Genomic DNA, 81741 nt, shown 5'->3' with positions numbered 1-81741 from the left:
CACAGCCAAAAGACTTTGCAAGCAAGGTTTCTTGCTCACTTGTGGGATAGATTCTGTACTTGTACGCCTTATACATTTATCAAGATTGTAGAATACTGATAAGCTAATTATAGCATAGATAACTTCTATTGATTCGAGAATCGCTCAATTTGTTTCTGGCTCACTTTCATCCCGTCACTCATCCTTGTAAACGGATAGAGTGCGGGACTTCTCGTTCGCGTTAGTTAAATTTTATGAAAAATTGGTTGATTTTGATCGACCGAATCTAGACAGTGATCTCTTAGTTTTAAAGCATGTATATATTTGGGAATAGCTTGATCAATTGTGTAGTGGCGTTCTAGTAGTTTTCGGGCATTCTTGCCCAGTTTGTCTTGTAACAGAGGATTTGATGCAAGCCAGCAAATATAATCGGCTAATCCTTGGGCATCGCCATTCTCAAAACAAGCTCCACAATCACCCACATCCACAATTTCTCGCAAATAATTATCCATAGGACAGATTGCAGCCACAGGTTTTCCAGCAGCTAACATGCCATATATTTTGGATGGGGCGATCGTATCACCAACATTAGGCAAAATACTTGCTAACGAGAGATCGCAGGCAGTTAATGAGTATGGTAAAACTTCGCGATCTTGGTAGGGCAATTGCAGCGCATTGGGCAATTGTCCAGCAGCGATCGCCTGTTTAATAATGTGTGAACCAACACCATTGCCAATAAATACAAATTTGATATCAGTACGACTGATCAGTAATTGAGCGCATGTGAGTATGGTTTTAGTATCATGACAACGCCCTAAATTACCTGAATAAAGCACAACGAAGCAATCAGTTAATCCATATTGCTTGGCAAACCAGTTTGCTGATTTGCCAAGTGGAGTAATAAATTTAGGGTCAGCCCAGCTATGAATAACATGAATCTTGTCTGCGAGATGTTTGTGCTTCTTGATCAATAGCTCCTTCATTGGTTCACTGAGAACGATCAATGATTCAGATCGATCCCAAACCTTATGATTGACGAATTCCCAAAATTTGATGACCCAATGATTATGAGCAACTACTTTTAAGCGCACAGCCACTTCAGGGTAAATATCGTAAATAATACAGCTATAGGTATGACCAAAAACCTTATTGTAAAACCATCCAATTAATCCTAAAAATGGCGGTGCTGAAGTTAATACAAGATGGGAGCCACGAATGTCTTTTCTGAGAAATTTCACTACACATCGGGCTAAGAATAGGACGCTGCCAAAAATTTTGTTGCGAATTCGCTTAGACATCAGGTGGATAGATCCAGTGCGTCGAACAAACACACCATTATCAATCTCCTCATGTTTGACATCTGTTTTGTTAAACGCATATCCAGGCATCCCCGTAAACACACTTACCTCAAATCCTTCTTGAGCTAAAGCCCCCGCTAAGTCATATACAAACTGACCAGTTGCTGCATAGTCTGGTGGGTAAAATTGAGTAATGATACTAATGCTAGTTTTTACGTGTTTCTTTTCCGCCATTATGTTACTCGTTAGTTGTTCTTAGTCTGCACCTGCTACAACTAGCTACGTATCAGGTTATGGGAGCGCTTTTATGGGACAAGGCGATCGCCCGCTTCAATTAAAGCGCTACGAATACCCCCCTCAGTCATGGAGTGTCCTGCATCGGGCACAACAATAAACTCAGCTTCAGAAAAAGCCTGATGCAGTTCCCAAGCTGTAAACATTGGGCAGACCACATCATAGCGACCTTGGACGATAGTTGTGGGAATATGGCGAATGCGATCAATATTTTCTAGAAGTTGCATTTCTGACATGAAAAAGCCTTTGTTCATAAAATAGTGGCATTCTAGTCGCGCAAAGGCTTCGGCGAAGTCCTCTGTGCCAAAGCGAGCTATTAGCTCTAGGTCTGGGATGAGCTTGCTAGTACTGGCTTCCCAAACTGACCAAGCACGGGCTGCTTGCGATCGCACCTGACAATCATCACTAGTGAGGCGGCGATAGTAAGCAGCGATCATATCGTGACGTTCATCAATGGGAATTAGCTCAACGTATTGTTCCCAAGCTTCAGGAAAAAAATAACCTGCCCCCTCTTGATAAAACCACTCTAATTCTTTGCGCCTCACCATAAAAATGCCCCTCAAAATTAAGGCTTGGCAATATTCAGGATAGGTTTCACTATAGGCAAGTGCTAGGGTACTGCCCCAACTGCCCCCAGAGACAACCCAGCAATCAATGTTGAGATATTTACGCAAAGTTTCAATATCTTCAACTAAATGCCATGTGCTGTTCTCGATAAGTTCGGCATGGGGAGTACTTTTGCCGCAACCACGTTGGTCAAATTGGACAATTCTCCATAAGTCAGGATTAAAATATTGGCGATAAAGTGGTTGACTCCCTCCTCCAGGACCACCATGCAAAATTACTACGGGCTTGCCTTGAGGATTTCCTGATTCTTCAAAATAAATGGTATGTAAATTGGAAACCTTGAGCATTCCCTGTCTATATGGCTCGATCGCTGGATATAGTTCACGCATAAAGTGCTTTTAAAAAGGATTTACTGCCTGATTAAGTTATTGAAGTGCTTAATATAGCAACTTAATGCCAGAAAAACAGAAAGAATGCATAGCATTCTTTCTGTTTTTTGCTTTATATAGTTTTCGCCATTCTTGTTAAGTAGCTCACCATAATTAAACCCTAAAACCACAAGCTGTCCCGCCCGCTACGCGGGCGGGACAGCTTTCTAGGTTTTTAGTTTACTTATGCCTAGCTACTTAGGACATAAAACCAAAATAGTGTGAGGCGGCGCGAAGCGCCGCCTCACACTATTTTGGTTTTAATTTGTACTTATACAGGACTATAGCTATAGGTGACTTTCATTTTGTAACATGCGTTTGTAGGTCAGCCAACCTGAAGCGATCGCCACGACAAAGAAGCCTATCAAAAATCTGAAATGTATGATCATTTCTGGGCTGGTGAGAGTTTTGCTATCAGTGGAGAGAGCCGTAAATGCTTCGCTCATGTGATAGACAGGATTGAATTGGGTAATCAAGAGTAAATCTTTTGATAAAAAAGTGGTTGGGAAAAATGCCCCACCTAAAATTAATAACGGTACGCCTACCCCTGCAACCAAAGAATTAACATCCTCGACTTTCCGCGCAAATTTTGTAGCAATTACAAACCCCATTCCCACGTAGGAGCCAATACTTGCCAAAATCACGAAAATCCCCAAAGAGATCGAGCCACTAAAACGTACTTCCCAAAATGCCGCAATCGTATAAATGATTAAGGTTTGTCCAATCCCGATCGCTGCATAGGCGAAGAAAATACCGAGAAAGTAAGAAATCCCATTAATCGGCGAAATTAATAAACGCTTAATCGTGAGGCTTTCGCGCTCGGAGACAATCGTGGACATCGTGCCGCCCAGACAACTAAAAAACAATGCTGAGCCAATTAAAGTCGCAGGAGCCGCTAGTTTAAAGGATTCAACCGTCGTGATTTTTGAACCTTCTGCTAAGACAAACCCGTTTAGTAACAGCATGGAAATGGGAAAGATCACCCACAAGAGTAAAGTACGATATGTGCGAAACAGTTCTAATAAAATACGTCGCCCGATCGCGATCGCTTCATACCCATAGTTCATGTGAAATTTTTAGTAATTGAGTGGCTTGCTATGGTAATTATATGTAGAGGTGGACGGAAGCGATGCTTTCTTGTGATAACGGTCAGTCACATAAACTAAGCAAGAAATCAAGTTCTTTGCTAAAGTTTCAAGTCTGCTGAAGCCGCCTAAAGAATACAGCGCTCTGCGCTGACTTAAAACCTAGAGATATTTTGAATGTCGGCGCTCTGCGCCGACATTCAAAATATCTCTGAACTACGCGAAAGCCTCAATAAACTGTAATTCTGAGAAGACAAGAGCCAACTGTGTTAAATGGCAGAAATTTTTTTAGTAAATATCTAAAGCGCATTGTCATCATTGCTGTTGCGATTTATCTTGCCTTCCGATTACAACAAACTTTGCAATTATTGCTAACTAGTGTGTTTTTAGCAGGAGCAATTACACCAATCGTTGAGCAGATATCCCGTTTTCGCTTTAGGTTTAATCGCTGGAAATTTGGCTTAAATCGAGTGTGGGCTGTGGTAACACTCTATTTGTTCTTATTAGTAGTGATCGTTTTAGCGATCGCTCCAGCACCGCAGATTATTTTAGAACTGGGGCAATTTTTTATTAAGTTACCAAACTTATTAGAGCAAATTCAATTGCCTAAAGGCGGACTGTTAAATTTTAGCCCAGATGAACTCAGGCGCATTTTACAAACGCAGCCATTAATCGATCAAGCCCAAAATTTTGGCAAAGACCTTGTTGGTCAAACTTTTGTGTTTACCTTACAAATTGTCAATGCGATCGGCTTGGGTATTTTAAGTATGTTGATTGCTGCTTATATGGTGATCAATTCCGATAGTCTGGTGCGAAGGTGCTTACGTCCTTTTTCTAAGGAAATTCGCCAACAGGTTGAAATTCTTATCCCGCCAATTACTAGATGTCTGGGAGCCTATGTGGTCGGAAGAGTTGGCACATCTAGCTTGCTTGGTTTCTGCACATATTTAACGCTCTCTATTTTTGGAATTCCCTATGCAGGAGCCTTAGGGCTATTAGTGGCGATCGCTAATTTAATTCCTTATATCGGTGGGCTAGTGGCGCTAGTCGCGATTTTTATTGCGGCTTGGGGTGTGGATTTTAATAGAGGTGCGATCGCCCTATTTATTTGCTTTGCACTCCAACAAATCGAGGCTTTTATTCTTCAGCCTTGGTTAGTTGCGCCTTACTTAAATCTCGATCCCTTTGAGCTTTTGCTTTCAATTATTGTGGGAGCCGAGATTTTTGGGGTAGTAGGCGCAATCATTGCCCCACCGATCGCAGGTACTAGCAGAATTCTTTTCAATCATTTTGTGGCAAGTAGCAATGACGAAGATCCTGATCCTAAAGAATCCTAAAGAAGAAAAGGACGCAAAGCGCCCTTTTCTTCTTTAGTAAACCTGAATCCACTCATGGATTTCGTAATCTGTCCAAATGCCATTTTGCCAATAGGGATCTGACTCTACCAAATTCCTTGCTGTTGCCATATCAGTCGCGACATATACTGCAAATACTTTGGTCACATCTTGGGTAGGTCCCACTGTTAGCAATGTCCCAACCTCATGTAAGGCTTTAAGATTATCAAGATGGGCTTGACGAAAGGGCACACGTTTTTCGAGGACGTTATCGCAATAGCTGCCCCACATTACAAATTTTTTAAGTTCAGTACTCAATTTCCCAGCTATTCCTATAGATACAAATTCGCTAATTCAAAATAATAGAGGCATGTTTTGCATGCCTCTATTATTTTATTCATGGGTATTGATTTTAGTTAAAAAACAAGCGATCGACAATTAAAGCAACTGTAGTTGCAAAAACAGTTAAACCGATCGCTACCAGAACATTTTGTCCTTGGCTGACACTAAAACAAGCAACTGCACCTGCTCCTAAACCTGCTGTAACTGCGGCAACTACTGGATCTTTAGTGGATTTGTTATACATTTTGAAAATACCGACTGTTAAATAAAAAATTCTGATACCTATATAGTTTTTAGACTACAGCAGCCACTTAAGGTCGTTGCTGGTTCTCAATAATTCTTCTTGCTAGCCAGTATTTTTGTAATATTCATTTACAAATTAATTAGACAGGAAAGAACACAAAAATAGGGAGGCAGTGCAAAGCGCCACTTTCCTATTTTTGGTTTTTACTGTCTATAGATAGATATCGCGATCGCTGATATTGCTTACCAAAAGTTGTCACCAAATATCTGTTAGATTTATATATGTTTACAAAGTCAATTTAATAAAAAAATTTTATGAGCTTACTGATCGTTGGTGCGACAGGTACATTAGGTCGTCAAATCACCCGTCACGCACTAGATCGGGGGCTGAAAGTCAAATGTTTTGTTCGTTATCCCAAAAAAGCAAACTTCCTCAGAGAATGGGGAGCCGACTTAGTAGCAGGCAATCTGAATAATCCTCAAAGTTTGGATGATGCATTAGAAGGGGTTACCGAAGTTATTGACGCAGCCACAACTCGTGCCACGGGATCACTCAGAATTCGAGATGTAGATTGGCTCGGTAAAGTCTCACTGATCCAAGCTGCTGAACGCGCTAAGGTTGAGCGATTCGTATTTTTCTCAATTCTCAACGCCGAGAAATATCCTAACGTCCCCCTTATGGACATTAAATACTGCACCGAAAAATTTTTAGCATCTACCGATCTTAACTACACCATCCTCAAGCCCTGTGGATTTTTCCAAAACCTGATTGGTGAATATGCGATCCCCATCCTTGAAAATCAAACAATCTGGATTGGTGGCGAATCCTCACCGATCGCTTATATGAACACTCAAGACATCGCCAAGTTTGCTATTCGCGCCTTGACTGTTAAAGAAACTGAGCGTCAATCCTTTGCGATCGCTGGGTCCAAAGCATGGCAACCCAGTGAAATTATCAAACTTTGCGAAAGAATGTCAGGGCGTACCCGCAGAACCGCCAACATGCCCCTTGGATTATTACGCTTTGCGCGTAAGGTTGCTCTGGGTTTTGAATGGGGTTGGAGTTTTGCGGAGCGCATGACCTATGCCGAAGTTCTCGCTAGTGGCATTCCTCTTGATGCTGACATGAAGGAAACTTACAAAATCTTTGGCTTGGAAGAAGAAGATATGACTACTCTTGAAGCCTATATGCAGGACTACTTTAGCCGTATTCTTAAGAAGTTGAAGGAGTTAGATTACAAAGAGCCTAAAATTAAAGCACCTTTCTAGAGCATATAGCCTCTGATGTACTGTCTATGCTTTTCAGGTTTGTTATGATGATGTAGATATCAAACAAACAGCTTCAAAATAATTAAGCCCAATAATTAAAAAACATGAGCAAATCACCATTAGACGCTTTCTTTATTGGTAGAGCCACGGCTGAGGCTGTAATTGATCGCATTGAAGAAACTGTAACTGAGGCCCTTAGCGCTTTAGGTAAATTTGATGCCGAGCAACGGGAACAGATTCGTATTTTCGTCGAAACCGTCTTAGAAAAAGCCGAACAACAAAAGGGAAACATTACTACCGATGATAGTGATATTGAACCCGATGAGTTGCAAGAAACTATTGATAACCTTCGCGCCGAAATTGCTCAGCTAAAGTCTGAATTGCAGCAATATCGTGATTAAAAAAAGGAGCGCGTTGCGCTCCTTTTTTTTAATAAAAGCCTTGCATTGCAAGGCTTTTATTTTTTAACGTGTGGTTGGTAAAGCAGGTGATGCTTTAGGTGATGCTTTAGGTGATGCACTAGGCGAAGGAATGGCATTATTTGGTAAAGGACTTAAAGGACTAGGGGTAGCTTTAGGTGGGGAAGTCGGTAAAGCTGGTGTTTGAGGCTTAACCTGTGCTGGTTCAGCTTTTTTCTTCTCCCCTAAAATGCTAGGACTGCCATCGTCAAATACACCCGCAATACAAGAGATCATCAAAGTTGCCAAAGTCCCTACAAACAGAGCCTTCCAACCCAGATCAGAAATATCGCGGCGACGAGAAGGAATCAAGGCGATCGTGCCACCTACGAAAATTCCCACAGAGGCTAAATGAGCAAAGCCTGATAAAGCATAGCTAACAATAATCACGGTGCGATCGCTAATTAATCCATCTTTTGAGGCTTGAGCTAGAGCTTGATAGGGTGGGATCGCTGTCTCTAGCAAGCGCCGACCGATGATGACCGAGGCTGTCCAAGAATCATCAAGTGATACACCCGTCAGTAAAGTCAAAGGATAAAATAAAGCCCCTTGGATGTTTGGCAGGTTAACTACCTTGAAAATATCGCTGACAGTGGCAAGCGAAGCAAAAAGTTGATTGATTAAATCGACTAAACCCACGATCAAGATTAAGATAGCGGCGATCGAAGCCGCCATTTTCAAGCCATCCAAAGCGCCAATAATTGTGGCATCCATGGGACTCATCCGCTTCATGGTTTCGCCACCCGCATTTTCGAGTTCGCCATCTTCATCTGGTTTCTTAGACTTATCTTCCTTGGGTATTCCACCCATCGTCAGAGGTACACCTGTTTCAGGCACAAGGATTTTTGACAACACAAAACAAGCGGGGATCGCAATAATCGAAGCTGAAACCAAGTGACCTAAGATATTTGGAAAAACAGGGCGCAAAAAACTAGTGTAAATCGCCAAGGTAGAAGAAGCCGCAGTGCCAAAGCAGCAAGCTAAAATCGCACATAGTTCACTACGAGTCATCTTTGCTAAATAAGGCTTGACCACGATCGCTGCCTCAATTCCCACAAAAATATTTGCCGCACCACTTAAGGACTCCGCTCCACTTAAGCGCATTGTCCAGAAAAATAGCTTTGCAAAAACATCCACAATTTTTTGGATAATGCCGATATTCTCTAACAGAGCCATAAATCCTGAGAAGAAAATTACCGCAGGCAAAGCTCGAAAGGCAAACACATAGGACAAACGATTAGTTGTACAGTAGCTTGCGGCAGCATTTGCTACGCTAGTTAAGTCGTCTAATAACACCTGCCCAGGCGGACAAGTACCGTCAGGATTGATGGGCAACAACACATAAGGCTCTCTTCCTGTTGGTGGTACAAGTAAGGGGCCAAACACAAATCTCGCACCGCGATCTGCTGAGGCAAAAATACCATCTAGCAAATCACTAAACCATTGCAACCCTTCTCTCGTTTGGGGCTGCTGAAACACTAGAAATCCCAGTACTAATTGCAAGCCAATGCCCCAGATAATGACTCGCCAAGGAATAACTCGGCGATCTTCTGAAAAGATCCAAGCTATAAAGCACAAGCCAAAAATGCCAAAGAAAGAAACAAAATTCAGGTAGGTCATGGGCGTTTGAGGGTGAGATTAGTCAACATAGAGATCTAAGAAAGTCACAATCCAGAACAGCAATCCCAAGGCAAATTAAAAATCAATTAAAAAGTAAATTGGTTTTATAGTTGCAAAATCTAATCAAAATGTTACGATGATAAATGCTTTAAACCATGTCATTTCGCTAAAGGAATAAACTGTGGCAAACATCAAGTCCGCAAAAAAGCGCATTCAGATCGCTGAGCGTAACCGTCTGCATAATAAATCATATAAGTCAGCCGTCAAGACTTTAATGAAAAGCTATTTAGAAGCAGTTGATGCCTACAAGGCAAATCCAACTCCTGAAGCCCTAGAAGCAGTTAATGCTAAACAGTCTTTGGCTTATAGCAAGATAGATCGTGCTGTCAAGCGTGGAGTTCTCCATGGCAACACAGGTGCGCGTCGCAAAACAAAGCTCGCTGTCGCCCTCAAAAAAGTTACTGCTACAAACTAATAGTAATTAACCAATGATAAATTAGCGTTTTCCGAGCATTAGCAACTAAAGGTGTTTAAGTAGCTCATGGCACTGGGAGCTTAAATAATCTTTGCTATAATTTAATTCGGATAACGATTCAGGATTAGTCACTTTGGGCTTGCGGTCTTACAACGTTTTGTTGACGACCCGAAATAATCGGGCAGGTTGCAGAATAATCGCTTTTCCCTACAGTTTTCTACGTCTGCGATCATGAGGTCTTCTCAACCTGTCCAGCCTATACCCTTTGGCTAAATCTAGATGTCTAACCTTGATAAAGAGAGCTTCTTGAACCCTATCTCTAATTTTAGAGGTGAGTTCACGCCGCAAAATTTAGCCTTTGATGCTAATCTGCAAGAGTTTACTAATCGTATTTCAATCATTTGTGCTTTAGAAACTGGTGGTAAGATTTCGCCTAATGAAGCTTATCAACAGATCAAAGAACTCTGGAAAAAATTAGATGCATCCAGACAACATCTTTTAGGCGACGACTAATTTATCTTGAAATGCTATCTCAGAGTAGATCATCAACTCTTTTACACCCATACCATAGACATAAATCCACTAAAAGATTGTTTACAATCTTTAACATAGGTTTATACTAGAAATAATTAACTTCATTTTGCTGATTTCTCCCATTGCATGACTATCCAAAGCAATCTAATCTTTGGAAGCTGAGGTTTTCATAGAAAAGCTCTTTTTAAACCGCTTAAAATTTAGGGCAGAGATGTCCTTCGGCTTTGTTAGTGATTGTTTATCCCGTGCGATTGGCAGAATAGGCGAACTGTTCGTAGAACAAATTTGCTGCAAATCTTAGGATCATCCATGCCCTCATCTTTTCTTTCTCTCGGTATTTCTGAAGCACGAGTTGCTAAGCTCGAATCGATTGGCTTTACAGAGCCTACAGCTATTCAAGAACAAGCAATTCCTCAACTGCTCGCAGGAGCAGACGTACTTGGTCAAGCTCAAACTGGTACTGGTAAAACAGCAGCTTTCGCTCTGCCAATTTTAGAGCGCTTAGACTTGACCAACGACTCATTACAGGCGTTGATTTTAACTCCAACTCGTGAATTGGCTATTCAAGTTGGTCAAGCGCTACGTAGCTTTAACACCAAACCTGGTGCAAAGATTCTCACTGTATATGGTGGATCTGACATCAGTCGCCAAATGGTTCAATTGGAACGTGGTGTCCATGTAGTCGTTGGTACTCCTGGACGTGTCATTGATTTGATGGAACGTGGGAAGCTAAAACTAGAGCATCTTGCTTGGTTTGTTTTGGATGAAGCGGACGAAATGCTCAATATGGGCTTCATTCAAGATGTCGAAAGGATTTTGGTAACCACTCCTTCTACTAAACAAAGTACTTTCTTCTCGGCAACTATGCCTCCTGCGGTAAAGCGCTTAGTCAAGAATTTCTTGAAGTCTCCTGTAACTGTCAAGGTGGAGACTCAAGATTCTACTCCTACCCGTATTGATCAACAGATTTATCTTGTTCCTTATCATTTGACTAAGGAAGAGGCTCTGTTACCTGTATTGGAATACGAAGCTCCAACTTCAGCAATTATCTTTGTACGCACTAAGGATTCGGCAAGCCGTCTGACTGAGATTCTACAATCTTCTGGTCACAGTGTTGATGAATATCACGGCAACCTCTCTCAGTCTCAGCGCGAAAATCTACTGCGGCGCTTCCGTAACCAACAAGTACGTTGGGTTGTTGCAACTGACATTGCTGCCCGTGGTTTGGATATTGATGGTTTGACTCACGTATTTAACCTTGATATTCCTGATGATCCTGAGCGCTATGTTCACCGTATTGGGCGCACTGGTCGCGCTGGCAAAAAGGGAATCGCGATTACTCTGATTTCTGGAAAAGAGCGCTACAAGTTGCGTCAATTGGAACAGCAAGTGGGAATGCCTTTGCCTCCTCAGCCATTGCCTAATGTTGCTCAGATTCAAGAGCGTCGCATCGGTCGGTTCACTGAGCAAATTCTAGAGGCTCTGTCTGGCGAGCGTTTGGCTTCGTTCTTACCTTTGGTATCGCAATTGGTTGAGGACTATGATCCTCAAGCGATCGCTGCCGCAGCTTTACAACTTGCCTATACTCAACTGCAATCTGATAAGGCTGAACAAGCTGCATTGCAAGTTTTGGCTAAGCAACCTCACAGTCCTTCTGGTGGACGAGATCGCGATGGCGGTGGTTACAACAGTGGTAGACCAATCAAGCGTGGTCAAAGTGGTTATCGTGGAGATGGCGGCGGTGGTCGTTCAGGCGGCGGTGGTCGTGAGGGTGGATATGACTCTCGTCGTCCTACTCGTTCTGGCGATCGCGATCGTTCTTCAGCTCCAGTTAAATACTAGAACTAAATCAAAGGAGTTGCTTTGCAACTCTTTTGATTGCGAACTAATTCACCCGATCGCTTGATACCTCTACTCTAGAGCTTAAGAGATAATCTTAAATAAGTAATCGCAGCCCAAGTTGTTTGTCGGAAGTTCCATCAATTGGAATTCTCACAAATAGCTTGGGTTATATATTTTAATGGTCATATTCAGATCATGCAGTCTTTAGCTACCTTTTCTAATCTTGATACAAACCTTCGCAAAAATCTGACTGCGATTTTTTTGGCTGGTCTATTTTTCTGGGCAAGCATGGCATCCCAATTGCCAACGATCCCTCTTTATATCCGCACCTTAACGCAGTCCTTTGATGAAATCGGAATGGTGATGGGTTCTTTTGCGATCGGTTTAATTATTTGTCGTTCTTATCTTGGTAAACTAGCGGATCGTAAGGGTAGACGGTACACGATGAGAATTGGACTGATTGTGGCGGCAGTCGTCCCTCTCTGCTATGCGGTATCACCATCTATCCAACTGTTAATGTTCTTTCGCGCAATACATGGCATTAGTATTGCAGCCTTTGCTTCGAGTTATAGTGCCTTAGTTGCCGATCTTGCACCAATCGAAAAGCGCGGCGAAGTAATTGGTTATATGAGTTTAGTCAATCCTTTGGGATTAGCCTTCGGTCCTGCGATCGGTGGTTTGATGTATGAGGCTTGGGGATATCAACTTTTATTTGTGTCTGCATCATTGCTTGCCTTTTCGGGATTATTGTTAACAACCCAAATCGAAACTGAAGGTAAAGTAAGCAAGCGGCAAGAATTGTCAACACCTGAGATAAAATTGGGCTTTTGGCAAACCTTCCTTAATCCTAGAGTTAGAGTTCCTTCTACAGTTTTATTACTAGTGGGACTTTCCTTTGGAACGCTTAGTTCTTTTATGCCAATTTTGATGCAGCAGAAACAGATTGGACTGAATGCAGGCTTATTTTATATGGCAGCAGCATTATCTGGATTTATTATTCGGTTCCCAGTGGCGAGACTAAGTGATGAATGGGGACGCGGTATTTTTATTTCCATTGGCATCTGCTTTTATGGTTTGTCTATGGCAATTATCTACTTTGCTAACCATGACTATGCATTCTTATTGTCAGGAATTGCGGAAGGTATTGGTGCAGGAATTGTGATTCCTTCTGTGGTTGCCATGCTCGCCGATCGCACAGTTCCACAAGAACGCGGCTATGTATTTGGAATGGCATGGATCGGTTTTGATGTGGGAATTGCTTTGGCGGGACCAATCATGGGTAAGATGATTGGCTTAGTAGGGATTACTAATATTTTTGCGATCGCCACGGGGCTTTGTGTTTTAGGGCTAGTTATTTTTAGTACACAATCTAACAAAACTGTAACTGAGTCCTTTAAATTTGCGATCGGTAAATCAAGCGATCGCTATGCGGTCAAATCCATAGCCATTCATGTTTAACCCAAAAGAGAGAGGGCGCTCCTTTCCCTTTACTCCTCTCTCTTTTGGGCTTTTTTATACCAATACAAATTCACGAAAGAGTGGCAACACTTTTGAGAATTAACGTGAGTTCGATATAGCCATTTGCGTCGGGCTTTGCACTACACAAATGGCGAAAAATGGTAAGAATCGCTTAGCGATTCTTACCATTTTTCGCTGTCGTCGAACTGACGTTGAATTAAAAACCAAACCCAGTAAGGGTTTTAAAAACACAAAATGGCTATGCCATTTTGTGTTTTTGGTATAACTTTAGTTAGACATTGCTGGTGCGCTAGGATCAGTAACTGTAGTTTCTTCAAGTTCTCCCTCGGTCGAGGACGTAACCGCTCTAGGTTGGTAAAGTGACATAGAGCCTACAATCGGAATCGCAGAGGGACAACTATCGGTCTTATACCAAACGCGCTTACCCGAAGTTAAACCCTCACTGGCAGGACTTTGTAACGTAGTACAGTTTCTTTCGGTTTCATGAATTGAAAATGCACTCATGTTTAAGAGCAAGCCTTGACTGATCACATCAATATAGCGATCGCGATAGATTCCCTGAACAATATTGCGATTGTAGAGACTAGCTGAAGTACCGACTTTGAGCGCGTACTTGTCCATCATCCAGTTAGGAACGAAGTAATTGTTAGATTCGCCTGCACTGTTTTTGAAGGTAACAATATTACCAGAAATCTTTTCGATGACTTGGAGAGTAGTGCTGTCGAGATACTCACCCATCATAGGTTGAGCCTTGGCTGCTGTGACTGATGTTGTGGATGCGATCGCGATCGAAATCGCACTAAAAAAGCAACTGAGAATGATTTTCTGCATAGTTTTGAATCCCTAAAGATACTGTTTTGGTTTTTTGTGTCTACTCCTTTAACGATGGCAAGACTCGGGTTGAACTCTTGCATGAATTGATTGACTACTGCACAAAACTTATCCTCTGAAATTAAGGGGCAGTGTTTCACGCTGCCCCTTAATTATTCGGCACTATAGCAACGCAAGAGATAGATAGGACAAATCAAAACCAAAAAGATGAGTGGCGGCGCTTCGCGCCGCCACTCATCTTTTTGGTTTTATTAAGCAAAACTTACATTGCTATAAACCCCGTAAAGGTTGTAAGCGCATAAAATGGCGTAGCTATTCTGTGTGCTGCTATAGGGCGATCGCTATATCATATTTATATTGAATTATGGGTATGTTTTTAGAGCATGTCGCAACTAAAACATCACGATACGGGACTAATACTCAATAACTTAGAGAGGATTTTATGTCCGCACCAGACTCAGAATTTCCCCAAAAAGCAGGGCGAGCCGCTCAAGCTGGCGCAAGTCTAGCCACAGCCAAAATCGCAGGTAATCTTGCCCTTGCTTCTAGTATTACGATCACCCTACTAGTAGGGATTGTATTTTCACTAGTTACCGCCACAATTTTTATCGTCAATAGCCCCAATCCGATCCTTGGATTTGGCGTTGCCGTAATTGTCACAATCATCATTAATGCGATTATCTTCTTTGTGTCACCTTGGATTATGGACTTAACCCAAGGTTGGCTCTATCACACACGCTGGGTGAAGATTGAAGAAATCGAACGTCTCAGCCCTGAATCAGCCCATGCGATTCAGCGTATTTGCAGTCTCAAAAAGCTAAAGCAGCCACGCCTTGGCATTATTGACGACAATAACCCCACTGCTTTTACCTATGGTGCTTTACCAGATAGCGCCCGTTTGGTGGTTAGCGCAGGGTTGTTCAAATATCTTGATGATGATGAAGCTGCTACTGTTTATGCCCATGAACTTGGTCATATCGTGCATTGGGATTTTGCAGTGATGACCGTTGCTTCGACATTGGTGCAGATTACTTATCTGCTCTATGTCACTATTCGCGAAATCGGAAAAAAAGTTAATGATGAACGTGCTGAAAATGCAGCGATGATCACAGCCTTTATTGCCTATGGGTTTTATATCGTCGGTACATATTTGCTGCTCTATCTATCGCGCACTAGAGAATACTTTGCTGATCATTTTGCGGCGGAACAAACGGGTAATCCTAATGCTTTATCCCGTGCTTTAGTCAAAATTGCTTACGGGATTGTCCAAGAGACTGAAACATCAAAAGAGCCAAGTCGATTGCTGCAAGGTACTCGCGCTCTCGGTATTTATGACGCAAAAGCAGCAGCTTCTACTGGTACTGCTTACCAAATTTCTTCTTCTCCCGAAAAAGTTGGTCGCCTATTCCTTTGGGATTTATTTAATCCTTGGGGCTGGTGGATGGAGTTAAACTCTACCCATCCCCTCACAGGTAAGCGAGTTCGCGCTCTCAGTAACTATGCTGAGCAGTTAGGGCTAGCGATGGAATTTGATATGGGTCGGGTGGTTGCTGAAGGTAAGCAACTCGACAAGAAGCGTCTCTATGGCACTTTCTATCAAGATGTCCTGCTCTATGGTGCAGAATTTATCGCTATTGTGTTCGGTTTAGCGATCGGTGCGGTTCTGGTTAAAAGCATCGGTGGAATCAGAGCATTTATTGCCATTCCACTTCTATTACTAGGTGCTGTGATGATCTTTAAGCGAGCGGTCATGTACCCCAGTTCTAAGAATGCTCCTGCGAATGATGTGATTACGCTCATGTCCGATGCCTATGCTAGTCCTCTGCGCGGTCAACCTGTGCAATTGGAAGGAACTCTGATCGGGCGTGGTGATGCTGGTTATGTGTTTGGTTCCGATCTGAAGTTGCAGGACAAAACTGGCATGATGTATTTGCTCTATGCTTCACGTTGGGGTCCTCTAGGGAATTTCTTCTTTGGCATGAAGCGCGTACAGGGCTTGATTGGAATGGAAACCACTGCAAAAGGTTGGTTCCGTCGTGGTATTGCCTCTTGGATGGATTTAGAACTTCTATCTACTACCAATGGCAACAAGGTTTCCAGCCATCCAGCTTTTTGGGGACTATTATGGTCAATCATCTTTTTGGTGATTGGTCTATTACTGTTTCTTACTAAGTAATACCAATTCACGAAAGTGTAGCAATACTTTTGTGAATTAAAAACCAAATCCAGTAAGGGTTTTAAAAACACAAAATGGCTACGCCATTTTGTGTTTTGGTATAAAGTTAGTCCGGGTTAAGCTTACAAATTTTACAAGCCCAGAATCGTAGCAAAGCTTTTGATTCTGGGCTTTGAGAGATGGCTTACTACGCAAACCATTTTGTAGATAGAATGGATAAAAGCGCGAATAAACGAACGGATAAAAACTATGCCACGTTATACAGGAATTTCTAGCGAAGCTTTTCGCCATCCCCTCGATCGCCAAGCTGAACAATCTCTTCGCAGTGTTCCCGGTTTCGATCTGGTGGCGGGAAAATTTGTTGAGTTTATGTATGAGCGTCCGCAGACGATTTATCACATCGGCAATAGTATTCAGGTCAGTCATCGTCAATATGCGACGATCCATCGCATATTTCGGGAATGTATCGCTGATCTTGATGTGCAACCTGAGCCTGTCCTATTTGTTTCGCAAAATCCTGTAGCTAATAGTTACGCTCTTGGGAAGGATCATCCCTATATTGTAATTAACTCAGGATTACTAGATCTGTTAACTGAAGATGAAATTCGTTCTGTGCTTGCCCATGAACTTGGACATATTAAATGCGGTCATACAACCTTAATCCAGATGGCGATGTGGGTGATGAGTGTTGTTTCGACTATTAGCGAAATGACTTTTGGTTTAGGGGGGATTGTCAGCAGTGGCTTGATTTATGCTTTTTTTGAATGGCGACGTAAAGCGGAACTATCAAGCGATCGCGCAGCTTTGTTAGTTACTGATCAACTTGATACAGTTCTTTCCACAATGATGAAGTTATCGGGTGGAAGTTCTGCTTTTGCCCATGAGTTAAGTTTACCTGAGTTTATTCGCCAATCGGATGCTTATCAAGATCTCGATAAGGATAATCTCAATCAAATTTATAAATTCATGCTCTACAACGGTTTTGGGGCTGGCTCAATGCTTAGTCATCCATTTCCTGTGGAGCGGGTTCATTATATTCGTGAATGGGCTGACTCAGAAGAATATCGCACTATTAAGTCTGGTAACTATAAGCATGGTGATACGACTGGCGCAGTTGATGTTGCTCAATCTCCAACGGAGGAGAAAAAATCAGAGAGCGAAGCAGAACGTCTGAAGCGTCAAATTGACGAGCTACAAGCTGAAATCAATCGCATTAAGCGTCAGTAGCGTGAATCTCATTCACTAATTTTCTGGACAGTGTATATCTTTGATCGTCAGAGACATTCGGGACAAGAATTACCATTCCAGATTTTAGAGAATTGGTGAGGCGGTGAAACCGCTCCACCAATTCTTGATTTACAGCAATTACCGATCAAACGAACCACAAGAAAAAAATTTGAAAGCGTTGCTTTGCAAAGCTTTCAAATTTTTTTCTTGGTTTAGGTTTGGGGGCAAAGCGCTGTAATATCACATTCAGTCTGTGGCTTTTTGATACATACTAGGCATAAAGCGCAGAAGGCTATAAACTAGCCTTTGGGCGAGATTAATGATGCTTCCCATATCTTTATTTAAATTATTTCTACGCCTTTTTTTCATGTATCTCCTCTTTTTTGTAACCCATTTTTAGAATGGTGCAAGATCTCAGTTAAGCAAAACATGACTGTTATTGCCATTGATTTTGGAACTAGTAATACCGCGATCGCAATTCTGGCATCAGAAGAAAATTGCGATCTTGGATTACCCAAAACTTTACTATTTGAGGAGATCTCGCAGGGCTTCGCAACTGCTGAAGGACAGGCTTGGCTAGTGCCAAGTTTAGTTTATGTGCTTGAGTCTGGGAGGGGGTATGGTGAATTTCTGTTTGGAGAACAAGCCAGATCGCAATATCAATTAGAAAACCAGTCAAACCACCAATTAAATCAGCAATCAAAACGATTATTTCAAGGTTTTAAGCGTGATATTGTTGCAAGTTTTCGATCGCCTGCCTGTGAGATTGACGGTAAGTTTTATGATGCCGAAGCGATCGCCGAAATCTTCTTGACAGAACTCTGGCAGCGTCTTGCGTTGAAAGGCTTTCAACCTACACAAGTAATTTTCACCGTTCCCGTTGGTGCTTTCGAGGGTTATCTCAATTGGTTTAGTAACTTTGCCGAAAAACTAAGAGTTTCTAACTTCCAAATCATCGATGAATCTACGGCGGCGGCTTTGGGCTATGCAATTACTCGACCGAATGCGCTGGTATTAGTGATTGATTTTGGTGGTGGGACGTTGGATTTGAGCTTAGTTAGGACTGCGCCGATTGCCAATAATAGGGCAACTCAGAACCAAGTTGTTAAGGCTGAAGCGATCGCCAAATCAGACGCATATATTGGTGGAATTGACATTGATCGATGGATTGCTGAGTATTTTTTGCGCCAACTAGGAATAGCGCGATCGCGGATTGGGGAACCATGCTGGCAAAAGATTTTAGCAATAGCGGAACAAATCAAAATCAAATTATCGCTTGTTCAGGAAGTGCAGGAAGATTGGATTGATCACAATAAGGTGACCCATAAACTCAAGCTGAGTCAGGATGAGCTAATGGAAATCCTAGAGCAGAACCAGATGCTTGAGCAATTGCGTGAAGCTATTGATGAAGTACTGACTATTGGGCTAAATCGGGGAATTAGTAAAGCGGCGATCGAGCAAATTCTGTTAGTGGGAGGTAGTTGTCAGATTGTTGCTGTGCAGCAATTGATTATTTCCTATTTCGGCAAATCTAAAGTCAAGTTGGGCAAACCCTTTGAAGCGGTTGCTCATGGGGCTTTAGCCCTAGGACAATCACTCAAGATTGAAGATCATCTACGTCATAGCTATGCGATTCGACTTTGGGAACCCTATCTGCATCAATATTCTTTCTATACATTATTTGAGAAAGGGACAAAATATCCTTGTCAACGCGCTGAGCCATTAATTTTGCAAGCGGCGATCGCAGGACAAACTGAAATCTGGCTGGATATTGGTGAAGTTGCGGATATTTCGCAGGCTGAAGTTACCTATGACAATGCTGGACGCATGACCAGCAGTCAGTTGCTAAAACAATCGGATTTTCGATCGCTAGCCGCAAATAGCAAAAAATCAGAAGTCGATCAAGTGTGTATAGCGCGACTCGATCCTTCAGGACAGTTAGGGAGCGATCGCATTACCGTTAATTTTGAAATCGATGATCGGCGCGTTTTAATTGCTACGGTTAGGGATTTACTCACAGATAAAGTGCTGATCGATCAACAGGCGATCGCCAAATTAGAATGAACAGTCATAATAAAAAGCAGCGCTTTTTATTATGACTGATGTTACGTGGAAGTTTCTAAGACCCTCACCCCTAGCCCCTCTCCCAAAGGGCGAGGGGAACAAGAATTTTCTGGGTTTTGCTCCCCCTCTCCTCTCTGGGAGAGGGGGCTGGGGGGTGAGGGCAATCTTCATCCCACGTAACATTAGTTATAAATCCGATTTCGGCGCTGGAATCTCCAAAATCAGTTTTTTGAAAGCTAGCCGTAGGCTAGCTTTCAAAAAACTGATTTTTATAACCCGAACTAATGTATTTAACTTTAAGAAATGGGTTTAATCGTCTGAAATTTTGTAGAATCTAGGAAGATATATCTCTATATCCTGACTCAAACATTCCGTTGATAGCAGGTATCAGTTGTGGCTCACACCCGTTCAAAACATTCTCGACTGATGATTGCGGTCTTACCTGACGAATCTTCAGCTTTTGAAGCATATCGATTGCTTCAATGTCATGGCATCTCGCCAGAGCATCTCGCCCTAGTCGGCAAAGGTTATAGCAGTCCCGATAGTGTGGGTTTATTTAATCCTACCCACACGACATGGCGCTATGCCAAACGGGGAATGTTTTGGTTAGGCATAATTAGTACCGTAATGGGTATTATCTTGTACCTGATCTTCAGCATCAAGTTACCTAATCTTGACTGGTATCAAGCCTTATTAACCATTGCTTCAACGTCTGGACTAATTGGTATCGTCATTGGAGGGGTGATTGGTACTTTATATGGCTGGTTTTTTAAAAGCAGCCTGTCCATTTCCTGTCGTAGTTGTTTAGACCGTGGACAATATTTGCTGATGCTCGAAGGTTCTGAGACTCTCACTCGGCGAGGAAGAGAAATTCTTGACGACTATACAGTAAAGCCTCACTAATTATGGGTTAAAAATATAGATTAAAAACTCTGCTCCAAAAACTCAACTCCCAAAATTTTATACAAGTTTATACAGGTCAGATTTGTTCAAACCATGTCTAATGCCAAAACTATTCTGATTGTGGATGATGCTGAGAGCGATCGCATTCTGTTTCGTCACTATATCGAATGTGCTCCTAATAATAGCTATCGTATTTTAGAATCTGAAACCCTTAATCAAGGATTAGAACTATGGCGATCGCAAAAACCTGATGTTACCCTGATTGACTTAAATTTGACCGATGAAAACTGGCTAGTCTTTCTAGAAGCTATTCGAGAATATTCGCAAAGCAATAGTAATAGTGAGCAGATGCTGGATCTCAAACTCCCCGTCATCGTGTTGGCTGAGACTGAAGATGCAAGGATGGCTGTAAGCGCGATGCGTTTGGGAGCCTATGACTATCTGGTGAAGCATGATATTACCGAATTTTCTTTGCAACAAAGCATTCATAGTTTGCTAGAACGGTTTGCATTAATTAAGCAACTAGAACAATCTCATAGACGCGAAAACTTAGTCTCACAAATAGCTTTAAATATTCGGCAATTTCTTGATTTAGAAGATATTTGTCAGATCGTAGTACAAGAGGTTTGCAAGTTTCTCAAGGTCGATCGCGCAGTTATTTACAAATTTCATGAAAATATGGAGCGGCGAATTATTGCTGAGTCAGTAGTTCCACCTTGGCTGTCTTGTTTAAACGCTGTCTCTGAAACTTGTTGCATACAGCCTTCCAAAGAACAGGTAAATGCGTATTTAAATGGTCAAATTTCTACCAATTCTGATGTACGCAGTGCTAATTTTTCAAAATGTCATGTGCAGATGTTGGAGGGTTTTCAAGTTCGAGCCAATGTGGTTGTGCCAATCCTCTTAACTCAGCCTCTAAGTAATCAAATTTCTAATAATCAAGCCAATAATCAAATTCTCTGGGGGTTGCTAATTGTACATCAATGCTCAGCAAATCGTGATTGGGAAGAGGAGGAAGTCCACCTACTTCAACAAGTATCTGTCCAATTAGCGATCGCCATTCAACAAACGGAAATCCATCAAAACCTCCAGAATCTTAATAACTCCCTAGAGCAACAAGTTCAACAACGAACCGCTGAGCTTCAGTCTAGTAAACACAAGTTGAGTTCAATTATTAACGCAATTCCAGACATAATCAACTTGGTGACATCAGATGGTGTTTATCTAGAATCAAAACGTCCTAAAACCTTTCATGACCTGATCCCTACTGATATTGATCCTATTGGCAAGAATATTGCAGAAATCTTACCACCCGAATCGGAAATTGCCTCAAATCAACTTCAAGCTATTCGACAAGCAATTTTTACTAGAGAATTACAGACTATCGAACAAATTTATGAAGTTGAGGATGAGCTACATTATGAAGAAGTACGGGTCGTGCCATTACATGAAGATACTGCGGTCGTTGTTATCCGTGATATAAGCGATCGCCGCCGAGCGGAAGAAGCCCTACGATCAAGCGAGGAGAAGCTGCAAAAAATCGCATTGTCATCGCCAGGAGTTATCCAAATTCTTGTGCAGAGACCCGATGGTTCTGCTTATTTTGAATATTTAAGCTCGGCTTTTGAGGATATCAATGAATTAAAAGTTGATCAAACCTTACAAAACCCCTATCTTTGTTTTGAGCAGGTTCATCCTGATGATATTGCAAATTTATGGGAGGCTGTTGGCTTGAGTCTAGAGACATTATCAACCTTGCAGCATGAATGGCGAATCATTACTCCATCAGGCATTAAATGGTTACAATCTAATTTGCGACCAGAGCGTCGTGAAAACGGCGATACTGCTTGGTATGGAATTGTCTCAGAGATCAGCGATCACAAACAGATGGAAATCGCTTTGGAGAAAGAGTTAATTCGCAATAAAATGCTTTGGGATGATTCTTTTGATGGAATTGTAATCTTAGATGGACTTGGAAATATTATTGAATGCAACTCAAGTTTTGCGACGATGATCGGCTGCACATTGGAAGAAATAGCCAGCCTGACTATTTATGATATTGATGTGAGATGGTCAAAAGAAGAATTAATGCGGGGTATTCAAGAATTTAAGACTGGAAAAAGAGCGATGTTTGAAACCTGCTATCGTAAAAAGGATGGCTCGTTTTGTAATGTGGAAGTTAGTGCCAACTCTGTTAAATATGATGATGATGTGATCCAGTTTTGTATTTGCCGAGATATTACTCAACGTAAACTAGCTGAACAGTCATTGAGGGAGAGTATTCAGCGAGAACAGATGCTTAACCAATTTATCCAAACAATTCGTAGCTCACTGGATTTAGACATCGTATTCAATTCGGCAATCAATGCGATCGCTAGTTTGTTAGAGTTAGAACAAGCAAGTATAGTCAAATTTGTTATTGAGAAAAGAGTTTGGGAATACATTGCGAGCTATCGAGATCAAGCAGAAGTTTTCGATAGTGTTGGGTTGGAAATTCCCGATCAAGATAATCCTTTTGCAGAAATACTTAAACAAAAAGAGATAGTCCAAATTAATGATACTGATACAATCGAAGATCCAATTAATCGTGAATTGACGCAAAGAAACTCTGGGGCTTGGCTACTAGTTCCAATCATTGTCAATGAAAAAACTTGGGGTAGCTTGAGCTTAAGCAGATATCAGAAAGGATCTCTGTGGCAAGATGATGAAATTGTCTTAGTACAGACGATCGCCAACCAACTAGCGATCGCCATCCAGCAAGTAAGCCTCTATCAACAACTGCAACTGGAACTAGCTGAACATCAACAAACGGAAATCGCCTTAGCCCATGCCAAGAATCTAGCAGAAGCTGCTAGCAAAGCGAAGAGTGAATTCCTTGCCAACATGAGCCATGAAATCCGTACTCCTATGAATGGCGTTCTTGGCATGGCTCAACTATTATCTGTTACACCGTTACGAGAGGATCAAAAGAATTTCGTACAGATTATTCTGGATAGTGGAGATGCTCTGTTAACTGTAATTAATGACATTCTAGACTTCTCGAAAATTGAATCTGGAAATCTCCAGCTAGAACAGAAAGAATTTAATTTTAAAGATACGATGAATTCTGTTTGTAAACTCTTAAGCAAACAGGCTTTTGAAAAAAATATTAATCTGCAATGTTACATTAATAGTAATAACAATGCTCCTACCACAGTTTTAGGCGATAGCTCAAGGCTACGACAGATCTTGATCAACCTTGTTGGTAATGCGATTAAGTTTACGGAGCAGGGTTATGTTTCCGTCAGCTATAGTTGTAAGTTGATTACAGCAAATATCTATGAATTTAGATTCTCAATCACCGATACTGGTATAGGCATTGATAGCGATCGCATTGACAAGCTATTTAGACCCTTTACCCAAGCTGATGCTTCGATCAATCGTCAGTTTGGCGGTACTGGTTTGGGTTTAGCTATCTGTAAGCGACTTGTAGAGTTCATGGATGGCACAATCTGGGTAGAAAGCCGAGGTAATGTTGGTGGCAATCCTCCATCTGATTGGGGGACGGAATATTTTAACCACAATACCCAAGGTTCAGCATTCTACTTTACGATCATCTTACCAATAGTTGAGGAAAGCCTGACTAGGAAGCCAGTTAATGAGCTTGGCTCCTTTCTAACCAATCAGAAGAAGTCTAGTTTTGAGCATCTTCCCATTAATATCTTGATAGTTGAAGATAATATTATTAATCAAAAAATAGTTCTCCTCATGCTGCAAAAACTAGGTTGTCAAGCTGAGATTGCTAATAATGGTAGTGAATGTGTAAATATTATTTATGAGAGAGCATCTCAGACAGCCTTTGACTTTATATTTATGGATGTGCAGATGCCTGTCATGGACGGACTGACCGCAACTAAAATAATTCGTCAAGCCTCATCTTCTGAAACTCGACCTTGGATTGTGGCTCTGACAGCCGACGCTTTACAAGAGGACTACAATACTTGTATCAATGCGGGAATGAATGACTACATCAGTAAGCCTATCAACATCAATCAGATTGAGCGATCGCTATTAAAATACGTTCAAGAAAATAATGTGCAACCCGTGATTTAGTCTTGATCAAATACTTTCCCTAATGATGCAGGTGGTATGGTTCTGACCATATTCAATATGCCCTGTTTAAGCGATCGCGGCAAAGCTGATATTACAAGATCGAGCCATTTGCCTGAAGTCAGCGCCAACATTAAGATCATCAGTACAAAGGGAGCCGTGTTAAATACCTGTGTCGGCACTTGAGGAATTGCACTTTGAGCCACGCTAGCTAGAGATTGTAAAATTCCGAATAAATAGGCTCCTAAAGCGACCCGCAGCGGATTCCAACCACCAAAAATGACGATCGCTAAAGCAATCCAACCATAACCAGCCGTATGGCGATGACTCCATCCTGCTTTAAAATCCAACGAAAAAGCGGCTCCTGCGATCCCCATTAATGCACCACCAAGGAGGGTATAGATGTAACGCATTTTGATTACATTAGTGCCTCTCGCAAAAGCCGCCGCAGGTTGTTCTCCCACAGTTCGCAGGATTAATCCGCCTTGAGTTCGATAGAAGTAGAACCATGAACCAAGAATTAAAACATAGCTGCTATAAACTAACAAGTCACTCTGAAATAGCAATTTCCCTAAAATGGGAATATTCTCTAAAATAGGAATTCTGAAACTGGGAACCGTAATTCCCTCGACTCTCACAACAGGATTACCTAAAAAAGAAGACAAATCACTACACATTAATGCTAATACAAACCCGATTGATACTTGCGATTGCTTGAGGGTAATTGCGCCAATTGCCACGACTAAGGCGATCGCTGCTCCCACTAGAGCCGCCGCCGCAAATCCTAAAAGCAAGCTATTAGAAAACTTGGCAACCGCAAAACCAGTCATCGCTGACATCAAGATTGTCCCTTCAGCAGATAGATTGATGACACCTGCGCGTTCCGTAATCGTTTCACCAATACTGGCAAAAATCAAAGGTGTGGAAGTGGCGATCGCTGTAGCCAGAATTGTGATGATGTCCATAGTTGTATGTCTCTTTGTCTACGTTTAAGGGTGTAGATCCCCCCCAGCCCCCCTTAAAAAGGGGGGAGAATTTAATTATCTTCTTCCCCCTTTTTAAGGGGGATTGAGGGGGATCTCTTTATTAGAAGATCATTATTCTTTAGATAACTTAGCCAAACCTTCGCCAAGAATGGCAAACAAAAGCAATGCGCCCTGAATAATCCCAGAGAGTGAAGAATCTAAACTGAGGGATAGCGGTAATTCTAAACTGCCAACATTGAGAGAACTAAATAGAAAAGCGATCGGCAAAATCAAGAAGGGATTGTAATTAATCAGCATCACTACTAGCAGGGCTAAAAAGCCTAAATTACTGGAAATATTGGGGATAAGGCGGTGAAATACTGCCACCACTTGCAAAGATCCCGCGATACCTGCTAAAGCGCCACAAATCACAAAACTGCTCATCATTTGGGCGATCGCAGGAATGCCCAACACATAGGCGGCTCGCAGATTATTGCCCACGGCTTTGAGTTTCAACCCAAAGTAAGTCGCTTTAATCATCACTGCGGTCACGATCAGCGCGATTATGGCGATCGCTAAGGCGATCGGGCTGAAGTCAGTATTACCGACGGTGGGCAGAGAAAAAGCATCACTAAATGGCTCTGTGCCACTCATTGAGGCAACTCCCGATCGCTTCCAAGGACCAAAGACTAAATATAGAGCTAATCCTTGAGCCGTGAAGTTCATGCCTAAACCTGCAAAAATCTCGTTGACCTTGCCATAAATATTCAACATTCCCGTCAGTAAGCCCCATATACCGCCACCGATAATCCCAGATAATATTGCTAAGGTAATGGCGATCGCAGGTGGAAAACCTTCAGGAATTAGCCTTAACAAGAATGTAGAGGCGATCGCCCCCGCCGTAATTTGACCTTCGATCCCTAAGTTATACAAACCTGCGGTGAAGGTAAAAATCAATCCACAGGCGGCAAGTAATAGAGGGCAGAGAGTGGAAATAACTCTGGCAAAGCGATCGCTACTACCAAAAGCTCCATTCCACATTCCTGCTGCGACTTGAAAGGGTGAGCCACTAGATAGCAAAATCACCCCAGAGATAAACAAGAGCGCAACCACAAAAGCCCCAATCCGAAAATAGGCGACCCTTGGCAACTTTTTGAGAATTTGCAAATTATTCACAATACTAATCAAACTTCCCTCCGATCGCTTGACCGAGTTTATCAACTGTTAAGGTTTTAGCATCGATAGGTTGAGAAACTTTACCGCCGCAAAATACAAGGATGCGATCGCTATATTGCAAAATCTCATCGAGATCAGAAGAGATAAACAAAATACTCATGCCTTGTTCGCAGCGCTCCATCATCTGTTTCCAAATCCAGAGAGTCGATTCGATGTCTAGCCCTCTAGTGGGCTGTTCCATTAATAGTAAACTCAATTGATCTGGCAAGAGTGAGATTTGGGTGCGTTGTTGATTACCTCCCGATAATTTCTCCACCCGAGTCGATGGTTTACCGCGAATATTAAAAGTCTCGATCGCCTGATGTGTATATTTGCGAGTATCACTCCAATTAATCAAAAATCCAGCATTAGATTTTGAATTAGATTCTAGATTGGATTTCGCATTAGATTGGCGCAACATAAAATGCTCATGGATCGATAGCCCCCGAATCAGACCATCTTGCAAGCGATCGGCTGGTAAATAGGCAATTCCTGCCTTCAAAAAGTTACGATAGGCGCGATTGGTCATATCCAGATCATTGAGGCAAATCTTGCCAGATTTTGGCTTCAGTAAGCCCGCACAGGCAAGCAATAGCAACTGTTGTCCATTGCCTTCTAACCCTGCTAATCCAATAATTTCACCAGACTGCACAGTTAATTTATCAATCTGCAAACTCAAGCGATCGCCATCAATTTGTAAATCCTGAATTACCAAAGCAGGGGCGGTCTGCTCTATGCTCGTTGAATGTTTAGCAGGTATGGCAAGATCATGTCCAAACATCATGTCAACTAAAGAAGCTGCTAACTCGGCGGAATCACGTCCCTTCACTTCCGCTTCCCCAATCACCGCACCTTGACGCATTACCATCAGGCGATCGCATAGTTCTTCCACATCTTCTAATTTATGCGACACAAAAATAATCGATTTCCCCTCGGCTGCCAATTGTTTGACTGCTGTAAATAGAGCCTTTTTTTGGGAAGCAGAAATACCCGTGGTTGGCTCATCTAAAATTAATGTCTTGACCCCAAGGGACAAAAGCCGCAATATCTCTAGCTGTTGACGCTCTCCTACAGTGAGATTTGATAGGCGATCGCTAGGATGCAAATCAAAGCCAAAAGCGGCACATAGCTGTCGAAGTTCTTTAATGAGATCATGACGATTATGAGTGTTAACCCTCTTTCTACCGATCTTTTTGCTTAAAGTACTTCTCCCTGCCATGAAATTATCTAAAACAGATAGCGAAGGAAAATCTAAGGGATCTTGATGTAACATCCCAATCCCAGCACAGATGGCATCAGCAGGAGTTTTAATGTCAACTTCAATTCCATCTAACAAAATCTTGCCAGCATCTTTAGTGATAAAGCCACTGAGAACTTTAGATAAAGTACTTTTCCCTGCCCCATTTTCGCCCAAGATCCCATAGACACTTCCCGCCTCAACGGTCATTGAGATATCTTGATTTGCCTTGACATTGCCAAAGGATTTATAAATATGGCTAAGTTCAACTTTCATTTTTGTCCCATGGTATCCAGGTCTTGCCAATAACCCCTTTCTATCTGCGTTTTAGAGTTTAGATCCCCCCAGCCCCCCTTGAAAAAGGGGGGAGAATTTTCTTCTTCCCTTTACAAGGGGGATTGAGGGGGATCTTTAGTAACTCACGCTATAGCTGATAACTTGTGTGTACACGGTAGCTTGTAAAGGGGGGAGAATTTTCTTCTTCCCCCTTTACAAGGGGGATTGAGGGGGATCATTTATTTATTTACTTGCACCTTCAATACCTTGCAACAAGCTGGTAAAGTACCAGATCTGTTGTGGAGTTGCCGTCTCGCCTTCCTTCAGAAAAGGAGTACCATCTTGATAGTTCAGAGGACCTTTAAAAAGACTGATGCTGCCATCACCCAAACCAGTAATAAATTCTGTCAAGAACTTATCGCTTTCTGGAGTCAAGGCTTTGCCCTTCTCAAATCCCACTGCGGAAGTATCAGGATTATTCAAATCCTTCCAGTTAGGTGCTGCGGAAATAAATTCCCCTGTAAATTTGCCTTCCTTCGCTTTTTTGGTTTGATCAAGGTATGCGGGTCCCCAGTTGTAATAGGGGACACCTATACAAATATCGGGAGCAACATTGCAACCAGTTTTGAGTCCATAGTGTAGATACTTGATCTTCTTGCCAGATTCCGCCGCTTTCTTGCCTTGGACTGCGACTTCAGGCGTGTCAATGCCACTCATCACCACATCAAAGTCACTGTTATAAAAGTCATCGGAGACTTTAGTGGGATCGAGAGTCTGCCCAGGAATATTGAACCAGAAGCCAATCCAGACCACCTTAAACGTCAAGTCTTCAGGATTCTTTTTGCGGTAGGTTTGCCAGCAATACCTAGCGCCCAAATAACTTGCCGAAACGAGTCTACGGGTTTCGTCATTAATTAATGGCCCCACAAAACCGATTTTGCCCGTCTCCGAATTGAGCGCCGCCGCACATCCCGAAATCATTCGCCCATACTCGATTTGAGGCATGACATTGCTAAGATTTGGCTGGTTTTTGAAGTTTTTGCCTTCTTTCCAAGCGTAATCGCCACTGGCATGAATTACGGACACAGTAGGATGCTTTTTAGCAGTTTCTAGAGCATCATCCTTAAAATCATCTGAGTTGAAAAATACTAGCTTTGCCCCCTTAGCAATTAGATCATCAGCTACTTGTGAAGCTTTAACATTAGGGCGATCGCCTGGATTGACCTTATCTACATAGTCAAATTGAATGCCTGACTGCTTCTCCATTACATATTTTGAGGCTTCGTAATGACCTTGGTTCCAACCAGAATCATTTTGTGGGCCTACTAAAATCATTGCGGCTTTAAATTCTTTTGCATCTGGAGAAGCGGTGGTTGCGCCTGTGGTTGATGCTGGAGCGGTTGAGACTGGAGGTGTGGGAGTACTATTACAGGCTCCAGTAAGTATTGCTCCCAATGCTGCGACCCATAGATTCTTGCCAGAGACTATAGAAGAAACTCTATTAGTGATTATTCCCATGAATTAATGCAGTTATATTTGGATATTTTATGGCTTTTTACTACTGTATTTAAGGCGATCGCCTATGAGACAAAGGTATTACAGATTACAGTTTCTAGCAAGAGAAACATAGAAGTATCGCAATGAATTATTAAGAAGCGGAGATGGGGCTTGGAGACCAAGCCCCTACCTGTAAAAAATGTAGGGATTTGGTCTCCAAATCCTCTTTCAAGATGACAATGCAACTATTTTTGTTTTAACGTGAGTTCGATATAGCCATTTGCGGCGTGCGAAGCACGCCGCAAATGGCGAAAAATGGCAAGAATCGCTAAGCGATTCTTGCCATTTTTCGCTTTCGTCGAATTGACGTTGTTTTAGGTAAGGGTTATGAAATTTAACAGGAACCGATTTTTGTTAGCGCTACGAAGCCGCGCTAACAAAAATCGGACAGTAATTAAGCAATGAAGGTTTTGCAATCCAAATAAATAGAGACGGCATAAATAGAGGCAGTGCTTTGCACTGCCTCTATTTATTTGGATTTTGATTTCCTAGCAATCTCTTCCATTGCTATAAAATATGCTAATTGTCTTTCTTAGTTCGGTTATGTATCTTCCCATTCTTTATTCTTTCAGACGTTGTCCCTATGCAATTCGCGCAAGAATGGCTCTTGCCTATGCAGGTGTCAGTTATGAACTGAGGGAAGTCTCTTTAAAGAATAAATCTAGAGAAATGCTTGATATTTCGCCCAAGGGAACAACACCTGTAATGCAAATATTTACTGGACAAGATTTTATGGTTTTGGAAGAGAGTCTCGATATTATGAATTGGGCAATTCAACAGTATGATCCTCTCAATTGGCAAGATTTACCTGATCATTCTGTAGCGATCGCGCAACAGCTTATCCATACCAATGACCATGAATTTAAACGCGCCCTTGATCGCTATAAGTACCCCAACCGATTCCCTGATCAATCGCAGGAAGACTATCGACAACAAGCGGAAGAGTTTCTCAAAGTTTTAGAACTTCAACTGCAACAGCGATCGCCATCTGATGCTACTCATAGTTTTTTGATTAGCGATCGGCAAACCCTCTCGGATATTGCGATTTTCCCCTTTGTGAGGCAGTTTGCCTATGTAGATATAGATTGGTTTCTCTCAAGTTCTTATTTGCATTTGCAGCAATGGCTAAAATGGCATGAAACTAGTGAGCTATTTGAGTTGGTGATGCAGAAGTTTCCTGTGTGGACACCAGCACAAGCAGCGATCGTGATTACTTGAAAAGTACCTGTTCAGAACAAATTACCAAAACCCGTAAGGTTGCGCCCCGCAGGGGCGCAACCTTACGGGTTTTGGTTTGAGCGCAAAGCGCTGTAACATGCGATAAAATGGCACAGGAAGTTTATAAGGCAAAGCTTTGCCCAACTCCCATCATGAATATGGAGCTAAATAGTATGAAACCCCTTGCCCTTTTGAGTGTTTCTGACAAAACAGGACTACTCGACCTTGCCCGTGAACTATCGACCACCTACAATTTTCAACTAATCAGTAGTGGTGGAACTGCCAAGGCACTCAAGGCGGCTGAGCTTGAAGTTACTAAGGTTTCTGACTATACAGGCGCACCTGAAATTTTAGGTGGACGAGTCAAAACCTTGCATCCACGGATTCATGGCGGCATTCTAGCCAGACTTGATCTACCAGAACATCAGCAAGACTTAGCTGATAACGAGATTCAACCAATTCGGATTGTGGTAGTTAACCTCTATCCATTTACCGAAACGATCGCTAAGCCTAATGTCACCCTTGAAGATGCGATCGAGAATATTGATATTGGTGGACCAACGCTGATTCGCGCCTCAGCAAAGAATTATAATCATGTTGCGGTATTGTCTAGCCCTAGCCAATATGCAGAGTTTCTAGCAGAGCTAAAAGCCAACAACGGCGAAACCACCCTAGAGTTTCGCAAGAAACTGGCGATCGCCGCTTTCCAACATACACAGTCCTATGATAAAGCGATCGCTGAGTATTTAGAAAATGAGCAGAAAGCAGAACAGGAGCCACTCAATAAGCTTGCTTCTTCCTATACTTTGCTATGCAACAATCCTAAGCCCCTACGTTATGGCGAAAATCCCCATCAACCTGCGACATGGTATCAAGTAGGTGCAACACCCAAAGGCTGGTCAGCCGCGCAACAACTTCAAGGCAAAGAACTCAGTTTCAATAACTTACTCGATCTCGAAGCAGCCCGCAGTATCATCGCCGAATTTAGCGACGATCTACCCTGTGCGGTGATCATCAAGCATAATAATCCTTGCGGTGTAGCGATCGCCTCCACCATTGCGGAAGCTTATCAAAAAGCCTTTGAAGCAGATGCCACTTCTGCATTTGGTGGTATCGTCGCCCTCAATCGTCCGATTGATGAAGAAACTGCCAATCTTTTGAACAAGACATTTTTAGAATGTGTAGTTGCTCCTGCCTGTGTTCCCAGTGTTTCTGCGATTCTGGGCAAAAAACAAAATTTACGGGTTTTAGTTCTATCCGATCTCAAACATGGTTCCCATGAAACAGTGAAGACGCTCGCGGGGGGAATGCTAGTCCAGAGATCTGACGATGAAGCGGTCAATCCTGACACATGGAAAGTAGTTACCCAAAAGCAGCCAGCTCCTGAGCAGTTGCAGGAACTAATTTTTGCGTGGAAAGTTAGTCGTCATGTCAAATCCAATGCGATCGCCATTACTAAAGACTGCACCACCATCGGCATAGGTGCTGGTCAAACCAACCGCATCGGCTCAGCCAAAATTGCTCTAGAGCAAGCAGGAGACAAAGCGCAGGGAGCATTCCTTGCAAGTGATGGCTTTTTCCCCTTTGATGACTCTGTACGCACTGCGGCAGCCGCAGGAATTGTGGCGATCGTTCAACCAGGAGGAAGTATGCGCGATGCCGACTCAATTAAAGCGGCTGATGAGCTTGGCTTAGTTATGGTATTTACAGGGCTTCGCCATTTCTTGCATTAACGTCAGTTCGACGAAAGCGAAAAATGGTAAGAATCGCTAAGCGATTCTTACCATTTTTCGCCATTTGCGGCGTGCGAAGCACGCCGCAAATGGCTATATCGAACTCACGTTCTTTTACTCTGATTATGCGTATTATGCGTACAAACTTTGTAAGGTAGGAATAAATGATGGGTAAGAAATAGCCGCAGACTCGGCACGATTGATCGTGGTTTTACCTTTAGCAACTAGAGCCGCGATCGCTAGACTCATCGCGACTCGATGATCGTTATAGCTGTCAACTTCCGCCCCTACCAAAGATTTACCTCCCACGATCGCCATACCATCAGGAAGTTCGGTCACATTCGCGCCCATTTTTGTCATTTCTTTGACCATCGCCACAATGCGATCGCTCTCCTTGACACGCAACTCAGCAGCATCTTCGATGGTGGTAGTTCCTTCTGCACAACTAGCAGCGATCGCTAAAATCGGAATCTCATCAATTAGCCGTGGAATTACCGCACCACCGATCCGACAAGCCTTGAGATTTGCAGAGCGTACTCGTAAATCAGCAACAGGTTCACCCGTAACTTCACGTTGATTTTCATAGGCTATATCTGCACCCATCTCGGCAAGAATTTCGAGAATACCTGTACGGGTGGGATTAATGCCGACGTTCTCAATTACCAAATCCGAATTGGGAACGATGGATGCAGCTACCAACCAAAATGCGGCTGAACTGATGTCCCCCGGTACAGTCACCTCCTGTCCAACTAGTTTTGCGCCGCCCTTAATGCCGACGGTATTCGTATCAAGATCAAGGCTCACTTTTGCGCCGAAAGCAGCCAACATTCTTTCACTATGATCGCGAGATCTTTCTGGCTCCGTGATAATCGTTTCACCATCCGTCATTAATCCCGCTAACATAATGCAGGACTTGACCTGTGCCGAAGCTACAGGCGACTGATAGTGAATTGCTTTAAGATTTTGCCCTGAAATCGCTAGCGGTGCTCGCGCTCCATTTTCGCGACCCCAGATATTTGCCCCCATTTGACGCAAAGGATTGACGACTCGAGACATGGGGCGCGATCGCAAAGAGTGATCCCCTGTAACCGTAAAAAAGCGATCGGGGTGACTGGCAAGAATTCCTAGCATCAAACGTAATGTCGTTCCCGAATTACCCGCATTTAAAACATCTAGCGGCTCCTTGAGATTACCTAACCCGATGCCCTTGACTGTGACCAATTCCGAGTTAAGTTCCGAAATTTCTGCCCCCATTGCCGAAAAACATGCTGCCGTACTGCGCGGATCTTCGCCTAGCAATAAACCTCGAATTGTTGTCTCACCCTCTGCTAGGGAGCCAAGCATTAACGCTCGATGCGAAATCGACTTGTCTCCAGGGATCGAGATTTTCCCTCGTAAACCTTGTGGCAATTGGCTTGCATTAATGTTAAGGAGATGATGAGTTTGAGTAGTGTCGAGGTCTATCATGTTAGAGTCAGTTAGCAATTAGTATTAGATTAAGACAAAATCACGGCAAATTTAGACTTATATCAACGTCACCACTAGCTTTTTATGAATCCCACTGAGCCAAATTCTGCTGATTTAGATGCGATCGCCACAGATATTATCCCTGACAGGGACACATCGCCTCAACCGCCGCAAACACTGGGAACGTTTCTGGATCGCCTCTATGGGACGCTGTTTTTACCGCAAGTGACCTTTGAGCAACTCAAAACCAATCCTAACTTTGTCCAAGCAGCGATCGTTATTGCTTCGGTAAATACTCTGGAAACCTTACGTCTTGACCAAGTTGTAAGTTTCAGAATCATCTGGTCAGTGATTAGTGGAATTATTGGTTGGTTATTTTTCACTTTTCTCCTCAAACAGTTAGCTAATGTTTTTCAAAAAAACGTTGAGATGCGTGAATTGCTTACCCTAACAGGTTTTGCGAGTTTGCCTTGGCTATTTATGGCTCCTGCATTGAGTTTGTCGCCACGATTTCGGGTTATTGCGGCGATCGCAGTGATCATCTGGTTTATCGTCTGGCAAGTATGGAGCGCATCCGTAGCGTTAGGAATCAAAATCTGGAAAACTTTGGCGATCGTACCTCTAGCAATTTTTGGCGGTATGGTTGCTCTGATTTGGTTAGGCAATACTCTAAAGTTGATACTGAGTATTAGGCTGTAGCAATCTTCTCCCAGTAAATAGTTGATGGTGTGCGACTTCGTCGCGCACCATCAACTATTTGTTTTGTATAGCTGTAGCCTTGTTTGGATGATATAAGACCAGAAGACGAGTGGCGGCGTGAAGCGCCACCACTCGTCGATAAAACCGCAGGGAGCTGAAACCATCGACTTTCTTCCACTTTCTTCCAAATGATTGGGAAGATTGCTATATTGAGACATACACTTCTAGCTTTATCGCAAGCAAAATTATAAGTCAAAGCCTTTACTGTGTTTGTTTTTCATTTTGCAAATGAGTCTGCATTTGTAAAACGTTATAAAAGTTGACTGAACGGGGATTAACGAAAAACATCTAATTGAAAAATCTTAATTGGGAACCTAAAATCCCAACCTAAAACCTACATGATTTCTGCTCACAACCCCTCAAATGAACTGGAAAGAGTAGCCGCTCTATATCAGTGTAATATCCTAGATACTGAGTCAGAGCAAGGCTTTGATGATATCACCGAATTGGCTGCTCATATTTGTCAAACCCCGATCGCTTTAGTAAGTTTGCTAGACAAAGATCGGCAATGGTTTAAGTCAAAAGTTGGGTTAGAGGTAACAGAAACCCCAAGAAGTCTATCTTTTTGCGCTCATGCAATTCTTACAGATGGAATTTTTGTAGTTGCTGACGCGCTTCATGATGAGAGGTTTGTTGACAATCCCCTAGTCACCCATACTCCAAATATTCGCTTTTATGCAGGCGTTCCCATTAAAACTGTAGAAGGTTATGCCCTAGGAAGCTTGTGTGTACTTGACCATAAGCCTAGAGAGCTTACGCAAGCGCAACTTTCTGCTCTTAAGTTATTAGGTCGTCAAGCTGCATACATTATTGAAACTCGTCGTAGCTTAACTGAAGTCAATCGTTTGGCTGTCCCCACAAAAATTAAACATCCCCAAGCAAAAGGAATCTTTGTCAAGAAAATTGCCTTTTGGATGAGCCTCGCCGCAACAATGGTCATTAGTATGGGCATAATTTCTTTTGACAATTTGAGCAACTTACGAGATATCAACAGCGCGATTCTGCAACAACGCGAAACCTTAGAAAAAATTAATCAGCCGCTTAATCGTTTGCGCGAATTAAAAGTTGTAATGATGAATTATCTACTATCTAATAGCTCAGATAGTTTGAAAAAATATGAGGTTTTAGCTTTGCAGTTGGAGCAAGATTTACAAGTTCTTAAGCAGCTATCTTTAGGCAATAGTAGCCATATATACGATCAGCAAAAGAGCGATCGCTATAAAAACATGCTGCTTCTGTTAGTCCAACACATTAACAGAGAAATGAGTGACTCTCGCCAAATTGTGTTGCTCTATCAAACTGCTGGCATCAGCGCGACCCAGAAAAAAATAAGTGATTTGAATCACCAAAACCATCTAGATCTTGCCGAGGTGCAGTTAGAAGAACTGATCGCTTTAGAAACAAGCAACTTAATGCAGTGGTTACAGAAACGTAAAACTTCGATCATTAGTGCTGTAGATATTTCTCTAATTACACTCCTATCTACTCTAGTTGTGCTAGCAATATTATTTTATGTTGTGAGACATGAAATAACTATCCGACGCAAGTTAGCTAATAGCTTGAAACAAGAGCGGGATTTTACAGTTGCTGTATTGGATACGGCTGCAACACTAGTAATAGTCTTAGATCTAGAAGGTAAAATCATCCGATTTAATCGAGAATGTGAACGGGTGACTGGTTATTATTATGAAGAAGTACATAATCAACACTTTTGGAAGATTTTTTTGTTGCCCGAAGATGTTCCATCAGTTCGTAAAAATCTTTCTAAAGTAACTTCTCAAAACTCACCAAATTCCTACGAAAACTATTGGATAACTAAACATGGAGAGCGTCGTTTAATTTCTTGGTCAACCACATCTCTACTAAATTCAGATGGCAAAATTGATTTTGTCGTTGCTACTGGATTGGATATCACCGATCGCAAACAAGTTGAAGAAGAAGTCCGCTTGCAAAATTGGCGATCGTTGGTTTTCTCCCAAATTACTTTACGAATTCGCCAATCACTAAATATAAATGAGATCTTAAGTACTACTGTTGACGAAGTTCGCAGATTCCTCAAAGCAGATCGAGTCTTAGCATATCGCTTTGATGGCGAATGGGATGGTACAGTTGTGGTTGAGTCAGTGGAGCCACCTTGGATTCCGTCATTGGGCTCAGATGTTAAAGATATCTGTTTCCGACATAGGCTTTGGGAAAAATACCGCCAAGGTCGTAGAGTCATCAATGATGATATCCCTAATTCAGACATGCCAGATTGCTATAAGAAATTGATGGCTCAATTTCAAGTACAGGCAAACTTAGTCGTCCCAATTCTCGAAAAGGAAAACTTATGGGGACTCCTCATAGTGCATCAATGTAGTTGTACAAGACATTGGCGGAGCTTTGAGATTGACTTTTTAACGGAGCTAGGAACCCAAGTGGGGATAGCTCTCTATCAAGCAACTCTATTAGAACAAGAAACACTACGTCGTGAACAATTATCACAACAAAACCTAGCCTTAGAGGAAGCTCGTCATCAAGCTGAAGTTGCCACTAAGCTGAAAAGCTCTTTCCTCGCCACCATGAGCCATGAAATTCGCACACCAATGAATGCAGTGCTAGGGATGACAGGTTTACTAGCCGATACTGAACTTTCGCCTCTACAAAAAGATTTTGTGGAAACAGTAAGAATCAGTGGCGAAAATCTGTTGACACTAATTAATGAGATTCTTGATTTTTCTAAGCTTGAAGCCGATGAAATGGAATTAGAAGAGATTAGTTTTGACCTTAACACTTGTGTTGAGGAAGTAACCGAGCTATTAGCGATGCTGGCTCAGTCCAAAGGTTTAGAACTAGCTTCACTAATTCATCAAAATGTCCCGATTTATTTATGTGGAGATGTTTCACGGGTTAAGCAGGTATTAATGAATCTAGTCAGCAATGCCATTAAATTTACTTCAAAAGGGGAAGTTATCGTCAAAGTTTCACTCAGAGCAGAAACTGAATCCACTGCAACGATTGAATTTAGAGTAATTGATACAGGTATTGGGATATCGCCTACAGCCCAGAAAAAACTGTTTCAACCATTCACCCAAGTTGATGCTTCGACTAACCGTAAATATGGTGGTACTGGTTTAGGCTTGGCAATTTGTAAGCAATTAGTCGATCTTATGAGAGGTGAAATTGGCATCGATAGTGAGGAAGGGCGAGGTTCACAGTTTTGGTTTAGAATTTCCTTTGTGAAGGAATCTCCCGAAGCGATCGCTGAGCGTCCACCACGGCGTGAAATTAATCTCAAAGATATTCGCGTATTAGTAGTAGATGATAATGCAACTAATTGCAAAATCCTAACCTATCAACTAACGGCTTGGCAGATGCGGGTCGATGCAGTGCAATCCGCATCAGATGCGATCGCTATTTTACGTGCAGCAGTTGCTGAAGGCGATCGCTATCAGTTAGCAATTTTAGACATGCAGATGCCTGACCTTGATGGCGAAATGTTAGGTGCAAAGATTAAAGCTGACCCGACGTTACAAGATATCAAATTAATTATGCTGACCTCTCTAAATCAACGAGGTGGCATCAGCCGCGTTAAAGAAATGGGATTTGAGTTTTACCTTGTCAAACCAGTCAAACAATCTCGCTTACTAGATATTTTGATGGAAGTAGTTTCTATAGATACTAATCGCAAATCTTTGCCAATTTCTCCACTCATCGGGTTAGATGATATAACTACCAAGATTTCTAAGCTAAAAATCTTGATTGCTGAGGATAGTCCGATCAACCAAAAAGTTGCTTTACATCAGTTAAGGAGCTTTGGCTACGATGCGGATGTAGCAGGAAATGGGAAAGAAGTTCTCGATTTACTCAAGCACATCCACTATGACATTATCTTAATGGATTGCCAGATGCCAGAGATGGACGGCTATGAGGCAACGATAGCTATTCGACAACTAGATTCACCTAAAAGTAAGATTGTCATCGTGGCTATGACCGCTAATGCCATGAGAGAAGATCGCGATCGCTGCATTGCCAGTGGGATGGACGACTATCTCAGTAAACCGATTCGCAAAGAAGATCTTGCTCAAAAATTAGCTGCATGGGAAAGAAAAATTAATGCTCAGAATGCGATCGCCTCTTCTGAAATTACAGTTAAGGCAATAACTGACGATCGAGATACTCATACCAGTCTCCTAGAGCGCGATCTCAATATTACTGAATCATTACCATTAATTGATTGGATATATATTGATGATATTGCTGATGGTAATGAAGAGTTTAAGACTGAACTTATCGAAACTTTTATCGATTCTACATCTAAGGGTTTAGAGCAACTCGAAGCTGCGATCGCGTCCAATGACTATCGTAAGATTTCCCAAATTGCTCATTTTATCAAAGGTTCAGCGAGTAACTTAGGTATGATTTCAATTGCGGCGATCGCTCAAGATTTAGAGCTAATTGGACATAATCAAAAAGAAGCAAACATGAAGGAGATTCTAGAAAGTATGCAGTCTCTATTGACTCAAATTCAACATTTTACTTCCTAAATAAACGTCAGTTCGACGAAAGCGAAAAATGGTAAGAATCGCTTAGCGATTCTTACCATTTTTCGCCATTTGTGGCGTGCTTCGCACGCCGCAAATGGCTATATCGAACTCACGTTAAAACCAGAATCTGTCCCGCCCGCGTAGCGGGCGGGACAGATTCTGGTTTTAGGCTTTAATTAAGGTGAACTACTTAATAATTCATGAAGGTGTGACAACACCTTTGTGGATTATTAACCAAACTTAGGAAGGGTTTTAAAAACACAAAATGGCTTAGCCATTTTGTGTTTTAGTGCTATCTAAAAGAATCTAATAAACTTGCTCAATTTCATCAATTTCAGGAATCTCTTCTTTCAACTTGCGCTCAATACCCATTCTCAAAGTCATAGCGGAGCTAGGACAAGAGCCACAAGCACCTTGCAAACGCAATCTCACAATTGGTCCTTCGATTTCGACAAGTTCTACATTGCCACCATCAGACATTAGATAAGGACGCAACTCATCTAAAACATTTTCGACATTATCTCTTGTTAAGGTCAGACTCATATTTTTTCCTATGTTTATCTCAAGACTAATAATTATGCTAGCAGAATAATTGAGAACCAATGCTGGTTCTCAATTATTCTGAATTAAATACCCACAACGATGTTCGCCATCAACCATCCAATGAGTACGCTCTACTGGACAATCTAGGACTGTCGCGAACATTTCTAGTTCATGACCACATACACTAGGGAAAGATTCAGCAACATGGGCGATCGCGCAGTTATATTCCGTAAAAATAAAACTTTGATTTTTCCCTTCTACAGGAAACCACTCAGTCACATAACCTTCAGAACGGCGAATTTCGGCTAATTTTTCTAACCGTTGCCTAAGCGAACCGATTCCCAGTAAAGATTTATAATGTTGAGCTTTGCGTTGCCATTGCTTTTGCAGTACCTCAGATACTTGATCTTTACCTAAAGTATCGATTAGCGTATCTAAGAAATTTACAGCAAATTGATTGTAACTATCAGGAAAGCGATCGCGTCCTGCTACCGTCAAAGCATACACAAACTGCGGTCTACCCATACCCACCTGCTCAGCAGTGTGATAGATCAACCCCTCAGTTTCGAGATCTTTTAAATGCTTACGGATTGCTTGGGGACTAATATCCAGTCTTTCTGCTAAATCTTGGGCTGTTACTTCTCCACGCTTGAGCAGATGCTGCAAAATATCTTGCTTAGTGTCATGTTTCGATTCATGCTTCACCTCGCCTTTTATTTCTGGCTTTAAGTCTGGCGTGATCATCTCCGCAACGCCGATGGGAGTTTTCATGGAATCAGCTCCTGATGGCAATAGGGTCTTGAGAAAGTTTTGTTATGTGATAACAAAACTTAGGCAAAACTTAAACAAAGTTATAAAGTTTGTAAAAAATGACTTTGACAACTTGGATGTTGTTAATGTACCTTACAATTAGTAAAGAAACAAGTAAGTTGTTTTAATCCAGTAAAGCCAGCATAAACCACTAACTTTACATGTAAACCATCAGGAGCCTCGACTGACATGACTGCAACGGTTCAAGCACTTGTCAACCAACCATACAAATACGGATTTGTTACATCCATTGAGTCGGATACAATTCCTCGCGGTTTGAGCGAAGATGTCGTCCGCATGATTTCGGCTAAGAAAAATGAGCCAGAATATATGCTGGAATTTCGTCTCAAAGCGTATCGCCAATGGTTAAAGATGCAAGAGCCGACTTGGGCGCATGTCGATTATCCTGCGATTGATTATCAAGATATCGTTTACTATTCCGCCCCTAAGCAGTCTAAGAAAAAGGCTAGCCTCGATGAGGTCGATCCCGAATTGCTCGATACCTTTGAAAAGTTAGGTATTTCCCTGAATGAACAAAAACGTCTCGCCAATGTTGCCGTGGACGCAATTTTTGACAGCGTTTCTGTCGCCACTACATTTAAAAAGGATTTAGCTAAAGTTGGCGTGATTTTCTGCTCGATCTCGGAAGCGATGCATGAATATCCCGAACTAATCAAAAAATATTTGGGTAGCGTTGTCCCGATCGCTGACAACTATTTCTCCGCACTCAATGCTGCCGTATTTAGCGACGGTTCCTTTGTTTACATCCCCAAAGGCGTGAAATGCCCCATGGACTTGTCCACCTATTTCCGCATTAACAATGGTGACTCTGGTCAGTTTGAGCGCACCCTGATCGTTGCCGAAGAAGGAGCTTATGTTAGCTATCTTGAAGGCTGCACAGCACCAATGTTTGATACTAATCAACTCCATGCTGCCGTTGTCGAAATTGTCACCCTCGATGACGCGGAAGTAAAATATTCAACTGTGCAGAACTGGTACGCTGGCGATAAGAATGGCAAAGGCGGTATCTATAACTTTGTAACTAAGCGCGGTTTATGCCAAGGCAAAAACTCCAAAATCTCTTGGACTCAAGTAGAAACTGGTTCAGCAATCACTTGGAAATATCCTAGCTGTGTCTTAGTCGGTGAAAATTCCGTTGGTGAGTTTTACTCGGTTGCTTTAACTAATAACAAGCAACAAGCTGATACTGGCTCCAAGATGGTGCATATCGGCAAAAATACTCGCAGTAAAATCGTTTCTAAAGGTATTTCCGCAGGTGGTTCACAAAATAGCTATCGCGGCTTAGTGAAGATTTCACCAAAAGCTGAAGGTTCAAGAAACTATTCTCAATGTGACTCAATGCTGATTGGTGACTGTTCTCAAGCAAATACTTTTCCCTATATCCAAGTCCAAAATAATACGGCAAGGGTTGAGCATGAAGCATCCACTTCTAAAATTGGTGAAGAACAACTCTTCTATTTCCAACAACGCGGTATTGCTGTGGAAGATGCGGTTTCGATGATCATTAGCGGCTTCTGTAAGGAAGTGTTTAATGCTTTGCCGATGGAATTTGCAGTTGAAGCAGATAAGCTCTTGGCTTTGAAGTTAGAGAATAGCGTGGGATAGTTATTAGCTTTTAGCGATTAGCTGTTAGCTTTTAGTCTTTAGCTTTAGTGGATTTGATGATTAGCGGTTGGCTTTTAGTCTTCAGTTCTGATAAATACTTAGTCATACAATAAATTAAAGCTAACCGCTAAAAGCTAAAGGCTAAAAGCTAATAAAAAACAATATGGAAGAACTCATAGAACTGCGATCGCTAATTCAGAGAGGAGATACGCAATCTGCTCTGATGCTGATTGATGAACTAGAAGAGATGAGCAAAGACGATAAGATTAATAAAATTGAAAGTTATGCCGTGATTCTCTTGCTACATCTAATCAAGCAATCTGCCGAAAAGCGTTCTACAAGTTCTTGGGATGTATCAATTCGTAATTCTATATTCTCAATTCAACGCACAAACAAACGCCGTAAGGCTGGCGGAAATTATTTAAGCGATCGAGAACTTCAAGAAATTCTCGAAGAGGCTTATGATCGCGCCTTAGACAATGCTCGACTAGAGGCTTTTGGTGGTGCGTATGATGCGATCTCCCTTGGTAAAATGGTAAATCAGTCGGAAATATTGAAACGTGCGATGCAATTATTAACTACAGTTTAAAACTATGGAGGTGTGGAAATGCTCGCAAATCCTAAAATAAATCTTCAAACAGACTGGAAGATGATGGCTATTAACTCCCATTTTCAAACCGCAGAAGCTGCTCAAATTTTGCTCCAGCAGGGACAAACAGAGGAAGCAAAAGTCGCCCTGAATGCTCTAGTTGAGGCAATGTCAAGATCAGAACGTCAAGCTCTTAAAAGTCAATTAACTCGCTTAATGATGCATATCATTAAGTGGCAAACCCAACCAAATAAGCGTAGTCGGAGTTGGATTGTTTCTATTCTTGATGCTCGTGATGCGATCGAGGAAAGTCAAGAAGAGATGCCTAGTCTCAATCGTGAGTTTATCGAATCGCTTTGGGAGCAGGCTTTGATCAAAGCAAATCGCAAAGCCGAAGCTGAGATGAATTGCAAATCGAGTATTTCTTCGCTAACGTGGAAAGAAGTTTTTGAAGATGATTATTTATTAGACTAGATCTGGTTTACACATCCATGCCAAAGCATTAAGCAACCAATCTACAGGAGGAACTACATATTCTTCTAAATCTATAGTCAAATTTTGTTCTTTTAACTGTAAAAATATCCAACGGTTACCGCTAGTGACACAGCCAAAAATAGTGTCAATAGTATTCTCTCTGCCTAGGTTAAATCTTTGGGCGGCAACCATTTCAGCAATACATTGACCTAAACCTGATTTTAAGTCATCCTTTTTCGCTTCCACGATCGCAACCACAGGAGATTCCACAAAAAGTTGTTCGGTTGAGCGACTAATCAAGAAGTCACAAACCCCATTTAAACCAATGCTTTCATCAACATTAAACTCTTCTCCTGAAAAAAAGCTGATCTGACGATGAAGCTGTTTTCTAACTTCAAATAGAATCGGCGAAATAATTAATTCCGATCGCGCTTTTTCTGATCCCATTGCGATCGCCAAAGGAATGCTTTCCTGTAGGAATTCAATCAGGTTGGTGCTAGGGGTAATTACATCTAAGTTAGGCAAAAATCTTACCCCTTCCACAAAATTGAGATTTAATTCTTCCTTGGCTTTGCGTAACGTAAAAGCACTGTAAGACATAGTTTCTCGCTCTTCTCATGCCAATATCTGTCCACTACATATTACAATATTAAATAGCTGTTAAGAGAAACATAGATGATTGTTGAAAATAGTGAAGTAATTTTATCGGTCAAAGATTTGACTGCGGAAGTGGATGGAGTCCAAATTCTTAAGGGACTAAATCTCGAAATAAAGGCTGGTGAAGTCCATGCAATTATGGGGCCCAACGGCTCTGGTAAAAGTACCTTCTCCAAGGTATTAGCGGGACATCCTGCCTATACCGTCACAGGTGGTGAAATTTGGTATAAGGGTAAAAATCTCTTAGATTTAGAACCTGAAATTAGATCTAGAGAAGGAATATTTTTGGCTTTTCAATATCCACTGGAAATTCCAGGGGTAACTAACTCTGATTTCTTGCGTTTGTCCTATAACAATTTGCGAAAGCACAAGGGCTTAGAAGAGTTAGATATTATTGATTTTGATGACTTTATTCAAGAAAAGTTGGAAATTGTAGAAATGAATCCTAGCTTTTTGAGCCGTAGTGTCAACGAAGGATTTTCGGGTGGCGAAAAGAAGCGCAATGAAATCTTGCAAATGGCAATTCTTGACCCTACTTTAGCGATTCTGGATGAGACTGATTCAGGGCTAGATATTGACGCTTTGCGGATTGTGGCGGGTGGTGTGAATAAGCTTTCCACACCTCATAACTCTTCACTAGTAATTACCCACTATCAGCGCTTGCTCAATTACATTATTCCTGACTTCATCCATGTTATGGAAAATGGCAAGATCATCTTGACTGGTGATAAAGACTTAGCGTTAGAGCTAGAAGAGAAGGGCTATGACTGGCTCAAAGAAGAAGAGGCGGTGTTGGCATAATGGCTATTCAAGTTTCTGAACAATTGGAAGATCAAGTAGAATTTAAGGGTGCGTTAAGTACGCGCAGTAAATTGGCTGTAAATAGCGAACAATTTGTAGCTCAAGTTGTGGCGCTAAGTTCCGATATTGCTAGTACCGACAAGGAAACTAGTGATTTTGTGGGCAAACTGCGTCAATTGGCTAGCGATCGCCTAGAAGCCCTTGCTTTCCCCACCACTAAAGATGAAGAATGGAAATATACTGATGTTTCCGCTTTGGGGAGTTTGACTTTTGCCAATCAACAAGCGATCGCTTCCCGTAGTGCTAATCTTGAAGCCTTAATTGCCAATAACATTGCACCAGAATCCTTAGGAAATTGTCTGGTATTTGTAAATGGAAAGTATCGTAAGGATTTATCCGATGCTAGCAATGTAACTGAAGGCTTGGTTATTGGCACATTAGCCACTCTTGGCGATCGCATTTTGCCGAAGTTGCGATCGCACCTCGCGCAGCATCCCGATGCTAATGATTATTTTGCGAGTCTCAATACAGCTTGCATGGAAGATGTCGCCATTATTCTCGCCCCTAAAAATTTGGTGGTTGAGAATCCTGTACAGTTGATTTTTATCTCTGCTCCCCCAGTAGGCGCATCAACTTTAATTACCCAACCTCGTTGTTTGGTAATCGCGGAATCCCATAGCGAATTGACCTTTGTGCAAACCTTTGTGGGTGAGAATCATCAAGCCTATTTCACTAATGCGGTGACGGAAGTTTGGCTAGCGGAAGGCGCTCAGGTCAATCACACGAAGGTCCAAAGACAAGGTAATGAAGCGATTCATATCAATACCACCGCGATCGCTCAAGCTAAGAATAGCGTCTATAAAAATCAATCGATTAGCTTTGGCGCAAAAATTTCGCGTCAGAACTTGATTGTGCAACAGATGGCAGCACAGACAGAAACTTCGCTGACGGGGCTAGCTTTTCTTGATGGAGAACAGCTTGCCGATACTCATTCTGTAATCTCTCATAACTATCCGCACGGATCGAGCAAGCAACTGCATAAATGCATTGCCGATGGACGTTCCCATGCGGTTTTTAATGGCAAAATTCAAGTTGCGAAGCTGGCTCAACAAACAGATTCCGCACAGCTAAGTCGTAATCTGTTGCTATCGGGCAAGGCTCGAGTAGATACTAAACCGCAGTTAGAGATTTTTGCGGATAATGTCAAATGTGCTCACGGTGCAACGGTTAGCCAATTGGATGCGGACGAGATCTTCTACTTACAAAGTCGGGCGATCGATGCTGAAAGTGCGGCGAATTTGCTCACCTATGCCTTTGCAACAGAGGCAATTTCACAAATACCTGTTGTATCAATCCAGCGATCGCTTAGTAATTTTGTGTTGGAGAAAACGAAGGCTTAATTAAATGTAGGATGCGTTAGTGCAACGTAACGCATCAATTAGTTGGCAATGATGGGTTACGCTATCGCTAACCCATCCTACTTTTAATTCCACCAACTTACTTATTGAGTATTTCAATGCTAAAGAGTTTGCGTTTAGAAAATTTTAAAAGTTTTAAAAATGCCGAGCTTTCGCTTGGAGATTTGACAGTTTTAGTTGGGACAAATGCTTCAGGCAAAAGCAATATTCGTGATGCTTTTCGTTTTTTGCATGGTATTTCGCGAGGTTACAGCATTGCTGAAATCATTGGTGAGAAATATGGTGAAGGTGGGGTGCTGCAATGGCGGGGTATTCGTGGTGGAACAAAGGAAATAACTTATTGTGGGGCTGATTCTTTTGCGATCGCTATTGCTTTTTCCATCCATGATGGCGATACAGAATATGACTTGGGCTATTACATAAAAATAAAATTAGACAATGCTGCTCCGTTCCCATATATCTCTTTGGAAAAGCTTACTTGCACACAAAAAAAGCATCCACTTTTTGATGCAAATTCTATGAGTATATTATTAGCCAACTCGACCTCTATTCGTTTTTATGACAATTGGGAAAGCCGTCATGTTGATGATTTGAATAAAATTAATATAGCTAGATCTGACTTAGTGTCGAATTATATTCCTGCACTTTTTCAGCTTGCGACAGGAGTTAAGCCGCAAAGTATATCTAATGATGAGGATTTTAATATACCAACCACGAAAAAGTTTTGTGAACTTGCCTTAAATGCCATAAGTGACATGAGGTTTTTGGAGCTTAGTCCAGATTTGATGAGGTTCCCAACTTTTGCGGGACAAAATACTTTAGGCGATCGCGGTGAAAATTTGTCATCGGTCATGTTGGATATTTGTCGTGACGAAACCCATAAGGCGATTTTATTGGATTGGTTGCAATCTTTAACTCCAATGGATGCAAAAGATTTTGACTTTCCAGAAGACTTTACTGGCAAAGTTCTACTAAGAATTGAAGAGGCAAGCGGACAAAAAACAACTGCTTATAGCGCATCCGATGGAACTTTACGATTTTTGGGACTATTGGCGGCGCTTTTGGGGAATCAGCGATCGCGCTTTTACTTTTTTGAAGAACCTGAAAACGGCATTCATCCCAATCGGTTAAGCTTGCTGTTACAGCTTATGCAGCAAGAAGTCTCGAACGGCTCGATGCAAATTGTGATTACAACTCACTCACCGCTTTTGTTGAATTTCTTAAGCCCTGAAAGCCTCGAATATGCTTCTTTAATGTATCGAATTGGCGATCGCACCGAGTCACGCATAACCAAAATTATGGACATTCCCAACGCTAGAGAACTTGTCGCTAATGAAGGCTTATCGAGTTTACTAGATTCGGGATGGCTAGAAGATGCCATGTACTTTCTCGAAGATGAAGAGGTGCAGGACGCATGAATGTTCTGATTATTCTGGAAGATTTTGTCAATGATGAGAGTATGGTACTACCGATTGTCAGAGCGATGATGACAGCGATCGGTAAGCCAAAAGCAAAAATTACCGTCTGCAAAAATCCACGCCTCCGAGGTCATGCTGAAGCCCTGCGATGGGAAAAGATTCAAGAAATTTTGCTAAGATATGGCGGTATGACCGACTTGTTTTTGGTGTGTGTTGATCGAGATGGCAATGAAGATAGACGGGCAAAACTTGATGGACTTGAAAAAAGAGCGCAAGAATTTTTAGCTGAGAACTATCAAAGCCCGAAAAAATTTATAGGTGAAAATGCTTGGCAAGAGTTAGAAGTATGGGTTTTAGCAGGATGTAGTGATCTTCCCAGAGATTGGAATTGGTCAGATATTCGTGCTGAGAGGAAATCTAAAAAAGGATATTTTGTGCAATTTGCCGAACAAAGATCGCTATTAACAGCAAGATGTCAAGGTAGAGGAATTCTCGCAGAGGAAGCGGCTAATCGTTATGATCGCGTTCGGAAACTATGCCCTGAAGATATTGGGAATTTAGAAACAAATATTAAAGTATGGCTAGTCAGTAATAATTAGAGTAGAAGCGTCGCCCAGATAACGATTGTGTCGGTGCAGCGATCGCTTAGTAACTTTGTGCTTGAGAAAACCAAAGCATAAAAACATAAAATAAAAAAGAAGCGACGCAAAGCGTCGTTTCTTTTCATGCTAAAAGTGCTATAAGTCAACCTGTGAAAAATGTTAGGATGCTCAGCATCAAGAACGTATCGGGATGAGAAAATTAATGCGTTGGTCTATCGTGCTTATGCTCAGTGCTACATTAGCAGGAGCTAGCGCCCCACTAATTACCGCCTCTTCAGAGTCTGATCTGACGTTGAATGCGAGCCTAGCCAATAACCGAGACAGCAAATCCTTTGATCCACTAACCTATACCCCTATTGATCAGAGACTTGCCAAACTAGAAACGCAGGCGAAACAGCAAAGTTCTGGTAATACCGATATTGACCGTGTTCGCGCTCGGATGGTGATTGCGGATATTCATCTCAACAACCGCAAGCCCCGTGAAGCGATCGCCGCCCTTGATAAATTGGAAACAGAATATCCAATTTTGGCTGATTACGTTCTACTCAAACGTGCACAGGCGCAAACCCAACTCCGCGATCTCCCATCGGCAACCGCAACTTGGCAACAAATTTTAGCTAAATTCCCTGATAGCCCTGTGTCCGCCGAAGCGATGTTTGCCCTTGGACAAAATCAACAGCTTTTACAAAAATTTCCTGCCCATCCCCGATCGCAACAGGTCGCATTGCGCCTACTCGCCCAAACACCAAATCGAGTTGATCTGATGGCGCATCTGGCGACTTATTTTAGTGATTCTAAAGAGATTGTGCCAATCTTAAATCGTCTGGTGGCGAGTTCACCATCACTCACCGCCGATCAATGGTGGGCGATTGCTGAGGGCTATTACAATAATTTTGAATTTGGCAAAGCTGCCAATGCTTACAGTCGCGCCACAGTCAATCCCAGTACTGCTTACAATTATGCGCGTAGTCTCCATCGGGGTAAACAAATTGATGCGGCGATCGTTGCTTATAATCGCGTTGTTCAGCAGTTTCCCAAAAGTCCCCAAGCACCTCGTGCTTTAATTCGGATTACCCAGATTGCCTCGCCCCAAGCAGCGATCGCCGCTACGGATCGCATTGTCGCCAATTATCCTGATACCGCAGGGGAAGCCCTAGGGATTAAGGCTGCAATTTTGCAAGATAAACTTGGAAGTCCTAAAGCAGCCAGTGATGTTCGCAATCTATTGTTAAATCGCTATGGCAGTAGCAATGATGCGGGAGAATTGCGTTGGCGCATTGCCAAGGGGCAAGCAAGAAGTGGACAAATCAAGAATGCGATCGCCACAGTTGACGCATTGATTGCCAATAGTCCTAACAGTGACTTCACTGCGGAGGCAAGTTTTTGGGCTGGTAAATGGGCAAATAAAATTGGTGATAAAGCTAAAGCTAAGACGTTATTTGAGTTTACCATCCGTCAACATCCTGATTCTTACTATGCGTGGCGATCGGCAAGTTCGCTTGGTTGGAATGTTGGTACTTTTACCACAGCAAGGTATGTTGCACCCGCGATCGCTTTACCCAGTGCCAGACAGCCTTTGCCTGCGGGATCAGCCAAATTGCAAGAGCTATATATTCTCGGTCTAGATCGGGATGCGCGATCGCAATGGTTAACGGAATTGCGGGGTAAGCGTAATCTGGAACCCAAGGAAATCTTTACGGATGGCGTATTACGAGTTGCCAATCAAGATAATCTGATGGGTATCAGAACTCTCGAAAGTCTGAATTGGATTGATGTTTCCGATGCTCAAAAAGCAGAAATAGTGCAACTGAAGCAGCATCCTGCTTATATCCATTCTCTCTATCCATTCCATTATTGGGATTTAATTTCTAACTGGGCTAATGAACGTAAACTTTCCCCAGCCCTAGTCATCGGCTTAATGCGCCAAGAATCTCGCTTTGAGGCACAAATTCGGTCTCGTTCTGGAGCGATCGGCTTGATGCAAATCATGCCAGATACAGGTTCATGGATTGCTAGCAAAAAGGGCGTGAATAGCTACAACCTTGATCGACCAGAAGATAACATCAGTTTTGGAACTTGGTATCTAGACTATACCCATGGTCGCTATGGCAATAACTCGATGCTGGCGGTGGCAAGCTACAATGCAGGTCCAGGAGCAGTGGGTAGATGGGTGGAAGCAAGGGGCGTAGGTGATCCCGATGAGTTCGTAAATAGTATTCCCTATGACGAAACTAGAGATTATGTATCCAAGGTTTTAGGTAACTATTGGAACTATCTCCGTTTGTATTCTCCTTCTGTCCAGCAACAGATGATGGCTTTAGAACCGTCTAAAAATCTCAATGCCAACTCTAAGTTTTAATAACTGATGTTACGCAAAATGCAGACGATGAATCTATTGCCGCTAGACAAGCAGGGCAACCACGGGGGGATTGCCCCTACCTGAATAATTCATGTTCTGTAGGGGCTGCGCCCCCGTGCCAGCCCCAAACCTCCGCTATCGCAAGAATTCTATCTGCGTAAGGTGAGTTAATAAGTTTAATAAGCCTTTTGTAAATCAAAAAGCCTCGCAAAGCGAGGCTTTTTTTATTGCTTAGGAGCATCAGGTAATGGTGCGATCGGCGCTCCATTTTGTAATTGCAGAATACCTGACACCACAATCTTGTCGTTAGGCTTTAAGCCTTCTAATACCTCTTGCTTATTGCCAGTGATTTTCCCTAGTTTGATCGGTTTTTGGTTAGCGACCAATTGCGTTTTACCATTAGCGGAATTGTTTTCTGCTACAAAGATAAAGTCTTGACCGCCAAGACGTGAAATAGCGGAGGTTGGTACTAACACACCAGAACGCGAAGCCCAAATCAATCGCGCCCTCACAAACTGATTAGCTTTTAGTTGATTAGTTCCATTATTAAAATTAGCCTTTACCAAAACTGATTGGGTTTGTGGATTAATACTTGGTGAAATAAAAGCCACATTCCCTTTGACTATAGGCTTATCCTGAGCATCCAAAAGCTCCACAGATTGCCCCATCTTCAAACGTGGTGCATTTTCAAGGGGAACCGAAATCTGTACTTCTAAAACTTGATTTTGGGTAACCGTTGTTAGCTGTGTGGCGCTGTTCACATTATCACCAACCTTGATGGGAATATCGCCAACAATCCCCGCAAAGGGAGCAGTCACGGTATAAAAATCTAGTTGCACTTCTTCTTGTATAGCACCAGCACGAGTTTCTTCGATTCTAGTAGCAGCACTATTAATACTCGCTTGTTGAGCATTAATCTGAGCATCGATTTGACCTAGCTCCGCCCTTGCATTTCTCAGACTATTTGCAACTTCATCAAGTTTTTGTTTGGCTGTCGCCCCTTCTTGGGTCAATTTAGAAAAGCGCTCAAATTCCTTTTGATTAAAATCGACACTGGATAAAATTGATTCTTTACGGGCGCGTAGTTGAGCTAGTGTTGCTCTGGCACTTTCAAAATCTGCTTGAGATGTTGCCACGGCAGCTACCGATCGCTGGACAACGGCTTGCTGCCTAGCGGGATCAATCCGTAAAATTGGCGCACCAGCTTCCACGCGATCGCCTGCCTTAACAAAAATTTCCTGCACATAGCCATCGACTCGCGGCTGCAACGTTACCGATTGGCGTGATTGCAAATTTGCCACATAATCAGAGCTATCTGTAACTATGCCTGATTCTACAGGGGCGATCGGTACAGGAACAGCGCCAAATCCACCACCTTGAGGAGCATTCGCCGAGCAAGAAACTAGCAAAGTACCGATCACAGCGACTAAGCTCTTGCTCAATGATTTATCTAATTGGTTATTTGACAATTGCTGTTTTCGGACTTTATGGTTAATCATGAATATTGGCAAGTTTTCTCTGATGTGTCGGTTCTCTTTGCATACAGATGATATGCAACATTCAGCATCACTAAATCACCCTGTAGGGGCTATTTTCTTCAAAGCATAAAGGGACGCTTAGCGTCCCTTTATGCTTTAGATACCAGCATGTCCCATCGCAATCCCTGCGACTAACATCCCAATTACCAGAAATGGTTGAGCGCTAGCCTGATATTTCACATCATTCTTGAGGGGATCACGCAGGAAGTACATATCTTGGAATGTAATTTGCGGAATCACTAACAGCACAATCAAACTTGCTAGTAATTGTTCGCCAACGGTAACTAAATAAACAGCAATGCCAATTTGGAAGACATCGATCGCCGTTGCTGAGATTAAGGCAGCTTTCTGCACCCCAAACATCACTGGCAAAGATTTTAATCCCAATTCGCGATCGCCTTCCACACTCTTAAAGTCATTGACAACAGCGATTCCTAAGCCCGCAAGACTATAGAACAGTGTCACGACTACCACTGTCCAGTTGAGAGTGCCATAAAGCGCATGACCTGCCCACCAAGGTAGAGCAATATAACTTGCCCCAAGAGCATAGTTGCCCAGCCATCCATTTTGCTTGAGCTTCAAAGGTGGTGCTGAGTAGATGTAGGCAACCAATGAGCCACCCAGCGCTAATTTGGTCATGATAAAGTCCGTATGACCAGCCGTGATATCCAGAATTGCGGCGACACCAATACCACCAAGCAGCAAAACCCAAATCTGAGCAATGACTTGATTGAGGGGAATTGCTCCCGATGGAATCGGACGATAGGGTTCGTTAATTGCGTCGATTTCGCGATCGTAATAGTCATTGATTGTCTGGGTATAGCCTGTCAGTAGGGGCCCTGACATGAGCATACAAAGTAGCGATCGAAATACATTTTCAACTGACCATGCAAACTCACCAGAGGAGGCTGCGCCGCAGAGTACGCCCCACATTAGGGGTATCCATGTAATCGGTTTCATCAATTGCAAGCGGATCTTCCAGATCGAAGCTTCTTTAATGTCCGCACCTTTCATTCCGAGCATTTGGCGGGTACGGGCTTCGCGAGACTCGCTCGCTGGTACGTCAGGGGTTGGGGACGACATATTTACAAAAATTTATAGACTTGGGGTTGATTATAGCCCGTAGTAATACTTAGTCGATCGCCATACCACGCTAATGCAAGCGAATAAGCTATGACATAATAATTTGAGTAGGTTTGCTGTTGTTTACCGATGATAAACGCGACTTACATTCCACTAGGACTAACTCAGTGTTATAGCTATAGCCACCTGTATCAGGACAAACTCAAAACCCAAATAGTGTGAGGCGGCGCGAAGCGCCGCCTCACACTATTTGGGTTTTATGTCCTAACAAGAATGTCGACAGCTATATCGATAGCTCGTATAACAATTTCCACCGCAAATCCTTGATGCTTAGTTCTGGCTCGAAACTTCTTTTACGTCAATACTTTTTTGGGGGATAAGCGTAATACCGCAGGCTCAACTAACACATCAACAAAACGTCCCCATCTTGTGGTGAGTGTTTCAACAGTTTTGGTAGTTCGATCTACCAGCGATCGCTTGAAGAATGACAATATTCACACAAAAACTTGGCTCTTTGTCTTATTTGGAGTCTTATTGCTGTAGGATTGCCATGTGAAATTTAGGATTCGCTCAAAAAGCGATCACTGCTATTCATAATGTGACCACACAGAAACAACTCTAATGGTTTTAGTTTCTTCATTGATGGCATAAACCAATCGATGTTTGATATTGATGCGTCTTGAGAAATATCCTTTCAAGTTGCCTGAAAGTTTCTCATAGGGAGGTTCATAGGGATTCTGCTTGAGGATTTCTAGTAGAGATTTGAGGTTTGAGTCCAAATTGGCAGACTTCAACTTTTTAGCATCCTTAATCACATTTCGACTAAATTCAATCTTCCATTCCATTCAATGCTCCTAAAAATTCATCTTCAGAAACCCACTCATCCAATTGTTCGGCGGATTTAATTGACTCAACTAAATTAGGAATAGATTGAAGATAGAGAGTTTCCTGTATGCTCTCCCAATCAGATTTAGACAGCAATACCGCATCACCTTGCCGACTCGTAATAATTCTTGGTAAATGATCTTTGTTAACCTGTTCGACTAAGCTGAACAAGTTGGCTCTCGCTTCACTCGCATTAAGAATTTTCATTAATACACTTAAACTTGTACAATTTATCGTACCACTTTTTTCTGCTAATTACACATTTGTAGACTCTTAGCCATTTCTTTGATGACTACGGATTCTTGCTTTTACTGAATCCCAAGAACTTGCTAAATTAGGATTTTGGGAGTGAGATAGTTTTCTTTTAGCTAGTTCTTCTTTTTGCCAGTCTAGTACAGGAATATTTGCTGGTTGAGTTGCAATGTTATCCCATAAGTCCTCAAGAAGCTGTAGCTTTTCTGAAAGTCCTAGCTCAAAAATTGGTGCAAATTCTACTGTCATAACTGTAAGTCTATGTAGAAGTAATAGGCTTATTTTACTGCAAAAACAAAAAATGTGTGACAGGATAACACGATCGCCAAATCCACACACAAAACGCGATCGCCCAATCATCCCCCCACAAAAACGCGGTCGCCCAATCCCTCCCTAAAAAACGCGATCGCCCCACCACTCACAAAAACACGATCGCCCAATCCCCATCCCAAAAATGCGATCGCTCAATAAATTTGATAACAGTTATTGCTATTTACTGTTATTACAGCGAGAATATTGATATCAAGATTATTTAGAGGACTAAACTTATGAATGTGTCTCTAACGCCTGAGCTAGAGAGCTTTATACAGGGAAAGGTTAGTACTGGCTTGTACTATTCTGCTAGTGAGGTTGTGCGTGAGGGTTTGAGATTATTGCAAGAACGGGATCAACTTCAGCAGTTGCGTTTGCAGGAGTTACGTCAAGATATTCAGGCGGGTTTAGATAGTGGTGATGCTACGCCTCTTGATATACAGGCAGTGAAGGCAACGGCACGTCAGCGCAAGCAACAGAAGCAGGTGCAATAATGGCAATCATTCTGAAGCGTCCGCTTGCTGAGTTGGATTTGCTGGATATTTGGGATTATATTGCCGATGATAGTCCAGATAGAGCGGATGATTTTTTAGATCGAATAGAAAGTAAGTTGTTGACTTTGGCTCAGAATTCAGGTTTGGGACGGAAAAGACCAGAGTTATTGCCAGATTTACGGAGCTTTCCTATCGGTAATTATGTTGTGTTTTATCAGCAGATTGAGGGTGGTATTGATGTAATTCGGTTGCTTCATGGTTCAAGGGATATTGAGCAAGTATTTAAACAGAACTAATGTATAGCGATCGCCCAATCATCTTCTCACCAAAAATATGATCGCCCAATCACCCACCCAAAACGCGATCGCCCAACCACTCACCAAAAACGCGATCGCCCAATCACCTCACAAAAAAAACGCTATCTAAAAATTGTTATAATCATCAATATATTTGATCGTTGGTAGAAACTATGCAAGTAAAAGACTTGACTGTAGAGCAACTACAAACTTTAATCCGTAATACTGTGGATGAACGTTTGGATGAGTACTTTAGCGATCCTGATCAGGGGAAAGAAATCAAAGAATCATTCATGCAGAGTTTGCTAAACATACAAAAAAAACGGATGGAGGGAAGATCTACTATTCCAGCATCAGAAGTATACAAAAGATATGGAATAGATTAATAAATGGCTTATTCAGTAAGTTTTGAACCAGAGTCTATAGATGATCTAGATGAAATTTCTCAGGTTGTGCGTGTACGAATCCTGAAGAAAATTCAATGGTTGAGCGCTAATTTTGAGAAGATTTCACCTCTGCCATTGACTGGTCAGTGGTCTGGATTTTATAAATTGAGGGTAGGAGATTATCGAGTCATTTATGAATTTGATGTAGAAAATTAGTTAATCTTCATTGCTAGGGTTGGGCATCGCAGGGAAATTTATTAGAGTCAGATAGATCGCCTCACAAAAAACGCGATCGCCCAATCATCCCCCACAAAAACGTGATCGCCCAATCCACACACACAAAACGCGATCGCCCATTCACCCCCACCAAAACGCGATCTCCCAACCACTCACAAAAAACGCGATCGCCCAACCAATCACCAAAAACGCGATCGCCCAATCATCCACAAAAACGCGATCTCCCACTCACTCACTAAAAACGCGATCGCCTAATAGTGATAACGAGCTTGAAGAAACTCAATGCGATCATCTTTAACGCGATAGACCATTCGATGTTCTTGAGTTAATCTTCTTGACCATGTGTTTTCACCAATATATTTGAGAGGTTCAGGCTTGCCAATTCCCTTAAATGGATCATCAAGAATAGATTCAACTAGTTCCATCGCTCGAATAGCAATTTTACGATCCGTATTCACCCAATACACTAGGTCTTGCCTGAATTGTGACACAAAGACAGCATCACGCAGTTTCTTTGGTACTGGCAAGTCCCACCTCCTGACTGAGTTGATTCAAAGTTTTCGGCAAAACTGTTCTCGAATCCGCTTCTTCTAAAGCTTCAAATAAACGGATTGCATTTTTAGGGGATTTGAGTAAATGCAAAGTCTCGAGCAAACTTGATAGCTCTTTAGCTGAGATCACTGCAACATTTTCGCGATCGCCACGTTCCAAAATGACAAAGTTATTTTCTGCAATCACGCGATCGCAAATTTCTGAGAACTGATTAAGTGCTTGCTCGTATTTGATAGTAAGACTCATACGCCATCACAAAATGTACAAATTTATCTTCAAACATATTATATCGCTGATTTTTGAGAAAAAAGTACAATGCGATCGCCCAATCATTCACAAAAAACGATCGCCCAACCACCCACCAAAAAACACGATCGCCCAACCATCCACTAAAAACGCGATCGCCCCATCACTCACCAGAAAATACGATCGCCCAATCACCTACACAAAACGCGATCGCCCATTCACCCCCACCAAAACGCGATCGCCCAATCCCTCACAAAACACGATCGCCCAACCTCTCACAAAAAAAGTAACAAATATCAGCCTGCGAGTTTTTGACTCATATAACGATTTAAGCTAACGTTTTCTTCTGCGGCTTCCATTGCTAATCTGCGATGAAGAGATGGAGGAATGCGAACTTGAAGTTTACCGCTATAGACCTTTTCGGCTATTGGTTCTGGAATCTTTTCTCCATTTGCTTCCATATCTGTTACTACATCTTTGACCAGATTTGTAATACCTTCGAGAGCCATCGAACGATCCTCATCAAGATAAGACAAACTAGGAAACTCTGCACATAATCCTGCGAATTCTTGATCTTCAACTGACCAAGTAATTTTATAGCTGTAGTGTTCATGGTTAATCATCTTTCATTTCCTCAATTTTTTCGATCGCTGCTAATACTTGTTTAACTTGATAAACTTTTGCTTTGCCATTCTTTTCTTGAATGTTATCGCGAGGGTCGCCTTGCCAAGGGGTTTTGTAGACACAATGACTCGTCCCTTGCTGTCGAGGCTCTCCAAAGTAATGATTGCAAACTTTTACTAAATCAGTGAAGTTAACATTTTGAGAATTCCTTTTTAGCTGAGCAACTATTTTTTCTACTTGTGCCATAAGGTTAGGTTTATAGTGAATATTAGTATCAATATTAATACTATGTCAAGCGATCGCCCAATCCCTCAAAAAACGCGATCGCCCAACCCACCACCAACAAAAATGATCGCCAAATCACCACCAAAAAGTACAACGCGATCGCTACAACAGAATTAATCCATGCTAATATATCAGATATGATATAGAACGATATGGGAAATCAAAGTAAACCTTTAGTTTGGCTGCATGGTCAGGTTAAAACTCCACCTTTCAGTCAAGAAATACGAGTGGAAACTGGTGTTCTGCTCAGGCAATTGCAGCAAGGTGTATCTATTGGATTGCCCCATTCTCGTCCGATGCCAAGTATAGGAGAGCGCTGTCATGAGTTACGAATTCGCGATGCAGAGAAAAACTGGAGAATCATTTATCGAATTGATGATGATGCAATTTTGATTGTGGAGGTTTTTAATAAATCCACGAGAACGACACCTAAAAATGTGATTGATATTTGTAAAAAGAGACTTAGTAAATATGATACTGATTAGGAGAATATGATGGATCAAGCTAAAAGAGAGCGTTTAGAAGCTAAGGGTTGGAAGGTTGGATCGGTTTCAGATTTTTTGGCTTTAACTGCTGAAGAGTCTGTTTTAGTTGAGATTAAACTGGCGCTTAGTCAAAATCTAAAGGAGCGTCGGCAAAAGATAATGACTCAAAGTGAGCTTGCTTCTAAAATGAGTTCTAGTCAGCCTCGGATTGCTAAGGCGGAGAATGGTGATGCTTCTGTTTCTATTGAGTTATTGATTAGGGCGATGTTGGCAACTGGTGCTACGCCTCAAGATATAGGTCAGGTTATTGCTGGAGTAGGGTAAGGCGATCGCCCACCAACCAAAATACGATCGCCCAACCACCCACAAAAACGCGATCGCCCAATCATCCACAAAAAACGAGATCGCCCAATCACCCGCCAAAAACGAGATCGCCTATAGTTATTAAGCTAGGATAGAATACTTACAAGGATCGATTTGAAGAGGTACTTAGGTGAAGACAAAAGGCATAACTAAGCGCGTCACAGTTTCTTTAACGTCTGATGTTTTTAGTAGTTTACCCTCACAGGGGCGGATGAGTTGGTTGCGGGAGGCGATCGCGGAGAAGTTGCAACGGGAAAATCGATTGGCTTTACGTTCTGCTGAGTCTAAGGCAATTGATCGCATTGCTACACCTATTAAGGATGAGGAGTGGGTGACGATGGGAACTCTAGATGAGGAGTTTGATTTGGAACAGGTGAATAGGGAGATTAAGTTGCGTGGCTATACGCGCTAAGTATTTTTTGCAGATGCATCCGCTTGTGATAGCAGAAGATTTGCCAATTTTGCCGATGGTTTTGAGGACTGATTTTGAGGGTTTGTTCAAGCCGATTTTGCAGTCATGCCCTGATACAGGTGGGATTTTGAGTTGCCATAAGTTAAAGGGTGATTTGCGTGGTTATTATGCTTTGAAAATTCCCTTTGATGATGCAGAATATAGGCTGGTCTATCGGATTTTTGAAAAGCCTGCGCCGAAAAGAGTAAGGGTGATTAGTTTCGATATTCATGATCCTGCTTATGCGAAGGCGACAGAAAGGGTGAGGGGTTGAGTTGTATTTTATAAACGCGATAAGCCCCACCACTCACCTTAAAAAAACGATCGCCTAACCACCCACAAAAACGCGATCGCCCAACCACCCACCAAAAACACGATCGCCCAATTCCCACAAAAAAGCCCGATCGCCCAATCATCCCCCCACAAAAACGCGATCGCCCAGATTGCCAGTAAAATGCTGTTATTTGGTAGCTTCTAACAACACTTTGATTTCTTCAATACTAAAAGGTGGAGAACGGCGATGAATCATTGCATGACAATTTGGGCAAACAGGACGTAAGTCTTTAATGGGATCGACATTGTATTCTTCTGCAATCTCTGAAATAGGACGTAAATGATGAACATGAATAAAGCCTTCACCTAATTGTCCAAACGATTTACCAAAATTAAAACCACAAGCCGAGCAATCTGAACCATAGTAGTTAATACATTTTTGACGAGCTTTCAGATCTCGTTCATAAGCATTAACTGAAACTTGACGCACTGCACCTTCTCGAAATGTTTCCTCTGCATTCACTTCTTCAGGAAAAATCATTACATTTAATGAAGACCAATATTCTTGAGAGAGAAATTCATAAGCCTCATTAATTTCTGATTCTGATACATTCCCTAACTTCAAGCCAAAGCGATAGCCCAAATTGTTCCATGTGAGAACTTTAGCTAACTTCTCATCAGTATATTCTCGGCGCTGTGAAGTTGCATTTTCCCACCCGATTTTAAACTGTGCCATTCTTCTGTTATCGGGAGGACTACGATCATCTTTCACATAAACTAATTCATTGAAAATAGTTGAATAAATAGATTGATTAGATAACTCTTTGGTGCTGTTTGCGATCCATCCTAATATTTCTAGAGCCTCAGAAACTTCAGGTCTTAATATCCAATGCCACTCTTTATTTCGCTTTTCAAATGTAACCAATGTTCCTAATTTATCAGGTCCCGAATTGTAATCCAATAGTTCACCAACTAAACCAGCTAAACGCCCATAAATCATGTTTGCTGCTCCATAATGCTTGTACCCCATAGCTTGAGCAAGTTGTTTTGCTGTTATTGTTTTCTCGTATGCATGGTAATGGGTTTGGAGTATTTTGAGATGAGTATCTGTCAGGTTATTTATTGCCCGAAAAGCAGTGATGTATTGATTAACTGTTGGCACTTTGGTTGAAGATAATGTTTGCATAATCTAGGTTTAACAAGGCATTTCACTGTAAAGATAACGTAAATAGAGCAGCTTAAAGCTTGATTCTAAATCATCAGGATGCTTAGCTAGTCTGTCTATACTTTTCTGGCTAAACACCCTATTTAACAAAAGCAAAAAAACTAACTATTTCAACCTCTCAGCTAACCGATCGCCTACTCTTAGAGCATTAGCAATAATCGTCAAAGCAGGACTCACTGCCGCATTAGAAGGAAAGAAACTGCCATCGACAACGTAGAGATTATCAAGATCGTGGGCGCGGCAATCGCGATCTAAAACGGAAGTTAAAGGATCATCGCCAAAACGACAGGTTCCGCATTGATTGGCGACCACTTGCAACGGTGACTCAGAACGGGGATGCATAAAACCAGTGCGAAAGCCATCTAGAGACTTTTCGATATTTTTTAAAACATCAGTCCAGCGATAAATTAGGCGATCGTGGGCTTCCATATTGTTGGGATTGTAATCGATATGGATTTTGTTATTTTCCCAACGCACGCGATTATTCGAGTCTGGTAAATCTTCCGTTTGCGCCCACCAGCCGATGGAATGGGTGGCTAACTGCTTCAGTCCGAAGTTGGGCATAAGCCTCGCCACAATGGAAAATACAGGGGGAGATTCGGCAAAAATGATGTCGGTGAGTAGTCCACCAGAGTTCTGGATATGTCCCATTGGATAGGGGAAATCCGCATCACCCCAATAGAAATCATTGACATAAATAGACTTTTGGAAGGAGCCGTTATTGGGCTTAGTGCTGAGTTGGACGACTGATGACAGCAGGCTTTTCATCAAATTCCGTCCCACTTGATCGGAGCTATTGGCAAGTCCTTTGGGATGGGAATCATTTGCCGATCGCAACAGCAATGCCGCCGAATTGATTGCACCACAGGCAAGCACGACGATATCGCCTAAAAAGAGATAGGACTGTCCGCCCACTTCCGCTTCTACTCCCTTCACCGATCGCCCCGATGGATTGGTATGTAAAGCGATTACTTTGGCTTGGGTTTTCAAGGTGACATTTGCCGATTTCAAGGCAGGGACAAGGCAGCTTTCTTCAGAATCGCTAGTGGGGTCATCCTCTTGACGGGTCAAGCCGAGGGGAATTGTCGATGGATGCAAACCTTGATTAGCGATCGCCTCATAGATCTTCTGCATCTCAGGCTCATGACTAACCGCAGCATAGGGGTATTCAGCGCTGTGAGTTGGTTCGGTACTATCAGTTTGTGCATCACCATGTACCTTATATAGATTTTCTGCTTCGGTGTAATAAGGCTCAAATTCGTCATACTTTACGCACCATTCTGGCGAAATTCCCGCTTGATGAGTGACTGCTTCAAAGTCCTTCTCGCGCCGCCGCAATAGAGCCGCCCCATAGATTTTGGTATTCCCACCGATCGCATAGTTAGTCTGTGGTGAAAATGGCTCGCCTGTGTGGTCATACCATTGTTCAGGCGCATGATAGCGATCGCGCTGAAAGATATCGATATTGCTTCGATTCTGTTCTTCGAGAGGCATAAAATCACCGCGATCGAGAATCAGAATTTTCTTTCCTGTGGAAGCTAGTTTATAGGCAAGGGTTCCGCCCCCTGCTCCAGTTCCCACAATAATCACATCATAATAATGGTCATCAATAATCATCGCGTTCTCCTCTTTGGAATAAATAATTTAGAAATAGAAAAACAACCATAAAACAATCACAAAACAACTGTAGGGGCAGAGCATTTGCGCCACAATTTTCAAACTCTCCACAAAAACCTTAATCCGCAAATGCTCTGCCCTCTTCGCTTTCACCAATAAATTATCCCTGCGTTGAAAAATTTTGAAAATTATTGCGTTACGCTGTTTTGGCTCTTGGGTCTACGTTGCGAGGTTTTGGGCAAAGCATTCCCAAATAAAGGGGATCTAAGAATTTATAGATTGGGGTGGGAATGCTATGCCCCTACAGTTATATTTTTATTGCCAGACGTAAATTAGAATAAACAACGCAATCCAGATCACATCGACAAAATGCCAGAACAGTGAAGTGGATTCGACTCCGAATTCTCCTTTGGCGTAATTATCAGGAAAGAACGATCGCACTAGCATGATTAACTGCAACAGCACACCCGTTAAAACGTGCAGACCATGAAAGCCAGTCAGCAAATAGAAACTACCACCAAACACGCCATCACCGAAGCCAAAGGCTAAGCCACTCCATTCCACTGCTTGACCGTAAAGGAAGTAACTACCCATAGCGATCGTGAGTAGCCAGAAGGCTCGAAAGCCCCAAAGCTGCTTTTTATGGAGAAATTTCTCAGCGATGTAGATGGTGAAACTACTGGAAACCAGAATCACGGTGTTAATCGCAGGTTCCCGAATTTCTAAGCCTGTGACTCCATCAGGCAGCCAATTGAGGGAAGTAGTTTTATAGACAATATAGGCAGCGAAAAAGCTCAGGAAGATAACGCTTTCGGAAAGTAGGAATACCACAAAGCCGAATAGCCGATTATCGGGATGCTCACTATGGGCGGATTCGTGGGTGATTTCCAAAATAGGATTGTCACTAACAGAAGTATCAACTGGTTGCATGATTTATCTCCAACTTATCAGGATTAGAAACTAAGGGTTCATCTTTGCCATAGCCGTAGGGTTCCGAAATTACAATCGGTAACTCCTCAAAGTTTTCATGGGATGGAGGCGAAGAAATAAGCCATTCCAAACCGATCGCCCGCCAAGGATTTTTGGGAGCTTTTTCACCCTGTACCCAAGAGCCAATCATATTGAGCAAGAATGGCAATGTCGATACTCCCAAGAGAAAGCCACCTAAACTAGCGATCACATTCCAGAAGGCAAACTCTGGATCGTAGGAGGCAACGCGACGAGGCATTCCCTGCAAACCGAGGGGATGCATCGGAAAGAAACAGGCATTCGTACCGATAAAGGTGAGGATAAAATGCAGTTTCCCTAAACCTTCGGAATACATTCTGCCTGTCATTTTGGGGAACCAGTGATAAAGGGCGGCATAGATTCCCATGACCACCGCGCCGTAAATTACATAATGGAAATGTCCGACCACAAAGTAAGTATTATTCACATGAATATCGACGGGAACAGAAGCAAGCATGATGCCCGTGATTCCTGCGAATACGAACATCACCATCGCTCCCAATCCAAATAGCATCGCTGTATTTAGCTTGATTTTGCCACCCCAGATCGTTGCTACCCATGCGAAAACCTTGATCCCCGTTGGTACAGAAATCAACATTGTCGTCGCCATAAATAGCATCCGCATCCAGCCAGGCGTGCCACTGGCAAACATATGATGCACCCACACAATGCCACTTAATCCCGTAATGATTAGCGAAGATACCGCCACGACTTTGTAACCAAAGAGAGGCTTACGCGCATAAACAGGGAAAATTTCTGAGAAGATCCCAAACACTGGCAAAGCAATCACATAGACGGCAGGATGGGAATAGAACCAGAAAAAATGTTGAAAGAGAATGGGATCGCCACCTTTAGCGGGATCGAAAAAGCTCGTTCCAAAGGTCAAGTCAGACAAGAGCATCACGGCTCCTGCGGTGAGGGCTGGCAATCCAAATAACTGAATAATCTGGGCGGCAAGCACTGTCCAGACAAATACAGGCATTTTGAACCAAGTCATGCCCGTAGTTCGCATTCGGAAAATCGTGGTTACGAAGTTAATCGCACCCATAATTGAGGAAACGCCCGAAATGGCGACTGCAACTAACCAAAGGAACTGACCGTTAACAATATTCCCCGTAGGATTTTGCAAACTCACAGGCGGATAAGCCCACCAGCCCGATTGTGAAGATCCCCCAGGCACAAAGAAGCTTGCCATCAGGATTACTCCAAATACAGGAACCATCCAAAAGGCAACGGCATTTAACTTAGGGAAAGCCATATCACGAGCGCCAATCATCAATGGCACTAGGTAATTAGATATTCCTAAAAGTACGGGAAATGTCCAGAGAAACAGCATGATCGTGCCATGCATCGTGAACATGGAGTTATACACAGCGCGATCGACGAGATCCGATTCAGGCGTAATCAGTTCACCCCTTATCACCATTGCTAAAACACCACCGATGAGAAAGAAGAAAAAGGAAGTAACAATATATTGAATCCCAATCACTTTATGATCGGTACTAAATCCAAAAAATCGCCGCCAGTCTTCGGGTTGCTCAGACTGAGGTGGAAGATCGGCGATCGCATCAATAGAAATGTTTGCCATGATTTATGAATTGAGTTAAAAGTTATAGCCTAGTTGTGAAAATACTTATTCCAGTCTAACTAAGGAGTTGTAACTGTGTTTAAGTCAGCGATCACGCTAAACCCATCAGTCCCCCCAGCCGACTTAATCAAGGAACTGACAACGCCTCTAGGTCTTCGGAAACCTCCACGGCGGGAAGTTGGATGGTAAATCCATGAAGCTAAGACATTATCAATTTTGACTGTCGGATGAGGATTCTGATAAATTTCTAGAGTCAATGAGTTATCTGCATCAATAAATAGAGGATTAGAAGCTGGAAAATCGAGTGACACTCGATCAAATACTCGTTTGCAAACAAACAATATGCACTTAGGCTTTAACTCAGCAACTACTTCTCTAAAAATCGGCTTAGCTTTTTTCCACATTTCTTCATCGGGGGCAACTTCAGGTCTAGGAAGCCAATCCTGAATATATTCATGGTGTGCTACAGAATGCCAAAATTCAGATCGTAATTCTTGAGTATTAGCATTTTCAACAAATGAGCGTTGGATATTGCTGAAAAAATTATGCCTCCAACGTGCATCAATAATGCTATTGATTAGAAGATGTGTAAAAAAAGCATCTTTTTCAGCACCTTCCGATACACCATGATTTGATTCTCCAACAATCAGAATTGGGATTTGAAATATACTCTCATTCCCATAGCGATTTCCTTGCCATGGCTGAAAGCGAAGATTATCAATTTTCATTTGGAAAATCCAGTTGTTTTTTTAGCAACTCATGAAACAAAGGTATTGGGACTAAGGTATAAATGTTAGCCTAAGCTACTTGGTCTCCAGAAGATTCATCAAAACATTGGCAGCCTCAGAGCAGTTATAGGGCGACCAAACTGGATACTCTTGATTTGCAACAAAGAAGTTTGGTTCTTCGTCTTTAACAAGTGACTTTGCAAGAAACTCCATTAACCGAAGCTTGTCGATTTTTGGAAGCTCTTGGACTTGTGACATAGGTTCAACCAGTGGCATTTGAGACTCTCCTCCTCTGAAGTTGGATAAAAAGTTTGGGGATAGTACTAGCAAGCTAAAGCAAAAATCTTTAGCGGCACAAGAGCTTTATGAAGCACACTGGGCTTAGCATTTAGATATATCTCACGGCAATTGCTCTCGTTATATCCAACCACGATCGCTCCTATTGTTGTGCCAATATCAGGATACATTTCCTGACTCATCTTGCCTTCATCTAAAAAATCAGGGATTTTAATTAGACCCTTAACTAAGGATTCATCAATATTTACAAAAACACCAAAAGGCGCATGAAACTCAACTTTACCTTGCACAAACTGACCTAATTTGTACTTTGATTTAATTTGATCCCAACTTTTACTATCCATGATGTTTACTGTGATTTAAGGACTCGTGGAAATTGATTTAGAACGGGAAATAGGCTCTGAGGAATAACTACCTCAATTCGTTCGCAGTTATCCTTTTCATCATAGCGATATTCAAGCGGTTTGAAATATTTATCGTAGCTTGACTGATCGATAAAAACTTCAAGGATGCCCTCTTGGTAGCTTTGGTTAAATTCCTCAGCAATACTTCTGTCATTTGGACCAGCAAAGTAGCTGCTTCCATCCACATAAGGAGGGTTGTAGGGGAAATCAACAGGCTGAAATCCCTCATTTAGCAATTTTTGACCTTTACCTTTTTGAGGAGCTTTATAGATTATGACGGTTTGGGAAGATTGTAGCTGCTCCGACTGCATACGTTGGTATTTGGGATGATTCTTTGAACGTTTAGATATAGTCAATTGGAATAATTCACCACAGGCGGAGCCGCAGGGACAACGGTTTGCCATTGGTTACGGCTACGTTTGCTGTATTCAGCAGAGGCAGGATTGTAAGCCGCGATCGCAGGTTGTTTCGCAGCATCCGCCAACCATTTCTGAAAGGCTTCAGGGGATTCCACCACTACATCGGCTTGCATAGATGCAAAGTAAGTGCCGCTATATTCAGAATCGCGCAAACGATATTTGCCTTCACGAATCGGTGTAAATTCAAAATTAATATCACGACCAGGAATCACATCTTGCTTCACGCGAAAGGCAGGAACATAAAAACCATGTAGGACATCTTCGGAATGCAGTGTTAATCCGATCCTGCGATTGTTTGGTAAATGTAGTTCTGTACTACTAACATCAATACTAGTGCCTTTGCCATAAACAAATTCCCATGACCATTGCCGCGCAAATACATCAATATGTTCCGCGTTTTCCCTAGTTGCAGTTTTATCTCCCTCCATTGGTGCTGCATCAGCCGCCGCCGTCATATGCACATGTTCCATTGGCCCTAAAATTGACATCTGGTCATAGATTTGATAGCTATAGCCAGCAATCCAAATCACTAAGGCAAGGGGAATCGCCGTCCAGATGATTTCTAATTTGACATTGCCCTCAATGTGGGGACCATCGCTATAGTCATATTTTTCGGCGCGTTGAAACAAGATCGAATAGGTCAATGTGCCGAACACACCAAGAAAGATGAAAGTTCCTAAGGTCACTAAAAAGCTAAACAGGTTATCAACTAATATTGATTCTGCTGAAGCTTGGGGCGGGAACCATGTATAGGCAGCTTGTCCCATCCAGAGGCTGATCAGGGCGATCGCGATCGCGGCAACCGCTAAAATTAAAATCGTGCGAAGTTTCATGGTTATCCCTATAGCGAATTAAGATCTTGACCCATGCGTAACAGGCGATCGGCGGTAATATGCACCCCAAACTCTGAGGCAAGCTGTGCGCCCAAAGTCCCGTGGGCAAACATGATCACGAAGATTACGAGTCCTGCTAACAAATAGCTCCATTGCACCTGTTGCCCCATATCCTTGCGCCATAAGAAGCGCTGAAACCCACGCCAGATAGTCATACCCACGATTAGAGCTAATAGAAGCACACCGCCCACACCATGCCAAATCATCGTCTCCATTGCTTGAAAACCCCAAGCACTTTTGACGTTCTCATCGGGTGTAGCAAGAAGGATTTCATAAAAACCTGCGCCGACCGTAAAGAAAGTAACGATCGCGGCGGCGACCATGTTGTACCAACCGACATCAAAAAAATTCGACCTAGCCGCAGGGATCGCCATAAATTTGAATAGAGGCTTTTCCAAAACAAAAAATACGCCCACCAAATCGAAGCCGATCGCGACAATAAACAATCCCAAGGTCAGATGCACTAAATTCGGATGAATCGGAATTGCATAGGGCAAGCCATTTAGCCCCAGTTGACTATGTAATTGATCAATTAATGCTGCATTCATTTCAAACCACCTTCTCTAAATGCTTCCACTACTGGAACTGTATGCAGTCCATAGACCCAAACCAGCAAATCACCTAAATAAACTTGAAAAAGAACTATTCCTGTTAATAGTACACCCACACCTAGAAAAGACATAGGTAAAGTCTTGGGATCACGGATACGTAAGACATAGCGCCATCCTGTAATCGCAGCAATAATTCCCGAAAGTGACCAACCGATGATGGTATGTAAGTTTAAAGTAGGTTCTACTGAACTATAAGGTTCAGCAAGCCCTGCTTCAATTTGTCCAAAGATAATCGCAATAAAGATAGAAATTGTGGCAAAAAATAGATTCCACCAGCTAACTTCGTACAGTCGAGGATTACGGGTGAAGTAGCCAATGAAATCGCATACTACGGCAAATAACACCATCGCAATCACAAAATGCACCACAATTGGATGAATTGTATCGGGATACGGCAAGTTATGGTCATTTAAAGGCGGAAGGTATTCCAGCATAGTTATTGTTAATACTCAACAAGATAAATGGTTTTCCGATCGCAGTATTAGGTTAAGCCAAGGTAACTGGACTTCGCCAAATGCTTATCTAGATTTAAGAAAGTCAATAGGTCTTCACTCATCTCAATATGAACAATCATGTCTATATCGCTCCTAAATGAGTTGTAAGATTTTGAGGGTTGTGAGAGTGCGCCCCTTTGGGGCGCACTCTCACAACCTATTCAGGATTGCTATATGATAAATCAACCTTGATAGACATTGCGTCATTCCTTCTCCCAAGTCAAAAGACATCTTGTCATACTAGCCTTTACAGCTATAGCTTTTGGTTGTTAAACTATACAACTAGAATTGTTTTGAGAGTTTCGTCACTAGCTCCATTGATGATGCCACCCGATCGCACAATAGCTTGCAAAATTTCCACAACCTCTAATCTAATTTCTTCACCAATACAAACCAAAGGAATCCCTGGGGGATAGGGACAAAGAGATTCTGCACTAATTCGCCCGATCGCTTGATTGAGAGGAAGGCGATCGCTTTTAGCAAAATAGATCTCACGAGGAGTAAGTTTAGATTGGTAATTGGTGATTGGTAATTGGTAATTGGTGATTGTTTTTTCCTTTTTCCTTTTTCCTTTTTCCTTACTGAGTTGTTGAAGTCCATTCACTAGCCGCTCAATATCAGTTTGAGTGTTACCAAAGCTAAGACTAAATACTAATTGCGTAAGTGTTGGCATTTCCGCCATCACATCCAGTTGGGAATGTAAATATTCATCAGCTTCAAACCCTGTAATCTCTAAGCAATCAGTTATCACCGTAAGTCGAGTATCATCAAGAGTGGCAACTTCTATTTGACTAAAGGTTCGCAAATTCGGAATTTGGTTTAATTGCGATCGCGCAGCTTTTGCTAGCTTCAATGTCTCAGTTAAGAGTTCTTTGCCATGCACAGCCATTTGTCGCCTTGCCACATCCAGAGAAATCAAGAGCAAGAGATTGGGACTGCTCGATCGCAATATTTGTAAAGCCCGATCAACCTGTTCAGTAGCAATACGATTGCCTTGTAAATGCAACATTGAAGACTGCGTGAGACTACCTGCCACTTTGTGCGTAGATTGGACGACGAGATCGGCTCCTGCTTGCAGTGCCGATTTTGGTAGGTCAGGATGAAACCCTAAATGCGCTCCGTGAGCAGCATCGACTAATAGAGGAACATCAAAAGAATGGGCGATCGCTACCATTTTCTCTAGTTCGCCACAGACTCCAAAATAATTAGGACTTACCAGCATGACTGCTTTTGCGTCAGGATGCAGATTTAGAAATAATTCTAGAGTTTTAGGACTCACACCCAAATCCAAATCAAATTCTGCTAGATAGTCAGTAGGTAAATAAATCGGTGTAGCACCATTGAGAACTAATCCTGCGATCGCCGCTTTATGGCAATTGCGCCCAATGAGAATCTTATCGCCTGCTCCACAGGTTGCCAAAAGCATCGCTTGCACACCACAAGTAGAGCCATTGGTCAGAAACCATGCGCGATCGCTACCATAAGCATCAGCAGCAAGAGCTTCAGCTTCAGTGATGCAGTCTTCAAGATCAGGTAATTCTGGCAAATCTAGGCGAAACATATTCTTCCCCATGATTGCCATCAACTCGCCATCTATTCCCTGCCCCCGTTTATGTGCTGGCATATAAAAAGGCGCGTGATTGATATCTAGATATCGCCGCGCCGCTTCTAATAATGGAACTAAATCTTGATTCAAGGTCTATTTTAAATATATGGCAAAATTTATGATGGGCGACGCGAAGCGCCTCCCATCATAAATTCACTAACCCAAATATTTCTCCAAAGCTGTTTCCACAAGATCCTTCATCGAAGCACCCTTTTCCTCGACGGCTTTTTTGAGCAGTTCATAGGACTTTGCCGAAAGGGTAACGCGATGACGGACATCTTTACGTTTGCCCTTAGAGTCGGTTTCATCTACTTCGGGAACATAGGTTTCCGCATACTTGTGTAAGTCTTCGATGCCCTTGCGATCGCAAAAATCACCAAAAGTTTCACCCGCAACTCGTTCATTTCGGAAATAAACAAATAGAGGCTCTAAACCTTTTTCAAGATTGTTAATGTGCAAACGCTGGACATAGGGCTGAGCCAAACGAGTCGAGTTAAAGCTACCACCTAGCCAAATTTGGTATTCATCTACGGCGCTGCCCACAAAAGCAAGTTCCGCCATGTAAGGACGGGCGCAACCATTGGGGCAACCTGTCATGCGGGTGACAAAGGTTTCGTTCTCTAAGCCCAAACGCACTAATAGTTGGCGGATTCTGGCTAATACGCTGGGTAATGCGCGTTCTGACTCAGCGATCGCTAATCCACAGGTCGGAAATGCGGGACAAGCCATTGAGTAACGCACTAGAGAATCAATTTTGTCTGTAGGAAGAACACCACAGCGATCGAGAATCTTTTGAATCTCTTCTTTCTCATCGGCAGCGACTTCCGTAATCAACAAGTTGTGATTAGGCGTAAGGACAAAATCATGGTGGAATTTCTCGCTGATTTCCCGCAAAGCCGTTTTCAGTTTTAGATCTTCGCGATCGCTTACCCGACCATTTTCAATCGAGACACCGACAAAGTATTTGCCATCACCCTGCTCATGCCAGCCCAAATAATCCTGATATTTGAAATCAGGCAATTCACGAGCTACATCAAGCTTGGTTGGATAGTATTCCAATAAAACTTGCTTAAATTTCTCTACACCCCACTCATGCAAAATATGCTTGAAGCGAGAATGACGACGATTGTGGCGATCGCCATAGTCCCGTTGCAATGAAACGATCGCCTTAATCACATCATAAATATTTGCAACAGGCACAAAACCAATGCTGTCAGCCATTCTGACAATCGTTGCATCGTTATTGTGGGCGCGACCTAAACCACCACCGACATAGACGTTAAAGCCTTCTAATTCGTTTTGAGCATTGGTAATCACCACCAACGCCAAGTCATTGGTGTAGAGATCAACTGAGTTATCACCAGCAACCGCGATCGCAATTTTAAATTTGCGTGGCAGATACTGCACACCATAGATCGGCTCAGTATCACTGATATTTGTTTTAGCCTTCCCTGTTCCCTGACGATTTCGCGCCTCAGTCACTTCTGGTGCTTCGGAAGAAGTCACGGCAACTTCACCGTCAAGCCAAATGTCATAATAAGCGCCAGCCTGTGGTGCTAATAAGTCCGCGATTTTGAAAGCATAGTCACGGGCATAGATATATTCAGGCTTATTTTTAAAAGGAGCCGATGGAGCCATCACATTACGATTGATGTCGCCACAAGCACCCACCGTTGATCCCATGTTTCTGGTGATATCAGCAATCACAGTTTTCAGATTTTCTTTGAGAATGCCGTGGATCTGAAAACCTTGTCTCGTTGTGGCTCGTAAAGTGTGATTGCCATACTTATCACAAAGTTTATCTAAAGCCACATACAACTGCCAAGGAATCACTCCCCCAGGGCTACGGGTACGCAGCATCATGCTGTACTGCGCTTCTTCCCCTTTAGCCTTGTTTTTTTCAAAATCTCGCTCTTTTTGTTGATAAGAACCATGAAACTTCAGGATCTGTATACCATCCTGACTGAAATAAGGATTGCCATCAGTTAGTTCAGTATTGATAGGACCTCGTAAAAAGTTACTTTTTTGCTTAAGGACTTCAACCTTTGATACTTTTACAGGATTTGTCAAAGTGTTTGTCATGGTTCAAATGAGATTTCGTATATTTTTAACTTCTTTGCCCCACCATTATACCCCGATAACCCCATCGGAATTAGGATGAACTTTACAAAAAGCAAAGGCAGCCCCATGGGCTGCCTTTGCTTTTTGCGTTGCAATAGACGAGTGGCGGCGCGAAGCGCCGCCACTCGTCTATTGCAACGCAAGTTTTGATCAGGACATAACCCCCAAAACAGCAATGGCGGCACTTAGTGCCGCCATTGCTATTTTGGGAGTTTGGAAAAACTATTCGCTTTCTTTACTAAAACCAGAATAGGCTTCCATGCCATGTTCAGAGATATCAAGTCCCTTGAACTCTTCTTCTGGCTCAACACGAATACCACCTGTAATTAGGGAAATAACGTACCAAGCAATAAAGCTAAAAGCAACGGTAAAACCACCAACGGCGGCAACACCAATCAATTGAGCTAAAAGTTGATCAAAGCCACCGCCCAAGAACAATCCAGCCTTAGGTCCAGCATCAGCTTGCAAAATAAAATTATTGCCAATATCCGCTGTCGGACCAACGGCGAATAAACCAACAGATAAGCTGCCCCAAATACCACAAACAAGGTGAACTGAGGTAGCACCAACGGGATCGTCAATCTTCAGCTTGTCAAAGAAGCCAACTGAAAATACAACAATTGCTCCGCCGATCGCACCAATGATAATCGCACTGGGTAAGGTAATCCAAGCACAAGGAGCAGTAACTGCAACCAAGCCTGCCAAAATACCGTTGACAATCATTGATAGGTCGGGCTTACCAAGATACAACCAAGCCACGGCGGTTGCGGCAATACCACCCGCAGAAGCACCCATATTTGTAGTCAAGGCAATATGGGAGATCAAACGACCATCAGCCGCCATGGTCGAACCGGGGTTGAAGCCAAACCAACCTAACCAGAGGATCAAGCATCCTAGGGTTGCTAGGCTCATACTATGACCGGGGATTGCCCGATTTTTGCCGTCTTCACCATATCTACCAGCTCTAGCTCCTAATACTGCTGCGCCAATCAACGCACCCCAGCCACCAACCGAGTGAACTACGGTAGAGCCAGCAAAGTCATAGAAACCAACCTGTGATAGCCAGCCGCCACCCCAGATCCAATGTCCAGTGATTGGGTAGGAAACAGCTACCAACAAAAAGCTGAATAGCAAGAAGGCAAGAAACTTAATGCGCTCAGCTACTGCACCTGAGACGATCGTTGCGGCGGTTGCGGCAAAAACTAACTGGAAGAAGAACTTAGCTTCTAGCGGTACACCCGTCCAGTTAAGTCCAGGAAAGTCACCCTTATAAGCATCACCTGTTAAAGGGCTATTATCAGCACCATTCAAGAAAAACCCTTTCAAACCGATAAAGGCATTACCGCCGTCATCACCATACATAAAGCCAAAACCAACCATCCAGTAAGCGATGGTAGCGATCGCAAATACGATTAAGTTTTTGGTGAGAATGTTAACGGTATTTTTACGGCGACAAAAGCCAGACTCAACCAAAGCAAAGCCAGCATTCATGAAAAACACTAGAAAGGCTGCAATAACTACCCAAAGAGTATCTAAACCAACTTTGAGAGCAGCAACATTTTCCTGAACTTTATCTGGAGTTAGTGGCTCGGGGGCAGCAGTTTGAGCAGTAGCTGCGTATACCCAAAAAACACCGATAATTGCCGCAAGGGGAATACAAGCAGTCCAGTTTACTGAACTCTTGAGTCTCCTCTTTTGATTTGACTTATAAACCAACACCTTAGGATTCTCCTCAATTAAGTAACATGTCTAAGTACACAGACCAAGTACATAGACCAAGTACATAGATTAATGACATCCATAACATCAGACTCAGGTACTTAGTTTTTGTGTAAAGCTATACATTTTGACGATACAATGGCTATTGCTAGACAAATTAGTGACGATTAATAGCGATACGCGCACAATCACACACAAACTTAAGACATAAAACCTAGCAAAATACAACTTTAAAATCACACGCTTAAAAACTCCTGTGCTAGAGTTAATGTGATTTTATATATTGCATTCTTGTATTCCTCACACACATCACTTTTCAGGAAGTTGACATGGCAAAAGGCGGACTTGTACTTGGTACAACAGCAGCATTGGCTGCGGCTGTGGCAGTTGTTGGTTTTCAGCTAGCAAACCCTAGCATCGCCGCATTTAGGGATAGCCCCAAAGAAATCGTTGATGAAGCTTGGCAGCTGATCAATCGCGAATATGTTGATGGGGCTTTCAACAAAGTTGACTGGCGGCAGGTCAGACGACAGTATGTCGAAAATCGTGATTACTCTTCCAAAGCTGAAGCATATCGCTCAGTTCGGGAAATGCTTAAACTTCTCGACGATCCATATACTCGCTTTATGGACCCTGAGCAGTTTAAGAGTATGCAAATCGATACTTCGGGGGAACTAACGGGAGTTGGGATTCAACTTGGCATGGATGATACGACCAAGCAATTGACAGTTGTTGCTCCAATTGAAGATTCACCTGCATCTCGTGCTGGTATTTTAACCAAAGACATTATTACTTCGATCGCGAATAAGTCTACGGAAGGGATGGATATTAACCAAGCCGTTGCCCTAATTCGCGGGCCTGCTGGCACAAAGGTTAAACTGGGGATCAAGCGTGGCGACAAACAATTTGACATTGAGCTAGAACGCGCCAAGATTGAGATTCATCCAGTCAAGGCAGACCTGCGTGATACTAGTGCTGGCAAGATTGGCTACATCAGCTTGCGCCAGTTTAATGCTAATGCCGCCAGTGATATGCGTAAAGCGATCCAAGACCAAGTGCGTAAAGGCGCTGCTGGATTTATATTAGATTTGCGTTCAAATCCTGGTGGATTGCTATATTCCAGTGCTGAAATTGCGCGGATGTGGCTCGACAATGCCACCATTGTCTCCACGATTGATCGCAAGGGCGAGAGTGAGAGACTTACCGCTAATCGTCAAGCTCTTACGGACAAGCCCCTTGTGGTGTTAGTTGATGGCGGCTCGGCAAGTGCCAGTGAGATCCTATCTGGAGCTTTGCAAGACAACAAACGAGCTGTGATTGTCGGGACTAAGACTTTTGGTAAGGGACTAGTGCAGTCAGTACATTCTCTTAGTGATGGTTCAGGTATGGCGGTGACGATCGCTAAGTACTACACTCCCAATGGACGGGACATCAATCAAATGGGAATAGTGCCAGACCGAGTAGTTGAACTGACTAAAGCCGAGCTTGAAAATCTCAACAGAAATCGTGAACTAGTTGGGACAAGCTCTGATCCGCAGTTTGCCAAGGCGATCGATATTTTATCGACTGAGCTGAAAAGTTTAAGCTCTCGCTAAAAAAAAAATATAGAGACGCTTTGCGTCTCTATATTTTTGCTAAAACACAAAATGGCTTAGCCATTTTGTGTTTTTAAAACCCTTAATTGGTTTGTTTTTTTAACGTGAGTTCTATATCGCCATTTGCGGCGTGCGAAGCACGCCGCAAATGGCGAAAAATGGTAAGAATCGCTTAGCGATTCTTACCATTTTTCGCTTTCGTCGAACTGACGTTTTTTTAATTCCCAAAAGTGTTGCTACACTTTAAACCCAAATAGTGTGAGGCGGCGCGAAGCGCCGCCTCACACTATTTGGGTTTTGATTTGTTCTGATACAGTTAGCTATAGCTATAAATATTTTTATGAATCCATGTGACGTGTCAATACTGCTTCCATTGTGCTTTCGAGATTTTGACCTGCAATAATCCCACTAGTTAACGAATAAATATTATTATCTCGACGGTAAAGAGTCTGAAAACCCGTTCGCATTTTTTTGTCACCCATGACCCAATAACGTTGAATAATCGATTCTGGTCCAATTATCCCCTCTCCTTCAACTTTGCCCAGAGAGCTATCATCAACAACAAAGGTAAATCGACGCTCATCTGAGTCAATTCTTCCTTTATAAGCCATAGTTAATTCATCGCGATCGCTATTGGGGAAAGTTAACTTAGTGACCATAGTGAACCAAAAATTATCTCTTGACCAACCTACTAAAGTTCTACCCTTGACTTGAATTGGCATGGAGTCTCGCTCTACCCAATTACCTTCGAGAGTCCATTTCCCAGGTTGCACTAAAAAGGTATGCGCCACGGTTTTACTCTATTTTGTTGCTCTGTAGATCAGCCTTAATTATATAGCCTTATTACCAATCGCTATAGGATCTACAAAGTAAGGACGGCACATAGCAGCGTTTTTACCTTAATTTACCAATCCTGATCTTAGAGCGACAACTGCGGCTTGGACGCGATCGTCAACAGATAACTTGTTCATAATTCCGCGCACATGAGTTTTAATCGTGTTGGGGCTAAGGTAAAGTGTTTTCGCAATTTCAGGATTACTCTTACCTTCAACAATTAATTTCAGCACTTCTAATTCCCGTTGCGATAGATGCGAAGTGTTTTCTGGTTGAGTCGGTGGTTTGAGATGATCCATCACTTTGCGAGCAACTTGAGGATCGAGATAGGTTGCCCCATCTTTAGCGGCGGCAAAGGCTGCCAAAAGACTCTCAGTAGTTGTACCTTTGACACAATAGGCATCGGCTCCACTCGATAGCGCCGCGATAATTTCGGTGTCATCGGTATGGGAGCTAAGCATCACAATATGAACATTAGGTGAGGCAGCCTTGATTTTCTGGGTGGCTGAAATTCCATCTAGTCTAGGCATTCCAATGTCCATCACAATGATGTCAGGATGTAATTCTTGAGCCATTTTTACACCGATATAACCATCTTCTGCAATGCCAATTACAGTAATATTTGGCTGTTGAGAGAGTGATTGCTCTAGTCCAAGTTGGATCAGTGGATCATCTTCAACAATCAGGACTTTCAAAGGTTTCGATGCTGTCGCCACAGTCATAATTCTAAATTTCTCTAAATTTAGTTGGATTGCTTTGATTATATACTGATGTTACGTGGAACGCTGATGACAAATCTCCTGCTACTAGCCAAGAAGGGCAACCACGGCGGGATTGCCCCTACCTGAATAATTTATTCTGTAGGGGCTGCGCCCCCGTGCCAGCCCCAAATTTCAGCTATTGCAGAAATTCTATCTGCTTTGTCTCTCTTCTCTCAGCAATTCTCATTGTAAAAAATCGGTTTTGATGAAAGTCAGCCGTCGGCTGACTTTCATCAAAACCGATTTTAAGGTTTTCAGCACCGCAGGTGCTGAAAAGCAGCAATTCTCCCCATCGTATGATTGCGGTAATTTAAAATTATTAAGGACTATAGAATGAGTGCCATCAATTTGGAGAAAATCGATCAACTAATTACTGAAGGATATATCACCAAACGTCCTCATTCCAGTGGTGAGCTATTTATCTATAACTACACAGCCAAAGCGCAGTACGATCGCCTATGGACTCCTGAAACGATCCAATGTCGAGGCTTGATCCTTAATCGTGATGGTGCGATCGCGGCTCGACCTTTATCTAAATTCTTTAATCTGCAAGAACATAAAGAAGCCATTCCCTCGGAACCTTTTGATGTATACGAGAAGATAGATGGCTCTTTAGGGATTTTATATTGGTATCAAGATCAGCCCTATATTGCTTCTAGAGGTAGCTTTAACTCTGACCAAGCCATTAAAGCCAATCAAATCTTGATATCACAGTACTCAAACGCAATTCCAATATTAGATCGATCGCTAACCTATCTATTTGAGATTATCTATCCTGCTAATCGCATAGTTGTCGATTATGGAGACTTTGAAGGTTTAGTATTATTGGCAGTAATTGAAACTGAATCAGGAAAAGAACATGACATTGAGTCGTTTCAGCATTTGGGATTCCCAATTGCGAAAAAGTATGATGGCTTAAAAGATCTAGAGGCGATCGCCAATCTCAATGAACAAAATCAAGAAGGCTTCGTAATTCGCTTTGCCAGTGGGTTAAGACTGAAGTTTAAGTTTACAGACTATGTGAAATTGCATCGTGTACTGACTCAAGTTACTAGCAAAGTAATTTGGGAAATGTTGCGCGATCAAACTCCCTTTGAGGATATTTTAGAGCGAGTTCCCGATGAGTTTTACAATTGGGTCAAAGAAACTAAGGCGAACCTCATTGCTCAATATCAACAAATTGAAGATGCTGCCAAGGCTGACTTTGAGCGGATTATTGCAGTAGTAGATCGCAGCGATCGCAAAGAAATGGCAAAGCATATTTTAACTTACCAAAATCACACGATTTTGTTCTCTCTACTAGATGGCAAAGACTATAGTGATTACATTTGGAGAACTATTAAGCCAGCCCATGAGAAACCTTTTATGGATAATGATGAAGCATCATAAACCTCAAGGATAGTTGCGGTGCAAAGCACCGCAACTACAACTATTTGATGATTTGGAGCCTATTGACTCTCAGTGTAAACTTACCGCCACTACTACCACCAAAAGACGAAACTCTAACAATGTAATTTCCCGATTGACGTATTTTAACAAAGATCAATGAATTAGTACTATCACCCGCAGCATCGTCATTTTCGGCAACAACTTCTCCTTTACTATCTAATAGACTCAATACCGTATCAAAGCTTCCAGAAGTTACTGCTATTTCCAAACGCTCATCTTTTTGAACATTAATCGTATAGTCTCGGGCAAAACCTTTCTGTCCAGTCGGAATATCTTTATCAGTAAGAATATCATTCACGTCTACACCACTAGTGATCGCCGTTGGCTTATAGATAGTTTTATTGACCTGTGCTAATGACACAGAATCATGACTAGTTAGACTGAGAGAGATTGCACCTACTCCCGCAACTAGTCCAACAAAAAACTTCTTAACCAAGTTTTGAGGACGATGATAGTCAGATAAAATTAGATGTTTCACGAAACTTCTTTTAATTCAGCGAATTTCAATTGTAACTGAGTAGAGTCTACTGTGGAATTAGCTGAACTATTTGGAAATGGCAATTCTTTGATCGTTGGAGATTTGACCGTTGGCACAATCTGGATTTTGCCATAAAACTCTGATTGGAATAACTCAACTTTGGATTGAGAAGACATTAACAATAAGCCCCAAAATACACCCACCCGATCATTAAATACTGCTGCTAGATCAGATATCTCAATCTCTTCATCAGGATGCAGCAAAAAATAACGCTCAATCTCCTCAACCATCTCCGATAAATTTTCTTTGTGAGCTAGCTGCGCGATCGCCTTCATAGCAGCTTTACGAGCAACTTTGCTTTGGCTAGGACGTTTGGTGGGTTTACTAGTTTTGCGATCAACAATTTCAGAGATTGCCTCAATCTGCGCGATTAACTCTTCTAGGGTGATCCGTCTCGCCTTTGGCGGCAAAGCCACGGGCAAGCGGCGCAACCGTTTATCAAAATCCGTGGGCAAGCGCATTGAGTCGGTGGCAATCTCTTCATCTAATTCACCCTGATCATCATCGGTAGTAGTTTCTTGATCATAGGCTGATTGCATATCCGATAATGAGTTGGCTTTGAGTAAGACCAACATCGATGCATAGAGCATCGCTTGACCTGAGTCATATAAATCGCGGCGATCGCTAACAATTAACCGCGACAAAAAGCGATCGACTACATCGATCACCTGCACATCCCAAGGATCAATCTCGCCTCTTTCTGCAAGATCAATGAGGAGGGCAATGGCATCTTTGGTAACTGATTCAGCGATCGATAGGGTCATGGAGCTTACAAGAAGCGGATGTTTAAAAATATCACCGATTGCGATGAAATAGCCAGAAAATCTAATTTGAGTAAAATAAAGGGCGCATCTGCGCCCTTTATTTTAGTTTTTAGACTTATCTTCATCGATCTCAACATCGATCGCTGAGGCGGAAACTAAGCGCTTGCGCTCCTCAATCTCCACGCTTAAATTCTGGACAGTTTCTTGCAAATTCTGAATCTGCACATTTTTATTCCGCATATCGATAGATTTTTGCAAACCTGACCAGACGCTAAATATCCAAGCTAAAACTGCACCTAAGCCCATTGCCAAGATTAGTTCGACGGAGATCGGAGCAGCGACTTTAAGCTGAGGGATGATTTGGATGGATGCTGGTGACGTATTTTCTAAGGCAAACAGTACTAAAGCAAGAGCAACGATAAAAAAGACTATAAAATTAAGCTGACGCATAGTAGTTAAAACCTCATTTCTAAATTCTTAGCTAATGGTTTAGCAAACAATGCTCATAATGTCTACAGTAAGCAGGAAGAGTCAGCAATTCTCATTATGAAACCGATTTTGGTATTTCCAGCGCCTTCGGCGCTGGAAATACCAAAATCATTGTTTGAAAGCCCGCCAACGGCGGGCTTTCAAACAATGATTTTTATAATGACAATTACAAAGAAGAGTGGGCGCTTTGCGCCCACTCTTCTTTGTAGTGAATTGCACTTAACTTAAGCTTTGATCGCAGTTTTGCGGACACCTGATATTTTGGAATTATTTTGTTTGATTTCCTCTTCTGTTAGAGGCACAATATCAATGTGATTAAATAATGTCGTAACGAAGGTGAAGAGTAAAAAAGGGAGAGAAGTTACCACGATCAAACCCACTGCACCAAAGGAATAAATGGGCTTACTCATTAGCGAAAGCGCTGATGCTAAAGCCGCAAAAATCACGCCTAACCAGACAATTACCTGACCCAAAATATCACTGAGGGTGAGGGTACAAACAAAGCGGTATTTACCAATGTCATTCATCATATTTCACCAACTTAGGATAATTTTTAAGGCTGTACTACAATACTAAATTTTTTAGAAGAGCGACGCTTTGCGTCGCTCTTCTAAAAAATTTGGATTTAGGTTTATCGAAATTTACTGTAATCAATTAATAGTGTTAGTTCTCAGTATACGAACCGTCTCTAGATTTTAGGGTTACGTTTTATTGAGAATGATCTCTCAAACTCTACCGAACTGTGGACAAAATTATGTGGGATGAAATTGAGATCGCCATTTCGCAAGCAACGGGAGAGCGCTTTACCAGCGATCGCCGTCAAGCTCAGTCTGGTGGCTGCATCAATCAAGCCAATCGAATATCCGATGGTCAGCGCCAATTTTTTGTAAAGTCTAATACCGCTAACTATTTAGATATGTTTGCTGCTGAAGCGATCGCCCTCAAGCAAATGTATGCTACCCACACAATTCGCGTGCCACGGCCAATTTGTTGGGGGATTGCTAATGATGTGGCTTACTTAGTAATGGAAAA

At 42.4% G+C, this 81741-nt stretch carries 83 protein-coding genes and 1 pseudogene (1 of these 84 cut by a window edge); 37 read left to right on the top strand and 47 right to left on the bottom strand.

Translation table 11 applies throughout. The features are described 5' to 3' along the window. The 4 genes from VB775_RS26325 to VB775_RS02270 form a co-directional block, all read right to left on the bottom strand. The coding region (locus VB775_RS26325; protein WP_416235808.1) for a helix-turn-helix domain-containing protein at positions 1–76 on the bottom strand (76 nt) is incomplete at its 3' end. Between the two features lie 148 nt (positions 77–224). Then, positions 225–1511, bottom strand: a complete 1287-nt coding sequence (locus VB775_RS02280) for a glycosyltransferase family 4 protein (RefSeq protein ID WP_281005776.1) — start codon at positions 1509–1511, stop codon at positions 225–227. A 71-nt stretch (positions 1512–1582) separates the two neighbouring features. Further along, a complete protein-coding gene (gene pip, locus VB775_RS02275) occupies positions 1583–2527 on the bottom strand; it encodes a prolyl aminopeptidase (protein WP_281005775.1) in 945 nt (314 codons plus the stop codon). A gap of 326 nt (positions 2528–2853) precedes the next feature. Then, positions 2854–3633 carry an ABC transporter permease gene (locus tag VB775_RS02270; protein WP_281005774.1) on the bottom strand — a complete coding sequence of 260 codons (780 nt, stop codon included), beginning with the start codon at positions 3631–3633 and terminating at the stop codon, positions 2854–2856. A gap of 284 nt (positions 3634–3917) precedes the next feature. Between VB775_RS02270 and VB775_RS02265 the strand changes: the two genes are divergently transcribed. Further along, complete coding sequence (locus VB775_RS02265) at positions 3918–4988, top strand: AI-2E family transporter (RefSeq protein WP_281005773.1); 1071 nt, start codon at positions 3918–3920, stop codon at positions 4986–4988. A 33-nt stretch (positions 4989–5021) separates the two neighbouring features. Here VB775_RS02265 and VB775_RS02260 read toward each other — a convergent pair whose 3' ends face one another. Further along, positions 5022–5276, bottom strand: a complete 255-nt coding sequence (locus tag VB775_RS02260) for a YciI family protein (RefSeq protein ID WP_281009414.1) — start codon at positions 5274–5276, stop codon at positions 5022–5024. Between the two features lie 121 nt (positions 5277–5397). After that, complete coding sequence (locus tag VB775_RS02255) at positions 5398–5571, bottom strand: hypothetical protein (protein ID WP_281005772.1); 174 nt, start codon at positions 5569–5571, stop codon at positions 5398–5400. Between the two features lie 314 nt (positions 5572–5885). Here VB775_RS02255 and VB775_RS02250 point away from each other — a divergent pair, with 314 nt between their 5' ends. Next, positions 5886–6839 (top strand): NmrA family NAD(P)-binding protein, encoded by a 954-nt coding sequence (locus VB775_RS02250; protein WP_281005771.1) that lies wholly within the window; start codon positions 5886–5888, stop codon positions 6837–6839. 104 nt (positions 6840–6943) lie between these two features. Next, complete coding sequence (locus tag VB775_RS02245) at positions 6944–7240, top strand: DUF6825 family protein (RefSeq protein WP_281005770.1); 297 nt, start codon at positions 6944–6946, stop codon at positions 7238–7240. Positions 7241–7303: 63 nt separating this feature from the next. Here the strand turns inward: VB775_RS02245 and VB775_RS02240 are convergent, their stop codons facing one another. Then, complete coding sequence (locus tag VB775_RS02240) at positions 7304–8917, bottom strand: nucleoside transporter C-terminal domain-containing protein (RefSeq protein ID WP_281005769.1); 1614 nt, start codon at positions 8915–8917, stop codon at positions 7304–7306. 181 nt (positions 8918–9098) lie between these two features. On the opposite strand from VB775_RS02240, the gene rpsT reads away from it, so the two are divergent. From rpsT to VB775_RS02220, 4 genes are all read left to right on the top strand, one after another. Then, on the top strand, positions 9099–9392 hold the full coding sequence (rpsT, locus tag VB775_RS02235; protein WP_281005768.1) for a 30S ribosomal protein S20: 294 nt from the start codon (positions 9099–9101) through the stop codon (positions 9390–9392). A 279-nt stretch (positions 9393–9671) separates the two neighbouring features. After that, entirely contained in the window at positions 9672–9905 is a 234-nt protein-coding gene (locus VB775_RS02230) for a hypothetical protein (protein ID WP_281005767.1), read from the top strand. Positions 9906–10235: 330 nt separating this feature from the next. Continuing rightward, positions 10236–11768 carry a DEAD/DEAH box helicase gene (locus VB775_RS02225; RefSeq protein ID WP_281005766.1) on the top strand — a complete coding sequence of 511 codons (1533 nt, stop codon included), beginning with the start codon at positions 10236–10238 and terminating at the stop codon, positions 11766–11768. Between the two features lie 141 nt (positions 11769–11909). Further along, on the top strand, positions 11910–13226 hold the full coding sequence (locus VB775_RS02220) for an MFS transporter (protein ID WP_281005765.1): 1317 nt from the start codon (positions 11910–11912) through the stop codon (positions 13224–13226). A 288-nt stretch (positions 13227–13514) separates the two neighbouring features. Here VB775_RS02220 and VB775_RS02215 read toward each other — a convergent pair whose 3' ends face one another. Then, positions 13515–14078 (bottom strand): hypothetical protein, encoded by a 564-nt coding sequence (locus tag VB775_RS02215; RefSeq protein ID WP_281005764.1) that lies wholly within the window; start codon positions 14076–14078, stop codon positions 13515–13517. A gap of 442 nt (positions 14079–14520) precedes the next feature. Here VB775_RS02215 and VB775_RS02210 point away from each other — a divergent pair, with 442 nt between their 5' ends. The 5 genes from VB775_RS02210 (at position 14521) to VB775_RS02190 (ending at position 24540) form a co-directional block, all read left to right on the top strand. Continuing rightward, a complete protein-coding gene (locus tag VB775_RS02210) occupies positions 14521–16254 on the top strand; it encodes a M48 family metalloprotease (RefSeq protein ID WP_281005763.1) in 1734 nt (577 codons plus the stop codon). A gap of 249 nt (positions 16255–16503) precedes the next feature. Then, the gene (locus VB775_RS02205; protein ID WP_281005762.1) at positions 16504–17481 is read left to right on the top strand and encodes a M48 family metallopeptidase; all 978 of its coding nucleotides are present in this window, start codon (positions 16504–16506) and stop codon (positions 17479–17481) included. Positions 17482–17910: 429 nt separating this feature from the next. Then, positions 17911–19545 carry an Hsp70 family protein gene (locus VB775_RS02200; RefSeq protein ID WP_281005761.1) on the top strand — a complete coding sequence of 545 codons (1635 nt, stop codon included), beginning with the start codon at positions 17911–17913 and terminating at the stop codon, positions 19543–19545. 393 nt (positions 19546–19938) lie between these two features. After that, positions 19939–20448, top strand: coding sequence for a hypothetical protein (locus tag VB775_RS02195; RefSeq protein WP_281005760.1), 510 nt, complete (start codon positions 19939–19941; stop codon positions 20446–20448). A gap of 93 nt (positions 20449–20541) precedes the next feature. Next, positions 20542–24540, top strand: a complete 3999-nt coding sequence (locus tag VB775_RS02190; protein WP_281005759.1) for a GAF domain-containing protein — start codon at positions 20542–20544, stop codon at positions 24538–24540. Here VB775_RS02190 and VB775_RS02185 read toward each other — a convergent pair. From VB775_RS02185 to VB775_RS02170, 4 genes are all read right to left on the bottom strand, one after another. Next, entirely contained in the window at positions 24537–25502 is a 966-nt protein-coding gene (locus tag VB775_RS02185; protein WP_281005758.1) for an ABC transporter permease, read from the bottom strand. The genes VB775_RS02190 and VB775_RS02185 overlap by 4 nt on opposite strands. 132 nt (positions 25503–25634) lie before the next feature. Then, a complete protein-coding gene (locus tag VB775_RS02180) occupies positions 25635–26723 on the bottom strand; it encodes an ABC transporter permease (RefSeq protein ID WP_281005757.1) in 1089 nt (362 codons plus the stop codon). After that, complete coding sequence (locus tag VB775_RS02175; protein ID WP_281005756.1) at positions 26683–28230, bottom strand: ABC transporter ATP-binding protein; 1548 nt, start codon at positions 28228–28230, stop codon at positions 26683–26685. The genes VB775_RS02180 and VB775_RS02175 overlap by 41 nt, the downstream gene beginning before the upstream one ends. Positions 28231–28473: 243 nt before the next feature. Beyond that, complete coding sequence (locus VB775_RS02170) at positions 28474–29748, bottom strand: BMP family lipoprotein (RefSeq protein WP_281005755.1); 1275 nt, start codon at positions 29746–29748, stop codon at positions 28474–28476. Between the two features lie 555 nt (positions 29749–30303). Here VB775_RS02170 and VB775_RS02165 point away from each other — a divergent pair. Both VB775_RS02165 and purH read left to right on the top strand, forming a co-directional pair. Next, complete coding sequence (locus VB775_RS02165; protein WP_281005754.1) at positions 30304–31005, top strand: glutathione S-transferase; 702 nt, start codon at positions 30304–30306, stop codon at positions 31003–31005. A gap of 173 nt (positions 31006–31178) precedes the next feature. After that, the gene (purH, locus tag VB775_RS02160; protein ID WP_281009413.1) at positions 31179–32738 is read left to right on the top strand and encodes a bifunctional phosphoribosylaminoimidazolecarboxamide formyltransferase/IMP cyclohydrolase; all 1560 of its coding nucleotides are present in this window, start codon (positions 31179–31181) and stop codon (positions 32736–32738) included. 132 nt (positions 32739–32870) lie between these two features. Here purH and aroA read toward each other — a convergent pair whose 3' ends face one another. Next, on the bottom strand, positions 32871–34205 hold the full coding sequence (gene aroA, locus VB775_RS02155; RefSeq protein ID WP_281005753.1) for a 3-phosphoshikimate 1-carboxyvinyltransferase: 1335 nt from the start codon (positions 34203–34205) through the stop codon (positions 32871–32873). 84 nt (positions 34206–34289) lie between these two features. Between aroA and VB775_RS02150 the strand changes: the two genes are divergently transcribed. Further along, positions 34290–34904: a Yip1 family protein gene (locus tag VB775_RS02150; protein WP_281005752.1), complete on the top strand. Its 615-nt coding sequence runs from the start codon at positions 34290–34292 to the stop codon at positions 34902–34904. Positions 34905–35302: 398 nt separating this feature from the next. Then, entirely contained in the window at positions 35303–39490 is a 4188-nt protein-coding gene (locus VB775_RS02145) for a response regulator (RefSeq protein ID WP_281005750.1), read from the top strand. Positions 39491–39796: 306 nt separating this feature from the next. On the opposite strand, the gene VB775_RS02140 is transcribed toward VB775_RS02145, so the two are convergent. Both VB775_RS02140 and sufR read right to left on the bottom strand, forming a co-directional pair. After that, the gene (locus VB775_RS02140; RefSeq protein WP_281005749.1) at positions 39797–40033 is read right to left on the bottom strand and encodes a NifU family protein; all 237 of its coding nucleotides are present in this window, start codon (positions 40031–40033) and stop codon (positions 39797–39799) included. Positions 40034–40102: 69 nt separating this feature from the next. Then, a complete protein-coding gene (gene sufR, locus VB775_RS02135) occupies positions 40103–40777 on the bottom strand; it encodes an iron-sulfur cluster biosynthesis transcriptional regulator SufR (protein ID WP_407072991.1) in 675 nt (224 codons plus the stop codon). A 255-nt stretch (positions 40778–41032) separates the two neighbouring features. Between sufR and sufB the strand changes: the two genes are divergently transcribed. The 3 genes from sufB (at position 41033) to VB775_RS02120 (ending at position 43532) form a co-directional block, all read left to right on the top strand. Next, positions 41033–42469 carry a Fe-S cluster assembly protein SufB gene (gene sufB, locus VB775_RS02130; protein ID WP_281005747.1) on the top strand — a complete coding sequence of 479 codons (1437 nt, stop codon included), beginning with the start codon at positions 41033–41035 and terminating at the stop codon, positions 42467–42469. Between the two features lie 163 nt (positions 42470–42632). After that, positions 42633–43058, top strand: a complete 426-nt coding sequence (locus VB775_RS02125; protein ID WP_281005746.1) for a DUF29 family protein — start codon at positions 42633–42635, stop codon at positions 43056–43058. Positions 43059–43076: 18 nt separating this feature from the next. Next, a complete protein-coding gene (locus tag VB775_RS02120; RefSeq protein WP_281005745.1) occupies positions 43077–43532 on the top strand; it encodes a DUF29 domain-containing protein in 456 nt (151 codons plus the stop codon). On the opposite strand, the gene VB775_RS02115 is transcribed toward VB775_RS02120, so the two are convergent. Beyond that, a complete protein-coding gene (locus VB775_RS02115) occupies positions 43524–44132 on the bottom strand; it encodes a hypothetical protein (protein WP_281005744.1) in 609 nt (202 codons plus the stop codon). The two genes, VB775_RS02120 and VB775_RS02115, sit on opposite strands and share 9 nt — an antisense overlap. A 75-nt stretch (positions 44133–44207) precedes the next feature. Here VB775_RS02115 and sufC point away from each other — a divergent pair, with 75 nt between their 5' ends. The 5 genes from sufC (at position 44208) to VB775_RS02090 (ending at position 50787) form a co-directional block, all read left to right on the top strand. Next, positions 44208–44990: a Fe-S cluster assembly ATPase SufC gene (sufC, locus tag VB775_RS02110; protein ID WP_190578021.1), complete on the top strand. Its 783-nt coding sequence runs from the start codon at positions 44208–44210 to the stop codon at positions 44988–44990. Further along, the gene (gene sufD, locus VB775_RS02105; protein ID WP_281005743.1) at positions 44990–46390 is read left to right on the top strand and encodes a Fe-S cluster assembly protein SufD; all 1401 of its coding nucleotides are present in this window, start codon (positions 44990–44992) and stop codon (positions 46388–46390) included. Before sufC ends, sufD begins: the two co-directional genes overlap by 1 nt. Before the next feature lie 116 nt (positions 46391–46506). Next, positions 46507–47826, top strand: a complete 1320-nt coding sequence (locus VB775_RS02100) for an AAA family ATPase (protein ID WP_281005742.1) — start codon at positions 46507–46509, stop codon at positions 47824–47826. Continuing rightward, the gene (locus VB775_RS02095; RefSeq protein ID WP_281005741.1) at positions 47823–48425 is read left to right on the top strand and encodes a hypothetical protein; all 603 of its coding nucleotides are present in this window, start codon (positions 47823–47825) and stop codon (positions 48423–48425) included. Before VB775_RS02100 ends, VB775_RS02095 begins: the two co-directional genes overlap by 4 nt. Positions 48426–48630: 205 nt before the next feature. Beyond that, on the top strand, positions 48631–50787 hold the full coding sequence (locus VB775_RS02090; RefSeq protein ID WP_281005740.1) for a transglycosylase SLT domain-containing protein: 2157 nt from the start codon (positions 48631–48633) through the stop codon (positions 50785–50787). Positions 50788–51011: 224 nt separating this feature from the next. On the opposite strand, the gene VB775_RS02085 is transcribed toward VB775_RS02090, so the two are convergent. From VB775_RS02085 to VB775_RS02065, 6 genes and pseudogenes are all read right to left on the bottom strand, one after another. After that, positions 51012–52286 carry an efflux RND transporter periplasmic adaptor subunit gene (locus VB775_RS02085; protein ID WP_281005739.1) on the bottom strand — a complete coding sequence of 425 codons (1275 nt, stop codon included), beginning with the start codon at positions 52284–52286 and terminating at the stop codon, positions 51012–51014. A gap of 135 nt (positions 52287–52421) precedes the next feature. Continuing rightward, entirely contained in the window at positions 52422–53408 is a 987-nt protein-coding gene (gene chlG / locus VB775_RS02080) for a chlorophyll synthase ChlG (RefSeq protein WP_281005738.1), read from the bottom strand. Positions 53409–53695: 287 nt separating this feature from the next. Further along, positions 53696–53875, bottom strand: a pseudogene (locus VB775_RS26320) (DUF3782 domain-containing protein); the annotation flags it as partial. Positions 53876–53995: 120 nt separating this feature from the next. Then, on the bottom strand, positions 53996–54253 hold the full coding sequence (locus VB775_RS02075) for a Txe/YoeB family addiction module toxin (RefSeq protein ID WP_281005737.1): 258 nt from the start codon (positions 54251–54253) through the stop codon (positions 53996–53998). Continuing rightward, a complete protein-coding gene (locus VB775_RS02070; protein ID WP_281005736.1) occupies positions 54237–54500 on the bottom strand; it encodes a type II toxin-antitoxin system Phd/YefM family antitoxin in 264 nt (87 codons plus the stop codon). The genes VB775_RS02075 and VB775_RS02070 overlap by 17 nt, the downstream gene beginning before the upstream one ends. 66 nt (positions 54501–54566) lie before the next feature. After that, positions 54567–54794, bottom strand: a complete 228-nt coding sequence (locus VB775_RS02065; protein WP_281005735.1) for an addiction module protein — start codon at positions 54792–54794, stop codon at positions 54567–54569. A 299-nt stretch (positions 54795–55093) separates the two neighbouring features. Here VB775_RS02065 and VB775_RS02060 point away from each other — a divergent pair, with 299 nt between their 5' ends. From VB775_RS02060 to VB775_RS02045, 4 genes are all read left to right on the top strand, one after another. Beyond that, on the top strand, positions 55094–55351 hold the full coding sequence (locus VB775_RS02060; protein ID WP_281005734.1) for a type II toxin-antitoxin system ParD family antitoxin: 258 nt from the start codon (positions 55094–55096) through the stop codon (positions 55349–55351). After that, positions 55351–55647 (top strand): type II toxin-antitoxin system RelE/ParE family toxin, encoded by a 297-nt coding sequence (locus tag VB775_RS02055; protein ID WP_281005733.1) that lies wholly within the window; start codon positions 55351–55353, stop codon positions 55645–55647. The genes VB775_RS02060 and VB775_RS02055 overlap by 1 nt, the downstream gene beginning before the upstream one ends. Before the next feature lie 173 nt (positions 55648–55820). Next, positions 55821–56033: a hypothetical protein gene (locus VB775_RS02050; RefSeq protein WP_281005732.1), complete on the top strand. Its 213-nt coding sequence runs from the start codon at positions 55821–55823 to the stop codon at positions 56031–56033. Positions 56034–56036: 3 nt separating this feature from the next. Beyond that, entirely contained in the window at positions 56037–56249 is a 213-nt protein-coding gene (locus tag VB775_RS02045; protein ID WP_281005731.1) for a type II toxin-antitoxin system RelE family toxin, read from the top strand. Positions 56250–56310: 61 nt separating this feature from the next. Here the strand turns inward: VB775_RS02045 and VB775_RS02040 are convergent, their stop codons facing one another. The 3 genes from VB775_RS02040 to VB775_RS02030 are packed head-to-tail and all read right to left on the bottom strand — an operon-like array spanning position 56311 to position 57068. After that, the gene (locus VB775_RS02040; RefSeq protein ID WP_281005730.1) at positions 56311–56472 is read right to left on the bottom strand and encodes a hypothetical protein; all 162 of its coding nucleotides are present in this window, start codon (positions 56470–56472) and stop codon (positions 56311–56313) included. A gap of 49 nt (positions 56473–56521) precedes the next feature. After that, positions 56522–56797 (bottom strand): Txe/YoeB family addiction module toxin, encoded by a 276-nt coding sequence (locus VB775_RS02035; RefSeq protein ID WP_281005729.1) that lies wholly within the window; start codon positions 56795–56797, stop codon positions 56522–56524. Beyond that, entirely contained in the window at positions 56772–57068 is a 297-nt protein-coding gene (locus VB775_RS02030; RefSeq protein WP_281005728.1) for a type II toxin-antitoxin system Phd/YefM family antitoxin, read from the bottom strand. The genes VB775_RS02035 and VB775_RS02030 overlap by 26 nt, the downstream gene beginning before the upstream one ends. A gap of 13 nt (positions 57069–57081) precedes the next feature. Here VB775_RS02030 and VB775_RS02025 point away from each other — a divergent pair, with 13 nt between their 5' ends. Continuing rightward, positions 57082–57405: a hypothetical protein gene (locus VB775_RS02025; protein ID WP_281005727.1), complete on the top strand. Its 324-nt coding sequence runs from the start codon at positions 57082–57084 to the stop codon at positions 57403–57405. On the opposite strand, the gene VB775_RS02020 is transcribed toward VB775_RS02025, so the two are convergent. Together VB775_RS02020 and VB775_RS02015 are read right to left on the bottom strand one after the other, a co-directional pair. After that, a complete protein-coding gene (locus tag VB775_RS02020) occupies positions 57365–57691 on the bottom strand; it encodes a type II toxin-antitoxin system HicB family antitoxin (protein WP_281005725.1) in 327 nt (108 codons plus the stop codon). The genes VB775_RS02025 and VB775_RS02020 overlap by 41 nt on opposite strands. After that, positions 57684–57938, bottom strand: a complete 255-nt coding sequence (locus VB775_RS02015; RefSeq protein WP_281005724.1) for a toxin-antitoxin system, toxin component, HicA family protein — start codon at positions 57936–57938, stop codon at positions 57684–57686. Before VB775_RS02015 ends, VB775_RS02020 begins: the two co-directional genes overlap by 8 nt. Before the next feature lie 15 nt (positions 57939–57953). Here VB775_RS02015 and VB775_RS02010 point away from each other — a divergent pair, with 15 nt between their 5' ends. The 5 genes from VB775_RS02010 to VB775_RS01990 all read left to right on the top strand — a co-directional run bounded on the left by VB775_RS02010 (position 57954) and on the right by VB775_RS01990 (position 59550). Further along, positions 57954–58094 carry a hypothetical protein gene (locus tag VB775_RS02010; protein ID WP_281005723.1) on the top strand — a complete coding sequence of 47 codons (141 nt, stop codon included), beginning with the start codon at positions 57954–57956 and terminating at the stop codon, positions 58092–58094. Positions 58095–58129: 35 nt separating this feature from the next. Then, positions 58130–58462: a type II toxin-antitoxin system RelE/ParE family toxin gene (locus VB775_RS02005; RefSeq protein ID WP_281005722.1), complete on the top strand. Its 333-nt coding sequence runs from the start codon at positions 58130–58132 to the stop codon at positions 58460–58462. 9 nt (positions 58463–58471) lie between these two features. Next, positions 58472–58786, top strand: coding sequence for a helix-turn-helix domain-containing protein (locus VB775_RS02000; RefSeq protein WP_281005721.1), 315 nt, complete (start codon positions 58472–58474; stop codon positions 58784–58786). Positions 58787–58955: 169 nt separating this feature from the next. Next, positions 58956–59237, top strand: coding sequence for a hypothetical protein (locus tag VB775_RS01995; protein WP_281005720.1), 282 nt, complete (start codon positions 58956–58958; stop codon positions 59235–59237). After that, positions 59221–59550, top strand: coding sequence for a hypothetical protein (locus tag VB775_RS01990; RefSeq protein WP_281005719.1), 330 nt, complete (start codon positions 59221–59223; stop codon positions 59548–59550). The genes VB775_RS01995 and VB775_RS01990 overlap by 17 nt, the downstream gene beginning before the upstream one ends. Positions 59551–59736: 186 nt before the next feature. On the opposite strand, the gene VB775_RS01985 is transcribed toward VB775_RS01990, so the two are convergent. The 14 genes from VB775_RS01985 to VB775_RS01920 form a co-directional block, all read right to left on the bottom strand. After that, the gene (locus tag VB775_RS01985; RefSeq protein WP_281005718.1) at positions 59737–60735 is read right to left on the bottom strand and encodes an HNH endonuclease; all 999 of its coding nucleotides are present in this window, start codon (positions 60733–60735) and stop codon (positions 59737–59739) included. 144 nt (positions 60736–60879) lie between these two features. Continuing rightward, entirely contained in the window at positions 60880–62391 is a 1512-nt protein-coding gene (locus VB775_RS01980) for a GMC oxidoreductase (RefSeq protein WP_281005717.1), read from the bottom strand. Between the two features lie 315 nt (positions 62392–62706). Continuing rightward, positions 62707–63321: a cytochrome c oxidase subunit 3 gene (locus VB775_RS01975; RefSeq protein ID WP_281005716.1), complete on the bottom strand. Its 615-nt coding sequence runs from the start codon at positions 63319–63321 to the stop codon at positions 62707–62709. Further along, positions 63308–64987 carry a cytochrome c oxidase subunit I gene (ctaD, locus tag VB775_RS01970; RefSeq protein ID WP_281005715.1) on the bottom strand — a complete coding sequence of 560 codons (1680 nt, stop codon included), beginning with the start codon at positions 64985–64987 and terminating at the stop codon, positions 63308–63310. Before ctaD ends, VB775_RS01975 begins: the two co-directional genes overlap by 14 nt. Before the next feature lie 59 nt (positions 64988–65046). Beyond that, positions 65047–65715: a hypothetical protein gene (locus VB775_RS01965; RefSeq protein WP_281005714.1), complete on the bottom strand. Its 669-nt coding sequence runs from the start codon at positions 65713–65715 to the stop codon at positions 65047–65049. Between the two features lie 75 nt (positions 65716–65790). After that, positions 65791–65991: a hypothetical protein gene (locus VB775_RS01960; RefSeq protein ID WP_281005713.1), complete on the bottom strand. Its 201-nt coding sequence runs from the start codon at positions 65989–65991 to the stop codon at positions 65791–65793. A gap of 47 nt (positions 65992–66038) precedes the next feature. Further along, on the bottom strand, positions 66039–66356 hold the full coding sequence (locus VB775_RS01955) for an RNA-binding protein (protein ID WP_281005712.1): 318 nt from the start codon (positions 66354–66356) through the stop codon (positions 66039–66041). A gap of 5 nt (positions 66357–66361) precedes the next feature. After that, entirely contained in the window at positions 66362–66727 is a 366-nt protein-coding gene (locus VB775_RS01950; RefSeq protein ID WP_281005711.1) for a hypothetical protein, read from the bottom strand. Positions 66728–66768: 41 nt separating this feature from the next. After that, positions 66769–67668, bottom strand: coding sequence for a cytochrome c oxidase subunit II (locus VB775_RS01945; protein ID WP_281005710.1), 900 nt, complete (start codon positions 67666–67668; stop codon positions 66769–66771). Positions 67669–67676: 8 nt separating this feature from the next. Next, on the bottom strand, positions 67677–68276 hold the full coding sequence (locus VB775_RS01940; protein ID WP_281005709.1) for a DUF2231 domain-containing protein: 600 nt from the start codon (positions 68274–68276) through the stop codon (positions 67677–67679). After that, positions 68273–68773, bottom strand: a complete 501-nt coding sequence (locus tag VB775_RS01935) for a DUF2231 domain-containing protein (protein ID WP_281005708.1) — start codon at positions 68771–68773, stop codon at positions 68273–68275. Before VB775_RS01935 ends, VB775_RS01940 begins: the two co-directional genes overlap by 4 nt. Before the next feature lie 334 nt (positions 68774–69107). Further along, positions 69108–70529 (bottom strand): aminotransferase class I/II-fold pyridoxal phosphate-dependent enzyme, encoded by a 1422-nt coding sequence (locus VB775_RS01930; protein WP_281005707.1) that lies wholly within the window; start codon positions 70527–70529, stop codon positions 69108–69110. Between the two features lie 66 nt (positions 70530–70595). Next, positions 70596–72521 carry a sulfite reductase, ferredoxin dependent gene (sir, locus tag VB775_RS01925; RefSeq protein WP_281005706.1) on the bottom strand — a complete coding sequence of 642 codons (1926 nt, stop codon included), beginning with the start codon at positions 72519–72521 and terminating at the stop codon, positions 70596–70598. 261 nt (positions 72522–72782) lie between these two features. Beyond that, positions 72783–74279: an ammonium transporter gene (locus tag VB775_RS01920; protein WP_281005705.1), complete on the bottom strand. Its 1497-nt coding sequence runs from the start codon at positions 74277–74279 to the stop codon at positions 72783–72785. 329 nt (positions 74280–74608) lie between these two features. Between VB775_RS01920 and ctpC the strand changes: the two genes are divergently transcribed. Next, positions 74609–75874: a carboxyl-terminal processing protease CtpC gene (ctpC, locus tag VB775_RS01915; RefSeq protein WP_281005704.1), complete on the top strand. Its 1266-nt coding sequence runs from the start codon at positions 74609–74611 to the stop codon at positions 75872–75874. A 338-nt stretch (positions 75875–76212) separates the two neighbouring features. On the opposite strand, the gene VB775_RS01910 is transcribed toward ctpC, so the two are convergent. Continuing rightward, positions 76213–76665, bottom strand: coding sequence for a hypothetical protein (locus VB775_RS01910; RefSeq protein ID WP_281005703.1), 453 nt, complete (start codon positions 76663–76665; stop codon positions 76213–76215). A 108-nt stretch (positions 76666–76773) separates the two neighbouring features. Continuing rightward, on the bottom strand, positions 76774–77430 hold the full coding sequence (locus VB775_RS01905; protein ID WP_281005702.1) for a response regulator: 657 nt from the start codon (positions 77428–77430) through the stop codon (positions 76774–76776). Positions 77431–77802: 372 nt separating this feature from the next. On the opposite strand from VB775_RS01905, the gene VB775_RS01900 reads away from it, so the two are divergent. Next, complete coding sequence (locus VB775_RS01900; protein WP_281005701.1) at positions 77803–78858, top strand: T4 RnlA family RNA ligase; 1056 nt, start codon at positions 77803–77805, stop codon at positions 78856–78858. Between the two features lie 40 nt (positions 78859–78898). On the opposite strand, the gene VB775_RS01895 is transcribed toward VB775_RS01900, so the two are convergent. From VB775_RS01895 to VB775_RS01880, 4 genes are all read right to left on the bottom strand, one after another. Continuing rightward, positions 78899–79396 carry a PPC domain-containing protein gene (locus tag VB775_RS01895; RefSeq protein WP_281005700.1) on the bottom strand — a complete coding sequence of 166 codons (498 nt, stop codon included), beginning with the start codon at positions 79394–79396 and terminating at the stop codon, positions 78899–78901. Continuing rightward, positions 79393–80220: a segregation/condensation protein A gene (locus VB775_RS01890; protein WP_281005699.1), complete on the bottom strand. Its 828-nt coding sequence runs from the start codon at positions 80218–80220 to the stop codon at positions 79393–79395. The genes VB775_RS01895 and VB775_RS01890 overlap by 4 nt, the downstream gene beginning before the upstream one ends. A 102-nt stretch (positions 80221–80322) precedes the next feature. After that, the gene (locus VB775_RS01885; protein WP_281005698.1) at positions 80323–80670 is read right to left on the bottom strand and encodes a LapA family protein; all 348 of its coding nucleotides are present in this window, start codon (positions 80668–80670) and stop codon (positions 80323–80325) included. 263 nt (positions 80671–80933) lie between these two features. Then, complete coding sequence (locus VB775_RS01880) at positions 80934–81236, bottom strand: hypothetical protein (RefSeq protein WP_176453218.1); 303 nt, start codon at positions 81234–81236, stop codon at positions 80934–80936. Positions 81237–81463: 227 nt separating this feature from the next. On the opposite strand from VB775_RS01880, the gene VB775_RS01875 reads away from it, so the two are divergent. Then, a protein-coding gene (locus tag VB775_RS01875; RefSeq protein ID WP_281009412.1) for a fructosamine kinase family protein crosses the window boundary here: on the top strand, positions 81464–81741 show its start. The gene runs 580 nt beyond the window's last position; the window shows 278 of its 858 coding nt (coding positions 1–278); its start codon is at positions 81464–81466; the stop codon falls past the right edge of the window.

The organism is Pseudanabaena sp. CCNP1317 (assembly GCF_034931345.1).
Lineage (GTDB): Bacteria > Cyanobacteriota > Cyanobacteriia > Pseudanabaenales > Pseudanabaenaceae > Pseudanabaena > Pseudanabaena galeata.
Note: the sequence above shows the minus strand (reverse complement) of the source record. Positions and strands in the feature narration are given on the sequence as shown.

What these genes read in the sequence shown, in the direction of transcription:
- VB775_RS02280 (WP_281005776.1), bottom strand. Translation starts at nt 1,511, where the DNA reads ATGGCGGAAAAGAAACACGTAAAAACTAGCATTAGTATCATTACTCAA.
- pip (WP_281005775.1), bottom strand. Translation starts at nt 2,527, where the DNA reads ATGCGTGAACTATATCCAGCGATCGAGCCATATAGACAGGGAATGCTC.
- VB775_RS02270 (WP_281005774.1), bottom strand. Translation starts at nt 3,633, where the DNA reads ATGAACTATGGGTATGAAGCGATCGCGATCGGGCGACGTATTTTATTA.
- VB775_RS02260 (WP_281009414.1), bottom strand. Translation starts at nt 5,276, where the DNA reads ATGTGGGGCAGCTATTGCGATAACGTCCTCGAAAAACGTGTGCCCTTT.
- VB775_RS02255 (WP_281005772.1), bottom strand. Translation starts at nt 5,571, where the DNA reads ATGTATAACAAATCCACTAAAGATCCAGTAGTTGCCGCAGTTACAGCA.
- VB775_RS02250 (WP_281005771.1), top strand. Translation starts at nt 5,886, where the DNA reads ATGAGCTTACTGATCGTTGGTGCGACAGGTACATTAGGTCGTCAAATC.
- VB775_RS02245 (WP_281005770.1), top strand. Translation starts at nt 6,944, where the DNA reads ATGAGCAAATCACCATTAGACGCTTTCTTTATTGGTAGAGCCACGGCT.
- VB775_RS02240 (WP_281005769.1), bottom strand. Translation starts at nt 8,917, where the DNA reads ATGACCTACCTGAATTTTGTTTCTTTCTTTGGCATTTTTGGCTTGTGC.
- VB775_RS02230 (WP_281005767.1), top strand. Translation starts at nt 9,672, where the DNA reads ATGTCTAACCTTGATAAAGAGAGCTTCTTGAACCCTATCTCTAATTTT.
- VB775_RS02225 (WP_281005766.1), top strand. Translation starts at nt 10,236, where the DNA reads ATGCCCTCATCTTTTCTTTCTCTCGGTATTTCTGAAGCACGAGTTGCT.
- VB775_RS02215 (WP_281005764.1), bottom strand. Translation starts at nt 14,078, where the DNA reads ATGCAGAAAATCATTCTCAGTTGCTTTTTTAGTGCGATTTCGATCGCG.
- VB775_RS02210 (WP_281005763.1), top strand. Translation starts at nt 14,521, where the DNA reads ATGTCCGCACCAGACTCAGAATTTCCCCAAAAAGCAGGGCGAGCCGCT.
- VB775_RS02205 (WP_281005762.1), top strand. Translation starts at nt 16,504, where the DNA reads ATGCCACGTTATACAGGAATTTCTAGCGAAGCTTTTCGCCATCCCCTC.
- VB775_RS02200 (WP_281005761.1), top strand. Translation starts at nt 17,911, where the DNA reads ATGACTGTTATTGCCATTGATTTTGGAACTAGTAATACCGCGATCGCA.
- VB775_RS02190 (WP_281005759.1), top strand. Translation starts at nt 20,542, where the DNA reads ATGTCTAATGCCAAAACTATTCTGATTGTGGATGATGCTGAGAGCGAT.
- VB775_RS02185 (WP_281005758.1), bottom strand. Translation starts at nt 25,502, where the DNA reads ATGGACATCATCACAATTCTGGCTACAGCGATCGCCACTTCCACACCT.
- VB775_RS02175 (WP_281005756.1), bottom strand. Translation starts at nt 28,230, where the DNA reads ATGAAAGTTGAACTTAGCCATATTTATAAATCCTTTGGCAATGTCAAG.
- VB775_RS02170 (WP_281005755.1), bottom strand. Translation starts at nt 29,748, where the DNA reads ATGGGAATAATCACTAATAGAGTTTCTTCTATAGTCTCTGGCAAGAAT.
- VB775_RS02165 (WP_281005754.1), top strand. Translation starts at nt 30,304, where the DNA reads ATGCTAATTGTCTTTCTTAGTTCGGTTATGTATCTTCCCATTCTTTAT.
- purH (WP_281009413.1), top strand. Translation starts at nt 31,179, where the DNA reads ATGAAACCCCTTGCCCTTTTGAGTGTTTCTGACAAAACAGGACTACTC.
- aroA (WP_281005753.1), bottom strand. Translation starts at nt 34,205, where the DNA reads ATGATAGACCTCGACACTACTCAAACTCATCATCTCCTTAACATTAAT.
- VB775_RS02150 (WP_281005752.1), top strand. Translation starts at nt 34,290, where the DNA reads ATGAATCCCACTGAGCCAAATTCTGCTGATTTAGATGCGATCGCCACA.
- VB775_RS02145 (WP_281005750.1), top strand. Translation starts at nt 35,303, where the DNA reads ATGATTTCTGCTCACAACCCCTCAAATGAACTGGAAAGAGTAGCCGCT.
- VB775_RS02140 (WP_281005749.1), bottom strand. Translation starts at nt 40,033, where the DNA reads ATGAGTCTGACCTTAACAAGAGATAATGTCGAAAATGTTTTAGATGAG.
- sufR (WP_407072991.1), bottom strand. Translation starts at nt 40,777, where the DNA reads ATGATCACGCCAGACTTAAAGCCAGAAATAAAAGGCGAGGTGAAGCAT.
- sufB (WP_281005747.1), top strand. Translation starts at nt 41,033, where the DNA reads ATGACTGCAACGGTTCAAGCACTTGTCAACCAACCATACAAATACGGA.
- VB775_RS02125 (WP_281005746.1), top strand. Translation starts at nt 42,633, where the DNA reads ATGGAAGAACTCATAGAACTGCGATCGCTAATTCAGAGAGGAGATACG.
- VB775_RS02120 (WP_281005745.1), top strand. Translation starts at nt 43,077, where the DNA reads ATGCTCGCAAATCCTAAAATAAATCTTCAAACAGACTGGAAGATGATG.
- VB775_RS02115 (WP_281005744.1), bottom strand. Translation starts at nt 44,132, where the DNA reads ATGTCTTACAGTGCTTTTACGTTACGCAAAGCCAAGGAAGAATTAAAT.
- sufC (WP_190578021.1), top strand. Translation starts at nt 44,208, where the DNA reads ATGATTGTTGAAAATAGTGAAGTAATTTTATCGGTCAAAGATTTGACT.
- sufD (WP_281005743.1), top strand. Translation starts at nt 44,990, where the DNA reads ATGGCTATTCAAGTTTCTGAACAATTGGAAGATCAAGTAGAATTTAAG.
- VB775_RS02100 (WP_281005742.1), top strand. Translation starts at nt 46,507, where the DNA reads ATGCTAAAGAGTTTGCGTTTAGAAAATTTTAAAAGTTTTAAAAATGCC.
- VB775_RS02095 (WP_281005741.1), top strand. Translation starts at nt 47,823, where the DNA reads ATGAATGTTCTGATTATTCTGGAAGATTTTGTCAATGATGAGAGTATG.
- VB775_RS02090 (WP_281005740.1), top strand. Translation starts at nt 48,631, where the DNA reads ATGCGTTGGTCTATCGTGCTTATGCTCAGTGCTACATTAGCAGGAGCT.
- VB775_RS02085 (WP_281005739.1), bottom strand. Translation starts at nt 52,286, where the DNA reads ATGATTAACCATAAAGTCCGAAAACAGCAATTGTCAAATAACCAATTA.
- chlG (WP_281005738.1), bottom strand. Translation starts at nt 53,408, where the DNA reads ATGTCGTCCCCAACCCCTGACGTACCAGCGAGCGAGTCTCGCGAAGCC.
- VB775_RS02075 (WP_281005737.1), bottom strand. Translation starts at nt 54,253, where the DNA reads ATGGAATGGAAGATTGAATTTAGTCGAAATGTGATTAAGGATGCTAAA.
- VB775_RS02070 (WP_281005736.1), bottom strand. Translation starts at nt 54,500, where the DNA reads ATGAAAATTCTTAATGCGAGTGAAGCGAGAGCCAACTTGTTCAGCTTA.
- VB775_RS02065 (WP_281005735.1), bottom strand. Translation starts at nt 54,794, where the DNA reads ATGACAGTAGAATTTGCACCAATTTTTGAGCTAGGACTTTCAGAAAAG.
- VB775_RS02060 (WP_281005734.1), top strand. Translation starts at nt 55,094, where the DNA reads ATGAATGTGTCTCTAACGCCTGAGCTAGAGAGCTTTATACAGGGAAAG.
- VB775_RS02055 (WP_281005733.1), top strand. Translation starts at nt 55,351, where the DNA reads ATGGCAATCATTCTGAAGCGTCCGCTTGCTGAGTTGGATTTGCTGGAT.
- VB775_RS02050 (WP_281005732.1), top strand. Translation starts at nt 55,821, where the DNA reads ATGCAAGTAAAAGACTTGACTGTAGAGCAACTACAAACTTTAATCCGT.
- VB775_RS02045 (WP_281005731.1), top strand. Translation starts at nt 56,037, where the DNA reads ATGGCTTATTCAGTAAGTTTTGAACCAGAGTCTATAGATGATCTAGAT.
- VB775_RS02030 (WP_281005728.1), bottom strand. Translation starts at nt 57,068, where the DNA reads ATGAGTCTTACTATCAAATACGAGCAAGCACTTAATCAGTTCTCAGAA.
- VB775_RS02025 (WP_281005727.1), top strand. Translation starts at nt 57,082, where the DNA reads ATGTACAAATTTATCTTCAAACATATTATATCGCTGATTTTTGAGAAA.
- VB775_RS02020 (WP_281005725.1), bottom strand. Translation starts at nt 57,691, where the DNA reads ATGATTAACCATGAACACTACAGCTATAAAATTACTTGGTCAGTTGAA.
- VB775_RS02015 (WP_281005724.1), bottom strand. Translation starts at nt 57,938, where the DNA reads ATGGCACAAGTAGAAAAAATAGTTGCTCAGCTAAAAAGGAATTCTCAA.
- VB775_RS02005 (WP_281005722.1), top strand. Translation starts at nt 58,130, where the DNA reads ATGGGAAATCAAAGTAAACCTTTAGTTTGGCTGCATGGTCAGGTTAAA.
- VB775_RS02000 (WP_281005721.1), top strand. Translation starts at nt 58,472, where the DNA reads ATGGATCAAGCTAAAAGAGAGCGTTTAGAAGCTAAGGGTTGGAAGGTT.
- VB775_RS01985 (WP_281005718.1), bottom strand. Translation starts at nt 60,735, where the DNA reads ATGCAAACATTATCTTCAACCAAAGTGCCAACAGTTAATCAATACATC.
- VB775_RS01980 (WP_281005717.1), bottom strand. Translation starts at nt 62,391, where the DNA reads ATGATTATTGATGACCATTATTATGATGTGATTATTGTGGGAACTGGA.
- VB775_RS01975 (WP_281005716.1), bottom strand. Translation starts at nt 63,321, where the DNA reads ATGCAACCAGTTGATACTTCTGTTAGTGACAATCCTATTTTGGAAATC.
- ctaD (WP_281005715.1), bottom strand. Translation starts at nt 64,987, where the DNA reads ATGGCAAACATTTCTATTGATGCGATCGCCGATCTTCCACCTCAGTCT.
- VB775_RS01965 (WP_281005714.1), bottom strand. Translation starts at nt 65,715, where the DNA reads ATGAAAATTGATAATCTTCGCTTTCAGCCATGGCAAGGAAATCGCTAT.
- VB775_RS01960 (WP_281005713.1), bottom strand. Translation starts at nt 65,991, where the DNA reads ATGCCACTGGTTGAACCTATGTCACAAGTCCAAGAGCTTCCAAAAATC.
- VB775_RS01955 (WP_281005712.1), bottom strand. Translation starts at nt 66,356, where the DNA reads ATGGATAGTAAAAGTTGGGATCAAATTAAATCAAAGTACAAATTAGGT.
- VB775_RS01950 (WP_281005711.1), bottom strand. Translation starts at nt 66,727, where the DNA reads ATGCAGTCGGAGCAGCTACAATCTTCCCAAACCGTCATAATCTATAAA.
- VB775_RS01945 (WP_281005710.1), bottom strand. Translation starts at nt 67,668, where the DNA reads ATGAAACTTCGCACGATTTTAATTTTAGCGGTTGCCGCGATCGCGATC.
- VB775_RS01940 (WP_281005709.1), bottom strand. Translation starts at nt 68,276, where the DNA reads ATGAATGCAGCATTAATTGATCAATTACATAGTCAACTGGGGCTAAAT.
- VB775_RS01935 (WP_281005708.1), bottom strand. Translation starts at nt 68,773, where the DNA reads ATGCTGGAATACCTTCCGCCTTTAAATGACCATAACTTGCCGTATCCC.
- sir (WP_281005706.1), bottom strand. Translation starts at nt 72,521, where the DNA reads ATGACAAACACTTTGACAAATCCTGTAAAAGTATCAAAGGTTGAAGTC.
- ctpC (WP_281005704.1), top strand. Translation starts at nt 74,609, where the DNA reads ATGGCAAAAGGCGGACTTGTACTTGGTACAACAGCAGCATTGGCTGCG.
- VB775_RS01905 (WP_281005702.1), bottom strand. Translation starts at nt 77,430, where the DNA reads ATGACTGTGGCGACAGCATCGAAACCTTTGAAAGTCCTGATTGTTGAA.
- VB775_RS01900 (WP_281005701.1), top strand. Translation starts at nt 77,803, where the DNA reads ATGAGTGCCATCAATTTGGAGAAAATCGATCAACTAATTACTGAAGGA.
- VB775_RS01890 (WP_281005699.1), bottom strand. Translation starts at nt 80,220, where the DNA reads ATGACCCTATCGATCGCTGAATCAGTTACCAAAGATGCCATTGCCCTC.
- VB775_RS01885 (WP_281005698.1), bottom strand. Translation starts at nt 80,670, where the DNA reads ATGCGTCAGCTTAATTTTATAGTCTTTTTTATCGTTGCTCTTGCTTTA.
- VB775_RS01880 (WP_176453218.1), bottom strand. Translation starts at nt 81,236, where the DNA reads ATGAATGACATTGGTAAATACCGCTTTGTTTGTACCCTCACCCTCAGT.